Source organism: Tenacibaculum dicentrarchi (assembly GCF_964036635.1).
Classification (GTDB): Bacteria; Bacteroidota; Bacteroidia; order Flavobacteriales; family Flavobacteriaceae; genus Polaribacter; species Polaribacter dicentrarchi.
In genome coordinates this window covers 1-115343 of sequence record NZ_OZ038524.1, presented here as the reverse complement: position 1 = coordinate 115343, position 115343 = coordinate 1, and the positions used below count along the sequence as shown (strand labels likewise).

The 115343-nt window shown below is 29.7% G+C and carries 96 protein-coding genes (1 of these 96 running past the window's edge); 52 read left to right on the top strand and 44 right to left on the bottom strand.

Annotated elements, in window-relative coordinates; translation table 11 throughout:
* On the top strand, window positions 1-1061 hold the 3' portion of the coding sequence (locus ABNT14_RS00480; RefSeq protein WP_101903791.1) for a DUF6909 family protein. It extends 619 nt beyond the left edge of the window; only the last 1061 of its 1680 coding nucleotides appear in the window; its start codon lies beyond the left edge, outside the window; it ends in the stop codon at window positions 1059-1061.
* 88 nt (window positions 1062-1149) lie between these two features.
* On the top strand, window positions 1150-2424 hold the full coding sequence (gene purD, locus ABNT14_RS00475; protein ID WP_101903792.1) for a phosphoribosylamine--glycine ligase: 1275 nt from the start codon (window positions 1150-1152) through the stop codon (window positions 2422-2424).
* A gap of 89 nt (window positions 2425-2513) precedes the next feature.
* Here the strand turns inward: purD and ABNT14_RS00470 are convergent, their stop codons facing one another.
* Both ABNT14_RS00470 and ABNT14_RS00465 read right to left on the bottom strand, forming a co-directional pair.
* The gene (locus ABNT14_RS00470; protein WP_101903793.1) at window positions 2514-3557 is read right to left on the bottom strand and encodes a sensor histidine kinase; all 1044 of its coding nucleotides are present in this window, start codon (window positions 3555-3557) and stop codon (window positions 2514-2516) included.
* 57 nt (window positions 3558-3614) lie between these two features.
* Window positions 3615-4310 (bottom strand): response regulator transcription factor, encoded by a 696-nt coding sequence (locus tag ABNT14_RS00465; RefSeq protein WP_101903794.1) that lies wholly within the window; start codon window positions 4308-4310, stop codon window positions 3615-3617.
* A 212-nt stretch (window positions 4311-4522) separates the two neighbouring features.
* Here ABNT14_RS00465 and ABNT14_RS00460 point away from each other — a divergent pair, with 212 nt between their 5' ends.
* Window positions 4523-5242 (top strand): 3'-5' exonuclease, encoded by a 720-nt coding sequence (locus tag ABNT14_RS00460; RefSeq protein WP_101903795.1) that lies wholly within the window; start codon window positions 4523-4525, stop codon window positions 5240-5242.
* Window positions 5243-5328: 86 nt separating this feature from the next.
* Here the strand turns inward: ABNT14_RS00460 and ABNT14_RS00455 are convergent, their stop codons facing one another.
* The 3 genes from ABNT14_RS00455 to ABNT14_RS00445 form a co-directional block, all read right to left on the bottom strand.
* Window positions 5329-7203, bottom strand: coding sequence for an ABC-F family ATP-binding cassette domain-containing protein (locus ABNT14_RS00455; RefSeq protein WP_101903796.1), 1875 nt, complete (start codon window positions 7201-7203; stop codon window positions 5329-5331).
* Between the two features lie 76 nt (window positions 7204-7279).
* The gene (locus ABNT14_RS00450) at window positions 7280-10759 is read right to left on the bottom strand and encodes a M4 family metallopeptidase (protein ID WP_348719390.1); all 3480 of its coding nucleotides are present in this window, start codon (window positions 10757-10759) and stop codon (window positions 7280-7282) included.
* Window positions 10760-10970: 211 nt separating this feature from the next.
* On the bottom strand, window positions 10971-13394 hold the full coding sequence (locus ABNT14_RS00445; RefSeq protein WP_214985530.1) for a GEVED domain-containing protein: 2424 nt from the start codon (window positions 13392-13394) through the stop codon (window positions 10971-10973).
* Between the two features lie 303 nt (window positions 13395-13697).
* On the opposite strand from ABNT14_RS00445, the gene ABNT14_RS00440 reads away from it, so the two are divergent.
* The 6 genes from ABNT14_RS00440 to ABNT14_RS00415 are packed head-to-tail and all read left to right on the top strand — an operon-like array spanning window position 13698 to window position 20669.
* A complete protein-coding gene (locus tag ABNT14_RS00440; RefSeq protein ID WP_101901761.1) occupies window positions 13698-15359 on the top strand; it encodes an ABC transporter ATP-binding protein in 1662 nt (553 codons plus the stop codon).
* A 54-nt stretch (window positions 15360-15413) separates the two neighbouring features.
* On the top strand, window positions 15414-16430 hold the full coding sequence (locus ABNT14_RS00435) for a sugar phosphate nucleotidyltransferase (RefSeq protein ID WP_101901762.1): 1017 nt from the start codon (window positions 15414-15416) through the stop codon (window positions 16428-16430).
* A 31-nt stretch (window positions 16431-16461) separates the two neighbouring features.
* Window positions 16462-17406 (top strand): tetratricopeptide repeat protein, encoded by a 945-nt coding sequence (locus ABNT14_RS00430; protein ID WP_348719389.1) that lies wholly within the window; start codon window positions 16462-16464, stop codon window positions 17404-17406.
* 24 nt (window positions 17407-17430) lie between these two features.
* Window positions 17431-18201, top strand: coding sequence for a DUF4292 domain-containing protein (locus tag ABNT14_RS00425; protein ID WP_101901764.1), 771 nt, complete (start codon window positions 17431-17433; stop codon window positions 18199-18201).
* Window positions 18201-19625 (top strand): murein hydrolase activator EnvC family protein, encoded by a 1425-nt coding sequence (locus ABNT14_RS00420; RefSeq protein ID WP_232114112.1) that lies wholly within the window; start codon window positions 18201-18203, stop codon window positions 19623-19625. The genes ABNT14_RS00425 and ABNT14_RS00420 overlap by 1 nt, the downstream gene beginning before the upstream one ends.
* Before the next feature lie 9 nt (window positions 19626-19634).
* Entirely contained in the window at window positions 19635-20669 is a 1035-nt protein-coding gene (locus tag ABNT14_RS00415; RefSeq protein ID WP_101901765.1) for an AI-2E family transporter, read from the top strand.
* A gap of 70 nt (window positions 20670-20739) precedes the next feature.
* On the opposite strand, the gene ABNT14_RS00410 is transcribed toward ABNT14_RS00415, so the two are convergent.
* On the bottom strand, window positions 20740-21261 hold the full coding sequence (locus ABNT14_RS00410; protein ID WP_058884037.1) for an acyl-CoA thioesterase: 522 nt from the start codon (window positions 21259-21261) through the stop codon (window positions 20740-20742).
* 207 nt (window positions 21262-21468) lie between these two features.
* Between ABNT14_RS00410 and ABNT14_RS00405 the strand changes: the two genes are divergently transcribed.
* The 5 genes from ABNT14_RS00405 to ABNT14_RS00385 all read left to right on the top strand — a co-directional run bounded on the left by ABNT14_RS00405 (window position 21469) and on the right by ABNT14_RS00385 (window position 27558).
* Entirely contained in the window at window positions 21469-24138 is a 2670-nt protein-coding gene (locus ABNT14_RS00405; protein WP_101901766.1) for a TonB-dependent receptor, read from the top strand.
* 122 nt (window positions 24139-24260) lie between these two features.
* Window positions 24261-24590, top strand: a complete 330-nt coding sequence (locus ABNT14_RS00400) for a hypothetical protein (RefSeq protein WP_101901767.1) — start codon at window positions 24261-24263, stop codon at window positions 24588-24590.
* Between the two features lie 2 nt (window positions 24591-24592).
* Complete coding sequence (locus ABNT14_RS00395) at window positions 24593-24895, top strand: hypothetical protein (RefSeq protein WP_101901768.1); 303 nt, start codon at window positions 24593-24595, stop codon at window positions 24893-24895.
* A gap of 11 nt (window positions 24896-24906) precedes the next feature.
* Window positions 24907-26967, top strand: coding sequence for a PepSY-associated TM helix domain-containing protein (locus tag ABNT14_RS00390; RefSeq protein WP_101901769.1), 2061 nt, complete (start codon window positions 24907-24909; stop codon window positions 26965-26967).
* Window positions 26968-27042: 75 nt separating this feature from the next.
* Window positions 27043-27558 carry a flavodoxin gene (locus ABNT14_RS00385; RefSeq protein ID WP_101901770.1) on the top strand — a complete coding sequence of 172 codons (516 nt, stop codon included), beginning with the start codon at window positions 27043-27045 and terminating at the stop codon, window positions 27556-27558.
* An 8-nt stretch (window positions 27559-27566) separates the two neighbouring features.
* Here ABNT14_RS00385 and ABNT14_RS00380 read toward each other — a convergent pair whose 3' ends face one another.
* From ABNT14_RS00380 to ABNT14_RS00355, 6 genes are all read right to left on the bottom strand, one after another.
* Window positions 27567-28379 (bottom strand): formate/nitrite transporter family protein, encoded by an 813-nt coding sequence (locus ABNT14_RS00380; RefSeq protein ID WP_101901771.1) that lies wholly within the window; start codon window positions 28377-28379, stop codon window positions 27567-27569.
* 14 nt (window positions 28380-28393) lie between these two features.
* Window positions 28394-28729 (bottom strand): 2Fe-2S iron-sulfur cluster-binding protein, encoded by a 336-nt coding sequence (locus ABNT14_RS00375; protein ID WP_101901772.1) that lies wholly within the window; start codon window positions 28727-28729, stop codon window positions 28394-28396.
* Between the two features lies 1 nt (window position 28730).
* Complete coding sequence (locus ABNT14_RS00370) at window positions 28731-29627, bottom strand: sterol desaturase family protein (protein WP_101901773.1); 897 nt, start codon at window positions 29625-29627, stop codon at window positions 28731-28733.
* 13 nt (window positions 29628-29640) lie between these two features.
* Window positions 29641-30696, bottom strand: a complete 1056-nt coding sequence (locus ABNT14_RS00365; RefSeq protein ID WP_101901774.1) for an NAD(P)/FAD-dependent oxidoreductase — start codon at window positions 30694-30696, stop codon at window positions 29641-29643.
* 202 nt (window positions 30697-30898) lie between these two features.
* Window positions 30899-31135, bottom strand: a complete 237-nt coding sequence (locus tag ABNT14_RS00360) for a NifU family protein (RefSeq protein ID WP_058884028.1) — start codon at window positions 31133-31135, stop codon at window positions 30899-30901.
* 21 nt (window positions 31136-31156) lie between these two features.
* Window positions 31157-32287 (bottom strand): Mrp/NBP35 family ATP-binding protein, encoded by a 1131-nt coding sequence (locus tag ABNT14_RS00355; protein ID WP_101901775.1) that lies wholly within the window; start codon window positions 32285-32287, stop codon window positions 31157-31159.
* A gap of 198 nt (window positions 32288-32485) precedes the next feature.
* Here ABNT14_RS00355 and ABNT14_RS00350 point away from each other — a divergent pair, with 198 nt between their 5' ends.
* Window positions 32486-34012 carry a T9SS type A sorting domain-containing protein gene (locus tag ABNT14_RS00350; protein WP_101901776.1) on the top strand — a complete coding sequence of 509 codons (1527 nt, stop codon included), beginning with the start codon at window positions 32486-32488 and terminating at the stop codon, window positions 34010-34012.
* A 103-nt stretch (window positions 34013-34115) separates the two neighbouring features.
* Here the strand turns inward: ABNT14_RS00350 and ABNT14_RS00345 are convergent, their stop codons facing one another.
* The 3 genes from ABNT14_RS00345 to ABNT14_RS00335 are packed head-to-tail and all read right to left on the bottom strand — an operon-like array spanning window position 34116 to window position 35355.
* The gene (locus ABNT14_RS00345) at window positions 34116-34442 is read right to left on the bottom strand and encodes an MGMT family protein (protein ID WP_101901778.1); all 327 of its coding nucleotides are present in this window, start codon (window positions 34440-34442) and stop codon (window positions 34116-34118) included.
* Between the two features lie 10 nt (window positions 34443-34452).
* Window positions 34453-35124, bottom strand: coding sequence for a tRNA (guanosine(46)-N7)-methyltransferase TrmB (trmB, locus tag ABNT14_RS00340; RefSeq protein ID WP_101901781.1), 672 nt, complete (start codon window positions 35122-35124; stop codon window positions 34453-34455).
* Between the two features lie 12 nt (window positions 35125-35136).
* Window positions 35137-35355: a DUF6341 family protein gene (locus tag ABNT14_RS00335; RefSeq protein WP_101901783.1), complete on the bottom strand. Its 219-nt coding sequence runs from the start codon at window positions 35353-35355 to the stop codon at window positions 35137-35139.
* 42 nt (window positions 35356-35397) lie between these two features.
* On the opposite strand from ABNT14_RS00335, the gene ABNT14_RS00330 reads away from it, so the two are divergent.
* Window positions 35398-36300 carry a DUF6427 family protein gene (locus tag ABNT14_RS00330; protein ID WP_101901785.1) on the top strand — a complete coding sequence of 301 codons (903 nt, stop codon included), beginning with the start codon at window positions 35398-35400 and terminating at the stop codon, window positions 36298-36300.
* A gap of 2 nt (window positions 36301-36302) precedes the next feature.
* Here the strand turns inward: ABNT14_RS00330 and upp are convergent, their stop codons facing one another.
* Together upp and ABNT14_RS00320 are read right to left on the bottom strand one after the other, a co-directional pair.
* Window positions 36303-36956: a uracil phosphoribosyltransferase gene (upp, locus tag ABNT14_RS00325; RefSeq protein WP_058884023.1), complete on the bottom strand. Its 654-nt coding sequence runs from the start codon at window positions 36954-36956 to the stop codon at window positions 36303-36305.
* Between the two features lie 155 nt (window positions 36957-37111).
* Entirely contained in the window at window positions 37112-37891 is a 780-nt protein-coding gene (locus tag ABNT14_RS00320) for an alpha/beta fold hydrolase (protein ID WP_101901786.1), read from the bottom strand.
* Between the two features lie 92 nt (window positions 37892-37983).
* On the opposite strand from ABNT14_RS00320, the gene brnQ reads away from it, so the two are divergent.
* Window positions 37984-39264, top strand: coding sequence for a branched-chain amino acid transport system II carrier protein (gene brnQ / locus ABNT14_RS00315; protein ID WP_101901787.1), 1281 nt, complete (start codon window positions 37984-37986; stop codon window positions 39262-39264).
* 116 nt (window positions 39265-39380) lie between these two features.
* Here the strand turns inward: brnQ and ABNT14_RS00310 are convergent, their stop codons facing one another.
* The 3 genes from ABNT14_RS00310 to ABNT14_RS00300 form a co-directional block, all read right to left on the bottom strand.
* Complete coding sequence (locus tag ABNT14_RS00310; protein WP_058884019.1) at window positions 39381-39890, bottom strand: DUF3575 domain-containing protein; 510 nt, start codon at window positions 39888-39890, stop codon at window positions 39381-39383.
* A gap of 223 nt (window positions 39891-40113) precedes the next feature.
* Window positions 40114-42219 carry a ferrous iron transport protein B gene (feoB, locus tag ABNT14_RS00305; protein WP_101901789.1) on the bottom strand — a complete coding sequence of 702 codons (2106 nt, stop codon included), beginning with the start codon at window positions 42217-42219 and terminating at the stop codon, window positions 40114-40116.
* A gap of 12 nt (window positions 42220-42231) precedes the next feature.
* Window positions 42232-42456, bottom strand: coding sequence for a FeoA family protein (locus ABNT14_RS00300; protein ID WP_058884017.1), 225 nt, complete (start codon window positions 42454-42456; stop codon window positions 42232-42234).
* Window positions 42457-42593: 137 nt separating this feature from the next.
* On the opposite strand from ABNT14_RS00300, the gene ABNT14_RS00295 reads away from it, so the two are divergent.
* From ABNT14_RS00295 to ABNT14_RS00285, 3 genes are all read left to right on the top strand, one after another.
* Window positions 42594-43739: an ATP-binding protein gene (locus tag ABNT14_RS00295; protein WP_101901790.1), complete on the top strand. Its 1146-nt coding sequence runs from the start codon at window positions 42594-42596 to the stop codon at window positions 43737-43739.
* A gap of 67 nt (window positions 43740-43806) precedes the next feature.
* Window positions 43807-45219, top strand: coding sequence for a sensor histidine kinase (locus ABNT14_RS00290; RefSeq protein WP_101901791.1), 1413 nt, complete (start codon window positions 43807-43809; stop codon window positions 45217-45219).
* A gap of 4 nt (window positions 45220-45223) precedes the next feature.
* A complete protein-coding gene (locus tag ABNT14_RS00285) occupies window positions 45224-46006 on the top strand; it encodes an enoyl-CoA hydratase/isomerase family protein (protein ID WP_101901792.1) in 783 nt (260 codons plus the stop codon).
* A 70-nt stretch (window positions 46007-46076) separates the two neighbouring features.
* Here the strand turns inward: ABNT14_RS00285 and ABNT14_RS00280 are convergent, their stop codons facing one another.
* Both ABNT14_RS00280 and ABNT14_RS00275 read right to left on the bottom strand, forming a co-directional pair.
* A complete protein-coding gene (locus ABNT14_RS00280) occupies window positions 46077-46742 on the bottom strand; it encodes an HD domain-containing protein (protein ID WP_101901793.1) in 666 nt (221 codons plus the stop codon).
* A gap of 99 nt (window positions 46743-46841) precedes the next feature.
* Complete coding sequence (locus tag ABNT14_RS00275; RefSeq protein WP_101901794.1) at window positions 46842-47831, bottom strand: aspartate-semialdehyde dehydrogenase; 990 nt, start codon at window positions 47829-47831, stop codon at window positions 46842-46844.
* A 218-nt stretch (window positions 47832-48049) separates the two neighbouring features.
* Between ABNT14_RS00275 and ABNT14_RS00270 the strand changes: the two genes are divergently transcribed.
* The 3 genes from ABNT14_RS00270 to ABNT14_RS00260 are packed head-to-tail and all read left to right on the top strand — an operon-like array spanning window position 48050 to window position 50601.
* Window positions 48050-49081: a rhodanese-related sulfurtransferase gene (locus ABNT14_RS00270; protein ID WP_101901795.1), complete on the top strand. Its 1032-nt coding sequence runs from the start codon at window positions 48050-48052 to the stop codon at window positions 49079-49081.
* Window positions 49081-50328 (top strand): peptidase U32 family protein, encoded by a 1248-nt coding sequence (locus tag ABNT14_RS00265; RefSeq protein ID WP_101901796.1) that lies wholly within the window; start codon window positions 49081-49083, stop codon window positions 50326-50328. The genes ABNT14_RS00270 and ABNT14_RS00265 overlap by 1 nt, the downstream gene beginning before the upstream one ends.
* A 42-nt stretch (window positions 50329-50370) precedes the next feature.
* Entirely contained in the window at window positions 50371-50601 is a 231-nt protein-coding gene (locus ABNT14_RS00260; protein ID WP_101901797.1) for a ferredoxin, read from the top strand.
* A gap of 242 nt (window positions 50602-50843) precedes the next feature.
* On the opposite strand, the gene ABNT14_RS00255 is transcribed toward ABNT14_RS00260, so the two are convergent.
* The 4 genes from ABNT14_RS00255 to rplU form a co-directional block, all read right to left on the bottom strand.
* Window positions 50844-52649 carry a tetratricopeptide repeat-containing sensor histidine kinase gene (locus ABNT14_RS00255; protein ID WP_101901798.1) on the bottom strand — a complete coding sequence of 602 codons (1806 nt, stop codon included), beginning with the start codon at window positions 52647-52649 and terminating at the stop codon, window positions 50844-50846.
* Window positions 52650-52659: 10 nt separating this feature from the next.
* Window positions 52660-53394, bottom strand: a complete 735-nt coding sequence (locus ABNT14_RS00250) for a LytR/AlgR family response regulator transcription factor (protein ID WP_101901799.1) — start codon at window positions 53392-53394, stop codon at window positions 52660-52662.
* 357 nt (window positions 53395-53751) lie between these two features.
* Window positions 53752-54012 carry a 50S ribosomal protein L27 gene (rpmA, locus tag ABNT14_RS00245; RefSeq protein ID WP_101901800.1) on the bottom strand — a complete coding sequence of 87 codons (261 nt, stop codon included), beginning with the start codon at window positions 54010-54012 and terminating at the stop codon, window positions 53752-53754.
* 36 nt (window positions 54013-54048) lie between these two features.
* On the bottom strand, window positions 54049-54684 hold the full coding sequence (gene rplU, locus ABNT14_RS00240) for a 50S ribosomal protein L21 (RefSeq protein WP_101901801.1): 636 nt from the start codon (window positions 54682-54684) through the stop codon (window positions 54049-54051).
* Between the two features lie 771 nt (window positions 54685-55455).
* On the opposite strand from rplU, the gene ABNT14_RS00235 reads away from it, so the two are divergent.
* Together ABNT14_RS00235 and ABNT14_RS00230 are read left to right on the top strand one after the other, a co-directional pair.
* On the top strand, window positions 55456-56769 hold the full coding sequence (locus ABNT14_RS00235; RefSeq protein ID WP_101901803.1) for a M16 family metallopeptidase: 1314 nt from the start codon (window positions 55456-55458) through the stop codon (window positions 56767-56769).
* A 21-nt stretch (window positions 56770-56790) separates the two neighbouring features.
* Window positions 56791-58839, top strand: a complete 2049-nt coding sequence (locus ABNT14_RS00230) for a M16 family metallopeptidase (RefSeq protein ID WP_101901804.1) — start codon at window positions 56791-56793, stop codon at window positions 58837-58839.
* Window positions 58840-58907: 68 nt separating this feature from the next.
* Here ABNT14_RS00230 and ABNT14_RS00225 read toward each other — a convergent pair whose 3' ends face one another.
* The gene (locus ABNT14_RS00225; RefSeq protein ID WP_101901805.1) at window positions 58908-59780 is read right to left on the bottom strand and encodes a DMT family transporter; all 873 of its coding nucleotides are present in this window, start codon (window positions 59778-59780) and stop codon (window positions 58908-58910) included.
* A 92-nt stretch (window positions 59781-59872) separates the two neighbouring features.
* Between ABNT14_RS00225 and ABNT14_RS00220 the strand changes: the two genes are divergently transcribed.
* Complete coding sequence (locus ABNT14_RS00220) at window positions 59873-60409, top strand: cation transporter (RefSeq protein ID WP_101901806.1); 537 nt, start codon at window positions 59873-59875, stop codon at window positions 60407-60409.
* A gap of 380 nt (window positions 60410-60789) precedes the next feature.
* Window positions 60790-61815 carry a COX15/CtaA family protein gene (locus ABNT14_RS00215; protein ID WP_101901807.1) on the top strand — a complete coding sequence of 342 codons (1026 nt, stop codon included), beginning with the start codon at window positions 60790-60792 and terminating at the stop codon, window positions 61813-61815.
* A 146-nt stretch (window positions 61816-61961) separates the two neighbouring features.
* On the opposite strand, the gene gldD is transcribed toward ABNT14_RS00215, so the two are convergent.
* The 4 genes from gldD to mutY are packed head-to-tail and all read right to left on the bottom strand — an operon-like array spanning window position 61962 to window position 65344.
* Entirely contained in the window at window positions 61962-62522 is a 561-nt protein-coding gene (gldD, locus tag ABNT14_RS00210) for a gliding motility lipoprotein GldD (protein WP_101901808.1), read from the bottom strand.
* Window positions 62515-63813, bottom strand: a complete 1299-nt coding sequence (gene gldE / locus ABNT14_RS00205) for a gliding motility-associated protein GldE (protein WP_101901809.1) — start codon at window positions 63811-63813, stop codon at window positions 62515-62517. The genes gldD and gldE overlap by 8 nt, the downstream gene beginning before the upstream one ends.
* Before the next feature lie 25 nt (window positions 63814-63838).
* The gene (locus ABNT14_RS00200) at window positions 63839-64264 is read right to left on the bottom strand and encodes a single-stranded DNA-binding protein (RefSeq protein ID WP_101901810.1); all 426 of its coding nucleotides are present in this window, start codon (window positions 64262-64264) and stop codon (window positions 63839-63841) included.
* Window positions 64265-64303: 39 nt separating this feature from the next.
* Window positions 64304-65344 (bottom strand): A/G-specific adenine glycosylase, encoded by a 1041-nt coding sequence (gene mutY, locus ABNT14_RS00195; RefSeq protein ID WP_101901811.1) that lies wholly within the window; start codon window positions 65342-65344, stop codon window positions 64304-64306.
* A 347-nt stretch (window positions 65345-65691) separates the two neighbouring features.
* On the opposite strand from mutY, the gene ABNT14_RS00190 reads away from it, so the two are divergent.
* The 6 genes from ABNT14_RS00190 to ABNT14_RS00165 all read left to right on the top strand — a co-directional run bounded on the left by ABNT14_RS00190 (window position 65692) and on the right by ABNT14_RS00165 (window position 75007).
* Window positions 65692-69009: a SusC/RagA family TonB-linked outer membrane protein gene (locus ABNT14_RS00190; protein ID WP_101901812.1), complete on the top strand. Its 3318-nt coding sequence runs from the start codon at window positions 65692-65694 to the stop codon at window positions 69007-69009.
* Window positions 69010-69025: 16 nt separating this feature from the next.
* Window positions 69026-70585 (top strand): RagB/SusD family nutrient uptake outer membrane protein, encoded by a 1560-nt coding sequence (locus ABNT14_RS00185; RefSeq protein ID WP_234984969.1) that lies wholly within the window; start codon window positions 69026-69028, stop codon window positions 70583-70585.
* Between the two features lie 19 nt (window positions 70586-70604).
* A complete protein-coding gene (locus tag ABNT14_RS00180) occupies window positions 70605-71480 on the top strand; it encodes a zinc-binding metallopeptidase (protein WP_101901813.1) in 876 nt (291 codons plus the stop codon).
* 5 nt (window positions 71481-71485) lie between these two features.
* Window positions 71486-72727: a DUF4302 domain-containing protein gene (locus ABNT14_RS00175; RefSeq protein WP_101901814.1), complete on the top strand. Its 1242-nt coding sequence runs from the start codon at window positions 71486-71488 to the stop codon at window positions 72725-72727.
* A 153-nt stretch (window positions 72728-72880) separates the two neighbouring features.
* Entirely contained in the window at window positions 72881-73171 is a 291-nt protein-coding gene (locus ABNT14_RS00170; protein ID WP_058883990.1) for an HU family DNA-binding protein, read from the top strand.
* Between the two features lie 300 nt (window positions 73172-73471).
* The gene (locus tag ABNT14_RS00165) at window positions 73472-75007 is read left to right on the top strand and encodes an Rne/Rng family ribonuclease (RefSeq protein WP_101901815.1); all 1536 of its coding nucleotides are present in this window, start codon (window positions 73472-73474) and stop codon (window positions 75005-75007) included.
* 59 nt (window positions 75008-75066) lie between these two features.
* Here the strand turns inward: ABNT14_RS00165 and ABNT14_RS00160 are convergent, their stop codons facing one another.
* Together ABNT14_RS00160 and uvrC are read right to left on the bottom strand one after the other, a co-directional pair.
* The gene (locus tag ABNT14_RS00160; protein WP_101901816.1) at window positions 75067-77253 is read right to left on the bottom strand and encodes a patatin-like phospholipase family protein; all 2187 of its coding nucleotides are present in this window, start codon (window positions 77251-77253) and stop codon (window positions 75067-75069) included.
* 53 nt (window positions 77254-77306) lie between these two features.
* Window positions 77307-79103 (bottom strand): excinuclease ABC subunit UvrC, encoded by a 1797-nt coding sequence (gene uvrC, locus ABNT14_RS00155; RefSeq protein WP_101901817.1) that lies wholly within the window; start codon window positions 79101-79103, stop codon window positions 77307-77309.
* Between the two features lie 87 nt (window positions 79104-79190).
* Between uvrC and ABNT14_RS00150 the strand changes: the two genes are divergently transcribed.
* The 6 genes from ABNT14_RS00150 (at window position 79191) to ABNT14_RS00125 (ending at window position 85569) form a co-directional block, all read left to right on the top strand.
* Window positions 79191-80972: a MutS-related protein gene (locus tag ABNT14_RS00150; RefSeq protein ID WP_101901818.1), complete on the top strand. Its 1782-nt coding sequence runs from the start codon at window positions 79191-79193 to the stop codon at window positions 80970-80972.
* A gap of 80 nt (window positions 80973-81052) precedes the next feature.
* A complete protein-coding gene (gene moaA / locus ABNT14_RS00145; protein ID WP_101901820.1) occupies window positions 81053-82045 on the top strand; it encodes a GTP 3',8-cyclase MoaA in 993 nt (330 codons plus the stop codon).
* Window positions 82046-82073: 28 nt separating this feature from the next.
* A complete protein-coding gene (locus ABNT14_RS00140) occupies window positions 82074-83318 on the top strand; it encodes a molybdopterin molybdotransferase MoeA (RefSeq protein ID WP_101901821.1) in 1245 nt (414 codons plus the stop codon).
* Between the two features lie 271 nt (window positions 83319-83589).
* Complete coding sequence (locus ABNT14_RS00135; RefSeq protein ID WP_101901918.1) at window positions 83590-83880, top strand: GIY-YIG nuclease family protein; 291 nt, start codon at window positions 83590-83592, stop codon at window positions 83878-83880.
* Window positions 83881-83980: 100 nt separating this feature from the next.
* Complete coding sequence (gene moaC / locus ABNT14_RS00130; RefSeq protein ID WP_101901923.1) at window positions 83981-84457, top strand: cyclic pyranopterin monophosphate synthase MoaC; 477 nt, start codon at window positions 83981-83983, stop codon at window positions 84455-84457.
* A gap of 2 nt (window positions 84458-84459) precedes the next feature.
* Window positions 84460-85569, top strand: a complete 1110-nt coding sequence (locus tag ABNT14_RS00125) for an NTP transferase domain-containing protein (protein WP_101901920.1) — start codon at window positions 84460-84462, stop codon at window positions 85567-85569.
* Between the two features lie 191 nt (window positions 85570-85760).
* Here the strand turns inward: ABNT14_RS00125 and rimK are convergent, their stop codons facing one another.
* Window positions 85761-87131 (bottom strand): 30S ribosomal protein S6--L-glutamate ligase, encoded by a 1371-nt coding sequence (rimK, locus tag ABNT14_RS00120; protein ID WP_101902173.1) that lies wholly within the window; start codon window positions 87129-87131, stop codon window positions 85761-85763.
* Between the two features lie 291 nt (window positions 87132-87422).
* Between rimK and ABNT14_RS00115 the strand changes: the two genes are divergently transcribed.
* From ABNT14_RS00115 to ABNT14_RS00095, 5 genes are all read left to right on the top strand, one after another.
* The gene (locus ABNT14_RS00115; protein ID WP_101902174.1) at window positions 87423-87755 is read left to right on the top strand and encodes a hypothetical protein; all 333 of its coding nucleotides are present in this window, start codon (window positions 87423-87425) and stop codon (window positions 87753-87755) included.
* Between the two features lie 39 nt (window positions 87756-87794).
* Entirely contained in the window at window positions 87795-88169 is a 375-nt protein-coding gene (locus ABNT14_RS00110) for a hypothetical protein (protein ID WP_101902175.1), read from the top strand.
* Window positions 88159-88407 carry a hypothetical protein gene (locus ABNT14_RS00105; protein ID WP_101902176.1) on the top strand — a complete coding sequence of 83 codons (249 nt, stop codon included), beginning with the start codon at window positions 88159-88161 and terminating at the stop codon, window positions 88405-88407. The genes ABNT14_RS00110 and ABNT14_RS00105 overlap by 11 nt, the downstream gene beginning before the upstream one ends.
* Before the next feature lie 133 nt (window positions 88408-88540).
* Window positions 88541-89644 carry a DNA-processing protein DprA gene (gene dprA, locus ABNT14_RS00100; protein WP_101902177.1) on the top strand — a complete coding sequence of 368 codons (1104 nt, stop codon included), beginning with the start codon at window positions 88541-88543 and terminating at the stop codon, window positions 89642-89644.
* A gap of 12 nt (window positions 89645-89656) precedes the next feature.
* Window positions 89657-90742 (top strand): hypothetical protein, encoded by a 1086-nt coding sequence (locus ABNT14_RS00095; protein ID WP_101902178.1) that lies wholly within the window; start codon window positions 89657-89659, stop codon window positions 90740-90742.
* Here the strand turns inward: ABNT14_RS00095 and ABNT14_RS00090 are convergent.
* The 4 genes from ABNT14_RS00090 to ABNT14_RS00075 are packed head-to-tail and all read right to left on the bottom strand — an operon-like array spanning window position 90739 to window position 99875.
* The gene (locus ABNT14_RS00090; protein ID WP_101902179.1) at window positions 90739-91596 is read right to left on the bottom strand and encodes a DMT family transporter; all 858 of its coding nucleotides are present in this window, start codon (window positions 91594-91596) and stop codon (window positions 90739-90741) included. The two genes, ABNT14_RS00095 and ABNT14_RS00090, sit on opposite strands and share 4 nt — an antisense overlap.
* A gap of 7 nt (window positions 91597-91603) precedes the next feature.
* Entirely contained in the window at window positions 91604-94936 is a 3333-nt protein-coding gene (gene mfd / locus ABNT14_RS00085) for a transcription-repair coupling factor (RefSeq protein ID WP_101902180.1), read from the bottom strand.
* A gap of 51 nt (window positions 94937-94987) precedes the next feature.
* Window positions 94988-98641 (bottom strand): AAA family ATPase, encoded by a 3654-nt coding sequence (locus ABNT14_RS00080; protein ID WP_101902181.1) that lies wholly within the window; start codon window positions 98639-98641, stop codon window positions 94988-94990.
* Window positions 98642-98672: 31 nt separating this feature from the next.
* A complete protein-coding gene (locus tag ABNT14_RS00075) occupies window positions 98673-99875 on the bottom strand; it encodes an exonuclease SbcCD subunit D C-terminal domain-containing protein (RefSeq protein ID WP_101902182.1) in 1203 nt (400 codons plus the stop codon).
* 254 nt (window positions 99876-100129) lie between these two features.
* Between ABNT14_RS00075 and ABNT14_RS00070 the strand changes: the two genes are divergently transcribed.
* Together ABNT14_RS00070 and ABNT14_RS00065 are read left to right on the top strand one after the other, a co-directional pair.
* A complete protein-coding gene (locus ABNT14_RS00070) occupies window positions 100130-100564 on the top strand; it encodes a TerB family tellurite resistance protein (RefSeq protein ID WP_101902183.1) in 435 nt (144 codons plus the stop codon).
* Between the two features lie 44 nt (window positions 100565-100608).
* Window positions 100609-101202, top strand: a complete 594-nt coding sequence (locus ABNT14_RS00065) for a hypothetical protein (protein WP_101902184.1) — start codon at window positions 100609-100611, stop codon at window positions 101200-101202.
* Between the two features lie 61 nt (window positions 101203-101263).
* On the opposite strand, the gene gltX is transcribed toward ABNT14_RS00065, so the two are convergent.
* Together gltX and ABNT14_RS00055 are read right to left on the bottom strand one after the other, a co-directional pair.
* The gene (gene gltX / locus ABNT14_RS00060) at window positions 101264-102781 is read right to left on the bottom strand and encodes a glutamate--tRNA ligase (RefSeq protein WP_101902185.1); all 1518 of its coding nucleotides are present in this window, start codon (window positions 102779-102781) and stop codon (window positions 101264-101266) included.
* Window positions 102782-102916: 135 nt separating this feature from the next.
* Window positions 102917-103273, bottom strand: a complete 357-nt coding sequence (locus tag ABNT14_RS00055; RefSeq protein ID WP_101902186.1) for a DUF6567 family protein — start codon at window positions 103271-103273, stop codon at window positions 102917-102919.
* A gap of 108 nt (window positions 103274-103381) precedes the next feature.
* Here ABNT14_RS00055 and ABNT14_RS00050 point away from each other — a divergent pair, with 108 nt between their 5' ends.
* The 4 genes from ABNT14_RS00050 (at window position 103382) to ABNT14_RS00035 (ending at window position 110078) form a co-directional block, all read left to right on the top strand.
* Window positions 103382-106750, top strand: a complete 3369-nt coding sequence (locus ABNT14_RS00050) for a DUF4175 family protein (protein ID WP_101902187.1) — start codon at window positions 103382-103384, stop codon at window positions 106748-106750.
* Between the two features lie 36 nt (window positions 106751-106786).
* Window positions 106787-107203, top strand: a complete 417-nt coding sequence (gene ybeY / locus ABNT14_RS00045; protein ID WP_101902188.1) for an rRNA maturation RNase YbeY — start codon at window positions 106787-106789, stop codon at window positions 107201-107203.
* A gap of 29 nt (window positions 107204-107232) precedes the next feature.
* Window positions 107233-109110, top strand: a complete 1878-nt coding sequence (gene mnmG / locus ABNT14_RS00040; protein ID WP_101902189.1) for a tRNA uridine-5-carboxymethylaminomethyl(34) synthesis enzyme MnmG — start codon at window positions 107233-107235, stop codon at window positions 109108-109110.
* Between the two features lie 110 nt (window positions 109111-109220).
* Window positions 109221-110078, top strand: a complete 858-nt coding sequence (locus ABNT14_RS00035) for a class I SAM-dependent methyltransferase (protein ID WP_232175814.1) — start codon at window positions 109221-109223, stop codon at window positions 110076-110078.
* Window positions 110079-110219: 141 nt separating this feature from the next.
* Here ABNT14_RS00035 and ABNT14_RS00030 read toward each other — a convergent pair whose 3' ends face one another.
* Window positions 110220-110618, bottom strand: coding sequence for a DoxX family membrane protein (locus ABNT14_RS00030; protein WP_101902190.1), 399 nt, complete (start codon window positions 110616-110618; stop codon window positions 110220-110222).
* Between the two features lie 130 nt (window positions 110619-110748).
* Here ABNT14_RS00030 and ABNT14_RS00025 point away from each other — a divergent pair, with 130 nt between their 5' ends.
* Window positions 110749-111675, top strand: coding sequence for an SPFH domain-containing protein (locus ABNT14_RS00025; RefSeq protein WP_101902191.1), 927 nt, complete (start codon window positions 110749-110751; stop codon window positions 111673-111675).
* Window positions 111676-111679: 4 nt separating this feature from the next.
* Window positions 111680-111997, top strand: a complete 318-nt coding sequence (locus ABNT14_RS00020) for a heavy metal-binding domain-containing protein (protein WP_101902192.1) — start codon at window positions 111680-111682, stop codon at window positions 111995-111997.
* Window positions 111998-112074: 77 nt separating this feature from the next.
* Here the strand turns inward: ABNT14_RS00020 and ABNT14_RS00015 are convergent, their stop codons facing one another.
* From ABNT14_RS00015 to rnr, 3 genes are all read right to left on the bottom strand, one after another.
* Window positions 112075-112290, bottom strand: coding sequence for a Sec-independent protein translocase subunit TatA/TatB (locus ABNT14_RS00015; protein WP_101902193.1), 216 nt, complete (start codon window positions 112288-112290; stop codon window positions 112075-112077).
* A 32-nt stretch (window positions 112291-112322) separates the two neighbouring features.
* Window positions 112323-113003, bottom strand: coding sequence for a head GIN domain-containing protein (locus ABNT14_RS00010; protein WP_232114075.1), 681 nt, complete (start codon window positions 113001-113003; stop codon window positions 112323-112325).
* An 87-nt stretch (window positions 113004-113090) separates the two neighbouring features.
* Entirely contained in the window at window positions 113091-115307 is a 2217-nt protein-coding gene (rnr, locus tag ABNT14_RS00005; RefSeq protein WP_101902194.1) for a ribonuclease R, read from the bottom strand.
* Window positions 115308-115343 lie beyond the last annotated feature (36 nt).

Genomic DNA, 115343 nt, shown 5'->3' with positions numbered 1-115343 from the left:
TTGCATCCGAAGAAAAACCAAACAGATTTTTCCATTTAATTTACTGGTTAGGTAAATTAGCTATTAACGAAACTGCAAACGAACAAAAACGTTCTGTAAAATTTAGTACCGCTCTAATTGAAGAAATTGGGCATCATTTTTATGGTGAAATTTGGGCAAATAGCATTAAAAAAACATTACTTGACAACAATTTATTAGAGCGTCCTATTCATATTATTAGTGCAAATATGCACAGTGTTATGAATAGCATTTATGCTAAAAGTGCCTTGCCTCAAGAATTTAAAAAACACAAAGGTTTTGAAATTTTTGAAGTATTGAGTAATTCTAACAGTGAGTCTTTACAAAAAACTGTTAAAAACTATGCGTCTAAAAATGGATTAATTTATTTAAAAGATACTTCAGGAACAAATATCAATGTTCAAATTATTGATACTGAAAAAATAGATATTAAAACAACTTCTTTTAAGAAAGTAAATTCTGCCGAGCAAAAACCTGTTATTATTGTAATGGATTATGCTTTTGGTGAACAAGCTTTTGAAACAATGGATGAATTACTAAAACCTTATAAAACCGCTGAAAAAACAGTTCATTTAAATGTTGATTCGGTTTCTATTATGGGGAAAGCAGGAATTTTAGAAGGAGGAAAAGGTGATATTATGATTCCTTCGGCACATATTTTTGAAGGTACTGCCGATAATTATCCTTTTGAAAATGAATTAACTAAAGAAGATTTAGAAGGCTTTGGCGTAAATGTTTTTGAAGGAACGATGGTTAGTGTACTAGGAACCTCTTTACAAAATAAAGATTTACTTGAATTTTTCCATGATTCTACCTGGAATGTAATTGGTTTAGAAATGGAAGGCGCACATTATCAGAAAGCCATTCAATCGGCCTCTAAAATTAGAGGAAATATCCGTGAAGATGTAAAAGTTCGATATGCTTATTACGCATCTGACAACCCACTAGAAACAGGAGCAACTCTTGCCTCTGGAGGTTTAGGAATGAGTGGCGTTACACCAACTTATGCCATTACACAAAAAATACTAGAACAGATATTTTAATAATTATTTCAACAAAAAAGGCTATTTTTTTAAATAGCCTTTTTTGTTATTTTATATTTGCATTGATAACACAACAACACAACATACCATGAATATCTTAATTTTAGGATCAGGAGGAAGAGAGCATTCCTTTGCAAAAAAGCTTTCAGAAAGTACCAAAACAAAAAAGCTTTTTGTAGCTCCTGGTAACGCAGGTACAAGCGCTGTAGCTACAAATATTGCTATCAACCCAACCAATTTTAATCAAGTAAAAGAAGTAGTTTTACAACACCAAATTAATATGGTTGTTGTAGGGCCTGAAGCGCCTTTAGTAGCAGGTATTCACGATTTCTTTTTAGCTGATCAGCAATTAAAAGACATTGCTATAATTGGTCCTAAAAAAGATGGTGCTTTACTAGAAGGAAGTAAAGATTTTTCGAAACAATTTATGATTAAGCACAATATTCCTACCGCAAGGTATGAATCATTTACTGCCCAAACACTAGCAAAAGGACAAGCTTTTTTAGAAACCTTAGCGCCTCCGTATGTTTTAAAAGCTGATGGATTAGCCGGTGGTAAAGGTGTTTTAATTTTAAATGATTTAGCAGAGGCAAAATCAGAATTAAAAGAAATGCTTTCAAACGAAAAATTCGGAGAAGCTTCGGCAACTGTTGTTATTGAAGAGTTTTTAAAAGGAATTGAACTATCGGTATTTGTTTTAACCGATGGAAAAAATTATAAAATTTTACCTTCAGCAAAAGATTACAAACGTATTGGCGAAGGCGATGTTGGTTTAAATACTGGTGGAATGGGTGCTATTTCTCCTGTTCCTTTTGCTACGGATGATTTCCTTGAAAAAGTAGAAGATTTAGTAGTAAAACCAACGATTGATGGTTTACAAAAAGATGGAATTGATTACCGTGGTTTTATTTTTATCGGACTAATGAACGATAACGGAAACCCATCTGTTGTTGAATATAATGTTCGTATGGGCGATCCTGAAACAGAGGTTGTTTTACCAAGAATTGAATCTGATTTAGTTGATTTATTCGAAGGTGTGGCAAACAGAACTTTGGATGAAAAATCATACCAAGTTACCTCTCAAACAGCAACAACAGTAATGTTAGTTGCTGGCGGATATCCTGAAGCCTACGAAAAAGGAAAAGAAATTACAGGTTTTGAATTGGCAACAGATTCTACTGTTTTTCATGCAGGAACAACCGATAAAAATGGTAAAGTAGTTTCAAACGGAGGAAGAGTTATGGCGGTTACTTCTTTTGGAAATTCTATTCAAGAAGCCCTTGATAAATCATATAAAAGCATTGACAAAATTTCTTTTGAAGGAATGAATTACAGAAAAGATATTGGTTTTGATTTAATATAAATAATCGAAATTATTATAAACTAAAAAAGGAGTTGATTTAATCAGCTCCTTTTTTTTTGTACTTGTTTATTACAGTCTATTATAACTTTTTAATTGGCTTTTTCAAGGGTAAACGAAAATTCTGAACCCTTACCATACTCACTTTTTAGCAAAATAGTTTCATCATGAGCTTCAATAATATGCTTTACAATAGAAAGCCCCAAACCTGAACCTCCTTGCTCGCGTGAACGGCTTTGATCTACTCTGTAAAAACGCTCGAATAAACGAGAAAGATGGTCTTCTTTTATTCCTTCGCCGTTATCAATTATTTTAATGATAAATTTATTTGGGTTATAACTTTCAATACTTGCCGTAGTAACACCGCCTACTTTACCATATTTAATCGAATTTACAACCAAGTTAATTAACACCTGTTCAATACGTTCAACATCACCCCTAACAAAACGAGGAAATTCATAAATAGTATCAAATAATAAGGTAATGTTTCGTTTTTTGGCTTTCATTTCAAACAAATCAAAAACATTTTGAATAAGCTCTATAATATTAAAAGTTTGAATGTCCATTTTCATACCCTCGGTTTCCAATTTAGCAAGCATATCTAAATCTTTAATAATCGAGGTCAATCTTTCTACACCTTTATTGGCTCTTCCTAAATATTTAGTACGAATTTCTTCATCTTCGGCAGCGCCTTCAATTAGAGTTAAAATATAGCCTTGTATAGTAAAAAGTGGCGTTTTTAATTCGTGAGCTACATTTCCTAAAAAATCTCTTCTAAAAGAATCTCTTTGTGTTAAAACAACAATTTCTTTACTTCTATCTTCTACATAAGTTTGCAAACTTTTGGTTAACGCTTCTACATCGGTGGTTACCTCTTTTCGTTCTAAATCGTTTACATCTAAAATAGAAATATCTTCATATAACTTTTTTACACGTTGATAAATGAAATGTTCGGCTCTATATTGAATGATAAAAAAAGAAACCATAAACATTAAAACCCCAAAGATAAAAACAGCCCAAACACCTAATGAATCTATTAAAACAAAATAAGAAACTAAAGCAATAACCAATGAAATTGTTGTAGAATAAAACGCTGACCAAAGCGCATAACGGTATGTTTTTTTAATTTTTTTCATGATAAAAAAATAGATTGCCTTTCAGCAATCTATATAGTTATTAAGTTTTATTTTTATTTATTTATCTTCTTCTAAAACAAATTTATACCCAACACCTTTTACAGTTTTGAAAAAATCATCTCCTATTTTTTCTCGAAGCTTACGAATATGAACATCAATAGTTCTTCCTCCTACAACTACTTCATTTCCCCAAACACTATCTAAAATTACCTCTCTTTTAAATACCTTTCCTGGTTTTGATGTTAATAATGATAACAATTCAAATTCTTTTCTTGGTAAAGCTATTTTTTTATCGCCTTTTAATACAACATATTCATCTCTGTTGATAATAATATCACCTAGTGTTGTTGTTGTATCGGTTTTATCTTCGGTTTTTAAGCGTCTTAATAACGACTTTATTTTACTTACTAAAACTTTTGGCTTTACAGGTTTTGTAATATAGTCATCGGCACCAGCATCAAAACCAGCCATTTGCGAATAGTCTTCACCTCTAGCGGTTAAAAAAGAAATAATTACGTTTTCTAACGATTTAATATTTCTGATTTTTTCACAGGCTTCAATACCGTCCATTTGAGGCATCATAATATCTAATAATATTAAATGCGGAGTTACTTTTTTTGCTAATTTTACTGCTTCCGCACCGTTGTTGGCTGTAAAAACCTGATAGCCTTCTGATTTTAAGTTATATCCTACTATTTCTAAGATATCTGGTTCATCATCAACTAGTAAAATTTTAACATCATTCGTGTTCATAGGTCATTTTATATTATGTTATCCAAAAGTAACGATAAAATTATAAATCATCCCTCTTGTTCTTTAACTTAACGTTCATTTAATTATTCATAAACATTTGCTTAAATGTTATTCATTGTCTTAATTACACTATTTTTATTTACTTAGCTGTTTTTTGTATCTTTATCAAACTCGTTTTAACCAAAAATAACGCTCGCTTTTAATCGAAAAAAATGTTACATAAAATAGCCTTACAAAACATCTTATTTTTAGATATTGAAACTGTTCCTGAAACTGAATTTTTTTCTGATTTATCCGAAGAAAAACAAGAACTTTACGCTTTAAAAACCGATTATAAACGAAAAGATGATGGTATTGATGCCAAAGATTTTTATCACAAAGCAGGAATTTGGGCTGAATTTGGTAAAATAATTTGTATTTCCGTAGGGTATTTAACCAATAAAACTTCCGAAAACCAGCTTAGAATCACCTCTTTTTCTGGGGATGATGAAGCTCGTATTTTAACTGATTTTAAAAATTTATTAGACACGCATTTTAGCCAAGATAAATATCTATTATGTGCTCATAATGGAAAAGAGTTTGACTTTCCGTACATTGCTCGTCGCATGATTATAAACCGAATTGACTTGCCTAAAAAACTAAATTTATTTGGAAAAAAGCCATGGGAAATACCACATTTAGACACCTTAGAATTATGGAAATTTGGCGATTATAAACATTATACTTCCTTAAAATTATTAACTGCTATTTTAGATATTCCTTCGCCAAAGCAAGATATTGACGGCAGTGAAGTAGCCCAAGTGTATTATCAAGAAAAAAATATGCCTCGCATTGTTGAATATTGTGAACGTGATACTGTTGCAGTAGCTCAACTTATTTTGCGTTTTTTAAATAAACCTTTACTTGAAAAATCGGATATTATAAAAGTGTAAAGTATCTAATAAATTAACTAAAAACCACGTTTAAAATATTTTTAAACGTGGTTTTTTACTGTTTCTAAACAACTATTCTTTTAAAATTATTCCCCTTCCATTTTCATTGAAAGCTCAAACCAACGTTCTTCTTTAGTTTCTAGAGTCTCTATAATTTCTTGAAGTTCTTTTGATTTATCGTTAATTTCATCTGTAGAAAATTCTACGTTCATAAACTTTGTTTCAATAACTTGTTTCTTTTTCTGAAGTTTTTCAATATCTTTTTCTAACAACCCCCATTCTCGTTTTTCATCAAAACTTAATACTGCTTTTTTAGTTGTTTTAGCGGAAGTTGCAACTACTTTTTTCACATCATTTTTTACCTCTCTAGCTTCTTTTACTTTAGAATCTTCATAAGCTCTAAAATCAGAATAATTACCAGGGAAATTATCAATAACTCCTTCGCCTCTAAATACAAATAAGTTATCTACAATTTTATCCATAAAGTAACGGTCGTGAGAAACTACCATTAAATTACCTGGATAATCTAACAAGAAATTTTCTAATACATTTAAGGTAACAACATCTAAATCGTTGGTAGGTTCATCTAAAATTAAAAAGTTTGGGTTCTGAATTAAAATTGCACATAAATACAATCGCTTTTGTTCTCCACCACTCAATTTTTCTACAAAATCGTGTTGTTTTTTTCTATCAAAAAGAAAGCGTTCTAATAATTGACCTGCAGATATTTTACGTCCTTTTGATAACGGAATATATTCTCCAAATTCTTTAACAACGTCAATTACTTTTTGCCCTGGTTTTATAACAATTCCGTTTTGGGTATAATATCCAAATTTAACGGTTTCACCAATAGTCACTTTTCCACCATCTAATTCAATTCCGCCAGTAAGCATATTTAAAAAAGATGATTTTCCTGTACCATTTTTACCGATAATTCCGATGCGTTCACCACGTTTAAAAACATAATCGAAACCGTTTAAAATTACTTTATCATCAAAGGATTTGTGCATTTTATGAAGCTCTAAAATTTTACTTCCTAAGCGTTCCATATTAATTTCTAACTGAACTTCGTGTTCGTTACGTCGTTTGTGTGCTTTTTCTTTGATTTCATAAAAATCATCGGTACGAGATTTCGATTTTGTAGTACGTGCCTTTGGTTGACGACGCATCCAATCTAATTCTTTTTTGAATAAACTTTTTGCCTTCCCTAAATTAGTTGCTTCAAGGGCTAAACGTTCTTCTTTATTTTGTAAATAATACGAGTAATTTCCTTTGTATTTATATAATTTTCCGTTATCTAATTCGATAATTTCATTACACACACGTTCTAAAAAATAACGGTCGTGTGTAACCATAAATAAGGTAATTTTTTCTTTGGCGAAAAAAGCTTCTAACCATTCAATCATTTCTAAATCTAAATGATTTGTTGGCTCATCTAAAATTAATAAATCGGGTTTTTTGATTAGTACGATTGCCAATGCCAAACGCTTTTTTTGCCCTCCAGATAACTTTCCTACTTTTAATTGTAAGTTATCTAATTTTAATTTTGATAAAATTTGTGTGTATTGCGTTTCAAAATCCCACGCATTGTGCTGCTCCATTAATTCAAAAGCTTCTTGAAAAGCATCTACATTGTCAGGATTTTGTACCGCTTTTTCATATTGTTTAATTACTGATAAAACTTTATTATCGGTTGAAAAAATAGTTTCTTCAATAGTAAAATCAGGGTTTAAATTATCGGCTTGAGATAAATAAGCAATGTCAATATCTTTTCGGCTAACAACTTGTCCAGTATCAGCGGTGTCAACTCCTGCTACAATATTTAAAATAGACGTTTTACCGCTACCATTTTTAGCAACAAAAGCTATTTTTTGATCTTTATTAATTCCGAAAGAAATGTCTTCAAATAACACTTTTTCTCCATATGCTTTTGCAATGCCTTCAACTGATAGGTAATTCATATTGTATATTTTAATGCAAAGAAACAAAAAACCCGAGCAAATGCTCGGGTTTTATTTATTTAATAAGAAAGGCTTCTTATTTTTTCAATAATTTTGTTGTTAGTACTTTTTGCCCATCATAAACTTCTAAAATATACATTCCTGAACTAAGGTTTGTAACATTTAATTTAGCAGTATTTAAACGACCTTTTTGCACAATACTTCCTGTTATATTTATAATTTTATAGCTAGTATTTTTTGCTTTTGAAGCTAAATTTACATTTACAAAATTTACTGATGGATTTGGATATATCGATAAGTTTGATGCTTCTTGAGTTTTAATATTTTCTCCTGAAACACTCATTGTTGCTACTGTATTTATAACTGATGTAGCAATTATATTAACGGTATAATCTTCTACTTCTCCATCTCTAAAAGTTCCACATGAAGTTGATGCTGAATTATATTTCATTGAAACACGCATTCTTGTTTTTCCTAATTTAGCATTTTCAGGAATTACAATATTTGCAACTCTGTTTGTTGCACTAGATGAATTTCCCGTTGTAACTTGTTCGCCTGCATCTGAAAAATCACCATCTTTATTGTAATCAATCCAAACAGTAAAATATTCGTTGTATGTACTAGTTGCAAAACCTGCACTTAATACTAATTGATTTGTAGTTCCTTGTACAACTGTTGCTACTTTTGATGTAAAATCGCCATATCCACTATTTGCACCTGTTGTATTAGTCATACCTCCAAATGCAACATAATCAATCCATTCATAACTAACTTTTGTTCCTTTTGATTCACAATAAGAAACTGGAATAGCCAATGTAGTTACATTTAAGATAGCACTTGATACCGATATATTTGCTTCTTCATCTGTTGCTTTTACTGAAAAAGCATAGTTTGTTTCTGAAGTTAAACCTGTAATAGTTGCTGTTGTTGTATTAGTAGAAGCAACTTTTGTTGCTCCTTGATATACATCATAACCTGTTACCGCTACATTATCTGTAGCTGCTGTCCAATTTAAAATTAAGCTTGTCTGTGTTATATTTGATGCTAATAAATTACTTGGTGCTGTTGGAGCAGTAGTATCTGATTGAGATGATTCTATTACAACTGTATAATCTTCAACTTCTCCATATTGAATATTTGTTTCACAAGCTGTTGGCGTTGCATTGTATTTTAACACAACACGCATTCTTGTAGCTCCGTTTAAAGCTGATTCTGGTATAGTAAAAGTTCCGTTAATAGGTGTTGTTTTAGATTTTGCTTTTGTAAAAACAGTTTCTCCTGCATCATCAAAATCTCCATCTTTATTATAATCTATCCAAACACCATATCCTTCAGTATATACTGTTCCATTCCATTTAGGAGTAATAGTAATTGTATTTGATTCACCTTTAATTAAACTAGTCGAAATTGATGTATAATCAGAATATCCATTTCCACCAGTAGAACTATTATTAATTGTTCCTAAAACAACTTTCTGAATATACTCATCACTAGCATTATTTGCTTTTGATACACAGTAATTTAATGGGATTTCTCCTGTTGTTGTAATTAATTTACTTGTGATTGTACCACTTTCTCCCGACACACAATTTGCGGCTACACTACAGTTGTAAATTGTACCTGAAACTAACCCTGTAATTACTTTTGAAGTATCAGTTATTACACTTGTTATTTCATTTATTGTCACTGTATAAGATACTGCTTCTGAAACAGCAGACCATGTTACAGTAAATCCATTATCATTAATATTAGTGGCATTAAGATTAGATGGAGCTACTAAGTCACAATCTTCAACATAAGCTTGCCCTACTCCTACTGCATGCCATGCGTTTGTTACCGATTGTACTTCGATACTATTTGCACCGTATAAATCTTCGGCAGCTGTTATAGAGCCTACTCTTGCATCTTCAAATGTTGAATTTGCTGATAAATAATTTGCTTCTAAACGATATGTTATTTTGGCTGATTTTTCCATACCAATAGCATCTACATTAAACACATTATTTATATCATTTGTTCCTGAACCACCTACTGTTAGTAAGTAAAACCAATAGTTTAAGACTCCTGAATTTGTATGTACTCCACAATAATCATTCGATCTTGTTGGTGTACCACAGTTAGGTTCTTTCCAATTTACTCCACCATAAGTATCAGGTTGATTTCTTTCATTAGGATTACTCATAGAACGCAGAGCTGAAGAGCCGTTACGTCTATCTATTTCATCTCCAATTAACCAAATTGAAGCATCAGGTGCTAAATCATTTCCGTTTCCTTTTGCAAAGTGTTCTACAGCTGCTCCCCAAATATCAGAAAAACCTTCATTCATTGCTCCTGACTCTCTTTGATACGCTAAATTTGCTGTGTTAGAGCAAACAGCATGCCCTATTTCATGTGCTGCAACATCTATTGAAGTTAAGGCATCAAAATAACCATTTCCTTCATTTCCATTTGATGAGCCATCTCCATAAGTCATTACTGATCCATTCCAAAAAGCATTATCATAACCAGTACCTCCAGCTACATTATCATAATGTACGTAACTATTAATTGCAGCTCCTGAGCCATTATAACTATTTCGGCTATGTTTATTTTGAAAATAATCATAAGTCATTTCAGCACCCCAGTGTGCATCTAAAGCAGCATTATCTTTTGCTGAATTATTAAATTCGGCTGCAGTCCAATTATTATCTGAATCTGTAAAATCTGTTGTAGAATAACTAGGTTGCGCTCCACTATTATAAGTATTAATACCTCCACCTCTAGTGTTATCTCTTAAAACATAACTATTACCAACCAACCTTGTAATTATCGATTTTGTACCGCTATATCTAGTATCTGCATTACCAGTTGCTAATGTTGCTGTCAATTTTTCAGCCAAAGCATTAACAGCACCTAAATTTTTTGAAGAATGTGCATGTTCGCCTAAATGTTTAATTGTAGCATTAAAAAATAATGCTTCACCTGTATGTGCATCTATATATAAATCACCTCTACTTAAAGGTTTTGTTGTATAGATATCAAATTTATAAGCTAATCTTGCTGATTTTGTTCCTATAACTTCTCTTGGAAGAATTAATAATTCTCCTGTTGGTTTTTTATAATTTCCTAAATTTTTTGCTTCTTTTGGTTGTTCCCAAAGATATTTTTGAGCTCCAGTATGAGCAATTGCTTTTTTAAAAGCAGCTTCTTTAGATAATTTTGGTCTAATATTTACTTTTCCTACATCATATAACTCACCATCCATAGTTCTTAATGTACTATTTTTCGCATGTGCTGTGTAAGTTCCGAATTCAACTTTTACGCCTTTAAATTTTTGTTGAAATTTTTCATGAATAAACCCTAAATTATCAACTTCTGATTTAATTTTTTGTAAGTTATCATTAGATGTTAATTTTAATTTTGACCTAATTAAATCGGGTGCCTTTTGTAAAGGCATTTTTGAAGATTTTTCGAGTTTAATTTGTTTTAATTCTCTACTTTCTTGAGCTGTCATAGATGTTAATCCTGCCAATAAAAAGGAAGATAAAAACATCGTTTTTAAATAATTTTGATTCATTTTTTTGAAGAGTTTAAATGAGTTATTTTAAGTAATATTTCTACCAAAAATGATAAAATAACACTACCTACATAACAAATGTATCTAAAAAATAATAAATTATTAATAAAAAAGACTTAATTAAATGAATTTAATAAAAAAAAACAAAAAACCCCTTTAAAACAATTAAATTATTGTATTTAAAGGGGTTATAGAAAAACTTATAGATTTCTTATTTTTTTAATAATTTTGTTGTTAGTACTTTTTGCCCATCATAAACTTCTAAAATATACATTCCTGAACTAAGGTTTGTAACATTTAATTTAGTATTATTTAAACGACCTTTTTGCACAATACTTCCTGTTATATTTATAATTTTATAGCTAATGTTTTTTGCTTTTGAAGCTAAATTGACATGTATGTAATTTACTGCAGGGTTTGGATATACTTGCAATGCTGTACTTGGTTCATTTACTAATCTATTACCACTTAGTAAAGCTTCTTTTGTAGTTGTAGCAGTTATATTTACTGTATAATCTTCAACTTCACCATCTTTAAATGTTTCACAAGCAGTTTGACTCGAATTATACTTCATTGAAACACGCATTCTTGTTTGCCCTAAAAGTGCTGAAGCAGGAACTTCAAATGTAGATGTTAAATATTTATCACTTGATGATGAACCTTTTACTACTTTTTCTGAAGTATCAAATATTCCGTTTTGATTAAAGTCTATCCAGACAGCCCAATGTTCTGTATATGCCGTATTTTTAAAACCTGCACTTAGAGTTATTTCGTTTGAACTTCCTTGTCCTAAAGTAGCTATTTTTGAAGTAAAATCAGCATACCCTCCATTACTAGCAGATGTATTTACCATTCCTCCTAAAGAAACAGCATCAATCCATTCATAAGATGAATTAGTTCCTTTTGATTCACAATAAACAAGTTGATTTGCTAGCGTTGTTACACTTATTACATTGCTTGCTTCTGATTCATTTGCTACTGCATCAATTGCTTTTACTGAAAAAGTATAGCTTGTTGCTGGACTTAAACCAGTAATATCAGTGCTTGTATTTGTAGTTGTTCCTAATTTAGTAGCTCCTTGATATACATTATATCCTGTTACTGCTACGTTATCTGTAGCTGCTGACCAATTTAAAGTTACACTTGTTTTATCAACATTTGACACCGCTAAATTTGCTGGTACTGTTGGAGCTGTTGTATCGGCGTTATCTTCTCCAATAACAACGGTATAATCTTCTACTTCTCCGTATTCAATACTTGTTTCACATGCTTTTGGTGTCTTATTATATTTTAAAATAACACGCATTCTTGTAGCGCCATTTATTGCTGATAAAGGTACTGTAAAAGTTCCTGTTACTGTTGTTTCTTTTGATGGTGCTTTTGTAAAAACATTTTCTCCTGCATCGTCAAAATCTCCATCTTTATTATAATCTATCCAAACACCATATCCTTCCTTATAAACTGTACCTGACCATTTTGGTGTAATAGTAATTATATTTGATTCACCTTTTGTTAAATCAGTTGAAATTGAAGTATAATCAGTATAACCAGTATCAAGTGTTGAAGTATTATTAATTGCTCCTAACGTTACTTTTTGAATAGATTCATCAGTTGTGTTTTTTCCTTTTGATACACAATAAGAAACAGGAACAACCACTACTTCTCCAAATTTATCAGAGGTAGCCAAAGCATGTCTAGAACCACCTACACCTAAAACAGTACGCATTCTATCTTTTTGCCCTGAAGTAAATAAATTCATACAAGAATCATCTGAATAATCCATATAATTTTCAACCATATCTAATGATCCACAAGAAGTATGTGCCGATTTACAGCCATAATTTGCAGCATCAGATTCTGGAGTATCCGATACAAAATCGTCAGATCCACAAGGACCATCACCCCAAATATGACGTAAATTTAAAAAGTGTCCTACCTCGTGCGTTGTTGTTCTACCGCCATCAAAAGGTGCTTTTGCAGTACCTATTGTTCCAAAATATTCATCTGCCATTACAACTCCATCCGTAGCTGCTGATCCTCCAGGAAATTGTGCGTATCCTAAAATAGTTCCTCCTGTTGGTCTTGTTATATTGTCAACAATCCACATATTTAAATATTCAGATGTATCCCATGGATTAACCCCTCCTTCAGATAATTTTTTCATAGCGTTATTACCCGTTAACCAAGTAGATTTACTTACCTGTGTTCTAGTAATACCTGTGGTTGCGTTTCCATTAGGGTCTATAGTGGCTAATTTAAATTCAATTTGAGAATCAGCAGCCTGTGCCCATTTATTTGTTCTATCAGCATTTGTTCTTCTAAAATCGGCATTTAAAACAGCTAATTGCGATTCAATTTGTGCCGTACTAATATTATTGGTTGCATTGGTATATAATATATGTACAACTACTGGAAGTGTTATAATTTCACCAACCTGTTTACTTTGCTGATTTTGCATGCGTTTTAAGCTTTTTTGGGTAAATTGCTCAATAGTCGTCATGCGTTTTTTAAGAGTCGGATCCTTAATTTGTCGCTCGGCTAAATCGTCCATTGCGTAACAGGTTCTTTTTTGCTGTGCAAAAGTTGCGCCAGTAAAAATTAAGCACAAAAGCGCTAAAGTAATTTTTTTAGTCATTTTGAAGAGTTTTAAAAAATTAATTATGAATTAAAAAAGTAACTATTTAATGTATTATATTTTTAATAAAAAAAGAATAAAAAGCTACTGTTTAAGTAGCAAATATATAAAAAAATAGACTATACCATGATTTTAATTCAAAAAAAGCAATAATTTATTAAATAAAACACATAAAAAACACTTTAAATATATAGAAATAATGGGTTCTTCATTTACAAGGTTACATTAAATAATTTCAATTATGACTGCTTTTAAAAAAGAAATTGAAAAATATTAATCGTATTTTTATTAAAATTTTACAAAATGCTACAGGTAAAAAATTTAGAAATAAGTTTTAAAAATACTCCTCCCGTTATTCAAAATATTTCTTTTGATGTAAAACAAACCCAAATACTAGGTATAGTAGGCGAAAGTGGTAGCGGAAAATCAATAACATCTTTAGCTATTTTGGGCTTATTACCCAAATACGCTACAATAACAGGCAAAATTTTATTTAAAGAACAAAATATTTTAAATTATAATAATAGTGATTTTCAAAAAATTAGAGGTAGTCAAATAGCCATGATTTTTCAAGAACCTATGAGCTCTTTAAACCCAACATTAACCTGTGGTTTTCAAGTTACTGAGGTGTTAGAATTACATACTAACTTATCTAAAAAAGAAATAAAAAAAGCCGTAATTTCACTTTTTAAAAAGGTTAAATTACCAAGAGCAAGTGCTATTTTTAATGCCTATCCGCATCAAATTAGCGGCGGACAAAAACAACGTGTCATGATTGCGATGGCAATTGCCTGTAAACCCAAAATTTTAATTGCTGATGAGCCTACAACAGCTTTAGATGTTACGGTTCAGAAAGAAATAATTGCACTTTTAAAAGAACTACAACAGGAATATAAAATGGGCATTATTTTTATTTCTCATGATTTAGGGCTGGTATCAGAAATTGCAGATACCGTAGTGGTTATGCACAAAGGAAAAGTAGTCGAACAAGGCACAGCAAATGCACTTTTTTTACATCCGAAGGAAAATTATACAAAAGCCTTAATAAATTCAAAACCAACCCTAAAAAAACGCTTTAAAATATTACCAACTGTTATTGATTTTATCAAAAATACCGTAAAAACCGAATTATATACTGATGAAGAACGCAAGAATTTTCATCAGAAAATATACAAACAAACACCACTTTTAGAAATTAAAAATTTACACAAAGAATATGTATCAAAAGTGGGTTGGTTTTCAAAAACAACTGTTGTAAAGGCAGTAAATGATGTTTCTTTTAACATTTACCAAGGCGAAACTGTTGGGTTGGTTGGCGAAAGTGGTTGTGGAAAAACAACACTTGGCAGTACTATTTTACAGTTAGAAAAAGCAACTTCAGGGCAAATAATTTATAAAGGAGAAGATATTACAAGGCTTTCTAAAAAATCCTTAAAAAAACTGCGAAAAGATATTCAAATTATATTTCAAGATCCTTTTTCATCGTTAAACCCACGAATTACCGTAGGAAATGCAATTGTCGAACCAATGAAAGTACATAATATTTTAAATTCCTTTAAAGAACGTAAAGAATATGTACTCAATTTATTAAAAAAAGTAGGCTTAGAAAAAGCTCATTTTTATAGGTATCCACATGAATTTTCTGGCGGACAGCGACAACGAATCGGAATTGCCAGAACAATCGCTTTACAACCAAAATTAATTATTTGTGATGAATCAGTTTCTGCCTTAGATGTCTCGGTACAAGCACAAGTTTTAAACTTATTAAACGAATTAAAAGCTGAATTTAATTTTACATACCTATTTATTTCTCATGATTTATCGGTGGTAAAATATATGTCAGATCAGTTAATTGTTATGAACAAAGGAAAAATAGAAGAAATTGCAGATGCCGATGAAATTTACAACAATCCAAAAACAAGCTATACAAAAACATTAATTACAGCAATACCAAAAGCTTTGTAACTTTTTTCAAACCTATATTAATGGTATATTGCAGCGTTAAAAAAACAAAAAAATATGAAAATTATAGTTCCAATGGCAGGAATCGGGTCACGTTTAAGACCTCATAGTTTAACAACTCCAAAACCATTAACCGTTATTGCAGGTAAACCAATTGTACAACGTTTAGTAGAAGATATTACAGCAGTTGTAAACCAACCAATTGATGAAATTGCCTTTATTATTGGAAGTACTGCAAAGGGTTTTCCTTCGGATACTAAAGATAAATTAATAGCCATTGCCCAAAGCTTAGGCGCTAAAGGTTCTGTATTTGTTCAAGAAGAAGCCTTAGGAACTGCACACGCTATTTATTGTGCTAAAGAAGCCTTAAACGGTTCATGTGTGGTAGCTTTTGCTGATACTTTATTTAAAGCAGATTTTACTTTAGATGCCAATGCTGATGGTGCTATTTGGGTAAAACAAGTAGAAGACCCAAGCGCTTTTGGTGTGGTAAAATTAAACGATGGTTTTATTACCGATTTTGTTGAAAAACCAAAAGAATTTGTTTCTGATTTAGCAATTATAGGAATTTATTATTTTAAAGATGGTGATAAACTTCGTGAAGAAATTAAACATTTAATTGATAATGATATCAGACCTACTGGTGAATTTCAATTAACAGAAGTTTTAGAATCTTTAAAACAACAAGGAGCTAAATTTATCCCTGGAAAAGTAACAACTTGGATGGACTGCGGTAGAAAAGACCCAACGGTTGACACCAACAAACAAGTGTTAGGTTTTGAACAAGCCGATGGTAATAATTTAGTTTCTGATGATGTTATTTTAGAAAATTCAGAAATTATTCAGCCTTGTTATGTAGGTAAAAATGTAATTTTAAAAAACACAAAAATAGGACCTTATGTTTCTATTGGTGAAAATAGTATTGTTGAAAATTCAACCATTACAAATTCATTAATTCAAACAAATGTTCGCATTCAAAATGCAAAATTAGACAATGCAATGATTGGTAATCATGCCAAATATAATGCTAATTATACATCAGTAAGTATAGGTGATTATACAGATCTTACATAAAAAAAGTAAGCCAAAAAAAGGAAAGACAATAGTGCAACATGTGCTATTGCCTTTTTTCTTGTTGCTATTTTCTTTCATTTTAAATGCTCAAAATAATGTTGATCCTATAATAAATATAAGTGAAAAAGATAATATTCAATTTCAAAATGTTTTTTTTAAATCACTTTCTCAAAAAGCACTTTTTAATCATAAAAAAGCCATTGAGTATTTAGAAAAATGCAATAAATTACTACCTAATAATGAAGCAGTGTTTTTTGAACTTTCTAAAAACAACCTAAAGTTAGGTAGATACATTGAGGCTTTAGAATACATTGAATTAGGCCTACATATAGCACCCGGTAACTTATGGATGCTAACACATAAAGTGACTATTTTTAAAAAAATGGCTGATTTTGAAAATGCCATTGATATACAGGAAAAAATTGCAAAAACACATCCGAATAAAAAACAAGAATTAGTATATCTGCATTTAAAAAATAGCGATATTTTGGGTGCAAAAAGAGTTTTATTAGAGTTAAAAGAGGCTAAATTATTAAACTCAAGGTTACAGAAAATTTTAAAAAGGCTCGAAGAAAATCAAAAAAATGATAAAACAACAATTAAAAAACAACCTGAAAAATTAGCAAACACTACTATCAGAGCTATTTTTGAAAAAGAAAAATCATTTAAAAACTTACGACCTTTATTACTGAAATTAGCAACAAATAAACACATCGATTTATTAAAATACAGTACTCAGGGTGTAGCCTTATTTCCTGCACAGCCTTTTGTTTATTTAATGAATGGAAAGGCGTTAAATAACAATAAAAAACATAAAAAAGCATTACATAGTTTGCAAAATGGCATTGATTTTGTAATTGATAATCCTCAAATTAAAGCAAAATTATATTTAGAAATGGCAAGGGCTTATAAAAGTTTGAAGCAATTAAAAAAAGCCGCTGATTTTAAAAATAAAGCAATTAAAATTTTAAAATAATTTTTCTTCCGAATTATAACACTTATGAAATACCTTGTAGCACTTAGTTTCTTATTTTTAAGTTTTACAGCTTGTAAATCAAGTAAAAATTTAACAAATAACTCAACAACAATTAAAGAAATATCCGCAAGAAAAGTAGCTAAAAAACATATTGCAGCTAATTTTAATGAAAAAACAATTGATGCTCGCCTAAAAGTAAACTACAGCACAACAAAAGAAAAAGTAGGACTTTCTGTTCGAATGAAAATAGAAAAAGGGAATGTTATATGGCTAAAAGGTATTAAATTTATCACTGTTTTTAAAGCTAAAATTACCCCTACAAGAGTCCAATTTTATTCGCCATTTTATAAAAATTATTTTGATGGAGATTTTAAAATGCTTGAAAAATTATTAGGAACAGCTATTAATTTTGAACAATTGCAAAATATGTTATTAGGGCAGTCGTTATTAAACGTAAAAGATAAAAGGCAAAAAATTGTGATTGCTAATAAAGCGTATCAACTTTCGCCTAAAAAACAATCAAAATTATTTGATATATTCTTTTTTATAAACCCAGTACATTATAAACTAAACAAACAATCGATTGTAAATACTGCCCAAAAACAACGTTTAGATATTAAATATCCTGCTTATTCAACAAATAATGGTGTTTTATTTCCTAAAAAAATAATCATAAATGCTAAACAAAACCAAGCGCTTACTGCAATTGATATTACTACACGTTCGGTAAATTTTAACACCAAACTAAATATTAATTTTAGCATGCCAAAAGGCTATAAAGAAATTAAATTATAATGAAAAAAACTGTTTTATATCTTTCCTCTTTATGCTTCGTTTTATGGAGTTTTTCTTCGTTTAGCCAAGAAAGGAAAACACTTGAAAGAAAGCACAAGAAGTTAAAAAATGAAATTAAACAGATTAATCATTTATTATTTGAAACCAAAAAAGAAAAAGGAAATGCTTTAGATGATTTAAAAGATTTAACACAAAAAATTGATACTAGAGCTCAATTAATTAAAGTAATTGAATTAGAATCTCAGAAAATTTCTAAAGAAATAAACAGCAATCAAAAGCAGCTAGATACTTATAGTAAACAACTAAAAAATTTAAAAGAAGAATACACAAATATGGTTGTAAAAACCTATAAAAGTAGGTCTTTACAGAGTAAAACTATGTTTTTATTATCTTCTGAAAGCTTCTATCAGGCATATAAACGCTTAAAATATATGCAACAATATAATGAGTATCGAAAAAATCAAGGACTTGCAATTGTTGTAAAATTAAATGAAATTAAGAAAATTAATAACATATTAATTAAAAAGAAAAAGAAAAAAGAAATATTAATTTCTGATGAAAAATTAGAGAAATCAGCCATTGAAACCGATAAAAAAAATCAAGAAACCTTGGTTACTAAAATTAAAGGAGCTGAAAAAAAATACAAGCAAAATTTACGCAATAAAATAAAAGAAGAGAAACAAATTACAGCACGTATTGATAAATTAATTTTACGTGAAATTGCGAAAGCTAATGAAAAAAAACGAGCAATAGCCAAAGCAAAAGCACTTGCAAAAGCCAGAAAAAGAAAAAAAGAAAGACTCAAAGCAATTGCTGATGCAAGAAAAAAAGCAAACGAACTTGCTGATAAAAAAGAAAGAGAAATTGCGCTTCAAAAAGCAAAAGAACTTGCCGAAACAACAAAAAAAGAAATTGCAGTTTCAAAGAAAAAAGCAGAGAAAAAAGAACTAGATAGAAAAAATAAAAAAACAGCAAATAGCTTTGTTTTAGATGCTGATGAAAAGAAATTATTACACAACTTCGAACAAAATAAAGGAAATTTACCTTGGCCTGTAAAAGGAATTATCACACGAAAATATGGTGTACAACCACATCCAACATTTTCAGGAATTAATATTAATAGCCCTGGTTTACACATTGTAACCAAGGTAAATACAGATGCTAAAAGTATTTTTAATGGTAAAGTACTTGCTATACAATCACAATCTGGTGGTAAAAAATCGGTATTAATACAGCATGCTAATTATATATCGGCTTATAACAATCTTGAAAAAGTGTATGTAACAAAAGGTACGCTCATAAAAACTGGCGATAAAATAGGTAGGGTTTTTACCAATAAAATTTCAGGAAAAACCAAGTTACTTTTTGTTTTATTTAAAGATACCGCAAAATTAAACCCCGCAAAATGGATTCGCAAAAAATAAAATACATACATGAAAAATTCAGCAAATTTTATCATCATAATTAGTGTTATTATTACCACTTTAGTTATTGGTAAAGGAATTATAATTCCATTTATTTTTGCCTTAATTTTTTGGTTTCTAACTCGTGAAATTCGTAAAAACATCTATAAAATACCCTTTGCTAAAAAATTCATCCCTATTTGGTTGAGTAATATTTTTGTTTTTAGTTTTATTATTTTGAGTTTTAGTTTTATGTCTGAAATTATTACCAATAGTATTGTTAATTTATCTACTTCCTATTCAAAATATGAACCAAATATTGATGTTGTTATAAAAAACTTAAATACCTATTTTCATATTGATATTATCAAATCGGCAAAATTAATTGTTGGTGACTTTAACTACGGAGCTGTTTTAGCAGAAACAGCAAACGCTATTAGTAGCTTGCTTGGTGATACTTTTATGATTATAATTTATGCCTTATTTATGTTTTTAGAAGAAAGTAGCTTCAAGAAGAAACTTCATAAGCTATTTAACGGAAAAGAAACTAAAAATACTAGCATACAATTTATTTTGTCTAAAATTGAAGTTTCTATATCAAATTATCTTCGATTAAAAACTTATGTAAGTTTGCTTACTGGTATTTTAAGTTACTTTATTTTACTATTAGTAGGTATTGATAGTGCTCCTTTTTGGGCTTTTTTAATTTTTTTATTAAACTATATTCCAACTATTGGCTCATTAATTGCCACCATTTTCCCAGCCGTATTTAGCTTAATTCAATTTGGAGAACTTTCGCCATTTTTAATTGTATTAATTGCCGTTGGGGCGGTTCAGGTAGTTGTTGGTAACTTTATAGAACCTAAAGTTTTTGGAAAATCATTAAATTTAAGCCCTTTGGTAACCATTTTATCTTTAGCTATTTGGGGTAAAATATGGGGCGTTACGGGCATGGTTTTAAGTGTCCCAATTACCGTAATTATGATTATTGTTTTCTCTCAATTTGAAAGAACAAAAACAGTAGCTATCTTTTTATCTGAAAACGGAGAAATTGATACAATATAAAAAACATTAGCCTGATTAAAATTTTTAAACAGGCTAATGTTTTTTATAATTATCATAAAATTTCACAAAGCTATTCTTCTTTACCTAAAAATAATGCTTTGAGCTCTGTTGCTTCTTTCGGATCTAATTTCCCTGCTAAAACCAAGCTTAATTGTTTTCGACGTAAAGCCCCTTCAAAACGCTTTTTTTCTAAATCAGTTTCTGGAACAATAGGTGCTACAGGTACAGGTCTTCCTGTTTCATCTACTGCAACAAAAGTATAAATTCCTTCATTTACCTTTGTTTTTACACCTGATTGACGGTCTTCCGTCCAAACATCTACATAAATTTCCATAGATGATTTAAAGGCTCTTGAAACTTTTGCTTCTACAGTAACAACGCTTCCCACAGGTACTGCTTTTGAAAAAGCTACATGATTTACCGAAGCTGTAACCACAATTCTTCTTGAATGACGGCGCGCCGCAATACTACAAGCTCTGTCCATACGAGCTAATAATTCTCCTCCAAAAAGATTGTCTAAATAATTTGTTTCTCCTGGTAAAACAAGGTCGGTTAATACAGTTAATGATTCTATAGGTGTTTTAGCTGTCATCAATTAAATTTTTATACAAAGATATACATAATGCTAAAAAATAGATTATTTTAACTATTGATTATTTACCTGCTTTATAACGACTGATTTACAAATAGATGCAACTTTGCTGTTTTTTATTTAAAACTAATCTAAATAAACTTTTGAAATTTGATTTCTAGTTAATACTTTTGCTAAAGTAAAATTTATTAAATCTAAATAACCAAATTGAATAAAATTATAATAGCGTTTTTTATATTATTAGCTGGAATAATAAATACAGTAGCGCAAGGAAATAGCATTAGTGGTCATGTATTAAATAATAATAACGAACCTTTAATTGGTGTTAATATCTTATTAAAAGAAAAAAATATAGGAGCAGAAACAGGTTTTGATGGAAGTTTTGAAATTAAAACATCAAAAGGAAAATTCACCTTAATCGTATCATATATTGGTTTTAAAACCAGAGAAATTTTAGTAAATGCACCTGTAAACCTTTCTAATATCATATTATATGAAGGAAATGAATTGCTTCAAGAGGTTCTTTTAACCAGCAGAAACAACAAATTTTCTCGTAAAAAAACAGCTTATGTATCTAAATTACCTTTAAAAGATATAGAAAATTCTCAAGTATATACTACGGTTACTTCGGAAATGCTAGAATCTCAAGTTGTAACTAATTTAGATGAAGCAATGGCGAATGCTACAGGGGTTTACAAACTTTGGGAAGCTACAGGAAGAGGTCCTGGAAATGGAACTTCTTTTTTTTCTACTAGAGGATTTTCTGTACAACCAAGACTTATTGATGGTATTGCTGGTGTTACTTTTAGCGCCATAGATCCTTCTTATATTGAACGTATTGAGGTTATAAAAGGACCCGCTGCTACGCTGTTTGGTAGTACTGAAACTTCTTTAGGTGGTTTAATTAATATCGTAACTAAAAAACCTTACCAAGGTACTGGTGGAAGTATTTCGTACACCGCAGGTTCTTTTGGGCTTCATAGAGCATCAGTTGATTATAATACAAGTTTAGACACTTCTAAAAAAGCATTCTTTAGAGTTAATGCTTCGTTTTTAACGCAGGGTAGTTTTCAGGATGCTGGTTTTAAAGACACTTATTTTATAGCGCCTTCGCTTTCTTTAAGAGTAAATAACCGATTAAATATATCGGCAGGGTTAGAGTTTTCTAAAACAAAACAAACCAATCCTTCAATGCTATTTTTACGTAGAGGACTGCCTTTAATATCTAAAAACATTAAAGAAATGGGAGTCGATCCTAAAAAATCTTTTACCAATAACGACATTAATTTAACCAATCCGACATTTAATACAAGAGCTATTGCTGATTATAAACTATCGGATACTTGGACTTCTCAAACAGTATTTTCGAGTAGTTACGCCCAAACTAAAGGCTATTATCAATATCAATTTGATGGTGGTGTTGCAGCACTTTTACAAATAAACCAAGTATATAATCAATTAGAAAATGCGAAAAAAAATGGTTTAATAACAGCACCTCAACTTGCTTTTATTAACGCCAACATAAACCCGTTTACTACTCAAATAACAACCGAAGCAGGAAAAATGTTAGCTACTGATTCTTTTGTTAGAACTTACAGTAAAAGAGACGCCAACGAAACAAGGTTTAATTTACAGCAAAATTTTACAGGAAATTTCAATATTGGTCAATTGCGTAACAGGCTTGTTTTTGGTGTTGATTATGTTTCTAATACTCGAAATAATCGAAATAAAAATGGAAATCCGAATTTAACCAAGCAAAGCCAGTTTCCTCAATTAATTGGAACTTTAAACGCCTTAGGTTTAAATGCCGTTTCTGATGGAATAACCGCTAGCTTTTTCAGATTTCCATATATTGATGCCTTTTTAAATGGTAATGGAACAATCGCGAATAATTCATTTACACCTACCGCAAATTACAGCCCTGATAAAGCTCAGTTAGATGCTGATTTTAAAAAAATACCCGCTTTTAAAAATCAAACAAAACAACAAACACTAGCAGCCTATGTTTCTGATGTAATAAATATTACACCTGAATTAATTGTTAATGTTGGTTTGCGTTTAGATCATTTTATTCAAGACGGGCAGTTATCTAGAAAAGAAGACGACTATACCAAAACTACCTTATCACCTAATTTTGGAGTGTCGTATCAGGCATTAAAAAATAAATTATCGGTATTTACCAACTATCAGACTGGTTTTGTAAACGTAAATCCTGTTGTAAATGCTTCGGGAACTGTTGATGTTTTTCAACCACAAAAAGCCAAGCAATTTGAAGGAGGAATAAAAACTAATTTCTTTAACAATAAATTAAATATAGGTGCTAGTTATTACAATATAACCGTTAAAGATTTTACAACCTCCGATCCAACAATACCTTTATTTCCTAAAACAATTGATATTGCAGAGGTGGTAAGTAAAGGATTCGAATTCGAATTAAATGCAAACCCTATTAATGGGCTAAATTTAAGAGGTTCTTACTCTTTTAACGATATGAAATATACTAATGTCTATAGCCAAAAAGCAAAAAGAGAGGTTACCGAATTTAAAAACAGAAGACCTGAAGCTGCAGGACCAAAAGGATTGTATAATTTTTGGGCTGATTATGCTTTTCAAGAAGATAGCTTTGCTAAAAACTTTGGTTTAGGATTTGGTTTTAATGGAGCTTCTGAAAACCTAACAGTAAACAATAAAACATCAGGAACTTTTACCCTACCTAGCTATACTATTTTAAATGCTTCGGCTTATTATAATCTTAAAAAAATTCGAGTAGGTTTTAAAGTAAACAACCTAACAAACAAAACATATTATACTGGTTGGACTACAATTAATGCACAACCTTCAAGAGCCTTTTTAGGAAGTGTTTCTTATAACTTTTAATATAAAGTTCCCCCTACTTTATATTTTATTGTGTTGAATTATTTTGAATTATTTTATCTTTAAATGCAGCACAGTCCATAGTTCTCATGCTTTGGGCTGTGTTATTTTAAAAGCAAAAAAGAATGAATATTATAGCTATATTTTTAAACATTATAGGTTTTATTTTCTTACTAAACACCTCTAAAAAAGCCATTTTAAATAGTAGTTTTTTAGAAAAATGGATGCAACAAAATAATTTTATCTCTAAAATAATCGGAAGTATTTTTCTACTAATTTCTTTTTACATATCTATAAAAACAAACGGAACTACGGCGGGTATTCTATTTAATTTACTAGCTATAACCTTAGCAGGAAGTTTGCTTATTTTAATAAATCCTTTAAAAAAAATATTTTATACAAGTGTTTTAATTATTTTGATAATCATAACTGCTTTAGAATTTTTAATTCAATAATTATGCCTGCAAATACAAAATATTTAACAACATCTACCTGGCAAAAAGCTATTAAAATTATTTCAGGAATACTAGGAGGCTATATAATAAGTGCCTTACTACATTTGGCTTTAACACTGTTTTTACCGTATCAAAAAGAACTATTAATTACCTCGATATATACCTTATTTATTATATGGGTAACCCTAATTATTGTTCCTTTTTTATTTAAAAATGCCTGGAAAGTATTTTTACTTTATAGCTTAGTAATACTCGTATTATTTAGCATTGTTTACTACGGAAAAATACACTACCCTCTTGTTTAAAAAACCACACTATGAGTAAACGAAATTACAATGTTTTTTTTAACACCCATACCGTAAGTGGTATTGTTATTAGTGTTGCCTTGTATGTTATTTTTTTTGCAGGCGCTTTTTCTTTTTTTAAAGAAGAAATAATTAACTGGGAAAAAGGAACTTTTGTAAAGCAAACATCTAAAGAAAATGTTAATTATGACGGCATTTTAAACGCCTTAAAAAACGAATATCAATTAGAAGGTAGGGATATTCTTTTCAGGCTTCAAAAAAAAGGTGAAGAAACGTTTATATCTCTTAGCCCTTCTAAAGATTCACTCGCTTCTAAAAAAGCTAAAACAGCTGCTTATTTTTCGTTAAACACCAATACCTACGAGCGAAAATCATATACTGAATTTTATTCGTTAGGCGAATTTATTTACCGACTTCATTTTTTTTCGCAATTACCCTATATCGGCATTTATTTAGCAGGGCTTGTTTCGGTATTTTTTCTGTTTGCCATTGTTACAGGAATTATTGTTCATTGGAAAAAAATAGTCTCAAATTTTTACACATTTAATCCCAAGCTAATTTTAAAACGAGTTTGGGCTGATGCACATACTGCTTTAGGCGTTATTGGTTTGCCTTTTCAATTGATATACGCACTAACAGGTGCTTACTTCGGATTAAGTATTTTAGTGCTACTACCTGCTAATTTTTTATACAATAATAATCAAGATAAACTACTAGAAGATTTAAGACCACAATTAAAAACCTATCCTTGGGTTGCTAAAACTACCCAACAAATACCAAGTGCAAATGATTTTGTGGTAAAAAATGCCCAAAGATGGAAAAATACTAAGATAAAACGATTTACCATTAAAAATTATGGCGGTACAAATATGAAGTATCAATTGATGGTAAATCAATCAGAAAAAATACATTTTTTAGCACAAGGTCGAATTACTATAGATGCTTTTACCAATAAAATAGAAGACATAAAAGCACCTGAAAAAGAAGTCTATCTTGAAAACATTCAGGTATCTATCGGAAAACTACACTTTGGGCATTACGGTGGTATTGGCTTAAAAATCATTTATTTTATCCTGGCTTTAATTACTTGTTTTGTTATTATTACAGGCGTACTTATTTGGCTCGAAGCAAGAAATAAGAAAAGTATTCCTTTATCAAAAAGACTATACACCAACAAAGTAGGACATATATATATGGCTATCTGTTTGTCACTTTTTCCTGTAATAGCCCTATCCTTTATTTTTGTAAAATTACTTCCACAAGCGTATAATAATGACAGGAAATCGCTGATTTATTATTTCTTTTTTATCAGTTGGCTTATTGCAATTATTATTTTACGATATGTTCGAAATAATTATAAAACAAACAAATACACCCTATGGACAGGCGGTATTTTAGGATTATTAATCCCTTTAATAAACGGTTTTGTAACTAACAATTGGATTTGGAAAACCTACAAAGCCCAACAATACGATATACTAACTATTGATTTACTTTGGATACTTTTAGCAATAACCGCTATTATTTTTGCCGTAAAATTAAAGCCAACTATTCAAGAAAAAAGTTCATTTGCTAAAAACCCTATTAATTACAACGAAATTAAAGCCTTAAAAAAGCAAAACATTATAAAAGAGCAAGCTCTTGTAGCCCATCAAAACAACAATCAACTACCTATGAAAACAAAAATTATTAGCCTTTGGATACTTATTATCTTCGGATATATTTTTCATCATATTTACGGATTAGCAACCGTATTTTTTAATCAAACCGTGTTTATTGAAGGGTCAACAGGTAAAACCCCATTTTGGGCGCATCAATGGCGTATTTTAATGGAAGGAACAGTCTTTTTATTCGCTTTATTAACCATTCAATTATCAAAAAAATGGTTTAAAATAACCTCGTTAATTTGGGGGGTAATTGTTGCAGTTTTTAACTGTTATCATGTTATTGAAGAAGCAATAGGACACCCTGATGAACTTTCAAAAATATGGATATTATTACTTACCGCTATTGCTAGTATTCTTTTAGTTATTAACCTAAATCAATGGAGAAAACAAGCTGTTAATATCTAATTAAGCAAAATATTTTTGACCAAAGAAGAAAATAATCATAAAAAATATACATTAGTAACCTTAAAAAAATAAGCAATGAAAAAAGTAGGTTTAATTTACGGTTCAGACACAGGAATGACCGAAGAGGTTACCCATACAATTGTTGATCAATGGACACTTTCAGAACTAGAAGTTATAGAAGTTAGCAATGTAAGCCCTGCCGATTTTGAGCGGTTTGATTTTATCATTTTAGGACTTTCTACCTGGTATGATGGCGATTTACAAAGTGATTGGGAAGATTATTTTGACGAGTTTAAAACCATTAATTTCACCCATAAAACCATTGCTCTTTTTGGTTTAGGCGATCAATACGGGTATGGTGAATATTTTATAGATGGCGTAGGAATGCTTGCTGAAGTAGTTTTAAAAAATGGTGGAAAAATAATTGGAAAATGGCCCACTAAAGACTACGATTTTTCAGAATCAAAAGCCTTAATATCCCCTGGAGACTTATTTTATGGTTTAGCTCTCGATGAAGATAATGAAGCTGATTTAACACAAAATCGTGTGCATCAATGGATACATCAGCTTCAAAAAGAGCTTTTAGGTTAACGATTAATTTAGGCTGTTTTTTTGTTGTTTAAAAATATCAAATGATACATTAATCCAATAAAAACACTTCCTCCAATTATGTTTCCTAAAATAACAGGAATCAGGTTTTTTATCATCCCTGAAATACTTAAAAACGACGTAGTAATTTGAATATCGCTAAAAGTTTTAATCAGTAAACCTAGCGGAATAATAAATAAATTAGCAATACTGTGTTCAAAACCTGCGGCTACAAATAAGGTTATCGGAAAGACTATTGCCAATATTTTATCGGTAATTGTTTTTCCGCCCATTGCCATCCAAACTCCTAAACAGACTAAAATATTACATAATATTCCTCTAAAAAATGCAGTCATAAAAGGCAAATTACATTTTGCATCTGCCATTTTTAAATAAGTTTCGGCTATTGCTCCGTTATTCATATCAAGGTGTCCTGAAAAATAAACCATAACCGCTAAACTTATAGCACCAATCATATTGCTAAAAAAAATAATGCCCCAATTACGCATCATTTGTTTAGTAGAAACCTTTTTTTCTGCCCAAGCAATTGCAATTAAATTATTTCCTGTAAATAATTCAGCACCTGCAATTATCACCAAAATTAATCCTAAAGAAAATACAAAGCCTCCCAAAATTTGCTTGGTAGCAAAGCTATAGGTTTGGTCAGCTTTTACAATAGTGTAAAATAAAGCTCCTAAACCAATAAAAGAACCTGCTAATATTCCTAATAACAAACTGGTTAAAAATGATTTTTCAACTTTTTTAACGCTTGAGTTTAATGTTTGATTTACAATTTCTTCGGGACTAAATACTTTTGTTGACATCTAAATTTTATTTTTTAACTCTCAGGAGCTAATTCGATTTCTAAACCATCCATTTCAGGTTTTATTTGTAACTGACACCCTAAACGGCTGTTATCTTCTACATAAAAAGCTTCGGCTAACATAGCATCTTCATCATCGCCCATTTCAGGTAGTTCATGTGCTGATTTTACATAGCACTGGCAAGAAGCACACATTGCCATTCCGCCACAAATTCCAATAGTTCCCTCAGGAGCTAGCTCGTATGAACGTACAAGCTCCATTAAATTCATTGCCATATCGGTTGGTGCAACAACTTCGTGTAATACTCCTTCTCGGTCTGTTATATTTATCGTTATATCTTGTACTTCCATTTTATAAATTCATTTTTTTACGTAACGTTTTCGCTCGATGATCTTCACCATCGTGTGACCAACCAGGTGAATTAAATATATAATTTAATTTGTCTGAAAACTTATTGGCGCGTTTAACATCTTTCCAAATAGCAACATATTCGTGTGTTGCTACTGTTATCGGATTTTTAGTTTCAATATTTACTGTTAACCCATAAACAGGTTTTTCAACAGCTTTTAATTCTTTTGAAAAAGTACCAAAAAGTCGATCCCAAATAATTAAAATACCTGCATGATTACAATCTAAATATCGAATATTAGAGGCATGATGCACTCTGTGATGTGAGGGTGTGTTAAATATAAATTCGATTGGTTTAGGTAGTTTATCAATCAATTCTGTATGTACAAAAAATTGATATATCAAACTAATTCCCATCACGGTAAACATCATTAATGGATCAAAACCCAATAACGGTATCCACAACCAAAAAAAGAATTTATGAATTCGCTCACCTACACCTTGGCGCAATGCTGTTCCTAAATTCATATATATTGATGAATGATGCGGTACATGTCCTGCCCAAAATAACCGCACTTCATGGTTTAAGCGATGAAACCAATAGTACGAAATATCATCGGCAAACAGCAATAAAACCCAAGCCCACCATTGACGTTGAACAACATCTTTAAATGGGCTGATTTCATATATATATACAAATACAATAAAAGCTAAAACCTTTGGAATAAATTCTATAATAGCCGAAAAAACCATCATTAATAGCGATATTCCAGTATCTTTTAGCTGGTATTTTTCTTTTGCGAATTGATATTCAACAAACATGCTTATAAAAAATATAGGCAGGGCAAAATACAAGAGTTTATCTTCTGATAATTGCGCTATATATTCTATAAAAATCATGTTTAAAAAATGTTTATTCTATTTTTTTAATCACCGCCTTTGGAGCTTCTTTTCGAGTTCCATCAAAACCGTCAACACCGCCTACTGTGGTGTATTTCATTACGTATTTTTTATCAGGATAAATGATTTTAAAAGCACTTTGACACATTAAAGTTGCTTCGTGAAAACCACATAAAATCAATTTTAATTTCCCGGGATAGGTATTTACATCGCCAATGGCATAAATTCCTGGAATATTTGTTTGATAATCTAAGGCATTATTTACTTTGATAGCATTTTTTTCAATCTCTAAGCCCCAATTTCCAATAGGTCCTAATTTAGGTGATAAACCAAAAAGAGGTATAAAATGATCACAGTTTAACGTGTATTCTTCTTTATCTTTTTCAGAAATTACAACACCTTCCACATGATTTTGCCCAACAATTCCTTTAATTTCTGCAGGTGTTATTAAGTTAATTTTTCCTGCATTTTTCAATTCTTGTACTTTTTCTACGGAATCTAAAGCGCCACGAAATTCATTTCTTCGGTGTACTAAAGTAACCGATTTTGCAACATCAGTTAAAAAAATTGACCAATCTAAAGCAGAGTCTCCTCCACCAGCAATTACCACGTTTTTATTGCGATATAATTCTGGCTCTTTAATCATGTATTCCACACCTTTATCTTCAAAATCGGCGATGTTTGGAATGGGTGGTTTTCGTGGTTCAAAACTTCCTAAACCTCCTGCAATTGCTACTACAGGTGCTTGGTGTTTTGTTCCTTTATTGGTGGTTACCACAAAACTTCCGTCTTCTTGTTTTTCGATAGTTTCAGCACGTTCTCCTAAGGTAAATCCTGGTTCAAATTGCTTAATTTGTTCCATTAATTTATGAGTTAAATCGCCCGCTAAAATTTCTGGATATGCAGGAATATCATAAATCGGTTTCTTTGGATAAATTTCCGAGCACTGCCCACCTTGTTGTGGCAATGCGTCAATTAAATGACAGCGTAATTTTAACAGTCCTGCTTCAAAAACAGTAAATAATCCTGTTGGACCTGCTCCTATTATTAAGATATCTGTTGTAATCATTTGTTGTTGTTTTAAATCTCACAGACTTTAAATTCTGTGAGATTTTATTTTTTGGTAACTATTGAATGCGTTAGTGATTGAGCGGTTTGTTTGAGCTCTTTTTTAAATTTTTTCTATTTAAAAAAAGCGAGTAGCGAAAGCACGCCCGAACGCCCAAAAATAATACGTTTATAGGACTCTAAAAATGATAAAAATCAGCTTTTTAAGCCACATTAATTACTTGTTCAATAACTGGTGCGTACTTTTTTATAGTTGCTTCAACACCATTTTTTAAGGTCATTTGGTTTACAGAACAACCGCTGCAAGCTCCTTCTAATTGAACTTTTACAATATTATTTTCTATAGATAAAAGCTTAATATTTCCGCCATCGCTTATTAAAAAAGGACGGATTTCTTCTAAAGCTTTCTCTACATTATGCTGTATTTCTGTTGCTGTCATACTCTTGCTTTTGAATTATTATTATTTAGTGCTACAACCACTCATAGTGGTTATACGAACCACTTCGGTAGCTGGTAAATTTTCATTTCTTTTTAACAATTCGGCAACCATTGATTTTGTTACCTCTTTAAAGGCATTTTCCAACGGCGTGTTTTCTTGCAAGGCTACTGGATGACCTACGTCACCTGCTTCACGGATGCTTTGTACTAATGGTATTTCGCCTAAGAAACTTGTTTTAATATCTTCTGCTAAATTTTTAGCTCCGCCTTGACCGAAAATGTAATATTTATTGTCTGGTAATTCGGCTGGTGTAAAATATGCCATGTTTTCAACAATTCCTAAAACAGGTACATTAATGCTTTCTTGTTGAAACATTGCAACTCCTTTTTTAGCATCTGCTAAGGCGATGTTTTGTGGGGTGCTTACCACTACGGCTCCGTTGATTGGCACTGCTTGTACGATTGATAAATGTACGTCTCCTGTTCCTGGAGGTAAGTCGATTAATAAGAAATCTAATTCCCCCCAATCTGCATCAAAAATTAATTGATTTAATGCTTTTGATGCCATTGGTCCTCGCCAAATTACTGCCTGATTAGGGTCGGTAAAAAAACCTAATGATAATAATTTCACGCCGTAGTTTTCAATAGGTTTCATTTTTGAACGCCCATCTACTTTTACTGACAATGGTTTTTCAGTAGCCACATCAAACATTAAATGTTGTGATGGTCCGTAAACATCGGCATCTAAAACACCTACTTTAAAGCCCATTTTAGCTAAAGAAACTGCCATATTAGAGGTTATGGTCGATTTTCCTACACCTCCTTTTCCTGAAGCGATTGCTATAATGTTTTTGATATTAGGAATTACTTTTCCTTTAATTTCGTTCGGGTTTTCTTTTTGAACAACCTCCACTTTTACATTCACTTTTACATCAATAGTGGCATCAACGTTTGTGTGAATTGCTTTGGTTATTTCTACCTCAGCTTTCTTTTTTGCTTGTAAAGATGGGTTTGAAATGGTTACATCAACAATTACTTCTTTACCAAAAGTAACGACGTTTTTTATGTTTTCGCTTTCTACTAAACTTTTACCTTCTCCTGGAGCTGTAATTGTTTCTAAAGCTTTGTATATATCTTGTTTTTTAAAACTCATTTGAGTATTTAATTTAATTAATGCTAAGTTACAAAGATACATTTTAGCCCGCAGAAAATAAAGGCTTTAGATTGTGAAAATTTATGATGCAATAATTCTATTTTATAGTTTATTATTAAATATAATAGAAGCAATACTGTTAAAAATTATTTGGTTTGGTCATTATTTGCTTATTTTGTGATATCTAATAAATAAAATATGAAACAAAAAGACTTTTTAAAATTATTATTTTCAGTAGCCATTAGTGTATCTTCTTTTAGTGCTACCTACGGACAACATACTTGGACTGGGGCAACTAATAATGATTGGGATACCAATACAAACTGGAGTAATAATATTGTTCCTCCAAATTCAACGGATGTAATTATTCCTAGTGGTTTAACAAATTACCCTACAAAATCAAGTGGTTTTATCTTTCTTAATAGCCTTATTTTTGAATCAGGTAGTTCTATATTGCTTGAAGGTGGTAATATTTTTAGTGATATTACTTACAAACGAAACCTTACTTCTAACTGGCATTTAATAGCATCTCCTATAAAAGACCATACCTTTGAAGCACTTATTGCTGATAACGATTTTGCAATAGGAACAGGAACGAATATTGGTATTGGTTTACATGACAATAGTCTTGCTACCCCTTGGCAATACAAAAGTGAAACCGCTACCGGAGCAATAGATAATAAATTAGGAATGGCGGTTAAGTTAAAGCCAAATTCTTCTACTATTGTTTTTAAAGGAAAAGCATTTAATGATATAGCTGTAACCAAACCTGTTGACGGAATTACTGATTTTACCTTAATTGGAAACCCATATTTAGCCTACTTAGATTCAAATCTTTTTTTTAGCAATATGGATAATTCTTTTCTTCTTAAAGAAAAAACAATTTGGCTATGGAATGGTACTGAGTATATTACAAAAAACTTAGCAGAGCCTATTAAAGTAGCGCCAACTCAAGGTTTTTTTGTTAGAGCTATAGGGTCTATAAATGTTTATCCAGCGATGTTATCTCATCAATCAACAGATGTTTTTTTAAGACAAGCACCTACACCTTCTTTTGAATTATCTGTGGCTAATAATAAAGCTAAAAAATCGACTAAAGTATTTTTTATCGATAATAAAACTACAGGATTTGATAATGGTTATGATAGTAGTATGTTTAGTGGTGTTAAAAATAAGTTTGCTGTTTTTACCCAATTAGTTTCAGATAGTAAAGGAGAAAAATTAGCAATTCAAACTTTACCTAATGCAAATTACGAAAACACAATTATACCTGTTGGTTTAATTGCTAAAGCTAAAGAAGAAATAACATTTACTGTTAATTCTAAAAACTTACCTAAAGATGTTACTATCTATTTAGAAGATAGAAAAAATAAGACATTTATTAATCTTTCTAAAAATAAACATACTATTTCTTTAGATGAAAAAAGTAATGGTATTGGGCAATTTTACATACATACTCAGGCTAAAAAATTAAATCCTGATACTGTAAATGATTTAAATAACATCAATATTTACAATTCTGATGATAAAGAAATAAGTATTTCTGGCTTACAAGGAAAAGCTGTTGTTAAAGTATATAATACTTTAGGAAAGAAATTAGTTCAAGCACAAATTAACTCTAATGGTATTAATCAGGTTTTACTTCCTCATTTATCCGCAGGAATTTATATTGTTAAATTAAATACAGATTTAGGTTCTATCACAAAGAAAATTGTTTTAAAATAAGGAGTTAATTATTCTTATAAAAACAAAAATAGGATTAAATCATTATTGATTTAATCCTATTTTTATATCATTTATATTCTTTTGAGCTTTAAGTAAAAGCCGCTTACAATTCATCTGTTGGATTCCAAAAAACAGTTTCGAAATTTTGTATTTGATTGTCAATAACAATAACTCCTTCGCTTTCTAATAATTGCTGCATCAGGTTTGTTCCATCAAAATGATGTTTTCCTGTCAACAAACCAACTCGATTTACAACTCTGTGTGCAGGAACATCTTTGGTATGTGAATTATTCATTGCCCAACCTACCATTCGTGCAGATTTGGCTGCTCCTAAATACCTTGCAATAGCACCATAACTTGTTACTCTTCCATAAGGAATTAACCTTGATACTTGGTAAACTCTTTCGAAAAAATTTTGATTACTACTCACGCAAATAAAGTTAATACTTTAACTTAAAACGGATATAAGTAATAGGTTTCCCTTTTTCTAAATATTGTTTTTCGTAAAAAGTTTGCGTAGAAGTTACTTCTTCTGGTGCCCCTTCATTTACGTAAACGTTATGATTTGCATGTAAAATTTCGTGTTTTTCACCATGTAATAAACCTAAGGTGTAACCGTGCATAAACTCGCTGTCGGTTTTTAAGTTCATAATACCGTCTTGTTTTAAAATATGATTGTATCTTTTTAAGAATGCGGTATTAGTCATTCTATGTTTTGTACGTTGATATTTTATTTGTGGATCGGGAAAAGTTATCCAAATTTCATCAACTTCATTTTCAGCAAAAATGTGGTCAACTAATTCTATTTGGGTTCTAATAAAGGCAACATTTTGCATATCGTTTTCGATAGCTGTTTTAGCACCACGCCAAAAACGAGCCCCTTTAATATCAATACCTATAAAATTTTTATTTGGATTTTTTTCTGCTAAGGCAATGGTATATTCTCCTTTACCACAACCAAGTTCTAAAACTATAGGGTTGTCGTTTTTAAAGAATGTATTCCATTTTCCTTTTAAAGAAAAATTTCCTATTACTTCTTCTCTCGTAGGTTGAAGTACGTTTTCAAACGTTTCATTTTCTTTGAAACGTTTCAGTTTATTTTTGCTTCCCAATGTGTCTGTAAATTAAGCTTTATCTTCAGTTCCTTCTTTCAAGAAAGTAGCTGATTGCCACATCCAGTATCCGAATAATAGTATTAAAATAAAAACAAACACCCAGTTTACGGCATTTGAAGTCCACCAACCTAAATCACCTTTTGCAACTTCTAATCGCAACCATTTGAAAGGTTGTAATATAAAAGTAAATAAATCTGCAATTAATCTGAAAATATTTAATCCTAACATAACTTGATTATCTTTATGTTTGCAAAAGTATAAAAAGAAACTATGTTAGCCAATTTTTTCGGTAAATCAAAACCTGTTAATTTTATGGTGCTTTTCGCACTGTTTTTAAGTTACTTTTCATTTAACTTAGTAACCAAAGATATTTCCTTAGAAACAGCAAAAGAACTACTAGGTATCTTGCTTATTTTTAGTGTTTTTAATTTTATAATTACTAAAAATAAATTAACCTTTGATAACTCTTACGCCTTTTTATTTTTTGTATTACTTACTGGTTTTTTTCCTGAAATTATTCACCTTGATAAAACTTTTTTAGCAAGTTTCAGTATCTTACTTTTTTTACGAAAAGTTTACAGCTTACAATCTGCTAAAAACAGCTTATTTAAACTATTTGACGGTGGGTTATGGCTTGGTATTTCTTTTTTAATAGAACCTTATTCACTACTTTTTGCAGTGTTATTATACACCGCTATTTACCTATACGAGCACTTTAATTATCAAACATTATTAATTCCTTTTATAGGCTTTACAAGTGTTATTTTTTTATTTTTCAGCTATTGTTTTTGGAATAATGAAATGCCCCTTTTTCACCAATTATTTGATTGGGATTTATCGTATAATATTGATTTTTATTTAACTACAAAGCATTTATTTTCAATATTATTTATCGCTATTTTAGTCTTTTATGCACTAATTTTGAAAACACCAAAAGCATTATCGGTACTAAACACCTTTAGAAAAAATTGGATTTTAACTTGTATTCACTTATTTATTGCTTTAATTACTATACTTTTAATACCACATAAAACAGGCACCGAATTGTTATTTATTTTTTTTCCGATTGCCATTATTTTAGCCAATGGAATAGAATTATTTCAAAAAAGTTGGATTTCCGATGCCCTATTATTGTTGTTTTTTAGCTGTTCAATAATCGCTAATTTTTTATAATGTTACATTTTTGTACCAAAAGCTAAATCGCCAGCATCGCCTAAACCTGGTACAATATATCCTTTATCGTCCAATTCATTATCGATATCGGCAATCCATAAATGGGTGTTTTCAGGAAAAAATTTACTAATATATTCTACCCCTTCCGATGAACCAAGAACCGATACTATTTGAATTTCTTTTGGTGTTCCATATTTTTTTATAGCATCGTAAACCGCTACTAACGAACGCCCCGAAGCAAGCATAGGATCGACCAATAACAAGGTTTTTCCTTCAATTGATGGCGAGGCAAAATACTCTACTACAATTTCAAATTCGTCATCGTTATTCGGGTGATGACGGTATGCCGATATAAAAGCATTTTCGGCATCATCAAAATAATTTAACAATCCGTTATGCAAAGGCAATCCTGCTCTTAAAATAGAGCATAAAATAATGTCGTTAACAGGTGTTTCTATTTCTTTTACGCCTAAAGGTGTTGTAACTTGATTGGTTTTAGTGGCTAATTTTTTACTCAATTCATAGCCTAATATTTCACCAATTCGTTCAATATTTCTACGAAAACGCATGGAATCTTTTTGAATTTCAACGCTTCTTATTTCTGTTAAAAATTTATTTAAAATTGAAGTTTCTTTGGCTAAGTGATCAATGTGCATGTTTAAAATAGTTTGATGCTAATTTACAAAATCTACTATAAAATAAAGCACAATGCCTAGCCCCGATTGCAGCATTTGTTTGAGCTCTTTTTTGTTTTTCCTTTTAAAAAACAAAAAAAGCGAGTGCGTAAAGCGGGAAATTGCTTCAAAAAAACTTAATCTGTAATAAATTTATGAAGGATTTTTAACAAGTTTTTTTTATTATCGATATGGCTCATATGCCCGCCACTGACCCCATATAAAGGCGTATTTGTGCGCTTTGCCTGTTCGGAAATTTCTTTAAAATTTAATATTGAATCGTTTTTCCCTGCAATAATTAAACGGTTTTCAACGCCTTGTAAAACGGCTTCGGTATTTGCTCTTATACGCATTCCTTGGCTTGCCGAAATATAACTTTGAGCCGTAATTTTGAAGGCTTCTTTTTTCATTTGTGCTATTTCTGCAGGAAAATCTGCCTTGTTTTTTGCTGTAAATAAATTAGAAATAGACATTTTTAGCAAACTTTCATAATTATTTTCTGCCATTTTACAGGCTCTTTCACGTACGTTTTTTTTGTTTTGATCATCGGCTGATGCGCTTGAATTTAACAAGCATATTCCTTTTATTTTCTTCGGATATTTTTCAGACAACGCCAATGCCACATAGCCTCCCATAGAATGACCAACTATATGAAATTGCTCAATATTTAAGGTTTTTAAAACCGATTTTACCGCCAAAGCCATTGCTTGCATTGTATGAATTTCAGCTAAAGAATCGGTTTTTCCATGCCCCAATAAATCAATGCAAATTACCCGATTTGTTTTTGATAAATTACAAACCACATCTTCCCACATTTTGGAACTTTCTAAAAAACCATGTAATAAAACAAGGGCTTTTCCTTTGCCTAATTCGGTGTAAAAAATTTTAATATTTTTATAAATTATATAATTTTCCATAAATTTTAAAATAGCACTATTTTTTGAAGAGTTTTAATACTTTTGCACCCCTTTAATTTCACCATTATTTATATTTATAAAAGTACTTAAAAATGAACAAAACGAAAGATATATACGTTACAGGTTTCGCTTTATTTTCTATGTTTTTTGGCGCAGGAAACTTAATATTACCTCCTTATTTAGGTAAAAATGCCGCTGATTTATGGAGTTGGGTAACTCTTGGTTTTTTTATTACCGCCGTTTTTATTCCTATTTTAGGAATTTTAGCCCACGCAAAATTACAAGGAACTATGTACGATTTTGGTAAAAAAGTATCGCCTATTTTTAGTAGCGCTTACTGCCTAATTGTCTATGCTATTGCAGTGGCTTTACCCTCCCCAAGAACCGCTTCGGTTACTCACGAAATGGCAATTGCTCCTTATTTTGAAAGCAGTTCTTTAATAACAAGTTTGCTCTATTTCAGCTTGGTTTTTATTTTTGTAATGAACAGAAATAAAGTGTTAGATTTATTAGGAAAGTTTTTAACTCCTTTAATTATATTTATATTATTAGCCATTATTATTGTGGGAATATTTACCACGCCAAGCGCAATGAACCCCTCAATATTCGATGCGCCTTTTGTAAGCGGTTTGCTAGAAGGCTATCAAACTTTTGACGCTATTGGTGCCGTGGTTGTTGGTGGTGTGTTGGTTGTTTCGATGAATTTTAATAAAAATACCTCTTTCGAAATTAAAAAAGATTTAATTACCAAAGCAGGTTTTATAGCAGGTTTAGGGCTTTTAGTTATTTACGCAGGGCTTATTTATAACGGTGCATTATTTAACACTGTTTTTGCCGATGATGCCACTCGTTCAGAGGTTTTAAGCACTTTGAGTTCGCAAACTTTAGGAAATATTGGAACCTTATTTTTAGGTGTTTTGGTTGCCTTGGCATGTTTTACCACAGCGGTTGGGCTTATTACAGGAACAGCAGATTATATAAAAGGGATTTGCAAAAATTCGGATAAAGCATATATGGCAACGGCTATTTTTGCCTGTGTTGTAGGGGTTTTAGTTGGGCAGTTTGACGTAAAATACATCATAAATATTGCCCTACCTGCCTTGATGCTTGTTTATCCGACTACTATTGTTTTAATTATTTTAAACTTATTAGCTGATAAATATGCTTCAGGAATTGTTTTTAAAGCAGTAGTTTATATTACCTTAATTTTCAGTATTCCTGATGTTTTAGATTTTATTATTGATAAAGAACATTTAGCAGCTATCAAAAATTTTATTCCGCTAGCAACCCATAATTTAGGATGGGTTTTACCAGCAATTATCAGTTTTATTATTGCGAATATTTTTCAGATGAAAAAGCAAAAAAGCGCTTAAAAAAAGACTTTTACCACTAGAAATAAAAACCCCGATATACATCTTTCAAAAGATATATATCGGGGTTTTTATTTAACTTTCTATTGTTGATTTTTCATCAAAAAAAGATGAAATTTCTAAAATCTATATCCTAAATTGATACCAACTCTAGGCACAACAACTGGTGATTTTGAGGTAAACATATTTCTTCCTAAACCTGCATAAACATCAAGTACAAAACCACCTGATGACACATATTTAGATCCAATTGCCAAACCTAAAGCACCATCGGTATATTTTTCTTCTATGTTTTCAACAACTCCCGCTGTTTCAACTTTTTTGTCTTTTTCGCCACCGTTAATTCCCATAAAAACCTCTCCAAAATAATTCCAATTGCTATTATCTGTAAAATAATGACGGAAATAAGGCGTAATCATCCAGTTTTCATTATATCTAAAATCTTTGGATTTTTTTTCAAAATTAATCAATGTTGAAAGCCCTACTGATGAACGTTCGGTAGTGTAATATTCATAAGAAACTTCTACTGTTTTAAGCGCCAAAGCATCTAAAAGATCTACCTTAACTTCTTGTTGTGCCTGTGCAAATGAACCGATAAAAAGTACCGCTATTAAAAGTGTTTTTTTCATGTTTTAATTTTAAATGAATTGTATTTTAACTAAATAGTCAATTATAATACCACAAAAATACATTAATTGTTTATTTCAAAACAAAATTAGACACTCTTTTCTATGAAGAACAATCGCAATTCGTAGCGCAGCCTTTTTGCTGTTTATCTTTAATAAAAAATTTATTTACTAAAAACAATACTGCAAAACCTACAGCTATATACGTTATAATTTCTTGCATTATCTATCGTAGTATTTGATAGGCTAAAAAAGCCGATAAATATGCCAAAGATCCCATTCCAAAAAGTTGTAGCATTGGCCATTTCCAACTTTTAGTTTCTCTTTTAACAATTGCTAAAGTTCCCATACATTGCATTGCGAAAGCATAAAACAATAATAATGACATTCCTGTAGCAAAATTGAAGCGTTTTTCTCCCGTTTCTTCGTTTATTTCAGAGGCCATTTTTGCTTTAATCGTAGCGATATTATCATCATTATTTTCAACGCTATAAATAGTTGCCAATGTTCCGATAAAAACCTCTCTTGCTGCAAAAGAAGCAATTAATCCGATACCTATTTTCCAATCATAACCAAGCGGTTTTACAATTGGTTCAATTGCTTTCCCTGCCATTCCGATATAAGAATTTTCTAATTTTATAGAAGCTATTTTTTGTGATAATTCTTGTTTTGACAACTGCTGATTTGCTGTATTTTCTGTAACATTTTTTTCGGCATTTTTAAAATTCGAAGCTCCGTTAGAAGCTAAAAACCACAATACAATTGAAATCGCTAAAATAATTTTTCCTGCATCAAAAACAAAGGCTTTGGTTTTTTCCAATACATCAAAAAATACATTTTTTACTGATGGAATTTTATAATTAGGCATTTCCATTACAAAAAATGAGGTGTTTTTTATCTTTAATGTTTTATGTAAAATATACGCACCAATAATTGCCGAACCAAAACCAAGCGCATATAATCCTAACAAAGTTAAACCCTGTAAACCTATAAAACCAAACAATTTAGTATCAGGAATTATCAAGGCAATTAAAATAGCATATACTGGCAAACGCGCCGCACAGGTAGTAAATGGTGTTACTAAAATGGTTATTAAACGCTCTTTCCAGCTTGTAATTGTTCGGGTTGCCATAATTGCAGGAATTGCACAGGCTGTTCCCGAAATTAATGGAAAAACACTTTTACCACTCATTCCAAAACGACGCATAATTTTATCCATTAAAAAAACCACCCGACTCATATAGCCTGTTTCTTCTAAAATGGCGATGAAAAAAAATAAAATAACTATTTGCGGAATAAAAATAAGCACTCCGCCTATTCCAGGGATAATTCCTTCGGATAACAAATCGGTAAACATTCCTACTGGTAAATTCGATTTGGCAAGGTCTGAAATACTCGCAAATAAACCGTCAATAAAATCCATCGGAGCAGATGCCCACTCAAAAACCGATTGAAATATCAATAATAATAATCCGAAGAAAATGAAATATCCGAATATTTTATGGGTAAAAATAGTATCTAATTTTGAACGAATATCTGTTGCTTTTGAAGCGTCAATTTGATAGGTTTTCTTTAAAGTATCATTTATTTTCTGATAGCGATAAATGGTTTCTTTGTGCTGGTATTTTTTTTGTTTAGATACATCATGGCTAAACAATTCTAAGGCTTTTTTTTCGGTTGAGTAAAGTAAAGAGCTATGCTGTTTTGTAAGCATCATCCATAATTCATAGACTGAAAATTTAGTGCTTTTTTGAGCTAATTCTTCAAAATAATCAGCATCAATTTTAGTGGTGATTTCCTTAAAATTAGAATATACTTCTAAATTATCATACTTTTCTATTGCTTGTTTTAGAACATCAATTCCTTGATTTTTTCTAGCAGATATTAAAACCACTTTGGTATGTAATTCTTTTTCTAAATTTTCAATATCAATAGAAATCCCTTTAGTTTTCATTTGATCCGCCATATTTAAGGCTAAAATGATCGGAATTTCTAAATCTTGAATTTGAGAAAAAAGCAATAAGTTTCGCTTTAAATTTTCAACATCGGCAACAATTACAATTACGTCTGGTTTTTCGTCTTCATTTGAATTTAGCAAACTTTTTAAAACAATGCTTTCATCCATCGAAGTTGGATTAATACTATAAGTTCCTGGTAAATCGGTAATAATTGCTGTGCTATTTTCTGATAATTGGCAAGTTCCTGATTTTTTATCAACTGTAACCCCAGGATAATTTCCAACTTTTTGAGTTAAGCCTGTTAATTGATTAAATAAAGAAGTTTTTCCTGTGTTCGGGTTTCCTATTAATGCTACTTTTATACGTTTACTCATTGATTATATCCGTTAAATTTTGGTAATTAAAATTTGGCTAGCCATCTCTTTTCGAATTGCTAAATGGCTTCCGTTTACGCAGATATATATCGGATCTTTTAAGGGCGCAATTTGCAACAATTCGACTTCTGTTCCAGGCAAACAGCCCATTTCTAATAATTTTAAAGGAATAACATCTAATGATTCTTCGGATATAATTCCACTCTCACCAATTTGTAAACTTGCAATTGAACTCAAAATAATACGTATAATATTGACTAACAAAGATACTAAAATAGAACGATTCTAAACAATTAGTCTGTAACAATCTTGCTATTTCTTTTTATTGATTGCTTGGTGTATTTTGCTATTATTTGAAATCTTATATTTGTTGCATGACTTTCGATAAAATTATAGGGCAAGAACATATTAAAAAACATTTACAGCAATCTGCGGATAACAACCGAATACCTCACGCACAACTTTTTGTTGGTAAAGAGGGTTCAGGAACGCTGCCTATGGCAATTGCCTACGCCCAGTATTTGCTATGTAATTCGTCAAATAATGCGGATGCTTGCAATTTAAAATGCAACAAATTACAACATCCTGATTTGCATTTTGCTTTTCCTGTAACCACCAACGATGCGGTAAAAAAACACCCTGTTAGTAATTTATTTTTAGCCGATTGGCGTTCTTTTATTGAAAAACAACCCTACGGAAGTCTTTTTAATTGGTCACAACAAATTGGGGTTGAAAATAAACAAGGTCAAATTGGAGTTGATGAAGCTTTTGATATTGTTAAAAAACTGCAATTAAAATCATACGAAGGTGGTTTTAAAGTGATGATAATTTGGATGGCAGAAAAAATGAATATCGCTTCGGCAAACAAATTATTAAAACTTATTGAAGAACCGCCCGAAAAAACAGTTTTTATACTGATAACCGAAGATGAAGAGCAAATTATAAACACCATAAAATCGCGCTGTCAGGCATTAAATTTCCCTGCTTTAAGCGAAGCTGATATTGCCAATGCCTTGGTTAAAAACAAACAGGTATCAGAAAATGAAGCCATTAAAATAGCGCATCAATCCGAAGGAAATTACAACAAAGCACTGCATATTTTAAACAATAATTCGAACGATTTAATTTTTGAACAATGGTTTATTACTTGGATTCGTGCCGCTTTTAAAGCCAAAGGAAATGCGGCTGTTATTCAAGATTTAATAGACTGGTCAGAAACCATTGCAAAAGCAGGACGAGAAACACAAAAACAGTTTTTACAATATTGCTTGCAATTTTTTAGACAAGCATTATTATTAAATTATGGCGCAAATGATTTGGTCTTTTTAGAAACAAAAACACCTAATTTTCAATTAGCAAAATTCGCACCTTTTATTCATAGCGGAAATATTTTAATTATTGATAAAGAACTAAATGATGCGCAATATCATATTGAGAGAAACGGTAATCCTAAAATTATTTTGTTAGATTTATCAATTAAATTAACCCGACTTTTACATAGTAAGGAAGAAAAAGCGTAAACCCTAAAAACCACACAATTTGCTAAAAATCAATAACATATCACTACAGATTAGAATTTTCCTTTCCATGATATTATTGGTATTATTGGCATCGGTTTTAATTGTTACAGTAACCATAATTCAATACGGCGAACAAACCCAAGACTATAATATTCAGCGCTTTAATAGGAAAGAAAGCGCTACAAAACACGATATAGAAATTGAGTTAAAACGCAAAACAACTTACCCGATTACCACCGATAATTTAGCCAAAATATTTCAAGACCGAATTTACGATATCGCCTATGTTCATAAATTAACCGTGTCAATGTACGACATGAATGGGCGGCTTTTAAAATCGTCAATTCCCTATAATTTTGATCAAAAAAAAGCACCCAATTTAACCACAGAAATTGTTACTGAACTGGCTAATAATTCCAATCATAAAATTTTAAAAAGCCGAAATAATAAAGGAATTACTTATCAATCATCATATACCTATATAAACGATACCCGCTTTAAACGAATTGGACTTTTAGAGCTGCAAATAGCCCAAGATAACGAAGAGCAAAAGCAGGAATTACGAGAATTTATATCACGTTTATTGCTTGTCTATTTACTGATGTTTGTTATTGCTATTGCATTGGCATATTTTTTATCGAGCTATATTACACGCTCTATTCAAACGATTTCTGAAAAAATTAAAGAAACACGTTTAAATCAACGAAACGAAAAAATCACTTTAAATTCGGCAAGTTCAGAGATAAATTCATTAGTTGATTCGTATAATAATATGATTGATCAACTAGAAGAAAGCGCCGTAAAACTAGCCAAAAGCGAACGAGAACAAGCCTGGCGAGAAATGGCAAAACAGGTGGCACATGAAATTAAAAATCCGCTAACACCGATGCGCTTATCGGTACAAAGTTTTGAAAGAAGATTTAATCCTGAAGATCCAAAAATTAAAGATAAACTAGCTGAATATAGCGAAACACTTATTCAACAAATTGATGTAATGAGTGCTATTGCTTCTGCATTTTCTGATTTTGCAAAAATGCCCACACAGCGTCGTGAAAAACTCGATGTCGTAGATGTTGTAAAACATTCGTTAGATATTTTTACCGAAGATTACATTTATTTTGTTCCCAAAGAACCCGAATTATTTGCCTATTTAGATAAAACACAATTAATTAGAGTTTTAACAAACTTAGTTAAAAACGCTACACAAGCAATTAAAGAAGATGAAAAAAATCCGAGAATTGAAGTAAAAGTAACATCCGAAGGAAATAACGTAAAAATTACCGTTTCTGATAACGGAAAAGGTATTACAACTAAAAATAAAGAATTAATTTTTGAACCTAAATTTACCACAAAAACAAGTGGAATGGGCTTAGGTTTAGCCATGATAAAAAATATAATTGAAGCCTATGATGGTTCTATTAACTTCACATCAACAGAAGGAATTGGAACTATTTTCACTGTAATTTTACCAAAAACTTAATCATATGAATTTCGAAAACATTTTAGTAAAAACCGCTAACGGATTAGCAACAATTACCATTAACAGACCTAAAAAGTTAAATGCTTTAAACAGTGCTACCATTAACGAATTAAGTACTGTTTTTGAAAATTTAGAAGATGATACTAGCGTAAAAACAATCATTATTACTGGAAGCGGAGAAAAAGCCTTTGTAGCGGGTGCAGATATTTCAGAATTTGCAAATTTTACTACAGAAGAAGGTGAAAGGTTAGCTAAATTTGGGCAGGAATCGTTATTTGATTTAGTTGAAAATTTATCAACCCCTGTAATTGCAGTTATTAATGGTTTTGCCTTAGGTGGCGGATTAGAATTGGCAATGGCTTGTCATTTTAGAATTGCTTCTGACAATGCAAAAATGGGCTTACCTGAAGTTTCTTTAGGGGTAATTCCTGGCTACGGAGGCACACAACGCTTGCCTCAATTAGTTGGTAAAGGAAAAGCAATGGAATTAATTATGACCGCAGCTATGATTTCTGCTGAACAAGCAAAAAATTGGGGCTTAGTAAATTATGTAGTTCCTCAAGAGGAATTACTGCCTTTAGCAGAAAAATTAGCAGGTAAAATAATGCGTAATTCATCGGTAGCAATTAGTGCTGCAATTAGAGCTGTTAACGATAATTTTAAAGACGGAATTAATGGCTACGAAACTGAAATTGCCGAGTTTGGCGATTCTTTTTCTACAGCTGATTTTAAAGAAGGAACAACAGCTTTTTTAGAAAAAAGAAAACCAAATTTTCCAGGAGAATAAGAGCCTGTTTAATTTTTAAGAAGCAGCTAGAAAACTAGCTGCTTTTTTATATTCTAATAAGCTCTAAAAATTACAATACACCATTAATTTCAGCATCAAATTGAGTTAAAAAATCCTGCATATATTCATGCCTAGCAAGGGCAATTTTTTTAGCTGTTTTAGTATTCATTTTATCTTTTAAAAGCAATAATTTTTCATAAAAATGATTAATTGTTGGAGCTGTTGAATTTTTATATTCGGTTTTTGTCATCTTTAAATTTGCAGGTATTTCAGGGTCGTATAAACCACGGTTTTTAAAGCCGCCGTAATTAAAACAACGGGCAATTCCGATAGCGCCAATTGCATCTAACCTATCGGCATCTTGAATTACCGCCAATTCTGGGGAGCTAAATTTTTGAGCTGATGACAACTTATCTAAGCTGATTTTAAAGGAGATATGTTTAATAATATTTTCTATATGAAGAATTATTGATTCATTTAATTGCTGATTTTCTAAAAATTGACGCGCCATTTTAGGAGCAATTGTTTCATCGCCATTATAAAATTTAGCATCGGCAATATCGTGTAGTAAAGCACCTAACGATACTATAAAAATATCTACCTTTTCATCCTTAGCAATTAACAACGCATTTTTATAAACACGTTCTATATGAAACCAATCATGCCCGGCTTCTGCTCCTTGCAAGGTTTTTTTTACAAAGGTAATCGTGTTTTCTATTATCTGATTTTCATTCATCTTTCAAAAATAAAAAAATCCTGTGCTATAAACACAGGATTTTAACTATATATAAAACAAGCGATAAAATTAATCAACCTATAAAATTATCTCTTAAAACTAAAGTAACTTATTAGCCACTAAATATTCGGCAATTTGAATGGTGTTTGTGGCGGCTCCTTTTCGTAAATTATCGGCAACTATCCACATATTTAAGGTGTTTGGTTGCGATTCATCTCTTCGGATTCGTCCTACAAAAACTTCATCTTTATTATGTGCCAAAATTGGCATCGGATATACATTATTTTGCACATCATCTTGTACAATTATACCGTCGGTTTTACCTAAAATTTCACGTACAGTTGCTAAGTCGAAATCATTTTCAAACTGCACATTTACAGCTTCTGAATGTCCGCCTGCCGTAGGAATTCGAACTGCGGTTGCTGTTACAGAAAAAGAATCATCGCCTAAAATCTTTTTTGGTTCTTTGACTAATTTCATTTCTTCTTTGGTATAACCGTTTTCTAAAAACACATCGCAATGTGGCAAGGCATTTCTTCCAATTGGATGTGGATATACCATTTCGCCATCAATCCCTGCCTCTTCATTATCTAATTGCTGAACCGCTTTTACGCCCGTTCCTGAAACCGATTGATAGGTAGAAATCACCACACGTTTCATCTTATATTTTTCATGTAAAGGTCCTAACGCCATCACTAATTGAATGGTCGAACAATTCGGGTTTGCTATTATTTTATCCTGAGCAGTTAAAACATTTCCGTTAATTTCAGGAACGACTAATTTCTTAGTATCATCCATTCTCCATGCCGATGAATTATCAATAACGGTTGTTCCTGCTTCGGCAAATTTAGGTGCCCAAATTAAAGAGGTTTCGCCTCCTGCTGAAAACAATGCTACATCAGGTTTCATAGCTACGGCTGTTTGCAAACCTACAACCGAATATTTTTTTCCTTTAAATTCAATTTGATTTCCTACCGAACGTTCCGATGCAACAGGAATTAATTCTGTTACAGGAAAATTACGTTCTGCTAATATTTGTAACATTACATTACCGACCATTCCTGTGGCTCCTACAACTGCTACTTTCATTTTTATTATTTTATAATAAGTTACTATTTTTATACAAAGATTTAAAAAAAACAAATCACTTTTAATAGTTTACTCTGATATTTTTTAAAAAACCTTAAAAAATATCAAATTACTTCAAAAAGTCTATTTTTAAACAGTAAAGTATAAAAAAATAGTACATTTGTATTGATTTTTTATATAAATCATCACATTTTGTATCACTTAAAAACAAGTATAGCATGCAACTGTACAATAAATTAAGCGCTAATGAGCGTGCTGCTTTAATCGATGAAGCAGGGAAAGACCGTATTACTATTTCATTTTATCAGTATTATAAAATAGAAAACCCTCAACTTTTTAGAGATAAATTGTTCTTAGAATGGAACGAATTAGATGTTTTAGGTAGAACCTACGTTTCTTACGAAGGAATTAACGCCCAAATATCAGTAGCTTCTGAAAATTTCTTAGCCCTAAAAGAACAATTAGATGCTATTTCATTTTTAAAAGATATTCGATTAAATGTAGCTGTTGAGCATAACAATAAATCGTTTTTAAAACTAAAAGTAAAGGTTCGTAAAAAAATTGTTGCTGATGGTTTAAATGATGAAACTTTTGATGTAACCAATAAAGGTGTGCACTTAAATGCCAAAGATTTTAATGAAATGCTAGCAAACCCAAACACGGTTTGTGTAGATATGCGAAATCATTACGAAAGTGAAATTGGTCATTTTGACGGTGCAGTAACACCCGATGTTGATACTTTTAGAGATTCATTAGATATTATTGAACAAGATTTAAAAGATAACAAAGAAGATAAAAATCTATTGATGTATTGTACTGGTGGAATCCGTTGCGAAAAAGCATCGGCATATTACAAACACAAAGGTTTTAAAAATGTTTTTCAGCTAGAAGGCGGAATTATTGAATATACGCGTCAGGTAAAAGATGAGGGAATCGAAAATAAATTTATCGGTAAAAATTTTGTTTTTGACCACAGAAGAGCTGAACGAATTACCGATGATGTAGTTTCTAATTGTCATCAATGTGGGAAATCTTGCGATAATCACACCAATTGTGCCAATGAAGGTTGTCATTTATTGTTTATTCAATGTGATGAATGTGCTGAAAAAACAGAAAATACCTGTTCAACCGATTGTCAGGAAATTATTCAATTATCTTGGGAAGAACAAAAAGCCTTGCGAAAAGGTACACATGCTAGTAATAAAATCTTCAAAAAAGGACGCTCTGAAGTGCTAAAATTCAAGAAATAATGCAAAAAATAGAATTAATGGCACCTGCTGGTAACTTCGAATCGTTACAGGCTGCCTTAGATAATGGTTGTGATTCTATCTATTTTGGGGTAGAGCAATTAAATATGCGCGCTAGAGCAACCGTGAATTTTACCTTAGATGATTTAGACGAAATTTCAAAACGTTGTTCAGAAAAAGGAGTTAGAACCTATTTAACTTTAAATACTATTGTATATGACCATGATTTATCAATTGTAAAAACCTTGATAAATAGTGCTAAAAAAGCAAATATTACAGCCGTAATCGCTATGGATCAAGCGGTAATTGCCATGGCAAGAACTGCACAAATGGAAGTGCATATTTCAACACAAATTAATATTACAAACATTGAAACTGTGAAGTTTTACGCAATGTTTGCCGATACAATTGTATTGAGTAGAGAACTTAGTTTGCGTCAGGTAAAAAGTATTACTGAACAAATTGAAAAAGAAGCTATCAAAGGACCTGCAGGACGTTTACTCGAAGTTGAAATATTCGGACACGGTGCTTTATGTATGGCGGTTTCGGGTAAATGTTATATGAGTTTACATTCGCATAATTCATCAGCAAATAGAGGTGCTTGTAAACAAAACTGCCGTAAAAAATATACCGTAATTGACCAAGAATCTGGTTTCGAAATGGAATTAGATAACGAATATATTATGTCGCCAAAAGATTTATGTACTATTGATTTTCTTGACCAAGTTGCCGATGCAGGAATTAAAGTCCTAAAAATTGAAGGACGAGGAAGAGCGCCTGAATATGTAGCGAAAGTGATTAAATGTTACCGAGAAGCAATTGATGATATTGCCAAAGGAACTTACAGCAAAGAAAAAGTTATCGGCTGGATGCAAGAACTTGAAAAAGTATACAATCGTGGGTTTTGGAATGGCTATTATTTAGGGCAAAAATTAGGCGAATGGAGTAAAGAACCTGGTTCACATGCTACTCAGAAAAAAGTATATCTTGGTAAAGGAATGCACTATTTTTCAAAAGCTGAAATTGGACAATTTAAAATTGAAGCCTACGACCTAACAATTGGCGATACCATTTTAATTACAGGACCTACTACAGGCGCTCAAGAAATGGAATTAAAAAGTATGTTTGTTGATGATAAAGAAGCACAAACAGCCACTAAAGGAGATGAAGTTACCATGAAATTAGACTTCAAAATTCGTGCTTCGGATAAATTATATAAAATTGTAAAAACTGAATTTGCTAAAAATTAACAAGATAAATTTATATAATTTAAAGATAAAAAAAGGCAATAAATGGTTGTAATTACATTGCAAAGAAAGAAATGTATTGGTTGTAACTATTGTGTAGAAGTTGCACCTGCACAGTTTCAAATGTCTAAAAAAGATGGGAAATCAGTACTGTTACATTCTTTAGAAAAAAAAGGTTTTTTTACGATAAAAAACCCTGACGATAGTATTTTTGAAGCATCATTAGAAGCTAAAAAAGCTTGTCCTGTTAAAATTATTGAAGTAAAACAACGTTAAAATAAAAAATTGTATCGAGAACTTTTTTATCATCTAAATAAAGATAAAAGAATTCAAATTCTCGATACAATTTTAATTCCTTTTAGTCATTAAAATCAATCAAATTGACAAGAGTTATCAAAAAAAAAGCTAAAAACTACGGCAAATCAGAATGCAAAACTTAAGCTAACTAAATTCAGTTTGACAGATTCGATTTCTTATTTTTTGTTACATTTTTTTTAAAATAAAATTTAAATAGACTCTTAATACAAAGGTATTTTTAAAGAAACTTTTGTGCCTTTTGCCTTACCATTTTCGTCTAGCAAATCAATATAAATTAACGAATAATCATTTTGAAATTGTGTGGAAAAGTTTTTCAATCGCTCTTTGGTTAAGTAAATTCCTATTGATTTTCGATTTAACGTCTTATTATTTTTAATTCTAAGCGCTTCTCTTCTACCAATACCATTATCTTCTATTTCAACTTTAATAAACTCTTCACCTATTTTAAAAATAGATATTTCTAATTTTTTACTTCCTTTTTTTGACGATAATCCATGCCAAATTGCATTTTCTAGAAAAGGTTGTAAGATTAATGGAGGAACTTTAATTCTATCTAAATTTACAGATTCGTTAATATTTTGAGTATATGTTATAGCATTTGAAAGTCTAATATTTTCAATACTCATATACAAATTCATTGTTTTGAGTTCTTCATTTAAAGTAACTTCTTTTATTATGGTCGACTCTAAAATGTTACGCATTAATTTTGAAAATTTATTCAAATAATACACCGCATTTTTTTGTTCGTTATTAATAATATATAATTTAATCGAATTCAGGGCATTAAACACAAAGTGAGGATTCATTTGAATTCTTAACGTTTTTTGCTCTAACAGTAATATTTGTTTTTCATTTTTCAACAAACGCTGTCTGTATATTGAATATAATAAAAAGCCAAAAAAAGCAAGCAACATTAATACTATAATTAAAATATTTCTATTTCGAATGTGTTTTATTTTAGCTATTTTATTTTCAATCGCTAATTTTTTTATTTTATTAGCACTTACTTCAACATCGTATTTATTAATAAGACTATTTACATACCGAATATTCTTATCATTAAATGTTTTTTTTGCTATTTCTATTGATTTTTGATGATAATTTAGTGCTTGTTTATAATTTTCTGTTTGTTTATTTAATTCTGATAAATGCTCATAACAACTTTCTAAAATTGATACGTTATTGTTTTTCAATCCTATTTCTAATGATTTATCTAAGTAATAATTAGCCTTTTTATATTTTTTTAATTTTAAAAACACCCAACCTAAACTATTATATACTTTTGATAAAATATCACTATTAGCCAATTTTTCAGCAAATGTTAAAGTTTCTATTAAACAAGTATGAGCTGCTTTATATTTCCTTTTTAAAATTAAAACATTAGCTATACTATTATGACAAATTACTGTAATTAGCTTATCTTCATCCTCTGTATTATAGGCTAACGATTTTTTAAAATCAGCTAATGCTTTATCTAAATTTCCAATTTTTTGATATGTAACTCCTCGCTGTTGATAAGTGACTGCTAAACCACTAATATCTCCTATATTTTTTTGTATAGGAATCGATTGATTAAATAAATCTAAAGCTCTTTCATATTGTTTTAAAGATACATAAATGATAGCAATACTATTTATTGCAATACTAGTACTTCGTTTAACATCGCTGTTTTGATTTTTTGTGTTAGGTACAATATCTAACACTTGTTGATGATAATTTAAGGCTTCTCGAAGGTTATCTTGTTGGCTATAAAAATTCCCTATCTGATTTAATATTTCAAGTCTTCTTACATTATTTTTTGCTATTATAGCTTCTTTTAATGCTCTTTCAAGTCTTTCTATTTCTTCATATGTAAATAGCTTATCTTTAAGGTATTTTTTAATTTTAAAAAAAGTGAGTTCTTTTTTATCTATAGTATTTGAAAGTATAGTGTCACTATTTTTTTCTGCGAAGCAAGTATATGTTGTACACAGGAAAAAGAAAACTATAAAACCGATTATTTTCATAAAAGCAGTTCTAAAATTTTTCTAAAAAATCTGATTTCTTTTGACGAGAAACAGGGATTCTATGGTTATCTTCTAAAATAACATATCCGTCCGATTTTATAAACTGTTTTAATTTATTTAAGTTGATAATAAATGAATTGTGAATTCTAAAAAAATGCTCTTCAGGAAGTAGCGAATTTATTTCTTTTAATTTTTTTGTTACTACAATTTTTCTATTATTAATAGCATGAATTGTGCAATAATTACCATCAGACTCTACAAACACAATTTCCGATTGTTTTAAAAAAATTAGTTTTCCATCGGTATTGATTGTAATTTTTCTTTTGTTGAACTTTTTATTAAAATTAGAAAGTATTTGTTCAATTTTTTCACTGCTATTACTTTTTTCATGGTAATTTTTAACCCTATTTAATGTTACCTCTAAATCATCAGAATCTATGGGTTTTAATAAATAATCAATTGCATCATTTTTTAAAGCCTTTATAGCATATTCACTATAAGCAGTTGTAATAACAATGGCAAAATCTTTTTTATCTAATTTTTCTAACAATTGAAAACCGTCCATTGTTGGCATTTCAATATCTAAAAAAAGACAATCAATCGGATTATTGTTGATATATTTTATAGCTTGTTCTGCTTGAGTAAATGTTTGTATAATTTCTAAATCATCGTTAAAACTAGACAATTCCCACAAAAATCCTTCTATTGCCTTAGGCTCGTCATCAACAATTACAGCTCGTAACATACATCAAAATTTACCTCAAATATAATCGATATTAGGCTAAATAAAAACACAAAAAGCTGAAAAACACTATTTAAAAAAAGAGGTTGAGATAAAAATTAAAATAGAAACCAATTATACATAAATTGATACCATTTATACATAAGTTCTTTTTTCTGATGTCTTTTTAAAAGATATTTGCGCCACATATAATATACTTGAAAATCAATTTTGATAAATTGGGGGATTAATCAAAAATGATAATAAATAAAAGCATCACTTTAGAGTGATGCTTTTTTATGTAAAAAATTTTAAATTTAGCACATAAAAAAGCTCAAACAATAAATTGTTTGAGCTTTAATATATGTAATCAGAAATTTCTTAAGCCTCGAAAGGAACTATAGAAACGTAAGATCTGTCATTTCTTTTCTTTCTAAAAGCAACAACACCATCAACTTTAGCGTGTAAAGTATGATCTTTCCCCATGTAAACATTTTTACCTGGATTGTGCGTTGTACCTCTTTGACGAACAATAATATTACCTGCAATAGCAGCTTGTCCTCCAAAAATCTTTACTCCTAATCGTTTCGATTCTGATTCTCTACCATTCTTCGAACTACCGACACCTTTTTTATGAGCCATCTTATTTTGATTTTTTTAGATTAAACTTGTACGAGATTATTTTTCAATTCCTCCGTCTAACTTGTCTTGTAACACTTTTAATACATCCCACTCACCATCAGCAGCTAATTGTGCTTGTTTTGGCCAAGTAGTAGTAACTAAGTGAGATAAACGAGAACTAGCTTCTACTAAAATTTTACTTAATGTAGCTGGGTCTTGTTTTGCAACTTTCGCAAAAGTATCAATTCCTGCGTTCACTAAAGCTTGAGCAGCTTTAGGTCCAGCACCTTCAATCTTTGTTAAATCATCAGCTTTAGAAGCTTTTTTTGCAGCTTTCTTTGGTGCAGCTTTAGCAGCCTTTGGAGCAGCTTTAGAAGTTCCAGAAGCAACGATAGATTCAACTTGAATTTCAGTTAAATACTGTCTGTGTCCGTTTTTCTTTTTGTAACCTTTTCTTCTTTTCTTCTTGAAAACGATTACCTTATCACCTTTTAAGTGACGTAATACTTTTGCAGTTACTCCTGCACCTTTTATAGCTGGGGCGCCAATAGTTACGTTACCATTGTCTGCAATTAGCATAACGTTCTCAAATGTTACATTTGATCCTTCTGCGTCTTGTAAACGGTGTACGAATACTTTTTGGTCTTTTGCTACTTTAAATTGCTGCCCTGCTATCTCTACGATTGCGTACATACTTTTTGTTTTGCGTTATTAGTTTACATTTTCCTCATGAAAATGAGGCTGCAAATATACGTTGTATAAAAATAACAAACAATCTAAAGCTCAGAAAATTACTACTAATTTGCATCAAAACAAGTATTTACTTCTTAAAAAAGTAATAATAACCTATCTATCAAAACATTTCAATTGATACTTACTTTTTGTTTGGAGCTATTTCCCGCTTTCCGCACTCGCTCTTTTTTGAAAAAAAATCAAAAAAGGAGCTCAAACAATTGCTACAATCGGGGCTAAGCATCATCATCATATTTAAGATATTTCAACATTATTTTACAACTTTTAAAATCATTTTTCAACTTAAATAACCTAATAACCTGTTTAATTTCATTTGAAAAAAATTGTAACAGAATAATAAGAAATCGCATCGGTCAACCTGAATTCATTTCAGGTTCGCATCCTGATTTGCCGTAGTTCTCCCCCTTTTTTTTTGATGATTCTTGTCAATTCGAGTGATTTTAATGACTAGAAGGAATTAAAATTGTATCGAGAATTTGAATTCTTTTATGTTAATGAATTTCATGCTAAAAAAGTTCTCGATACAATTTTTTTGAAGGAAAAAAATCACTCGAACTCACAGTTTATTTAATTTTTAAACAGACTCTAACATAAAAATCACAAAAAAATGTTAAAAAATAACCTTATTAAAATCTAGATATCATAATATGTAACAAACATCTTAACTTCACGTCCTATATAAAAATCAGTTAAAAACTAAAAAAAATATCCATGAAAAAAAGTATGATAACTCTTTCAATGGCTTTACTTGTTGGCTTCTATGCTACTGCTCAAAAAGTCGAATTTAAAGAGTACGATTTAAGCAACGGAATGCACGTAATTTTGCATCAAGACAAGTCTGCTCCTGTAGTAACAACAGCAGTAATGTATCATGTTGGCGCTAAAGATGAACAGCCAAACAGAACAGGAATGGCACATTTTTTCGAACACTTATTATTTGAAGGAACAAAAAACATTAAAAAAGGAGACTGGTTTAAAATTGTTTCATCTAATGGAGGAAAAAACAACGCCAATACCACCGATGATAGAACTTATTATTACGAAGTATTTCCTTCAAACAACCTAGAATTAGGTTTATGGATGGAGTCGGAACGTTTATTACACCCTGTAATTAATCAAGGTGGTGTCGATACTCAGAACGAAGTTGTAAAAGAAGAAAAAAGATTACGTGTTGACAATCAACCGTATGGAAGCTTCTTAGAAAATGTTAAAAAGAATATTTTTAAAAAGCATGCTTATAAAGGAACTACTATCGGAAAAATGAAGCATTTAGACGACGCTACTTTAGCGGAGTTTTTAGCCTTTAATAAAAAATTCTACGTTCCTAATAATGCTACTTTAGTTGTTGCTGGTGATATCAATATCAAAAAAACTAAAAAATTGGTAGAAGCTTATTTTGGAAACATACCTAGAGGTGCCGAAGTAACAAGGAAATTTGTAAAAGAAGCCCCAATTACCAAACAAATAAATGCCAAGGCGTATGATGCAAATATTCAAATTCCTGCAATTGTAAATGCCTACAGAACTCCTTCTATGAAAACTAGAGAAGCGAGAGTTTTAGACATGATTTCAACCTATTTAAGCGATGGAAAAAGCTCTATTTTATATAAAAAATTAGTCGATACTAAAAAAATGGCATTACAAGTAGGTGCTTTTAGTCTTAGCCAAGAAGATTACGGAACTTACGTGGTGTATGGGCTTCCTTTAGGAAAAACTTCTTTAACTGATTTAACCAAAGAAATTGATGAAGAAATTGTAAAAATACAAACCAATTTAATTTCAGAAAAAGCCTATAAAAAATTACAAAATAAATTTGAAAATGATTTTGTAAATGCTAACGCAAGTGTTGAAGGTGTTGCAAATTCTTTAGCTCGTTTTAACGTATTATATGGCGATACCAATTTAATAAATACCGAAATTGATATTTTTCGTTCTATTACTCGTGAAGAAATTAGAGCTGCTGCAAAAAAGTACCTAAACCCAAATCAACGATTAGTTTTAGAATATTTACCAAAAAAGAAATAAATCAAAAGACATTAATATATTATGAAAACAAAAATAGTATCACTTATCGCAATTTTAGCAATGTCTTTTGCTACCACTGCACAAATAGATAGAAGCGTACAACCAAAACCAGGACCAGCTCCAAAAGTACGATTAGGTAAAGTGAAAAAATTTACACTACCTAATGGTTTACAGGTAATTATGGTTGAAAACCATAAATTACCAAGAGCATCTGCTAGCTTAACTATTGATAACAAAGCCGTTTTTGAAGGTGAAAAAGCAGGTTTATCAAGTGTTATGGGAAGTTTGTTAGGACGTGGAACAGCAAACATTACCAAAGATGAATTTAACGAAAAAGTAGATTATTTAGGTGCTTATGTTGACTTTTATAGCTCAGGTGCATCGGCAAGTTCATTAATTAAATACTTTCCTCAAGTATTAGAATTAATGGCTGATGGCGTTAAAAACTCAGCGTTTACTAAAGAAGAATTTGATAAAGAAATTGCCGTTACTTTAGACGGTTTAAAATCAAATGAAAAAAGTGTAACTGCTATAGCAAGAAGAGTTGAAAGTGCTTTAATCTATGGAAAAAAACATCCTTTCGGAGAGTTTACAACCAAAAAATCAATTGGTAATATTACCCTTGCTGATGTTAAAAATAACTTCAATACTTATTACAAACCAAACAACGCTTATTTAGTTATTGTTGGAGATATTAACACTTCAAAAACTAAAAAAATGGTTACTAAATTATTTAGTAATTGGAAAAAAGGAAACGTACCTGCTGTTGCTTTTGATAAACCAAAAAACGTAAACAAAACCGAAATTAACTTTATCAATATGCCTAATGCGGTACAATCGGAAATTGTAGTAGCAAATAATATCGATTTAAAATTAGGCGATAAAGATTACTACGCTGCAATATTAGCAAACACCATTCTTGGTGGTGGCGGAACTGCACGTTTATTTTTAAATTTACGTGAAGACAAAGGCTATACTTATGGTTCATATTCTAGTATTAGACAAAGTAGAGATGCTGCAACATTTAGGGCTAGCGCTAGTGTTCGTAACATTGTTACCGATAGTTCAGTCGTTGAAATTCAAAAAGAAATTCGCAAAATTAGAACACAAAAAGTATCTGATGAAGAATTGAAAAATGCCAAAGCAAAATATGTAGGTAATTTTGTAATGGAAGTTCAAAAACCTGTAACTGCTGCTCGTTATGCTTTAAATATTGCACGTTATAATTTACCTACTGATTTTTATGAAAACTACTTAGAAAACATCAATTCAGTAACAATAACAGATATTCAAAATGCTGCTGTAAAATATTTTAAAGCAAACAATGCTAGAATTATAATTACAGGAAAAGCAACAGATGTTTTAGAAAACTTAGAAAAAAATAAAGAATATAGCATTCAATATTTTGATAAAGAAGGAAATGCTACTGCAAAACCTGCAATGAGTTTACCTATTCCTAAAGGTATTACTTCTACTTCGGTAATTGACAACTATTTTAAAGCCATTGGTGGTAAAGATAAAATTGCAAGTGTAAAAACTTTAAAAACTACTTCAGAAGCTAAAGTTCAAGGAATGCAATTAACTTTAGTTAAAAAAAGTGCTGCACCTAACAAAACTTCAACAATTGTTTCAATGGCAGGAAATGTAATGCAAAAAGAAGTTTTTGATGGTGTAAATGGCTATCAAGAAGCTCGTGGACAAAAGAAACAATTAAAAGGTAAGGAACTTGAAGATGCAAAAAATAATGCAGCTCCTTTTGCTGATGCAGCCTATAAAAATGGTACTTTAAGCAGAATAGAACCTATTAACGGTAAAAATGCCTATGTAATTATCTTCCATAAAAAAGAAATTTTTTATGATGTAAAATCAGGCTTAAAAGTGAAAGAAATATCGGTAGCTAAAGGACCTCAAGGAGAGGTAAAAGTGCCTTTAGAATTCTCTGATTATAAAGAAGTAAACGGAATTAAATTTCCTCATTTAGTAATCCAATCAATGGGACCTATGAAAATGAACTTCAAATTAAAAGAAGTAAAAATTAACGAAGGTGTTTCTAATGCTGATTTTCAGTAAAATAGAGTTTTTAAAACTACTTTTAAAGAGTCAAAACGGTTGTTTTGGCTCTTTTTTTATACGCTATTTTATTTCGCCTTATTTACCAACCAAACACCAAATAAAATAATTCCACCAGCTAATAATTGAACTAAACTTAATTTTTCATCATCAGCTAAACCCCAGGCAACAGCAACAATCGGGATTAAATAAGTTACTGATGATGCAAAAATAGGAGTCGTTAAATGTACCATTTTATTATACAATATTTTTGCAATTCCTGTTCCCAAAATAGCTAAAATAGTTATATACCCAAATGTCGTAGTCATTTGATCGTTTAATTCAAATAATGTAAAAAAATCAGAAAAAAATAACACTAAAGATGCAGGAATAATCAATACTAAAAAATTACCTGTTGTTATTGCCAAGGCGTCTAAATCTGATAAATACTTTTTGATTATATTTACGTTAAAAGCATATCCGATAGATGAAAAAACAACCAAAATAGCATACCAATAATTTTGATTAGGATTCAGTTCTGCACCTTTTAAAATTAGAATAAGTGTTCCTATTAAACCGACTAAAATACCTATAAATTGTTTTTTATTAAAGGCAAATCCAAAAATTAAAGCTCCTAAAATAAACGTATTAAAAGGTGTTAGCGAACTCAAAATAGCAGTAATAGCACTGTCGATACCTTTTACTGCAAAAGCATACATAAAAACAGGAAAAAAAGTTCCTAAAAAAGCAGTGTATAAAATATAAATTTGATGTTTTTTTTGAATTTTTTTAAGACTTTTAAAACCTATCAGTAATAAAAAAATAGCAGTAATTAAAATCCTTAAAGCTCCTAATTGTATTGGAGTTACCCCAATTAATGCTTTTTTCATCAATATAAAAGAGCTTCCCCAAACAAGTGCAAGCACTATTAAATACAACCATTTAACTTGTTTACTATTCATTTTCAATTCATTTAACTACAAAATTCGATTATTAATCTCTATAAATTTAATTTTATTAATAACTTTGCTAAATAACCCTATAAATTAAAATTATGAAATTTCAAAAAATAGTATTTGCACTTGCTTTAGTTAGTTTTTTAGTCATCGGATGTAAAAATGAGGCAAAAAAAGATGCAAAAACAGAAACCATAACTCAAGAACAAAAAAAACCTAGAAAAATAAAAGAACTAGCTTTACATATTTCTGGAATGACCTGTGAAATAGGTTGTGCTAAAAAAATAGCATCAGATTTATCTAAAAAAGAAGGGGTTTTAAGAGTAAATGTTATATTTAAAGATAGTATGGCTACTGTAAAATATGATGAAAATAACACTAATAAAGCCGATTTAATTACTTTTATCGAAGCTATTGGAAATGGAAAAATGTACAAAGCATCAGAAACAACTAAAAAAACTTGTAAAGAAGGATGTGAAAAAGCTTGTTGCGACAAAAGTGATGCTGAGAAAAAAACTTGTGCTTCAAAATGTAAAAAAGCATGTGATTCAAAAGTAAAAAGTGATAAAAAAGCATGTGCTGCTGCTTGTGAAAAAAAATGTTGCACTAAAATGGAAACTGAGAAAAAAGCCTAATGTTTTTTTAAAATATACTTAGAACCTGTTTAAATTTTATCTAAAAAAATTTTATATCAGAAAAATAAGAAATCGAATTCGTTAAACTGAATTTAGCGTAAGTTTTACATCCTGATTTTCTCTTTTTTTTAGCTTTTTTTGATGATGATTATATATCAGAATAATTTTTATGACTAAAAGGGATTAAAATTGTATCGAGAATTTGAATTCTTTTATATTAATGAATTTTATATAAGAAAGTTCTCGATACCATTTTTTTTGAAAGAAAAAATTACTCGAACAGACAGTTTATTTAATTTTTAAATAGGCTCTTAAACGAAGCTTCTCATTTGAGAAGCTTTTTTTATGAGTTTACCTTATCTTTGTAAAAACTTTTTTTGATGAAAAAACACTTTCCTCTCTTAGTAAAAATAGCATTAATTTCTGTATATATTATATTTTTAGCGGGTTCAGTAGTTCGTATGACAGGCTCAGGAATGGGCTGCCCTGATTGGCCAAAATGCTTTGGTTATTACATCCCTCCTACTTCGGAAGCTCAAATTACTTGGCATCCGAATACACAATATAAAAAAGGGATGATTATTGTTAAAAATGAAGTACTTTTTGTTGCTGAAAAAAATTTAAAAACATCCGAAGAATTTGATACTAGTAATTGGGTAAAATATACAAAACACAGTTACGCAAAGTTTAATAAATTACATACTTGGACGGAATATATCAACCGATTATCGTCGGCATTAGCAGGAATTCCATTCTTGTTTTTAATTTTTGTTTCGCTTTCTTTTTGGAAAACAAACAAAAAAATTACACTTTTATCTTTTGGAGCTTTTTCTTTAATGCTTTTTGAAGCTTGGCTAGGTAAAACCGTAGTAGATTCTAATTTAAAACCCACTATTATTACCATTCATATGGTAGCTGGTTTGGTTATTGTTGCCTTATTATTATGGCTTTTATTTATCGTTTCTGACCGTAAAAAAACAACTTATAAATACAATTCATTATTTAATAAATTACTACTTTTTTCGGTAGTATTTTCATTGATTCAAATAGCCATGGGAACTCAGGTTCGTCAGTTTATTGATGAGCAAGTAAAGCTTTTTGGTTTTGATAACAAACAATATAGTTTACTAAATCCTAGTTTTAAATTTTATTTTCATCGTTCGTTTACCATTGCTATTGTATTGGTTAACTTAGGAATGTTTTACTTAAATCAACTCAAAGATTTAGGCTATAAATTAGTAAATTGGATTGTTGCTTTAATATTTTTAGAAACTATTACAGGTATTTTAATGTATTATGCCGAATTTCCGTTAGGAACACAAGCAATACATTTACTTTCGGGAGCTATTTTATTTGGATTACAGTTTTATTTATTGTTGCAATCTCGTCGTGTAATAAATCAATAAAATAAGTACTTTTTTAAAATTATGTAAAAATGCCTAGCCCCGATTGAAGCATTTGTTTGAGCTCCTTTTTTTGATTTTTCTTCAAAAAAAGAGCGAGTGCGGAAAGCGGGAAATTGCTTCAAAAAAAAATATAAATTAAGACATAATTAGTCTTCCCATTCTAAAGTTTCTAGCATTTGAATCATGTCTTTTTTGATGTATTCAACGGCAGGTAAAATAGAATCGTAATTAGGTTTGCTATAAAAAAATAGTGAACCTTTTAAAAAATGATTCGTGCTATCGGTTACATGAAATTGTAGTTGTGATGCGGCATTTCCTGATATTTCACACATTTTTCCATATACTTTTTTATCGGAATTAGCATAATCTCTCCACGAAATATGGTCTGCTTTTACGGTGTGTTCTAAAACCAATTTTTCAGATTCAATAAACAGTTCTCTCAGGTTATTTTTTACAGGTCGGTAGGTAATATCTACAGATGCTTTTAAAGCTGGATATTTGATTTTTAACCAATTATTTTTTAAAATTTTAACGCTTGCGTTTTTTGCTACATCAAAACTATATGGAGTATTTTTGTTTAATTTTTGATATCCTAAGTTAGGATATTCTAACCTTAAATACGCTTTGGGTTTAGGCAAATTTTCGTTAATACAACTTGTTAAATTTAATAATAATAAGGCTGATATTAGCCATAAAATTTTACGCATTTCGGGTTGTTTTTATTTGTTTTATACGTTTTTTATCTAAGGCTTCAATGGTAAATGTATAGTTCGTGAAATTTATTTTTTCGCCTTTTTTAGGAAATTTCCCTGATATTTCTAAAATAAAACCTGCTAGGGTTTCGCTTTCTCCTTTTAAGGTTTCAAATTTTTCATCGTCATCATCTAAAACACGGCAGAAGTCTTTTATTGTTATTTTTCCTTCAAAAATATAATTGTGATCATCGATCTTTGAATAGGTTAAATCGTCATCGTCAAATTCGTCGTTTATATCGCCAACTATTTCTTCAATAACATCTTCTAGAGTTACTATTCCGCTAGTACCGCCATATTCATCAACAACGATGGCTAGGTGCATTTTTTTTTCTTTAAACTCGGCTAATAAATCATCTAATTTTTTGTTTTCTGGTACAAAAAAAGGAGCTCTTATCAAATTTTGCCACTCAAAGGTTTTTTCATTCAAATATGCCAATAAATCTTTGGCATATAAAACGCCAATAATCGTATCAATATTTTCATTATAAACAGGATTTCTAGAATATCCATTTTTTAAAATCATTTTTAAAACCTCTTCGTAAGAGGTATTATTGTCAATAGCACAAACATCAGTGCGGGGTTTCATTATTTGTACGGTTTCGGTATTTCCAAAATTTACAATACCTTCTAAAATTTTTTGTTCGTCTTTGGTGGTGGCTCCGCTAGCAGTTAACTCTAGGGCTTCAGATAAACGTTCTACCGAAAAATTATGATTTTTATTACCTAATTTATTTTCAACAATACTGGTTAATTTTATTAATGGTGTGCTTAATGGAGTTAAAATAATATTTAAAAACTGAATTGGTTTTGCCATAAAACTAGCAAATAAAAGCGATTTTCTGGTGGCATATACTTTTGGCAATACTTCGCCAAATAGTAAAATTAAAAAAGTAACAAAAACAACTTCTACTAAAAATTTTACGCCTTCTGAGAGTTCACTAAAAAACACTTCTCCTAGGGAAGCGAATATCAATACGATTAAAATATTGATAAAATTATTAGTTATTAAAATGGTTGCTAATAGTTTTTTTGGTTTTTCAAGAAGTAGTACAACATTACTTTTTTGTTTTGATGTTGTTGAAAGTTCACTTAATTGGGTTGGTGAAATTGAAAAAAAAGCAACTTCTGCTCCTGAAACTAATGCTGAAGATATTAATAAAGATAATAATACTAAACAGTTTATTATTGTTAACAAATCAATGTTTGATATAGCCAAAAACAAGGAGTTGGGTTCTGTGTCCAATTTTTAAATTTTAAGTAAAATGCTATTATAAATTTGTATTATTTTGATATATTCCTTTTACTGTAGTGCTATTTTCTGTAGCTTTATTAGCTACAGGAGCTTTTACAGTAAGGTCTTTTTTTGTTGATAAAAAAGTCATTTCTTGTACTTGAATTTCAGTGGTATAACGTTTTTGCCCATCTGCTTCGTACTGACGGGTTTTTATGCGTCCTTCGCAATATACTTTATCGCCTTTTGATAAATATTTTTCACAAATTTCGGCTAATTTATTACGCACAACAATATTATGCCACTCAATACTACTTATTTTCTCCCCTGTTTGACGGTTCGTATAATTTTCATTGGTTGCCAATGGAAATCGACCAACAGAATTTCCTCCTTCAAAATAATGCATTTTTAATTTATCACCTAAATGACCTATTAAAATAACTTTATTTACTGTTCCTGCCATGTGTTCATTATTTGTGTAAAATCAAATATACGAAATTAACTAAGCCTTCGTTAAAAATTCGTTTAAAAAATTATCAATTAGCACTGGCACAGGGTATTGCTTAATATCGTTCCATAAAATAGTTTTTTCGGAAGTATTTGTTGTTTTTACAATCCAAAATTTAGTCGATAAATGTTGATGTGATAATTTATGAACAATATCTTTTTGATTAAATAATGTTAATATAGTTTCTTTTGGAAAAAGCTTAGCAAATTCAGGCTGCTCAATTAATTGTGTTTCATTAATAGCTGTTGTTGTTTCAATTAATGGAAATTGATACAATCCTTGCCAAATCCCTTTACCAATTCGTTGTTCGATATTAGTTTTATTATCATCTGTAACAACAACTAAATAATTAAAATATCGCTTTTTAACTTTTATTTTCTTCTCTTTTACAGGAAGTTCTTTAATTAGTTTTTTATCTAAAGCCACACAACTTTCTGATAAGGGACAAGAGTCGCATAATGGGTTTTGAGGTTTGCATTGTAAAGCGCCAAAATCCATAATTGCTTGATTATACATTCCTGGTTGCGATACATCAATTAATGTTTGTGCTAATTCTTTAAATTCTTTAATTCCTTTAGATGAATTAATAGCAGTTTTTATACCGAAATAACGGGCTAAAACTCGGTACACGTTTCCGTCAACAACTGCCACAGGTTCGTCATAACAAACCGATGCAATTGCCGATGCAGTATAATCTCCAATTCCTTTTAATTTTAAGAGTTCTTTATAAGTATTCGGAAAAACACCATTAAAATCATTTGCCACTTGTTTTGCTGTAAAATGTAGGTTTCTAGCTCTTGAATAGTAGCCTAATCCTTGCCATAATTTAAGTACCGTGGTTTGATCTGCTTTAGCTAAATCGAAAACAGTTTCAAAGTTTGTTGTAAAACTTATAAAATAGGGCAATCCTTGGGCTACTCTTGTTTGTTGTAGCATTATTTCGCTTAACCAAACTAAATAGGGGTCTTTAGTTTTACGCCAAGGTAAATCTCTTTTATTTTTTAAATACCAATATATAAGTTTGGAAGTAATCATTGGGGTTTTATTTTAAATTTTAAATAAACTATTTGGATTCTTTTTTAAGCATTTTTAAAGTCTTAAAAATTAATTAGCCACACATATATTCATAAAAAATCGTTAAAAATTAATTTTTTCATCTTCTAAAACAGTCATAAATATTTTAATTCAAACAAGCTAAAACACTTATAATCACTATTGTTAATTATTATATGATATCTATCATTTATTAATAAAATAATAAAAAGAGCCTAAATAAGCTAAAATTTTGTTAATATTGTATCTTTAATTTAACGTTTAGGAAAAGAACCCTTCAATTTTAATACTTTATTAATTCAAAATTACTAATTCAAATATTTAATTTTATGCAACAAATTACAAAAACATTAATAGTGTTTTTTATCTTAACTTTTCAGCTCACCTATGGGCAAAAAATAACAACCTCAGGGGTTGTTTCCGACAAATCAGGACCATTACCAGGTGTTACTATTTTAATCAAAGGTACTGCTTTTGGTACAGAAACAGATTTTGATGGACAATACACCATTAAAACAACAAAAAAAGATGTACTTGTTTTTAGTTTTGTTGGAATGAAACCTGTTTCAAAAACAGTAAATTCAACGGCAGCTATCAATGTTGTTATGACTGAAGATGAAAATCTTTTAAACGAAATTGTGGTTACAGGTATTACTGTTACCGATAAAAGGTTATTTACAGGAGCTTCAACTTCTTTAAAGGCTGCGGATATCAAATTAGACGGTGTTCCTGAAATTAGTAGAGGTCTTGAAGGTAGAGCTGCTGGGGTTACGGTACAGAATGTATCGGGAACTTTTGGTGCTGCTCCAAGAATTAGAGTACGTGGTGCAACATCTATTTATGGAAATTCAAAACCTTTATGGGTGGTTGATGGTATTATTTTAGAAGATGCTATTGACGTTTCTGCTGGAGATTTATCATCAGGAGATGCAAGTACCTTAATAAGTTCAGCTATTGCAGGTTTAAACTCTGACGATATTGAAAGTTTTGAGGTTTTAAAAGATGGTTCTGCGACTTCAATTTACGGTGCACGTGCTATGGCAGGTGTTATTGTAATTACCACTAAAAAAGGTAAAGCAGGTGTTAGTAATGTTAATTATACAAACTCAACTACCTTTAGAATGAGACCTAGTTATAATGATTTTAACATCATGAATTCACAAGAACAGATGTCTGTTTATGAAGAAATGCGTGCTGGTGGATGGTTAAACTATAGTAAGGTTGCAAATGCTAGAGAAAGCGGTGTATATGGTGAAATGTATCAATTATACGATAAATTAGATGCTAACGGAAATTTTATCGTTCGAAATACAGCACAATCTAGAGCAGCTTTTTTAAGAAAAGCAGAACTTAGAAACACCGACTGGTTTAAAGAATTATTTAATATTAATGCTTTACAAAGTCATGCGGTAAATGTATCTTCAGGTACCGATAGAGCTACTTATTATGCTTCATTAAGTGCTATGGTAGATCCAGGATGGACAAAAGCTAGTAGCGTTAACAGATATACGGCTAATTTTAAATCAATCTTTAAAATTTCTGATAAATTAACTTTAAGTAGTATTAGTAACGGTTCTTTTAGAAAACAAAAAGCACCAGGAACTTTATCGCAAGATACTGATTTGGTAACAGGTACCGTAAAAAGAGATTTTGATATAAATCCTTTTTCTTACGCCCTTAATACTTCTAGAGTTTTAGACCCAACTAAAAATTATACTAGAAATTACACTGATTTTAATATTTCTAAAGAATTAGAAGAAAATTATATTGATATTAATGTAGTTGACTTAAAATTTCAAAGTGAATTAAAATACAAAGTAAACTCTAAGATAAACCTTAGTGCATTAGGAGCTTTAAAATACCAAACCTCATCTTTAGAGCATAATACTACTGAGTTTTCTAATCAGGCAAATGCTTTTAGAGCCGATTATAATGAAATTATTAGAAATGCCAACCCATTTTTATATACCGATCCTGACAATCAATACGCTACACCTATTAGTGTTTTACCAGAAGGAGGAATTTTTAGAAAAACTACACATAGTATGTTAGGCTATGATTTTAGAGGAACTTTTTCATATAAAGATGTTATTAACGATGACCATACGGTAAACTTTTACGCAGGGGCTGAGGCTAATTCTGCAGATAGAAAGAAAACCAATTTTACAGGATGGGGACTACAATACTCTTTAGGAGAAGTGCCTTTTTATGGCTATGAATTATTCAAAAAAAGTATTGAAGAAAACACCCTTTACTACGGTTTAAAAAATACAAAATACAGAAACTTAGCCTTTTTTGGAAACACTACATATTCTTGGAAAAGACGTTATACTCTTAATGGTACTTTCCGTTATGAAGGGTCAAATAAATTAGGTAAATCGAAAGCATCTAGATGGTTACCTACTTGGAATGTATCTGGTGCTTGGAATGTACATGAAGAAGATTTCTTTCATCATTTAGCCCCTTTAGAAAGCCTTACTTTTAGAGCTTCATACAGTTTAACTGCCGATAGAGGTCCTGAAAACGTTTCAAACTCATTAGTTGATATTAGAAGTAAAAACCCTTGGAGACCCTCTGCAGGAAGTAAAGAAAGTGCTTTATACGTAAAAGGATTAGAAAATAGCGAATTAACTTACGAAAAGAAACATGAATTAAATCTTGGTTTTGATACCAGTCTTTTTGACGGTCGTTTAGCTGTTGGTGCAGATTGGTACCAAAGAAATAACTTTGATCTTATTGGCCCTACAAATACTCAAGGTATTGGTGGTGAAATTACAAAATATGGTAATATTGCTGAAATGAAATCAAGTGGTTTAGAATTATCAATTTCTGGAACTCCTATTAAAACAGAAGATTTTTCTTGGCAAACAAGTTTTGTATATTCTAAAACAAAAAATGAAGTTACAAAATTAGATTCACAACAAAGAGTTATCGATTTAGTAACAGGATATGGTTTTGCTAAACAAGGATACCCTGTAAAAGCTATTTTTTCAATTCCTTTTGCTGGTTTAAACGAAGAAGGTTTACCTACTTTTCAAGATCAAGAAGGTAATGTATCTATTGGAGAAGTATATTTTCAAGAAAGAGACAAATTAGACTTTTTAAAATATTCAGGTTCTGCTGACCCAACAGATGTTGGTAGTTTTGGAAACATTTTTAAATACAAAAATTTACGTTTAAACATCTTTACAACTTACTCATTTGGTAATGTAATCCGTTTAAATCCTGTTTTTAGTTCAAGATATTCTGATTTATCAGCCTTACCAAAAGAATTTGAAAACAGATGGATATTACCTGGAGATGAAAAGTTCACAAACGTACCTGTAATTGCTAGTACAAGACAAGAAAACAGAGTTGGTGTATCTGATTTAAGAACTGCTTATAATGCGTATAATTATTCTGATGCTCGAATTGCAAAAGGAGATTTTGTACGTTTAAAAGAAGTTTCATTAGCTTTCCAATTTCCTAAAGAATATGTAACTAAAATAAATGTTAAAAGTTTGTCTTTAAAATTACAAGCAACTAACTTATTTTTATTGTATTCTGATGATAAATTAAACGGACAAGACCCTGAATTTTTTAACTCTGGTGGAGTTGCAACTCCTTTAGCGAAGCAATTTACATTTACATTGAAATTAGGATTATAATTTTTAAAATTAAAAAATGAAAAATAATATAAATAAATTACTGGCAATCGCTCTTTTGTCTTTCATTGCAATTTCTTGTGGTGACTTTTTAGACGAATTACCTGATAACAGAACAGAAGTAGACAACAACAATAAGATTAGGAAAATATTAGTTTCTGCATACCCTAGCACTAGTTATGGTATGTTAGCTGAACTATCTTCTGATAATATTGACGATTACGGTTTAGACAACCCAAATACCGACCGATTTTTAGAACAAGCATCGTACTGGAAAGAAATCACTGAAACCGATAATGACGGGCCTGCTTCACTTTGGGGAAGCTGTTATAATGCCATTGCAAATGCAAACCAAGCACTAGCTTCAATTGAAAATAGCAGCAACCCTGCTTCATTAGCTGCTGAAAAAGGAGAAGCTTTGATTGCCAGAGCTTATAGCCATTTTATATTGGTTAATATGTTTAGTAAACACTACAGCGCTAAAAGTAGCAATACTGATTTAGGGATTCCTTATTTAGAAGCTCCTGAAACAACACTTAACCCTAAATATAAAAGAGGTACCGTAAAAGAAGTGTATCAAAAAATCAATAAAGATATTGAAGAAGGATTGCCACTTATTAGTGATAATATTTACACCGTACCTAAATATCACTTTAATGTAAAAGCATCTTATGCCTTTGCAGCACGTTTTAACTTATACTACGAAAACTGGGCAAAAGCAAAAAAATATGCTTCTGTTGTAGTAACAGCAAACCCTTCTGGTGTATTAAGAGATTGGAAAGCGTTAAATGAAATTGTTAAAGAACAAGACCCTGTAGCTAAAGCTTATTATGAAGCACCTAGTACTTTATTTACCCAAGCATATACATCTAGTGCAGGATATCATTTTGGTCGTTCTTTTAGAGGTTCACGTTTCAACCACACGAGTGCTATTGCTAATAGAGAATCATTAAGCGTTGCTTTACCATGGGCTAATAATGCGAGTTTATTTCCTCACTACAGACCTTTTGTGTATGAAACAACTAATTTAGATAAAACGTTGTTTATGAAATTACCATCTTTATTTGAAATTACAGATGCTGTTTCACAAACGGGGTATTCAAAAACTATTAGAACACCATTTACTACCGATGAGACTTTGTTAGTAAGAGCGGAAGCAAACGTAATGTTAAAGCAATACGATGCTGCCCTAGCAGATTTAAATTCATTTACTATGAATTATAATCAAAAACAACCAACAACTACTATTGACCAAGTAAACACTTTTTACAATGCTGTTCCTTATTCAACAGAAGCTACCGCTACACAAAAGAAAAAATTAACTGCTTCTTTTACAGTAACAGCTGGTACACAAGAAAATATGTTACATTATACACTTCAATTAAGAAGAATATTAACAATGCACGATGGTTTAAGATGGTTTGATAATAAACGATACGGAATTGTTGTACCAAGATACCTAAATGGTAAAAACGGAGCAATTAGTGTTGCCGATGTTTTAACAGCAAACGACAACCGTAAAGCATTACAATTACCTAAAGATGTTATTACCGCAGGTTTAACCCCTAACCCTAGATAAAACTAAAATTACTACAATTATGAAAAATATAAAATATATAGTTTTAGCTCTAGCCATTACATTTAGTGGTTGCGAAGAAACTAATTTACCAAACACAAACAGAAGTGCCATTAACACTGATTTTGGGCATCAGAATGACTTTGACAAGTTTTTAAAGAAAGAATTTGTAACGCCTTATAATATTGAAATTTTATATAAATTACCAGATATTCAAACTGATTTTAATTACACATTAGTTCCTTCTGAATATGAAAAATCAATAAAATTAGCCAATCTAATTAAGTATTTGTGTTTAGATGCTTATAATGCAATAGCACCTGCTAGCTTTTTAAAAGAAACCTTTCCTAAGCAATTAGTTTTTGTAGGGTCGCCAGGATATAATAGCAATGGAACTATTTTATTAGGAACAGCAGAAGGAGGACTTAAAGTATCGCTTTATAACATCAATAACTTAGATGTTACGAATGTTGAAGAATTAAACAGTTCTTATTTTAATACTATTCACCATGAATTTGGGCATGTTTTACACCAAAAGAAACCTTTTTCTACTGATTTTAATCAAATTGTTGGTGCAGGATATATTGGCGATGAATGGAGTAAAAAATGGAAAGCTGGCGAATCTTTAAAAGCAGGTTTTATTAGCGATTATTCTAGTAACCAAGTAAGTGATGATTTTGTTGAATTAATTTCTCATTATGTATTATATTCTAATGAAAAATGGAATGCTACTCTTGTGAAAGCAGGTGATGATGGTGCTTTAAAAATTAATGCTAAAATGGCAATAATTAAAAGCTATTTAATAAATAATTGGGAAATAGATATTGATGAGCTACGTACTGAAATACAAAAAAGGTACAACAATTTAAGTTCACAAGATTTAGATAAAATAAACTAGAAAAAATGAAAAAAACAATAAATAAATTCCTAGTATTTTTGCTGTTCGTAGGGGTTACAATATCTTGTAACAACAATACCGAAGAAGCAATTTTTAACGAACCGACTTCTGTTAGAATTCAAAAATCAATTTCTGAATATAGAGATTTATTAACTTCATCTGAAAATGGATGGATTATTGAATATTACCCTGATGAAAAGCAAAACATCGGTGGTTTTAACTATGCTGTAAAATTCAATAAAGATTTAACCACAGAGGTTGTACGTGAAAGTGCCTTTGCAACAAAAGCATCAAACATGTTTGATGTAATTGCAAACGCAGGTCCCTTATTAACCTTTAATACCTACACTTCGCTAACGCACTTTTATGCAAACCCAAATAGTAACGATTCTGATGGAGCTGGTGGTGATTACGAGTTTGCATTAACTTCTAAAACAGCAGATGTTATTACCTTAACAGGAGCACAGTCGCGTAATAAAATGCGAATGTTTAAACTTAACGAAGCACCTCAAGTATATTTAACGAAAGTAAACGAAGTTAGTAGTTTTATTTCTATTGTTTTTGGTGCTGCCATTAATGGTAAAGCTACAGAAATTAGCTTAACGAACCGTCATATTACTTTTCCTACATCAAAAGAAAATAAAGAAGATGAACAAGCTATTGATATGGCATATCATTTTACACCTACAGGAATTAAATTATATGAAGCAATTACTGTTGATGGTAATCAAGTAAGTGAATTTACTTTAAATAAAGCCTTAAATCAATTAACATCTCTTGATAGTAAGGTTGTTATTGACTTAGCTAAAAGCCCATTTAATATAAACCAAGATTGGAGTATTGATACCACAAACCCTTCAGACACTTCTGATGAGTTTTTTAATAAATATGTTGAAATCTACAAAGCCAATGGTGCCGCTTATGGTGAAGAACTACAGCGCTCAATTTTATTTGGAAATACAACGACAAAAGAAACTTCGCCTGGTATTCTTTTTAAATCGAAAGATTCAGCTAAAAGAACATGGGTTACACAGCAAAAATTAGATTTTTCACTTATTAATAATGATAGTGAATTAACCATCTCTAAAGGAGCTCAAGGTTTAAACTGGTCTTATTACACACATTTAGATCCTTTAGTTGATTATATTATTAAAGGAGCTCCATATACAATAGATCAAATTACCCCAAAACAAGTTAAATTAACAAGTACTGCCGATGCAAATGCTTGGTTTGTTTTAAAATTATAATTTATTACAACAATAAAAAAAGCCCTAATAGTTTTTAAAATTATTAGGGCTTTTATTTTAAAAAAATTTTATTCTTGTTAACTTTTTGGAATAAATATAATTATCATATATTTGCAGCCTCATTTTTAAGAATAAACCCAAAATATATATAGGATGACAAAGGCAGATATCGTATCTAAAATTTCAGATAAGAGCGGAATTGAAAAAGCAGATGTATTAGCAACTGTGGAAGCGTTTATGGACGAGGTAAAAGATGCACTAGAAGGCGGAGATAATGTATATTTAAGAGGTTTTGGTAGTTTTATTATCAAAACAAGAGCAGAAAAAACTGGTAGAAATATTTCTAAAAATACAACTATTAAAATACCTGCACACAACATCCCAGCTTTTAAACCATCAAAAGTGTTTACAGAGGGTGTTAAAACTAAAGTATCTGTAAAATAATAAAGTATTAACCAAAAATCTTTACTTCTGAAGATTTTATAAAACATTTTAATTATGCCAAGCGGTAAAAAAAGAAAGAGAGCAAAAATCTCGACACACAAAAGAAAGAAAAGAGCAAGAGCAAATCGCCATAAGAAAAAGTAAGCTAACGCTTACTTTTTCATTGCTTTTAAGAGTATTTGAAAAAAGTTCATTGACATTAAGGTTTTAACACCTTGAAACGGTATAAAAATTATACCTGTTTACAAATTTTAATCTGTCTTCGTAATAATTTTACGTAGGCACAAAACTATATTCAGAATGAAAACAGAATTAATAATTCGCTCAAATTCTTCTGATATTGATTTCGCCTTACTAAGAGATGGTAGGTTAATTGAACTAAACAAAGAAACAAGCGATAATAAATTTGCTGTTGGTGACATTTTCCTTGCCAAAATAGGAAAAGTTTTAACAGGATTAAATGCCGCTTTTGTAAATGTTGGATATCCTAAAGATGGTTTTTTACACTATCATGATTTAGGACCACAAGTACAATCTTTAAATAGTTTTATTAAAAAGGTAAGCATAGGTAATTATAAAGATTTTACTTTACAAAATTTTCGTGCTGAAAACGACATCAATAAAGACGGAAGTATTCATGATGTACTTAAGTCAGGTCAAAATTTATTAGTACAAATTGTAAAAGAACCCATTTCTACCAAAGGACCGCGCATTAGCTCGGAACTATCAATAGCTGGTAGATATTTAGTTTTAGTTCCTTTTTCTAACAGAGTATCTGTATCTCAAAAAATAGCAGATCCAAAGGAAAAAGAACGTTTGAAAAAATTAGCAAAAAGCATCAAACCTAAAGGGTTTGGGCTTATTTTACGTACTGTTGCACAAGATAAAAAAGTAGCAGAACTAGATAAAGATTTACAAAATTCACTTGAGCGTTGGGAAAAAATGTGTAACAGCATTGCAAATCAAAATACTCCAACCAAAATATTAAGTGAGTTGAATAGAGCATCTTCTATTTTAAGAGATGTGATGAACGATTCTTTTACAAGTATTGTTACCAACGATGAAACTTTAATGGTTGAAATTAAAGAATATTTACAAGAAATTTATCCTGAAAAGGAAAATATTGTAAAACTTCATAAATCTGATACTCCTATTTTTGAAAAATATGGTATTGAGCGTCAGATAAAAACATCGTTTGGTAAAACAGTTTCTATGAGCAAAGGTGCGTATTTAGTTATTGAACACACCGAAGCTTTACATGTTATTGATGTAAACAGTGGTAATCGCTCTAATAAAGCGTTAAGCCAAGAAGAAACTGCTTTAGAAGTTAATTTAATTTCTGCTACTGAAATAGCACGTCAGTTACAACTACGTGATATGGGAGGTATTATAGTAGTTGACTTTATTGATATGAAGACAACTGAAAATAGACAGAAATTATATCAACATTTAAAAGACGCAATGTCTTTAGACCGTACAAAACACAAAATATTACCTCCGAGTAAATTTGGATTAGTACAAATTACAAGACAACGCGTACGACCTGAATTAGCTATAAAAACACGAGAGTCTAATCCTAATAAAAATGGAGAAGTTGAAGCTCCTATTGTATTAATTGATAAAATAGAAGCTGAATTAGAGCGCTTACTTAATAGTGGCAAAAATTATAAAGAAATTACATTAAATGTACATCCTTTTATAGCCGCTTATTTAACTAAAGGACTTATTTCTATTCGTTTAAAATGGATTTTACAACACAAAAAGTGGATTAAAATATTACCAAGAGATGCATACCAATACTTACAATACAAGTTTTTTTTGAAAAAAAATAAATAGGTAAGGCTATCTTAATTATCATAAAAACCCCATTTACTAAAATGGGGTTTTTTTTATGCCTAAAACCAAAACCCTAAATTAAATAACCAATGTTTTTCACTATGGTCTGGCGACCAAGTATATTTCAATTCAACAGGACCTAAAAAGGTTTCCATACTATACCCTAATGCATATCCTGATTTGGTGTTATTAAAAAAGTTACCACCCAAAAGAATATCTTCCTCTACACGTGCATAATTAGCAATAAATGTTGCATAATGATTTTCTGCAATTTTATATCTAAAATTAAATTCTGACTTTAAAAAAGACTGATTACTTAAAGCTCCTGAGGCATATCCATATAAAGGCTTAAAATTATTGATATAATTTTTATTGTATCCTCCCAAACGATAATCAAGCATTTGAGAAGTTTTTTTACCTAAAGTATAACCTATATCTGAAGTATATTGAAAAGTAAAATTATTTAATAAGGTCGTGGCAAAACCAAACGTGGCATTTGCTTGTGAAAATTGATGGAACAAATCACTATCTAATGGTAAATTATTTAACTTTTTGTTTCTATCAGACCAAACAAACCATTTAAAACCAAAATCAGCATAAAAACCTTCCGAAGGAAACATAACTTTATTATACGTATCTAATTTTAAAAAACCGTATGCACTTACATAATTACTTTTATCAAAAAATAATTTTTTTCCTTTTCTTAAAATATTTCCTGACGAAGCTTGTAACCATTTATGCTGAATTCCTGTACCAAAAGCGAATTTCTTATTAAAAGTAGTTTTTAAATAAAAAGCATGTGTAAAATCATTATATTTTATATTTATTAAACTATTATCAAATAAAAATTCATCTTTAAAGGAATTATACCGCGATGAAATACCATAACTTGGCTTTATTCCGTTATCAATATAATATTCAAAATTATAACGAATTCGGTCACCAATAGCAATATCAAAAGATAACTCATCATTTTGTTTTAGTAAATTTTTATAGTTATAATTTAATAATACTGCCGATTTATATAAAACATCATAATGTAAACCTAATCGCAAATAAGATTTAATAGGCTCTTCTTTAACAGTTAACATTATTTTTTTACCTGAAAAAGATTTACTTAAATGATAATCTATTCTTCTAAAATTATTTGTAGCTATTAAACTATTTATTTTTCTTGATATTCCCTGATAAGAAATACTATCGCCTTCTGATAATTGAAGTTTTCCTAAAATATAACTATTTGTATAATTTTTATTTCCTTTGATAATAATTCTATCGACTAAAAACTTTTCTTTATTAAATTTTCTAACAGTAGATTTTCTTTTAATAGGCTGTAATTTAGCAATGCTATCAAAAACAGGTTTAAAGGGTTTAACTGTTTTTTTACCTTCTTCTAGAATTTCAGCAATTTTATCAAAAGAAATTACATTGTAATCGGTTAAATTTGGCTGTAAATAAACATCTAGCAACGCTACTTGTTGGTCTGATTTTTCATACATCTGAAAATTAATAATTTGCATTAATAAAGAAGCTGCTGATGATAACTCTCCTTTTTCTAACAATTTCCCTTGTACGCTAACGCCAATAATAAAATCGACTTTTTCTTTCATAATATCAACAGGAAAATTATTGACTACCCCACCATCAATCATTAATTTCCCGTCAATTTCTACAGGGTTTAATAATGATGGAAATGCACCACTAGCCCTTAAAGCCAAAGGTAAAGAACCTTTTTTTAAAACTTCCTGACTACCTGTTTCAATATTTGTGGCAATACAGTAAAAAGGAATTGGAAGCTCTGAAAAATTTTTAATATTATCAACAGGAGCTAGTAATTCTGTTAAAAAATTTAAAACATTTTGTCCTTTTGATAATCCTAAAGGAAGTCCTATTGTTTTATTTTTAATAGGCAAAGTAATGGCATATTTTTCATTATGTTCTTTATTAAAAAAAGGTTTTTCTCCTCTAGGAACCTCATCTCTTATCATTGTCATGAAATCGGTTGTTAGTACAATTTCTTTAATTTGATCGGCGGTATATCCTGTAGCATATAAGCCTCCAATAATAGCTCCCATACTTGTTCCACCAATATAATCAATTTGAACACCCGATTTTTCCAATTCTTTTAAAACCGCAATATGAGCAAGTCCTTTAGCCCCACCACCACTTAAAACCAAACCTATTTTTGGTTGTTTTTGAGCCAGTATTATTACTGGAAAAAACAATAATATTAGTAACTTCTTCATCTTTTTACTTTTTATTTTTCTGCTGATTTTAGTATCAATTTTTAAGCCAGTTTTTAAAGTTCTTTCTTTTGATAAAATTGCGCTACCTTCTTTGCTTTTGACACTCCTATTGTTGCTTCTAAAGCCTCTAATGTTGCTTCTTTTACTCTTTTTACAGATTTAAATTTACGTAATAAAGTAGCAATAGTTTGTTCACCGATACCTGCTATTTCTTCTAATTCTGATTTTATAGCCGTTTTACTTCTTTTATTTCGATGAAAAGTAATTCCGAAACGGTGGGCTTCATTTCGTAAAAATTGAATTATTTTTAAACTTTCCGATTTTTTATCTAAATACAACGGAACAGAATCATTCGGATAATAAATTTCTTCCAATCGTTTTGCAATTCCAATAATGGCTATTTTTCCTCGTAAATTTAAAGCATCTAAACTTTTTAAGGCGGATGATAATTGTCCTTTTCCTCCATCAATAATAATAAGTTGTGGCAAAGGCTCATTTTCGGCTAATAAACGTTTGTATCTTCTAAAAACAACCTCTTCCATTGATGCAAAATCATCAGGACCTTCAACAGTTTTAATATTGTAATGTCGATACTCTTTTTTACTAGGTTTTCCATCTTTAAAAACCACACAAGCGGCTACGGGATGCGTTCCTTGAATATTTGAATTATCGAAACATTCAATATGTCGAGGTTCATTTTGCAAGCGTAAATCTCTTTGCATTTGCCTCATAATTCTATTTATATGACGCTCAGGATTTACTATTTTTAATTGTTTTAATTGTTCAATTCGATAATATTTTGCATTTCTTTCTGATAAATCTACGACTCTTTTTTTATCGCCTAATTTTGGAACTGTCACTTTTATTTGTTCGCCTAAATCAACTTTAAAAGGCACATAAACTTCTCTCGATAAAGAATTAAATCTGTTGCGAGTTTCAATAATAAACAACTCTAATAATTGTTTATCAGTTTCGTCTAATTTCTTTTTTATTTCGGTAGTGTACGATTGTACAATTGCCCCATTCATCACTTTAAAGAAATTTGCATAACCGTAAGTTTCATCAGAAATAATTGAAAATACATCCACATTATTAATAGACGGATTTACAATAGTCGATTTTGCTTGATAATTTTGTAGCAACGCTAATTTATCTTTGATTTTCTGAGCTTCTTCAAATTTCATTTCCGAAGCAAAACCAAGCATTAAGCTTTGTAATTTATCTAAAATTTCTTTAAAATTTCCTTTTAAAATATTTCGAATTGCTCTAATTTCTTGCTGATAATCTTCCTCTTTCTGATATCCTTCACAAGCACCTTTGCAATTTTTTAAATGATATTCTAAGCATACTTTATATTTATAAGATGCTATTTTTTGCTCGCTTAAATCATAAGTGCAAGTTCGCAGCGGATACAGTTCTTTTATCAAACTTAAAAGCGACTGCACCATTTTAATATTCGTATAAGGACCAAAATATTCCGAGCCATCTTTTAGAACTCTTCGAGTAGAAAATACTCGTGGAAAACGTTCTTTTTTGATACAAAGCCACGGATATGACTTATCATCCTTTAGTAAAATATTATAGCGAGGTTGATATTTTTTTATCAGATTATTTTCTAATAATAAAGCATCGGTTTCCGTATTAACTACAATATGTTCAATGCGAGCAATCTTTTTCACTAAAATTCTCGTTTTACCATTTTCATGCGTTTTCGTAAAATAAGAAGTAACTCGCTTCTTTAAATTTTTTGCTTTTCCGACATAAATAATCACTTCGTCGTTATCAAAATATTGATAAACTCCTGACGAAGTGGGCAATGTTTTTAATTGAAGTTCTAATGAAGTTGGCATACAACGAAAATACAATTTTATAAAGATATGTAAGTTGCTATATGTACATTTACCTCAATATTTATCTACACCATTATTTTCAAGAAAATGCAAGAACCAATTCAATTTTATAAAGAAGAAATAAACAGTTTAAATACCACTTTAATTGGGCTGAAAAAACAATTATTAACCACACGTATTTTACGTCTTTTGGCTTTTTTAACGATTGCCTTATCAGCATACGTAGGCTTTACAAAAGATAATTTGTTTTTTACACTAACAGGTTTAGCAATTATTACCTTCGGAATTTTAATTACAAAACACCTAAAATTAAAACAGCAAAAAAGTCTTGCAGAGGCAAAATTAAACATCAATAAAACTGAAATAGAAGTATTAAAAGGAAACTATTCAAATTTAGATAGCGGAGAAGAATTTACCAATCCTGAGCATTATTTTAGTAACGATATTGATTTATTTGGAATCGGTTCTTTTTTTCAATATATAAATCGAACAGCAACAAATGAAGGTCGAAAATTATTAGCAACTATTTTAACAAGTAACACTATAAACGATATTAATGAACGTCAAAAAGTAACGCAAGAACTAGCTTTAAAAACAATTTGGCGACAACATTTTACGGCGATTGCTAGTTTAATAAATACCAAAACAGCCATTCCTAGTATTGTAAACTGGATAACTTCATATCAACAAAAGATTCCTTCTTTTTTGATGTTATTTTCGTATGCTTTTTCAGGGGTATCATTAATATTAATTGGATTATTAAGTTTTAGTATTATTCCTTTTTCAATCCTTTTAATTTGGTTTTTAATTGGATTGTTTATTACCGCTTTCTATTTTAAAAATATTCAAGAATTAGCTACAGAAACAGAAAGAGCCAAAGAAACTTTTAATCAATATCACCAATTATTAGCACAGATAGAAAATGAAACTTTTACAAATTCAATTTTAAAAGATAAACAACAAAAAATTCAACAAGAAAGTGAAAAGGGAAATAAAAAAGCATCAGATATTTTTAAAGAATTTTCTAAAAAATTAGATGCCTTTGACCAACGTGGTAATTTGATGATTGCACTATTTGGAAATGGGCTTTTTTTGTTAGATATCCGCAATACTATTAAAATAGAAAAATGGATTACTTCTTATAAAACAACCGTTGCGCAATGGTTTGATGTCGTTTCTTTTTTTGATGCACAAAACTCCTTAGCCAATTTTGTTTTTAATAAACCTGAATATATTTTTCCTAATATCAGTAATGAAAAAGCGGTTTTAAACGCCGTAAATTTAGGGCATCCTTTATTAAACCCTTCTAAAAGAATTGACAACGATTTTATTATTGATACCGAAAATTTCTTTATTGTTACAGGTGCAAATATGGCAGGGAAAAGTACGTTTTTAAGATCAATTTCTTTGGCAATTGTAATGTCGAACACTGGTTTGCCGATTTGTGCCGAAAAAGCAAGCTATAATCCTATAAAATTAATTACCAGTATGCGAACTTCCGATTCATTAAGCGAAGATGAATCGTATTTTTATGCCGAATTAAAACGTTTGAAATTTATCGTAAACGAAATTAAAACTGATAATTATTTTATCATTTTAGATGAAATTTTAAAAGGAACAAATAGCCAAGATAAAGCCATTGGTTCTAAAAAATTCGTTGAAAAATTAAACAACTCAAAATCTACAGGAATTATTGCAACCCACGATGTAAGTTTGTGTGATTTATCAAACGAATACACTACTATTAAAAACTATTATTTTGATGCCGAAATTATAAGTAATGAGTTAAATTTTGACTATAAAATGAAAAATGGCGTATGTCAAAATATGAACGCTTCTTTTTTGTTGAAGAAAATGGAAATTGTGTAAGTTTTTTTGCAAAAAACATTACTATAAAACTATGATAAAAGACAGGAAATAACTGCTTTATTAATACGTATATTTGTACTATGCACAAACTTATTGATAATTTCGGCAGGCAAATCAGCTATATTCGACTTGCCGTAACCGATCGCTGTAATCTTCGTTGCCAATATTGTATGCCCGCCCACGGAATTGATATTGTTCCTAGAAAAGAGCTGTTAACCTACAAAGAAATGTACCGAATTATTCGAGTACTTACCGAACTCGGCGTTAACAAAGTTCGCTTAACGGGGGGCGAACCCTTTGCTCGTAAAGATTTTATGAGCTTCCTTGAAATGCTATCTTATAACGATTTATTAGACGAAATAAATATTACCACAAACGGCGTATTGGTTGCCCAACATATTGCAACCTTAGAAAAACTTAAAAAAGTAAAAACTATCAATTTAAGTATTGATAGTTTACATGCCGATAAATTTGCGAAAATTACACGTCGTGATACTTTTAATCAGGTATATAAAACCTTAGAATTACTAGAAAAAAGTAGCCTTCATTTAAAGTTGAATATCGTTGTACAATCGGGGTTTAACACCAATGAAATTACTAATTTTGTTGGTTTAACTAAAGATAAAAATATGGCTGTTCGGTTTATTGAAGAAATGCCTTTTAACGGAAAAGGACAGCGAAATATTCAAGAAAATTGGAATTATAACAAAATTATAAAGGAGATAAAATCAGTATATACGGTAAAGAATATCATCTCTGAAAAATCATCTACTTCTCGTAATTTTTCTATCAAAAATCATCAAGGAACTGTAGGGATTATTCCTGCATTTACCCGTACTATTTGCAACGATTGCAACCGCATAAGAATTACATCAACAGGAACTTTTAAAAATTGTTTGTTTGATGATGGTGTTTTTAACTTGCGTGATTTCATCCGAAATGGTGCTTCTAATGACGATTTAAAAGAACTTTTTTTATCATTGATAAAAGAAAAACCCGAAAATGGTTTTATTGCCGAGGCAAATAGAAAACAAGGAAATGTAAGTGAGAGTATGAGTACAATTGGTGGGTAATATTTTATAAAAAAGTATCAGTAAACATATGATTTCAGTAAAAAAAGCAAAAGAGATAATCCTAGAAAACACCCAAGATTTTGGAACAGAAAACATTCCATTTATAGAATCTGTTGGGCGGATTTTAAAAGAAGATATTGTTGCCGATAGAGACTTCCCTCCTTTTAATCGTGTTGCTATGGACGGAATTGCTATTAACTACCTTCATTTTAAAAATGGAAAACGTAGTTTTAAAATTGAAGGAATTCAGCCTGCAGGAAGTGCACAATTAATCATGCAAAATTCAGCAAACTGCATTGAAGTAATGACGGGCGCAGTATTGCCAAAAAATTGCGATACGGTAATCAGATATGAAGATGTTAGTATCAAAAATGGAATTGCAACAATTACTATTGATACAATTAATACACATCAAAATGTACACCCCAAAGGAAAAGATAACTTACAAAACGATGTTTTAATCCATAAAAACACCCTTATTTCAGCGGCAGAAATTGGCGTGATTGCTACGGTTGGTAAATCAGTTATAAAAGTAGCAAAACAGCCTAAAGTAATGATTATTTCTACAGGTGATGAATTAGTTGATGTGCATGAAAATCCGCTAGAGTATCAAATAAGAAGATCGAATGTTTACACCTTGGTTTCTTTATTAAAAGAGTTAGATATCCCTTCAGAAACCGCACATATTACTGATAACAAAACTATTTTAAAACAAAAAATAAGCGGTTATTTACAACAATACGATGTATTATTATTTAGTGGCGCAGTTAGCAAAGGAAAGTTTGATTTTTTACCCGAAGTTTTAACCGAATTAGGCGTTGATAAATTGTTTCATAAGGTAGCCCAGCGCCCAGGAAAACCTTTCTGGTTCGGCATAACAGATACTTTAAATAGTAGTGAACAGAGTGTTTATCAACCTAGTCAATCTGATAATAATACTATTGTTTTTGCTTTTCCTGGAAATCCAATTGCCACTTTTGTAAATTGCTTGGCGTATTTTTATGATTGGTATTACAAATCAGCAGGTATAAAATATCTAAAAGAAACAGCTATTATTAATGAAAATGTTATTTTTAAACCTAATTTAACCTACTTTTTACAAGTTAAATTAATTTCTGAAAACGGACAATTAATAGCCATTCCAATTAAAGGAAATGGCTCAGCCGATTTAGCAAGCCTTGTAAATGCTGATGGTTTTATTGAAATTCCAAAAACAGAAAATACCGAGTTTAAAAAAGGAACTATGTTTCCTGTAATTAGATATAAAAAATGAGTAACATCTCGATACAAATTTGATTTTCCTATCGGACATCAAATTCACTCGATGTGACATATGCTGTCAGTTCGAGTGATTTTATTGAAATGTTAATGGAAATAAAATTGTATCGAGAACTTTTATATATTTGAAATAACGTCTCGATACAAATTTGATTTTCCTATCGGACATCAAATTCACTCGATGTGACATATGCTGTCAGTTCGAGTAATTTTATTGAAATGTTAATGGAAATAAAATTGTATCGAGAACTTTTAACGAATCAAAAATGAAAATTTATTACGTTTACATATTAAAATGTTCTGATAACTCTTATTATACAGGGGTTACTTCTAACCTTCAAGAAAGGTTAATCGAACATAAAAATGGAAAACATAAAAATAGTTATACTTTTAAACGAAGACCTTTAAATTTAGTTTTTTATTCTGAATTTACAAATATAGAATTAGCAATAGAAAAGGAAAAACAATTAAAAAAATGGTCAAAAGTTAAAAAAGAGGCTTTAATAAACGATAAACTTGAAAAACTCCCAAATTTAGCGAAGAAAAAATTCAAATAACATCTCGATACAAATTTGATTTTCCTATCGGACATCAAATTCACTCGATGTGACAAAATACAATATCAGTTCGAGTGATTTAAATATAAAAAATAAAAAAATGAGCAATTTCACCCATATAAATGAGCAGAATCAACCGAAAATGGTCAATGTTTCTGATAAAAAAATTACCAAACGAACCGCTATTGCAAAAGCAACCATGTTTTTGGGTTCTCAAATTATTTCTCATTTTAAAAATGATGATTTAATTACCAAAAAAGGTCCTGTTTTTCAAACTGCTATTATTGCAGGTATTCAGGCTGTAAAAAAAACATCTGAAATTATTCCGATGTGTCATCCTTTATTAATTAACGGCGTAGATATTGACATCAATATTGTTGGCAACGAATATTTAGAGGTTTTTTGTAAAGTTACTATCGAAGGAAAAACTGGCGTAGAAATGGAGGCTTTAACAGGTGCATCGGCAACTTGTTTGACTATTTATGATATGTGTAAGGTAATCAATCAAAAAATGATTATTAAAGAAATTATTTTAGTAGAAAAAACAGGAGGGAAATCTGATATTAAAACAGCTTAAAAATGGATAAAAAACATCAAAAACACGCAAAAATCACTAAAAAACAAAATGATACTTACGCTACGAATGAAGTCGCTATTTTAGGAACAAATTGTGGTATAATTGCTGATTTAGTTAAAGATGTTTCTGCAAAATTATCTGATTATAATTTAGGTTATTTTGATGCTTCTCATGCTAAAAATATTGCTAAAAATAACTTTACCGAATACACTTTTCATCAGCAAGGTAATTTACAAATTAACACGATAAGTTCAGTTAATAAATTTGAACAACGCTTGCAGTTTATAAATCATGATTTGGTGTTTATTAACGGAAATCATTATCAAGGAGCTAAGCAAATTTTAATTTTAGATGCCGAAAAACAAGCGTCTATTGAAAAAAGGTTAGACCAAATAAACAACATTCAATTTATTATAAAACGTACTTCGGATGTTCCTTATTTTGAATGTTTATTAGAAAAATTTCCACAGATAAAAAACATAACTTGTTATCAAATTGATGAAATTGACAAAATTACACATCATATTGATAATTTAATCAAAGAACATATTGCACCTGTAAAAGGCTTGGTATTAATTGGAGGAAAAAGTACCCGTATGGGAACGGATAAATCGGTGTTGGAATATTACGGGAAACCGCAAAAAGAACATGCTAAAGAATTGTTAGAAAGTACTCTTTTAGAAACTTTTTATTCGATACAAACTTCTTCGGAAAAAGCTTCTTCGGATGAAATTCAGGATACTTTTTTAAATTTAGGACCTTTTGGAGGGGTTTGTTCTGCCTTTCAAAAAGATCCTAATTCGGCTTGGTTGGTACTTGCTACAGATGTTCCTTTTGTTGATAAAAACCTACTGAAATTATTGCTAGAAAAAAGAAATCCTAGTAAAATAGCCACTGCTATTAAAGGAAAAAATAGTGAATTTCCTGAGCCTTTAATTACTATTTATGAGCCAAAAGCATATACTAAATTATTGCAATATATAGCCCAAGGATATTCATGCCCTCGAAAAATGTTAATTAATTCTGATATTGAAATTATAGAGGTTGATGATCATTTGATTCGAAATATTAACACGCCTGAAGAATTTGAAATGGCTAAAAAAATGCTTTAAATTAAGCAAAATGCCTAGCCCCGATTGAAGCATTTGTTTGAGCTCTTTTTTGTTTTTTTCAAACAAAAAAAGCGAGTGCGGAAAGCGGGAAATTGCTTCTAATAAAAATTTTATAACTAAAAACAGCCCACTTTAATAAGATGGGCTGTTTGCTTTTAATTCGTATGTTTTTTAGCTTTTAATATGCCTCTTTAATTCTTGAATTTTAGCTTTTTTTCAATAGCTTCAATCATAATATTAGCAATATCTAACCCTGTTGCAGCCTCAATACCTTCTAATCCTGGTGATGAATTTACCTCTAATAATAAAGGTCCTTTGTTAGAGCGTATAATATCGACTCCTGCCACAGGAAGGTCTAAAACTTTTGCCGCTTTAATGGCTAATTTTCGTTCTTCGGAAGTAATTTTAACTTTAGATGCCGATCCTCCTTGATGGATATTTGCTCTAAACTCCCCTTTTTCAGCTTGTCGTTGCATAGATGCTACCACTTTTCCGTTTACTACAAAACAACGTAAATCTTGTCCGTTGGCTTCTTTGATAAATTCTTGAACAAGAATATTGGTTTTAACACTTTTAAAAGCGTTAATTACACTTTCTGCAGCTTTGGTGGTTTCTGCTAAGACAACGCCTTTTCCTTGGGTACTTTCCAATAATTTAATGATTAATGGCGCTCCGTTTACCATTTTTATCAAGTCTTTAGTGTCTAAAGGTGAATTTGCAAAACCTGTAATAGGAACTTGGATATCGTTTTTAGCAAATAATTGGGTGGCTAATAATTTATCTCTTGACTGATTAATTGCATCGGCTGAATTTAAACAATACGTTCCCATAGCATCAAATTGACGAATTAATGCACAAGCATAAAAAGTTACCGATGGTTTAATTCGAGGAATAATAGCATCAAAAGCATCAATTACATTTCCGCCTCTATAACGTATTTGAGGCTCTTTAGCATCAAATTTCATATAGGCTTGTTGCACGTTTAAAAACACCATTTCATGCCCTCTTGCACGCCCTGCTTCCATAATTCGTTTGTTACTAAACAAACCTGAATTACTGGCTAACAAGGCTATTTTTAAACCTGTTTTTTCTTTTCTAAAAGATGCGTATTTTTCATCAATATCCTGTTCATTAAAAGCAGGAAGTAAATAACTTTGTGATGCGTTTACTAAATATCCGTTTGACAATGCTTCACGTCCTAATAGCATTCTAAATTCCATCGAGTCTCGATTTGCTAAAGTTAGTTCAATATCAAAAGTAGCTTCCCCTAAAGTTACAGGAGCTTTTATAACAAGACGTTCTTCAGATATTCCTGTAGAACTTTTAATAGAACGTTTTGCATACACTTTTGATTCACAAGTAATACTGATACTTCTATTTTCTTGTAATGGATTTACCTCAAAACGAACCCATTCTTCAGTTCCTTTAAAAAAAGAAGTTATATTATTGGCTTGAATTGAAGAGGTTTTAGCTCCTGAATCTACTCGTGCTTTTATAGCAGGAATACCGAAATTATTAAACGAACACCACTCTTCGCTTCCTATGATTTTTAAATTGTTCAATGTGATTTGTTATTTATATAAATTTATTATTTACCTATATCAATAATAATCATTCTTTAAATAATAAACACTATTGTTTTATAAAAAACAATTAATTATTTTAGAATCTATATATCATCTTTTACTATTTCTATTATTCTTACCTCTCAAGAAAATAACCTAAGACAATTCAAATAAATTAACATTTAAAAAACTTGTAAAAAAAGACTATTGTTCTATAATTGAATACTATTGTTCAATTTAATATTCTTTTTAAACGGTAAATTTGACTTGTATATTAAATCATAAAAATTGGATTTAAAAGAACTTTTAAAAAGAACAAAATCAAAAGCTGTTTTCCTTTCAAAGGAAGAAAAAGGAGAAGCTCAGTTAATTGATTTTTATCCTAAAGAAAATAATTTAGGTGATTTACAAGATAAAATGATTGTATTTCAAACTCTTATTTTTAATATGAGTAATCATTTTTTTAATACATTTTTTAATACTGCTTTAAAACAAATCAGGCTAAAATCTGATAATGAAAACATACTCATAATTAAACATAACGGCTATGTACTCTTTTTTTTATCAGATAAAAAAATAAATACAGGATTACTAGAAATTACTTTAAAAAAAGAATTTTAAATTTTATACTAGAAAATAAACTACACAAAAAACAAAAAAATGCAAGAAATTTTAGATCAATTAGTTAAAAATGTAAGAGAAGATATTCCAGGATATATTGCTATTAGTGTTGCTGAAATGGCTTCAGGTGAATCGCTTCATTCACATTCTTCTAAGCCTGATTTTGACCCTGCCTTAGCTTGTGCTTATAATGTTGAAATAGTAAACTCTAAGCGTAAAGCAATGAAAACAATAGGTTTAGACGAAAAAATAAAAGATATTTATTTTAACTTAGAAAATGAAATACATATTATTAATTTATCGCCAAGTGGTGAATATTTTATTTATTTAGCTGTTGATTCTAAAAAAGCAAACTTAGCTCTTACCAGAACATTATTAAATAGACATAAAAAAGAATTAGACAATGAATTATAATAAAATTGATTTAAATAATTATAATTTAGATAGTGATTTTGTGTCATATATAGAATCATTTCAAAGTATATATGAGCATAAAATATTGAATATAAGTCCTAGCACAAATAGAACTTTACATACTAAAGAAAATACTCCTATCACTAATAAAAAAGATATAAAGAAAATATTAGAAGACTTTTTTTTTACTCCGAGATATAATAATGTATTAGATGTTTTAAAATTTGGAAACAATTAAATTATAAAAATTTACTTAAAAAAGTCGGAGACCCTATTTTTATAAGGCTTCCGATTTTATTTTTAAATATATTGTTTGTCTTTTTATTTCTTCAATCATATTTTTTGTATATTGATTTTCAAATATTTAAAACATGACACCTGAAAAATTATTAGCTATTTTACGACTACAAAACACAAAAAGTATAGGCGATATTTTAGCTAAAAAATTAATCACTACCACAGGTAATGTTGAACAAATATTTAGAGAAAAAACAAGTACTCTACAAAAAATAAACGGAATAGGTAATCATATTATTCAACAGCTATTAAATACTGAAAATATAAAAAAAGCAACCGAAGAATTTGAATATATCAAAAAAAATAACATTCAATATGCTTATTTTTTAGATACTGATTATCCTCAAAATTTAAAAAATTGTATTGATGCTCCTATCCTATTTTTTAAAGATGGAACTATTAATTTAAATAATCAAAAAATAATATCAATCGTTGGAACTCGAAAAATTACTGCTTATGGTCGTGATTTTTGCCAAGAACTTATTACCGATTTAGCAAAATATAATCCCATAATTGTAAGTGGTTTCGCTTACGGGGTAGATATTTGTGCACATAAATTGGCTATCAAAAATAATTTACAAACTATTGGAGTTTTAGCACATGGTTTAGAAATTATCTACCCTCAAACACATAAAAAATATTATTCTGAAGTTGTAAAAAATGGCGGATTTATTACTGATTTTTGGCACAAAGAACAACCATTACGAGAAAATTTTTTAAAAAGAAATAGAATTGTTGCTGGCATATCAAAAGCTACTATTGTTATAGAATCGGCAGAAAAAGGAGGCTCATTAGTTACTGCAGATATTGCAAATTCCTATAATAGAGATGTATTTGCTGTACCAGGAAGAATTTCTGACGCTTACAGTAAAGGTTGTAATAATCTTATCAAAAATAACCAAGCACATTTATTAAATACTGCTGATGATATTATAAAAATGCTTAATTGGGATATTTCTAAATCAAAAAATACAACAACAATACAAAATGAATTATTTGTAACACTAAATAATAGTGAACAAAAAATTTACGATTTTTTAAACCAAAATGGTAAGCAATTATTCGATGTAATTGCCTATAAATGTGAAATTCCAGTGTATAAATTATCATCATTAGTACTACAAATGGAACTTAAAGGACTTATCAGACCTTTACCTGGAAAACTCTTTGAGGTTTAGTATCTTTGAGTTATGGTACAAGAAAAATTAATATCTCAAAAAAAACCTGCATATCCTGTTAATAAAAAACTCGGGATTTATTTAAAAAAATATAATAGAACCATTCAAATCCCTATTTTTTATGATGATTTGTTACGCTATCAAGGTGCTATAACTGTTTATGATAAAAAAGATAATGATACCTTATGGGTACGTGTTTTTTATAATGAATTTGAGCAAGAAGAAATAAATTTAAGTTTAAAAAAAATCTATAATATTTTACATTCTAACGGTTCAGATGCTAGTATTAAACACTTAAATATTGATGCTATCGACTTTTGTACCTTCGGAAATTCACAGCCTTTTAGAGTAAAAGTTCGTAATATTTTAAATGATAATTACACCTATTTTTATGTTAAAAAAACAGATGCTTCTCGTATTTATGGGCTAGAATTAGAAGATATTTTATCGCCTTATAACTTAAACTTTTTAGTGTATAAAGACACCTTAATTGAAGAACATATTTCAGGAATTCCTGGCGATGTTTTTATCAAAGATTATTTAGACGATTGCCTAGAAATTGAAAAAGCTCAAATAGCCAAAGAGTTTGTAAAGTTTAACGAACGTTGTATGATTCGTTTGTTAGGCGATATGCGCTCGTATAATTACGTAGTTGTGCCTACCCACGATTTTGAAAATGTGGTGTATAAAATTAGACCTATCGATTTTGACCAACAATGTTATGAGGGGAAATTTAAGGTATATTATCCGCAGTTTTTTAAAGAAAATTTAAAAATGGTGCAGTTAGTAGCAAAAAAATTAACATCCGATTCTATTGAGCAATATCAGTTAGAAGAACGCTCTATTGTTGCAAAACGAATTTTAGGATATCGTTCTCGTTTAAGTAGATTGCTTAATGCTATGAAATCAGATACCATTTCTATCCCTAAAAATATAGAAAAATTAAAAACCGAAATTTTTGATTTTACTGGTGATATAAATTTTAGAGATAGTGATGGTATGGGACAAATATTAGAAAATGCACTAACATTTGTACTTAGAAATTATGAAGATGTAACGCTTAAAAGTATTATAGAACAACAGCAAAAACCATATTAATTTTTACTTCGGATACTTTCAATAACTACCGTTGCTAAGATTAATGAACCTCCTATAAAAGTATTCCATGTTGGTATTTCATTTAAAAAGATAAATGCCAAAATAATTCCAAAAATAGGTTGTACACTACTAATAATACTAGATGTTGAAACTGTAAAAAACTGTAGAGAATGTACCATTAAACTATGCCCTATTGCCGTGGTTAAAAGTGCCAATAATAACACATATGGATATTGATTTGTAAAACCTGAAACATCCATAAAAAACAACACTGGTAACAAACAAATCGTAATAATTAAGGTTTGATAAAACATCAACATTGTTCCGTTATATTGAACTACATATTGTTTTAACATCAAAATTCTGATAGCATAAAATAATGCCGAAAGTAATCCGAATAAAATCCCCTGAACATTGGAACTTTCTAAATTAAATTCGGGCGATAAAATATAAAGTCCTAACAATACCATACATCCTAAAACAATGTAAATCGGGTTAAATTTGACCTTTAAAAATAAGGGTTCTAAAAAAGCAATCATTACAGGAAAGGTGTATAATGACAACATTCCTATGGCAACATTCGATAATTTTAAGGCATAGAAATACGTAATCCAATGCCCTGCCATAAAAATTCCGCCAATAATAAACGGAAATATATGTTTACTTGATTTTATGGTTAAATCAATTTTTTTAAACTTACAAAAAGCAAATAAAATAAGCATCGCAAACACCGAACGAAACCAAATAATTACTTCCGAAGGCATGGCTATATATCTTCCTAAAACACCTGAAGTACTTATAAATAAAGTTGCTAATAATAAACCAGCTAAATTTTTTGAATGATTATTTTCCATTATTTGATTATATTTTTTGTAATAAATTTAAGGCTGTTTGTACTGAATCAATTCGAATAAAAGTAACTAGTAATCGTAAGCCATTTTTAGTTTCTTTCTGTTTCATTACGCAACTTTTCGGGTTTTGTTGTACATATTGTAACATCTTTGTAAAGCCTTCCGTTTCGTAAAATTTACTTTGCTGGTCAGCTATAAAATATCCTACTAAACGTTTTTGTTTTAGAATAATTTTTTCAAGCCCTAACTCTTTCGCCAACCATTTTATACGAACGCTGTCTAATAAATCTTGTACTTCTGGTGGATATTCGCCAAACCTATCAACAATTTCGCTTTCAAATGTTAATAACTCTTCTTCTTTTGTTAATTTCCCTAAATCATTGTATAAACTTAATCTTTCGGTTACTGAATTTACATAAGCATCAGGAATAAGAATTTCAAATCCTGTTTCAATTTGTACATCTTTTACATATTCTTTGGGTGTTTTTTCATCCGTAGCATATAATTCTTTAAACTCATTTTCTTTGAGTTCTTCAATAGCTTCTTGTAATATTTTCTGATAGGTTTCAAATCCAATATCATTGATAAATCCACTTTGTTCACCTCCTAATAAATCTCCAGCTCCACGAATTTCTAAATCTTTCATGGCGATATTTAAACCGCTTCCTAATTCTGAAAATAATTCTAAAGCCTCGATACGTTTCCTCGCATCAGTAGTCATCATATGATAAGCTGGCGTAATAAAATAACAGAATGCTTTTTTATTCGACCTACCAACACGACCACGCATTTGGTGCAGGTCTGACAATCCGAAGTTATTCGCATTATTGATAAAAATAGTATTGGCATTTGGCACATCCAATCCACTTTCAATAATGGTGGTTGATACCAATACATCAAACTCATTATTCATAAAACCGAGCATCAATTCTTCTAGCTTTTTACCTTCCATTTGTCCATGACCGATACCGATTTTAGCATTCGGAACTAAACGTTGTAATAAACCTGCTACTTCCTTAATATTTTCGATTCTATTATGGATAAAAAACACTTGTCCTCCACGAGAAATTTCATAAGAAATTGCATCTCGAATAGTTTCTTCGCTAAAGCGGATGACATTGGTTTCAATAGGATGACGATTTGGTGGTGCTGTTTTTATTACTGATAAATCTCTGGCTGCCATCAAACTAAATTGTAAAGTTCTTGGTATTGGCGTAGCTGTTAAAGTAAGCGTATCCACATTTTCTTTGATGGTTTTTAACTTGTCTTTTACGGCAACTCCAAACTTTTGTTCTTCATCAATAATTAACAATCCTAAATTTTTGAATTGCAGTTTTTTATTAGTTAATTGATGCGTTCCGATTACAATATCTACACTTCCATTTGCAACACCTTCTAAAACAGTATTTCGTTGTTTTACCGTTCTAAATCGATTCAAATAATCAACCGTAACAGGAAAATCTTTTAATCGTTCAGAAAAAGTTTTAAAATGTTGAAACGCTAAAATAGTTGTAGGCACTAAAACGGCTACTTGTTTTCCGTTATCGACAGCTTTAAAAGCCGCACGAATTGCTACTTCTGTTTTACCAAAACCAACATCACCACAAACCAATCTATCCATGGGTTGCGGTTTTTCCATATCTATTTTTACTGCTTGAGTAGCTGTAAATTGGTCAGGCGTATCTTCATAAATAAAACTCGCTTCCAACTCATGTTGCATATGTGTATCAGCACCAAAAGCATAGCCTTTTTGTAATTTTCTTTTAGCATATAATTGAATTAAATTATATGCAATATGTTTAACTCGAGCCTTCGTTTTTTGTTTTACTTTTTTCCAAGCACCAGAACCTAATTTATATATTTTAGGTGGTTTTCCGTCTTTTCCGTTAAACCTTGATATTTTATGCAACGAATGAATACTTACATATAAAATATCTCTATCGCCATAAATTAATTTAATTGCTTCTTGTTTTTTTCCTTCTACATCTATTTTTTGAAGTCCTCCAAATTTTCCAATTCCATGGTCAATATGTGTTACATAATCGCCAATTTCTAGTTTGGTAAGTTCTTGTATACTTATAGATTGCTTTTTTTCGTATCCATTTTTTAAGCGAAATTTATAATAACGCTCAAATATTTGATGGTCGGTATAACAAACTATTTTATTTTGATTATCTACAAATCCCTGATACAAAGGAAAAACAATGGTTTCATAAGAAACTTCGGCTTCATTATCATCAAAAATATCATGAAAACGCTGAGCTTGTTTATCGTTAGAACAGAAAATATAATTGGTAAATCCTTTTGCTGAAAATTCATTAAAATTCTGAATTAACAAATCGAATTTTTTATTAAAAGAAGGCTGTGCAGTTGTATCAAAAGTAATATTTGTTACATTTTTGATACTAGATTTACTCATATTTACCGTAGTAAATTGTTGTAATTCTTGTTGAATTAAAGCACCATCACAAAATAATTCGGATGGTTTTGAGCGTTTTATTTCTGTCGATAATTCATCAAATGAAAGTTCAGCTTTTTTAAAAAACGTATCTAAATTTGTTGTAATTGTGGTTATATCTTTTACAAAAATTGCTGTTTTAGCCGATATATATTTTAAAAAACTTTCTCTATTTTCTTGTAGCCCTTTGTTTTCTACATTGGGCATAATACTTATTTTTTGATGTTTTTCTTTTGATAATTGCGTTTCTACATCAAAAGTTCGGATGCTTTCTACTTCATCGCCAAAAAATTCCATTCGATAAGGTTCATCGTTCGAAAATGAAAACACATCAATAATTCCGCCACGTACTGAAAAATCACCAGGTTCAGTAACAAAATCTACTCTATTAAACTGATATTCAAACAATACTTCGTTTACAAAATCGGGAGATACATTTTCGCCAACTTTAATTTTTAAGGTATTTTTATCGAGTTCTTTTTTGGTAACTACTTTCTCAAACAACGCTGTTGGATATGTTACAATAACAGCGGGTTTTCTTCGTGAATTAATCCGATTTAAAACCTCTGAACGCAATAAAACATTGGCGTTATCTGTTTCATCAATCTGATAAGGTCGACGATACGAACCTGGATAAAACAACACGTTTTTATCGCCTAATAATTGCTCTAAATCGTTTAAATAATAGGCAGCTTCTTCCTTATCATTAAAAATTAACAAGTAGGGTTTTTCGGATTTTTTAAAAGTTTCAGAAATAACAAAAGACAACGAAGAACCAACCAAATTCGATATTTGAAAGTGGTTTTGTTCTTGTTGAAGCTCTTTAACAATCTGTTTGATAGTATCAGATTGTTGGTAATGGTTTACAATCAATTGTTTGCTCAACGTATAAGTATTTTATACAAATATACGTGGTTTATTTTTTTAAATATTTTATTACACAACATCTAAAACACTAACACCGTTACTTTTTTTGGTTATTTGTATTTGCGTCGGAATACGTTCTTTCAGGTTTTCAACGTGCGATATAATCCCAATCATTTTTCCCTGTGCTTGTAAAGTTTCTAAGGTTGATATTACCGTTTCAAGCGTATTGCTGTCTAAAGTTCCGAAACCTTCATCAATAAAAAGCGAATCAATTTTGACATTTTTACTCGCCAAATCCGATAAACCTAACGCCAACGCCAAACTAATAATAAACTTTTCGCCACCACTCGAAGTATCTACCAAACGAGATTGGTCAGTTTGATAATGGTCAATTAAATTAAAATTAAGCTCCTCTTTTGGCTTGTATAAATCCTCCATTTTTAAGGAATAACGCTTGTTCAATTTGTACAAATGAACATTGGCAAGGTCTAATAAATGCTTTAAAGTTAAACGTTGTACATACACATTAAACGCATCTTTTGAGTTCCCGATAATTTTAAATAACTCTTTCCAAACGTTACAAATTTTAGTTTGCGCATCAATTTTTTGATACACTTCTTTATTCCTATCTTCTATTTCTTTATCTTTTCTAAAAGCTTCTGATATTTCCCCTTTTTCCGTTAAATATTCTTTATTTTTTTGTTGAAAATCGGCTAATTTTAGTTTGCTATCTTCCTCTGAAATTTCAAAGTTTTTATGGTTATTTAAAGATTCTTTTGCTTTTATATTCTCTTCTTTTAACGTTTTTAATTCAACTTGTTTTTTGTTGATTTCTTCTTTATTTCGAATATATTTTTCTTTAATTTCTTTTGATAGCAAAGCATTTTCAATTGCTTCTTTCGACTCAAAATCACTATTTTTTAGTTGATTCTTAAAATCAATTTCTAAGCTTTTTATTTCTTCGGATAAAACCTTAAAATCTTGATTATTTTTAACTTTTAACGCTTCTTTTGCTGATTTATCTTCTGATAATTTCTGTAAATACTTTTTACTTTCTTCTAGTTTTATTGACGCTTCTTTACATCTTAATTGTAAATTTTCACGCTTTTTTTCTATGCTCATTTCAAGAGGTAAAATACTATTTCGTTTTTCTTTTAAAAGCTTCGTATTATTTTCAGATGCTGATTTTTTTTGAAGAAACTCATTTTGAGTTTTTATATAATTTCCTACTTGTTTTTTAGTATTTTCTAAATCAAGATTATTTACTTTCTCTTCGGATTTTAAAGCTTCTAAATTTTGTTGAATTTTTAAGTATTTAGTAACAGATTTCTCAATATTTTCGATAAATAAATCAGCCTGATTTATAGTTGGTAATTCGTACTTAAATTCAGCCAAATTCGTTTTTAAAGTATTTTTTAAGTTGTTACAAATACTCCTTAAATCATCCGTTATCTTTTCTTTAGATATTATTTCTTCGGTTGCATTTTTATTTTTCTCTGTGAGTCTTACAACTTCTGTTTTAAGTGTATTTATTTCGTTTTTCTTTGATTCAATTTTTTTAGATAAACTGTCTTTATCAATTTGTAATTGTTGCGTATTTTTTAAATTATCAGCAAGTATTTTTAGTTTTTCTGAGATTGAATTTAATTCAAAATCAATTTTAGAAATATTTGTTAAATCACAATCAATATTTAAAGTTTTTGATTTTAATTTCAGTTTTTTTACAACTTCTAAAATTGAATTTATTTGAGTTTGTAAAGCTTCAGTATTTATATTTAATGCTGTTTCTTTTATCTTTAAAGCTACTTTTGATTCTTCTAAATTTTTTAAAATATTTTTTCTTTCGATAAATATTTTTTCAGATTCTGAAACGCCAACAACTTCCAACTTTTCTGCAAACGGATGTTCTTCTGAACCACATAAACCACAAGGTTCACCTTTTTTTAATTTTTTACGGTCGGCCTCGTAATTAGCGATACTTTTTTCTAAATTCAGAATTTTTTCAGCATCTTTAACTGATATTTCTTGTTTTGAAATATCAGTTTTAAGACTTTCAATTTTTTCTTTACAATTGATTAATTCAGTTGATAAATTTGCTTTTTGAGTTGTTTTTTCAGATTGTTCTTTCTCATTTTTCAGAATTTCTTCAGATAAATTTTTAAGTTCTTTCCAATTATTCTCTGATGTAGAAAGTGTTTTTTGATTTGCTAATAAATCAGCAATTTTATTTTTTGATAACTTTGTTTTTATAACTAAAATTTCTTTTTCAAACTTTTCAATTTCGATATTTTCTTTAGATAAATAATCAGTTTTTTCTTTTAAAGATGTCTTTATTTTTTTTACTTCTTCATTTTTTCCATCAATAAAAAAAGCATTTTCTTTTAAAGTTTTTTTATGTGCTTTTAAAGTAATTAACTCTGAATTCCAACTAGAAATATGATTTTTAACTTCTAATAAAAATTTATTTTGATGTAATTTATTTTCATCAATTTTAATATTTCCTTTTATTTTATCTAAATCTGATTGTAGCTTATTTTCTTTATTTTTAAACTTTGTAATTTCTTCTTTTAACTCATTTAATTTTTTAGATGATTGAAAAGTAATATCAATTTCATTTTTTAACTGAGCATCTAAGTTTGTAATTTCATTAAATTTTGGCAACCAAATTTTAAATTCTTTATCTGTATTTTCTAAAGCTATTGTTTCATTTTTAACTTGATTTTCTAAATTTTTAATTTTAGGTATAAGCTCTTTTAATTCCTTTTCTATTTTTTCAACTTGATTCTTTTTATCAAAAATATTTTTATCATTTCTTTTAAAATTTTGAATCAATTCTATAAAAGGAGATGCTTTTTCATCTAAAGATAATAAGCTTAATTCTTGTTTATAATCATCAACAAAAAGAGATAGTTTTTGAGTTTCTTTTTCCAGAGTTACATCTTTATCAAGTAATTTTTGATAATTTATATACCAATTGATAACAGCTGCAATTTTTACTATTTCTTGTTCATTTTTAGCAATATCGGTTGATAAAATTGCTGATTTTTGTGATAATTCTTCTTTTTCTTCTTTTGATAAAATATCATCAGCATTTATTTTACCTTTAATTATAGCTAATTTTTTTTCTTCGGATGATTTTCTATTTAAAATTTCTTCACCTATTTTTTTATAGATTTGTTCGCCAGTAATTTGCTCTAATAATTTTCCTTTTTCAGGACCTTTTGCTGATAAAAAAGATGCGAATTCACCTTGAGCTAAGAGTACAGATCGTAAAAATTGATTGTAATCTAATTGCGTTACTTTTTCAACTTCTTCAATATATTTTCTTTTCTGATTTGCTATTATTTTCTCGGTAGATAAATTTTTTAAACTAACTGTTTCAATAGGATTTTTTAAAAGAACTCCTGCTTTATTTGCTAATCGTATGCCCCAATATCCTTCATAAATAAAATTATTATTTTCGAAAGTAACACTAGTAAAAGCATCATTTGCACCATGACTAACAACATCAATTAAAGTTCCTTTTGTTCCTTTAAAACGAGGAATATTATGATACAAAGCAATTGTAATTGCATCTAAAATTGTCGTTTTTCCTGCTCCTGTAACTCCTGTTATAGCGTATAAACCAACATCTTTAAAGTTTTCATTTTCAAAATCGATAACAATTGGAGTTTCTGATTTTAAGGAGTTTATATTTTGTAATGTTATCTTTAAAATTTTCATAACAAATTTTTATTGATTTTTTTTTGAATTATTATTGTTTTTTAACTGCTTGTAAAACTTCATTAAAAGCATCCCAAACTTGCTGATTTTCTTCTAAATCAAAATCCATTTCTTCACACTTTAATTTAAAAACTTCGGTAGGAACTAATTCTTTTATGGAGGTTGCATCTGCTAATAATTCTTCAATTCCTTTTATTTTTCGTTGATTTTTTAAGCTGATTTTTAATATTTCAAAATCGTATGATTCGGAAGCTATTTTTAATTCATCAGTTTGTATGGTATTATCTTCATCTAAAACAATTTCTATCCAAGGTTTTAATTGATACGAATTGGAAATGATACTCGGAAATTTAGCGATACAATCTTCCATACTTCCTTTTAGTTTGTAAAATTCTCTAAAATTAGGAATGATAATATCTTCAATATTGGTGATTTTATTTGCTGATACTTCTAAAACAATAATTTTTTTATCATAATTAAGTTCACTAAAACTTAAAATATTTGGAGAACCTGAATATCTAATTTTATCATTTTCGCCAACTATTTGCGGTCTGTGTAAATGTCCTAAAGCTACATAATCAAAATACGTTGGAAAATCTTCGGCACCGATATGCCCCAGCGTTCCTACATAAATATTTTGTTCGCTGTCAGAAACCGAACCGCCCGTAGCAAATAAATGTCCCATGGCAATAACGGGTGCATTGCTGGTATTTATTTTTTCACATTCAATAGCTATTTCTTGATAATGATTGATTAAAGCTTTTTTATATTTATCGGTTAAATCATCAAACGATTCACCAGCTACGGCACGCCTGATATCGCCATCACGTAAATACGGAACAGCTCCAATAATTACTTTTTCATTATTTATAGTTATTTCAAAAACCTCATCCGCACTATTTTCGGTGGCTTTACCAACTACTTTTATCGATAAGGCATTTAATAATTCTTTAGGAGCGTTTAAAGTTCCTGGTGAATCATGATTTCCGCCTGTAATAATGATATTTTTACAGGAAGTTTTTTGAAGTTTTACCAAAAAATTATAATACATCGCTAAACTTTGATTTGAGGGCGAACCGGTATCAAAAACATCTCCTGAAATTAAAAGCAAATCTATTTTTTCATCAATAATATAATTTTCTATCCAATTTAAAAATAATGTTTGCTCTGCTAATTGCGATTGTTCGTGTAATCGATGTCCTAAATGCCAATCGGCAGTATGAAGTATTTTCATTTTATTGATGTTTAACGATTATATTTTATATCTTGTCAATAGGTAAAAATACGTTACTTTATAATTTATCTGAAAAAATAAAAGTAGATATCAGTTATATCTTAATATTTTATCAAAAAAAGATTATTTTACAAAAAATAACAGAAAAATATTCGTATATTTCTTGAGTTTCATAAATTGTTTTTCGTGACTTTTTTTTCATCTTTGTATCCTAAATAATGAATACTTAATTTTAATTATTAAAAAATAAAAAAATGTCAATATCAGATTTATATTCTACAGGAAAACACAAACAAGAAATAGGACACTTTGCAAGTGTTGTAAAAATTGCAAAAACTGATGGCACTATTTCAGAAAAAGAACAACAATTATTAGAAAGAGTTGCAAAAAAATTAAACATTGACCAAACAGAATATACGGCAGTTTTAAAAAGTCCTGAAAAATATCCTGTAAACCCTCCTGTGAGTTATGACGAGCGTATTGAGCGTTTATATCGTTTAACCAAAATGGTTTTTGCTGATGAGCATGTAGATAAAAAAGAAGTAACTCTTATGCAAAAGATTGCTGTTGCCTTACAATTTCCTACCGATAACGTAGAAAAGGTTTGTGATGAAGCAATTCATTTAATAAATAATGATAATGATTTAGAAGATTTTACAACTGCTATTAAAAAAGTAAATACTATTTAAATGATATTATAATTAATAATTTTTTCAAAACAACCCCTCTTTAAATGATAAATAAAGTTATACTTACTGTACTCCTTGGTTTTTCAATCAATTTATGTTCACAAAATTTAAATGATTCATGGCAAATAGGTATTGGTATGGGTATTACACATTTTAATGAATCGAATGCCGCTTTTATTGGTGATACCAATATGTTTCAAGTACCAGTACTTAATTTAACCGTGCCAATTAGTAAACGTTTATCAGTTAATGGAGCGATGTCAGTAAATACGATTGACAATGTGGGTTTTATGGAAAATGAAGTTCGTTATTTTTCTATGGATGCTTCATTACGTTATAATTTTAATGCAATTTTCGATAAATTTAGCCCCTATATTTTTACAGGTGGAAGTATTGTTGACTCTGAATTAAAAGCAACTCCTACCTTAAATATTGGAGCGGGTGGTATTTATTGGTTTACCGACAGAATTGGTTTAAATCCGCAACTATATTACAAGCATTCTTTTGATAGTTATCAAAGTATGCGTTCGCATATTCAAACTACTTTATCGGTTGTGTTTAACCTTAATTGGAACGCTAATAACCGTAATCGTAATGGGTCACAATCAAGACCTGATTGTTATTATAATAAATATTAATAACTATTTTTATACTAAAAAACGCCACTTTATAAAGTGGCGTTTTATATTTATTATCTTATTATGATAACTTTTCGATGGCATTTTTAATTCTTGCAATCGTATTTTCTTTTCCAATCATTGTCATGATATCAAATAAATCAGGACCTGCTAATTTACCTACTAAACTTAAACGAAGCGGTTGCATTACTTTACCAAAACCAATTTCTTTTGATGTTATCCATCCTTTAATTTCAGTTTGAGCGTTTTCTATGGTAAAATCTTCAATGCTAGAAATTACGGTAATTAATTCTTGCATTAATTCGCTAGTAGTTTCTTTCCATTGTTTTTTGGCTGCTTTTTCATCATATGCTGATGGATTTTCAAAGAAAAAATTGGATAATTCCCAAAAATCAGCAACAAACGTAGCACGCTCTTTTATTAATGATACTATTTTTTGAGTGAAATTTTCATCCGCAGTAATTCCTTTTTCTTCAAGAATAGGAATATATAAAGCGGTTAATTCTTCATCAGATTTTGTCTGTAAATATTGCTGATTAAACCACTTTGTTTTGTCTGGACTAAATTTCGCTCCTGATTTACTAACTCTACTTAAATCAAAAGCTTCAACTAATTCTTCTAATGAAAAAATTTCTTGCTCCGTACCAGGATTCCATCCTAATAAAGCTAACATATTTATAAAAGCATCGTTAAAATAACCGTCTTCTTTATATCCTCTTGAAATATCAGCAGTTTGTTCATTGGTATATTCTAATGGAAATACAGGAAATCCTAATTTATCACCATCACGTTTACTTAATTTTCCTTTTCCTACAGGTTTTAAAATTAAAGGTAAATGTGCAAATTTTGGAGCTTTCCAATCAAAAGCACGATATAATAAAATATGTAATGCCATTGATGGTAACCATTCTTCACCACGAATAACGTGCGAAATTTCCATTAAATGGTCATCAACAATATTTGCTAAATGATAGGTTGGCATTCCATCCGATTTAAACAATACCTTATCATCTAAAACATTGGTATCAATTTTAATTTTTCCACGGATTTCATCTTCTAAAATCAAGGTTTCATCTTGTGGCGTTTTAAAACGAACAACATATTTATCGCCCGCAGCTAATTTAGCTTCAACTTCTTCAGATGAAAGTGCTAATGAACTGTTTAATTTCTCACGATTATGCCAATTATAAGTAAACGTTTTTCCGTTTTCTTCATGGTTTTTACGATGTGCATCTAACTCTTCATCAGTATCAAACGCATAATAAGCCCAACCATTTTTTAATAAAATATCGGCATATTCTTTATATAGTTCTTTACGTTCTGACTGACGGTAAGGTCCGAATTTTTCATTATTATTTGGTCCTTCATCAAAAGGTATATTACACCATTCTAAAGCATCAACTATATATTGTTCGGCATTTTTAACATAACGAGTTTGGTCAGTATCTTCAATACGTAACACAAAAGTTCCGTTATATTTTTTAGCGAATAAATAGTTAAATAAAGCAGTTCTTACACCACCAATATGTAAAGGTCCTGTTGGGCTAGGAGCAAAGCGTACTCTTACGTTATCAGTCATTTTTTGTTGATTTGAAGCTACAAATATAGTTGATAATCTAATTTTATTATAAAATAGTGTATCTTTAGTTAGAAAATAAAATACAAAAAGAGATAACTTTATTAATTATCTCTTTTTTCTAATTTTTTTAAAAAATTATTTTGTAAACTCAATAATCTCTGCAGTTACTCTTGTAAGGACTTTTGTATCATGTTCTATAATATCAGTAGTTATATTTATCAAAGCTCTACTTCCTGTTAATTCTACTCCTGCATTTTTTGCATTTTCAATTAAATTAAGTTTTGCTTGTACTAATGCACCTTCATTATTTTTAAAATTAAATTTTTTCTTTTTTGAATAAGATTCTCCTGAAAAAGACCCTAAACACTTAAAATTAGCTTGATTTAAAACAACTTGAGTTTGATTGTGTTGTCCTATATCTCCTAAATACCTACTTGTTTTACAAGAAATAGATACTACAGCTACTACAGCTAAAATCATTAATTTTTTCATATATTTTTTTTTAAATAAAATTTTTGTCTAAAATACAGAAAAAAACACGTAATTTAAAATTCGTTTATAGATGTTCTGTTTTTTACATAACACTATGTATTCAATAATATGGCAAACTTTAATACAATAGAACAAAAATTACAGCTGTTTAGTAAAAAATACTATACAAGCGAATTAATAAAAGGAAGCATTTTATTTATTTCTTTAGGTTTAATATACCTTTTATTTACGCTATTTATAGAGCATTTTTTATGGCTTAAACCCAATGCAAGAACTTTATTATTCTGGTTATTTATTTTTGTACAATTATTTTTATTGATACGTTTTATATGTTTTCCTATATTTAAAATTATAGGATTAAAACAAGGAATTTCTTTTGAAGAAGCATCAAAAATAATAGGAAGTCATTTTCCTGAAATACAAGATAAACTATTAAATCTGCTGCAATTAAATCAAAATAATACTAAATCTGATTTATTAATAGCTAGTATCAATCAAAAATCAGAAGAAATACAACCTGTTTCTTTTAACAAAGCAATCGATTTTAAAACTAATATTCGCTACTTAAAATATGTGTTAATTCCGCTAATTATTTGGGGATTATTTTTTTTAACAGGTACTTCTAAACAATTATCTGAAAGTTTTAATCGAGTGGTAAATCATTCGGTAGCTTATAAAGCTCCTGCGCCTTTTTACTTTAATATCACCTCAAAAAACTTGACTGTTATTAAAGAAAAAGACATTACTGTGTACGTACAAATAACAGGAAAAACTGTTCCTGAAGAAGTGAAGATTCATTTTAATAAACAACAATATTTCTTCAAAAATGAAGGAAATGGTTTGTTTTCTTATACTTTTACACAAGTACAAAATCCTATTGATTTTTATGCAAGTGCAAATGGCATTACTTCGGATATTTTTAAAATATCGATAATAAATACGCCTTCGATTCAAAATATTTCATTGCATTTAACCTATCCGAACTATATCAAAAAGAAAAATGAAATCATTAAAAACACAGGAAATATAATTGTTCCACAAGGAACAATTGTAAAATGGGCAGTTAAAACTTCTGAAACTGATAGTGTTCATTTACTTTCAAAGAACAAACGTTTTGCTTTTTTAAAGGATACTAAAAATAAATTTCAATTTAAAAAACAAGTAAAAAAGGCACTCAATTATCAAATTACAACGACCAATAAAAATTTAAAAGATTACGAAAAATTACAATTTTCGATTGGAGTTACTAAAGATGAATATCCGACAATTAATGTAAAATCTAATATTGATAGTATATCGCGTGGAAATGCACAGTTTGTAGGGCAAATTTCTGATGATTATGGTTTCAAAAAATTAGAATTAGTTTATTATGATAAAAACAATAGTCAACAAAATCAAAAAATTAAAAGAATAGAACTTACTAAAAACACCTTACAAACCTTCTTTTTTGAATTTCCTGATAACTTGAATTTACAAAAAGGAGTTAACTACGAAATGTATTTTCAAGTATTTGATAACGATATTATTAACGGTAGTAAAAAAACTAAAAGTCAGAAATTTTCTTATCGACAAAAAACAAAAAATCAAATTGAAACGGAACTTTTACAAGAACAACGTAATCATATTCAAAATTTAGAAAAGTCTTTAAGTAAGCAAAAAGAAGATAAAAAATCATTAGAAAAAATTCAGTTTGAGCTTCAAAATAAGAAAAATGTAAACTGGAATAATCAGAAAAAAATTGAAAGTTTAATTAAGCGTCAAAATCAATATAAAAAAATGATGCAACGACAAACTGATAATTTAAAAGAAAATTTTTCGGAGAAAAAAGAGAAAAATGAAGCCTTAAAAGAAAAGAAAGAAGACTTAAAAAAACGAATTGAAGAGCTTAAAAAATTAGATAAACAACAAAAATTACTAGACGAACTTGAAAAGTTAGCCGAAAAATTAAATAGAGAAGATTTACTGAAAAAAACTAAAGAATTAGCCGAACAAAACAAACAGCAAGAAAAAAGTTTAGAGCGTATTTTAGAAATGACCAAGCGTTTTTATATGGAACAAAAAATGCAAAAAATAGCTGATAATTTAAAAGATTTATCAAAAAAACAAAAAGATTTAAGTAAAAAAGAAACATCTAAAGAAGCTAATAAAAAAGCTTCCGAAAAAAATAATATTGAAAAAATAAAAGAAGAACAACAAAAGATAAACAACGATTTTCAGAAAATTAAAAAAGAGCTAAACGAACTTAAAAAAGATAATAAAAATTTAAAATCTCCAATGGAAATTCCAAAAATGGAAGATTTAGCAAAACAAGCTCAAAAAGAATTAAACAAAGCAAAAGAAAATTTAGAAAAGAAAAACGAATCTGAATCGAAAAAAAATCAGAAAAAAGCTTCTGATAAAATGGATGAAATGTCTCAAAAAATGCAAAAATCAATGCAACAAATGAGTGCCGAATCTGAAGAAGAAAACATGGAAGGTTTACGTCAGGTTTTAGAAAATTTAATTATGTTTTCTTTTAACCAAGAAGATTTAATGAATATGTTTTCAAAAAGTAATTCGGCACATCCTAATTTCGGAAAAAATTTACAAAAGCAATTTCAACTTAAAACTTATTTTGAACATATTGATGATAGTTTATTTGTTTTATCAATGAAAAATCCTAAAATATCTTCAAAAATTCAAGACCAACTTTCTTTAGCTCATTATAATTTAAATGAATCTTTAGAAAGTTTTGCCGATAATAAATTTCGACAAGGTATTACAAGTCAGCGCTATATTATGACTGCCGCAAATACCTTAGCCGATATGCTAAGCAACGCGCTTGATGCCATGAAAAACCCGAAACCTGGCAAAGGAAAAGGTAAGGGAAAAGGAAAATCTTTTAGCCTGCCCGACATCATTAAAAAGCAAAGCGAATTAATGAAAAAAATGAAAGATGGAATGAAAAAAGGAGGAAAACCTAAAGATGAAAAAGGAGGCAAAAAGAAAGGAAATAAATCAGGAAAAAAAGAAGGCGGAAATAAAAAAGGTAACGGCGAAAGTGAAAAACTAAATGACGAATTATATCAAATTTATAAAGAACAAGCCCAATTAAGACAGCAATTAGAAAAGGCGCTTCAACAAAATAAAAATGGAAAAGGCGGAAATGGGAATGCTAAAAAAGCCATAAAAAAAATGGAACAGCTAGAAAACGACATTTTAGAAAAAGGTTTTACCCAAAAAAATATTGACAGAATGCAGCAATTAAATTATCAATTACTGAAATTAGATAAAGCTACTTTTGAACAAAATAAAGGTAAAAAACGAAAATCTGACACTAATTTAAAGGAGTTTTATAGCAAAAATATCAAAAAATTAAAGTTTAAAAAGTTGTTTTATAACCAAACAGAAATATTAAACAGACAATCATTACCTTTGCAACCTGATTATAAAAAGAAGGTACAACAGTATTTTAGCCTTCCTAAAAGCAACAAATAATACTTAAAAATATTATTTTTAAACAACTAAAATAACATGATTGAATTTAATTACGAAACCGATTTTCAACTAAAAAATGAAGAAAAAACGGCACAATGGATTTTAAATTGTATCGAAAAAGAGGGTTTTGAATTAGGAGAAATAAACTATGTTTTTTGTGATGACACCTATTTACATAAAATGAATGTGGAGTTTTTACAACATGATACCTTAACAGATATTATCAGTTTCGATTATACCTTAGGAAAATTAGTTGGTGGAGATATTTTTATTTCGATTGAAAGAGTAAAAGAAAATGCAGAAGAGTTTAATGTATTATTTGAAAACGAATTGCACCGAGTTATTATTCATGGCGTATTGCACTACATGAAATACAAAGATAAAACGGATGAAGAAAAACAAATAATGCGTAGTAAAGAAAATGATTCTTTAAAACTTTTAAATTTAAACTAAAATCGTTCCTAATGGAACAGCTTTAAAAAATGAGTTTATTTAATACAACATACGATGTAATTGTAGTAGGTGGCGGACATGCTGGTAGTGAAGCTGCCGCAGCAAGTGCAAACATGGGAGCGCACACATTACTAATAACAATGAATCTTCAAAATATTGCTCAAATGAGCTGTAACCCTGCTATGGGTGGTATTGCGAAAGGACAAATAGTAAGAGAAATTGATGCCTTAGGTGGTTACAGTGGAATTGTAACCGATAAAACGGCTATTCAATTTAAGATGCTTAACAAATCGAAAGGACCTGCAATGTGGAGTCCTAGAGCACAATCTGACAGAATGCAATTTGCAGAATGTTGGAGAAATATGCTTGAAAAAACCGATAATTTAGATTTTTATCAAGATGCCGTAAACGGATTAATTTTTGATGAAAATAAAATTGTTGGCGTAAAAACAGCCTTAGGTTTAGAAATAAAAGCCAAAACAGTAATTATTACTGCAGGTACTTTTTTAAATGGATTAATCCATATTGGTGAAAAAACCTTTGGCGGTGGTAGAGCTGGTGAAGGTGCTTCAACTGGTATTACTGAAGATTTAGTTGAAAAAGGTTTTGAAGCTGGAAGGATGAAAACAGGAACTCCGCCAAGAGTTGATGCAAGGTCTTTAGATTTTTCTAAAATGACTGAACAACCTGGTGATGAAAATCCTGAGAAATTTTCTTACTTGCCAATTACTGAAAAATTAACCACACAGCGTTCTTGTTATTTAACCTATACAAATCAAAAAGTACACGATATTCTTCGTGAAGGTTTTGACCGTTCGCCAATGTTTAACGGTAGAATTAAATCAACAGGACCAAGATATTGCCCATCAGTAGAAGATAAAATTGACCGTTTTGCTGATAAAGAACGTCATCAAGTTTTTGTAGAACCTGAAGGATGGAATACCGTAGAAATTTATGTAAACGGATTTTCTACCTCATTACCTGAAGATGTTCAAGACAAAGCAATTAGACATATTGCAGGTTTTGAAAATGTAAAATTCTTACGTTTTGGATATGCTATTGAATATGATTTCTTTCAGCCAACACAATTAAAACACAACTTAGAAACTAAGTTAATTGAAAATTTATTTTTTGCAGGGCAAATTAACGGAACTACTGGTTACGAAGAAGCTGCTGCACAAGGTTTAATGGCAGGTGTAAATGCGGCTTTAAAAACTCAAAATAAAGAACCTTTTATCTTAAAAAGAAGTGAGGCTTATATTGGAGTTTTAATTGATGATTTAATTACAAAAGGAACAGAAGAACCTTACAGAATGTTTACTTCTCGTGCCGAATATAGAACGTTATTAAGACAAGATAATGCTGATTTACGTTTAACAGAAATAGCTTATAATCTTGGTTTAGCATCTAAAGAAAGGTTAGATAGAGTAATAAATAAGAGAACTAAAACAGCCGAGCTTGTTAAATTTGTAGAAAATTTAAGTGTTAAACAACAAGAAGTAAATCCTATTTTAGAAAGTAAAGGACTTAGTTTAATTAATCAATCAGTTAAATTATTTAAAATTGCTACTAGACCACAATTAACATTTAATGATTTTAGAGTTATTGAAAAACTAGAAAATTATCTTCAAGAAAATGAAATAGATAAAGAAATAATTGAACAAGTTGAAATTCACTTGAAATATTCTGGTTATATTGAAAAGGAAAAAAATAATGCCGACAAATTAAACCGATTAGAAAACGTTAAAATTCCTGCTAAATTCGATTTTAATAAAGTTCATTCATTATCACATGAAGCTAGAGAGAAATTAAATAAAATTCAGCCAACTTCAATATCACAAGCTAGTAGAATAAGTGGTGTATCACCAAGTGATATTTCTGTTTTATTAGTTTACATGGGAAGATAATAATTAAAAAAAATGATAAAAAAACGTTCCTTATGGAGCGTTTTTTTTTACGTATTATTGCAATAATAAAGCATCAATATTCAGCTTAGAACATCATAAAAAATAAAAAATTGGAAACAACAAAAGAGCTTTACAAAAATCTTACACCATTACTAAATTGTATAGATCATACGGTTTCTGATGAAAGTTACGAAGTAATGTATAACAAAAAATATGATATGCTTGTTACTTCACCTGTTCCTCAAAATTTAGAAAACTACTATGTAAGTGATGCTTATATTTCACATACTGATAGTAAAAAAACGCTGTTTGATAAAGTATATCAACTAGTAAAAAATCATACTTTAAAACAAAAATTAAAATTGATAAATTCTTTTAAATCCGAAGAAAAAACAATTTTAGATGTAGGTGCTGGTACTGGTGATTTTTTAAAAGTTTGTAAAGAAAATAATTGGAAAGTATCAGGAGTTGAACCATCAGAAAAAGCTAGAAACTTTGCTTCAAAAAAAAATATTGAACTTCAAGAAGATATTTCAAACTATAAAGGAGAACAATTTGATGTTATTTCTCTTTGGCATGTTTTAGAGCATGTTCCTAATTTAATTGAATATACAAATCAATTAAAAAAATTATTAAAACCAAATGGTGTTTTAATTATTGCAGTGCCAAATTATAAAAGTTACGATGCTAAAAAGTATAAAGAATTTTGGGCGGCTTATGATGTTCCAAGACATTTATGGCATTTTTCTAAAACAGCGATAAAAAAAATATTTGCAACTACTAATATGAAAGTTGTAAAAATACTTCCAATGAAATTTGATGCTTTTTATGTTTCTTTATTATCAGAAAAATATAAAAATAATACATCAAAACCAATTAGTGCTTTTTTTACAGGATTAACATCAAATATAAAAGCAAATAAAAATGGAGAGTACTCTTCTTTAATTTTTTTGATAAAAAACAATTAAAATCATTTTAAATATGTTTTTATGTATTTAAAATAAATAAACACATATTTATATTGTTAAATATAAAAAACCTCTTAAATAATTATTTTAAGAGGTTTTTTGTATAATTAAAAATTATTACTATTTTTTTTATTATAAATTTTAATTATTTAATAAGTGCATTCCTAAAACTGTTACAATAAAATAGACTGCTAACGACATTGCTCCTGGATAATCTTTAGCTAGTCTTTGACCTATCAAAAGAAAAATTAAACAGAGTGCTGAAATTTGAACTCCTAATAATGCTAAATTAGCATCATTCATTGTTATCAAATTAAAAATTCCGATAAACATAAAAGCTCCAGCAATTAATTCCATCACTAAAATTACCATCAATAAAAGTGGTACTGAGTTTTTTAATGGCGAATCTTTAAAATGTTCTTTGATAAAAGCAACATTTCCACTCCAATCAGAAACCTTATCAATACCCGATTGTAAAAAAGTAACAATTAAAAAAAGTAAAATTAAAATTACTGTTCCATGTTGTTGAATAACTTCCATATAATTGATTTTTAAATTATTTTTAAATAAAAAATTAGTAACAAAACTAAAGAAAAACCTTCTATAAATATCTATTATAAATAGTATCTTTAACCAATACTTAAAATTACTAACTAAAAAAATTAAAACTATGTCTGTTTATTTATATCCAATTATATTCTTTGGATTAATTATTTTATTAAAATCTTTTTTTACCGTCAAACAACAAACAGCTGCTGTTATTGAACGTTTTGGTAAATTTCACAGTATTCGTCAATCAGGATTACATTTAAAAATTCCATTAGTTGATAATATTGCAGGAAAATTAAGTTTAAAAATTCAACAATTAGATGTAATTATTGAAACTAAAACATTAGATAATGTTTTTGTAAAACTAAAAGTATCGGTTCAATATAAAGTTATAAAAGAAAAAGTATATGATTCATTTTATAAATTAGATTATCCTCACGATCAAATAACTTCTTATGTATTTGATGTAGTTCGTGCCGAAGTTCCTAAAATGATTTTAGATGATGTTTTCTTAAAAAAAGATGATATAGCCATTGCTGTAAAATCAGAATTAAATGAAGCAATGATGACTTACGGATACGATATTATTAAAACATTAGTTACTGATATTGACCCTGATGCACAAGTAAAAGAAGCAATGAACCGTATTAATGCTGCTGATAGAGAAAAAACTGCGGCTCAATATGAAGGTGATGCACAACGTATTTTAATTGTTGAAAGAGCTAAAGCAGAAGCAGAAAGTAAACGTTTACAAGGTAAAGGTATTGCTGATCAGCGTAGAGAAATTGCACGTGGTTTAGAAGAATCTGTCGAAGTTTTAAATAGAGCAGGAATTAACTCACAAGAAGCATCGGCATTAATTGTAATTACACAACATTACGATACATTACAATCTATTGGTGCTGATACAAATAGTAACTTAATTTTACTACCAAATAACCCAAATGCAGCAAGTTCTATGTTAAATGATATGGTAGCTAGTTTTGCAGCTACAAATCAAATAGGCGAAAGTATGAAGGAAAGTAAGAACCTTAAAAAAGACGCATAATATTATGATTATAACTACAACACCTAACATCGAAAATAAGCCAGCTAAAGAGTATTTAGGAATTGTTACTGGTGAAACAATTATTGGAGCTAATTTTATTAAAGATTTTTTTGCAGGAATTAGAGATATTGTTGGAGGACGTTCTAGTTCATATGAAAAAGTATTGCGAGAAGCAAAAGATACATCTTTACAAGAAATGCAAGAAAGAGCTAAATCTTTAGGTGCAGACGCTATTGTTGGTGTCGATTTAGATTATGAAACCGTAGGACCAAATGGCGGAATGCTAATGGTAACAGCCTCAGGAACGGCAATTAAATTTTAAAAATCACTTTATATATTAATTCTATAAATGAAAAAAACCGAAGTAGATACTTCGGTTTTTTTATCTAAAATAATTATTTATTTTTTTTCTTCAGAAGACTTTTTAATTTCTTCACTTTTTTCAGCTAATTCTTCTTCCGATTTAGTTGCATCTTTAAATTCTTTGATTCCTGTACCTAAACCTTTCATTAATTCTGGAATTTTTTTACCTCCAAACATTAACAATGCTAATCCAACTACCAAAGCTATTTGCATTGGTCCAATCATTCCTAAAAATATACTAAGTGAAATCATTTTATTAAATTTTACATTACAAAGATACTAAATTAAACTCGCTGTTCAATTACTCCACCGATTACTTTTTTTTGTTTCAAAATTTCTGGAGTTCCTTTATAAAAAATAGAACCACCAAAAGAAACTTTAGCATCTAATGTTTCACCAGCATTTACTTCAACTTTAGCTCCTGAACCTGCTCGAACATAATTTAAGTCGGTTACCGTTAAATTATACCCATGATACATACCTCCTAAATTAGCCGTTACATTTTGATTTTTAGTTGATCCTGAAAGTTTTATAACAGCTCCCGATGAACTTTTAACCGTTAAATGTTTCACTTTAACAACCATATTAATAAAAGCACCTTCTTGTGCTTTTATTTCAATTGCTGGCTGTTCCATTATTTTTGCGGTAATTATTGCACCTTCATTTGCGTCAATTACACCTAAATTTGATTGATAATAAAGCGTTACTTTAACTGTACCATCGGCAGTTGTTTCAGGAAATTTTAACGATAATTTTAACGTATTATTTTTACTTTTAACTGTTACCTTATCTGCTTTTTCTCCTGTAACAACCACTTTATTTTCTGTTGATTTTACTAAAAGTACATCAATACCGTTAAATACTTTTACCTCTGTAAATTCACCTATTTTTTTTGTAATCGTTGTTTGAGCAGCTGCTAAAAACGACATCAAAATCAAACTTAAAAACATTATTTTTTTAATCATAATTATTGTTAGTTACTTGATACATCCAATAATTGTACCAATACAATAAAGAAAAAAACTGTTTTTTATTGTATTGGCATCTATAAATTAATGTGATACTAAATGAAAATCTAAATGTTTACGTTCTAAATCTGTATTTTTTACCTTTACAACAACTTTATCTCCTAATTGAATTATGTTATTAGATGACTGTCCTACAATGGCATACTGTTTTTCATCAAAAGTATAATAATCATCTTTTATGTCTCTAATTCTAACCATTCCTTCACATTTATTAGAAGTAATTTCTACATAAATTCCCCATTCGGTAACACCTGAAATAACACCTTCAAATTCTTCATCTTGATGATCTTTCATGTACTTTATTTGCATATATTTTATGCTAGAACGTTCTGCTTTTGCAGCTAATTCTTCCATTTGTGATGAGTGCTTACATTTTACTTCATATTCATCAGCTTTTGGCGAAGTTCCTCCATCTAAATAATGTTGTAATAAACGGTGTGTCATTACATCAGGATAACGACGAATTGGCGATGTAAAATGCGAATAATAATCAAAAGCTAAACCATAATGTCCAATATTTTGAGTTGTATAAGCAGCTTTACTCATCGAACGAATTGCTAAAGTTTCTACCATATTGGCTTCTCCTTTACCCTGAACATCATTTAATAATTTATTTAAAGATTGTGATGTTTTTTCTTTAGTTTCGGTATCTATTTTGTACCCAAATTTATTGATAATATTCTGTAAAGAAGCTAATTTATCAATATTTGGTTCATCGTGTGTACGATATATAAAAGTACTTTTTGTTTCTTTTCCTTTAGAAAAACCAATAAATTCGGCTACTTTTCTGTTTGCTAATAACATAAATTCTTCAATAAGTTTATTAGCATCTTTCGATTCTTTAAAGAAAACTCCCACAGGATTTGCTTTTTCATCTAAATCAAACTTTACTTCTACTCTATCAAATGAAATTGCGCCTGCTTTCATACGTTTTTTACGTAATTTTTTGGCTAATTCATCTAGTTTTAAAGTAGCTTCAACTATTTCTGGAGCTACTTTAAAACTTTTATCAATAATTGAAATATCTACAGGCATTTCGTAGGCTTCAATATTTTCTGATAATTTACAGTTTTCTATAATTGATTGTGCTTCTTCGTAAGCAAAACGCTGGTCGGAATATGTTACTGTTCTACCAAACCATTTGTTAATAATTTGAGCTTTTTCATTCATTTCAAAAACTGCTGAAAAAGTTAATTTTTCTTCATGCGGACGTAAAGAACAAACTCCGTTACTTAACATTTCTGGTAACATTGGCACTACTCTATCTACTAAATAAACTGATGTTGCTCTATCATAAGCTTCATCATCTAAAATAGTTTTTGGTTGTAAATAATGCGAAACATCGGCAATATGAACTCCTATTTCATAATTTCCGTTTTCTAATTTTGTAAATGATAATGCATCATCAAAATCTTTAGCATCTTTTGGGTCAATGGTAAAGGTTAAATCTTTACGCATATCTCTTCTTTTTGAAATTTCGTTCTCAGTAATTTCAATAGGTAAATTTTCGGCTTCTTTTTCTACTTCTTCAGGAAATTCATAAGGCAAACCATATTCTAATAAAATAGAATGTATTTCGGTTTCATGTTCGCCTGGTTTACCTAAAACTTGTGTAATTTTTCCAAACGGATTTTTAGAATTTTGTGGCCAATCAGTCATTTTTACAACAACTTTTTCACCGTCTTGTGCTCCGTTTAATTTATTTTGAGAGATAAATAAATCCACAGGCATTTTTTGATTATCAGGAATTACAAATCCAAAATTTTTGTTCATTTGTAAAATACCTACAAATTCTGTTTTTTTACGTTCAATTATTTCAACAACTTCAGCTTCTAATTTAGAAGACCTTCTTTTATTATAAACAAAAACTTTAACAGTATCTTGATGTAATCCTTTTCCTAAATTTATTGCAGGAATAAAAATATCATTTTCAAAATCATCAGACATAAAATATGCATTTCCTGTTGATGTTACATCTAAAGTTCCAATATGATATTTTCGGTCGTTATTTATTTGATATTTACCTCTATCAACTTCTTTAATTTTTTTTGTTTCGTATAATTCTACTAATTTTTTAAGTACTTGGCTTTTTCCATCACCATCAGAAATACCAATTTTACTTGCAATCTGTTTGTAATTATATGTTTTTGAAGTGTCTTCTTTTAATATTTTGAAAATCTTTAAAGTTAAGTCTTTAATTACTTTTCCCTTTTTTTTATATATTTTTTTCTTTCTAGTCATTAATCTTTCGTCTTATTGTTAATTATCACCAAAATA

Coding starts and splice junctions, on each gene's coding strand:
- ABNT14_RS00415 (WP_101901765.1), top strand. CDS start 19,635: ATGAAAAATTCAGCAAATTTTATCATCATAATTAGTGTTATTATTACC.
- ABNT14_RS00250 (WP_101901799.1), bottom strand. CDS start 53,394: ATGTTACGAGCTGTAATTGTTGATGACGAGCCTAAGGCAATAGAAGGA.
- gltX (WP_101902185.1), bottom strand. CDS start 102,781: ATGACTGATAACGTAAGAGTACGCTTTGCTCCTAGCCCAACAGGACCT.
- ABNT14_RS00355 (WP_101901775.1), bottom strand. CDS start 32,287: ATGAGTTTTAAAAAACAAGATATATACAAAGCTTTAGAAACAATTACA.
- ABNT14_RS00180 (WP_101901813.1), top strand. CDS start 70,605: ATGAAAAATATAAAATATATAGTTTTAGCTCTAGCCATTACATTTAGT.
- ABNT14_RS00365 (WP_101901774.1), bottom strand. CDS start 30,696: ATGATTACAACAGATATCTTAATAATAGGAGCAGGTCCAACAGGATTA.
- ABNT14_RS00015 (WP_101902193.1), bottom strand. CDS start 112,290: ATGATTTCACTTAGTATATTTTTAGGAATGATTGGACCAATGCAAATA.
- ABNT14_RS00425 (WP_101901764.1), top strand. CDS start 17,431: ATGAAATACCTTGTAGCACTTAGTTTCTTATTTTTAAGTTTTACAGCT.
- rpmA (WP_101901800.1), bottom strand. CDS start 54,012: ATGGCTCATAAAAAAGGTGTCGGTAGTTCGAAGAATGGTAGAGAATCA.
- ABNT14_RS00170 (WP_058883990.1), top strand. CDS start 72,881: ATGACAAAGGCAGATATCGTATCTAAAATTTCAGATAAGAGCGGAATT.
- ABNT14_RS00265 (WP_101901796.1), top strand. CDS start 49,081: ATGCAAAAAATAGAATTAATGGCACCTGCTGGTAACTTCGAATCGTTA.
- ABNT14_RS00370 (WP_101901773.1), bottom strand. CDS start 29,627: ATGATTTTTATAGAATATATAGCGCAATTATCAGAAGATAAACTCTTG.
- ABNT14_RS00285 (WP_101901792.1), top strand. CDS start 45,224: ATGAATTTCGAAAACATTTTAGTAAAAACCGCTAACGGATTAGCAACA.
- brnQ (WP_101901787.1), top strand. CDS start 37,984: ATGAACAAAACGAAAGATATATACGTTACAGGTTTCGCTTTATTTTCT.
- ABNT14_RS00160 (WP_101901816.1), bottom strand. CDS start 77,253: ATGAAGAAGTTACTAATATTATTGTTTTTTCCAGTAATAATACTGGCT.
- uvrC (WP_101901817.1), bottom strand. CDS start 79,103: ATGCCAACTTCATTAGAACTTCAATTAAAAACATTGCCCACTTCGTCA.
- ABNT14_RS00380 (WP_101901771.1), bottom strand. CDS start 28,379: ATGTCAACAAAAGTATTTAGTCCCGAAGAAATTGTAAATCAAACATTA.
- ABNT14_RS00465 (WP_101903794.1), bottom strand. CDS start 4,310: ATGAACACGAATGATGTTAAAATTTTACTAGTTGATGATGAACCAGAT.
- ABNT14_RS00295 (WP_101901790.1), top strand. CDS start 42,594: ATGACTTTCGATAAAATTATAGGGCAAGAACATATTAAAAAACATTTA.
- purD (WP_101903792.1), top strand. CDS start 1,150: ATGAATATCTTAATTTTAGGATCAGGAGGAAGAGAGCATTCCTTTGCA.
- ybeY (WP_101902188.1), top strand. CDS start 106,787: ATGATTGAATTTAATTACGAAACCGATTTTCAACTAAAAAATGAAGAA.
- ABNT14_RS00230 (WP_101901804.1), top strand. CDS start 56,791: ATGAAAACAAAAATAGTATCACTTATCGCAATTTTAGCAATGTCTTTT.
- ABNT14_RS00460 (WP_101903795.1), top strand. CDS start 4,523: ATGTTACATAAAATAGCCTTACAAAACATCTTATTTTTAGATATTGAA.
- ABNT14_RS00220 (WP_101901806.1), top strand. CDS start 59,873: ATGAAATTTCAAAAAATAGTATTTGCACTTGCTTTAGTTAGTTTTTTA.
- ABNT14_RS00335 (WP_101901783.1), bottom strand. CDS start 35,355: ATGTTAGGATTAAATATTTTCAGATTAATTGCAGATTTATTTACTTTT.
- upp (WP_058884023.1), bottom strand. CDS start 36,956: ATGCACATTGATCACTTAGCCAAAGAAACTTCAATTTTAAATAAATTT.
- ABNT14_RS00175 (WP_101901814.1), top strand. CDS start 71,486: ATGAAAAAAACAATAAATAAATTCCTAGTATTTTTGCTGTTCGTAGGG.
- moaA (WP_101901820.1), top strand. CDS start 81,053: ATGCACAAACTTATTGATAATTTCGGCAGGCAAATCAGCTATATTCGA.
- rplU (WP_101901801.1), bottom strand. CDS start 54,684: ATGTACGCAATCGTAGAGATAGCAGGGCAGCAATTTAAAGTAGCAAAA.
- ABNT14_RS00330 (WP_101901785.1), top strand. CDS start 35,398: ATGTTAGCCAATTTTTTCGGTAAATCAAAACCTGTTAATTTTATGGTG.
- ABNT14_RS00190 (WP_101901812.1), top strand. CDS start 65,692: ATGCAACAAATTACAAAAACATTAATAGTGTTTTTTATCTTAACTTTT.
- ABNT14_RS00290 (WP_101901791.1), top strand. CDS start 43,807: ATGATATTATTGGTATTATTGGCATCGGTTTTAATTGTTACAGTAACC.
- ABNT14_RS00105 (WP_101902176.1), top strand. CDS start 88,159: ATGAATTATAATAAAATTGATTTAAATAATTATAATTTAGATAGTGAT.
- ABNT14_RS00390 (WP_101901769.1), top strand. CDS start 24,907: ATGAGTAAACGAAATTACAATGTTTTTTTTAACACCCATACCGTAAGT.
- ABNT14_RS00110 (WP_101902175.1), top strand. CDS start 87,795: ATGCAAGAAATTTTAGATCAATTAGTTAAAAATGTAAGAGAAGATATT.
- ABNT14_RS00400 (WP_101901767.1), top strand. CDS start 24,261: ATGAATATTATAGCTATATTTTTAAACATTATAGGTTTTATTTTCTTA.
- ABNT14_RS00165 (WP_101901815.1), top strand. CDS start 73,472: ATGAAAACAGAATTAATAATTCGCTCAAATTCTTCTGATATTGATTTC.
- ABNT14_RS00435 (WP_101901762.1), top strand. CDS start 15,414: ATGAAAATTATAGTTCCAATGGCAGGAATCGGGTCACGTTTAAGACCT.
- ABNT14_RS00275 (WP_101901794.1), bottom strand. CDS start 47,831: ATGAAAGTAGCAGTTGTAGGAGCCACAGGAATGGTCGGTAATGTAATG.
- rnr (WP_101902194.1), bottom strand. CDS start 115,307: ATGACTAGAAAGAAAAAAATATATAAAAAAAAGGGAAAAGTAATTAAA.
- dprA (WP_101902177.1), top strand. CDS start 88,541: ATGACACCTGAAAAATTATTAGCTATTTTACGACTACAAAACACAAAA.
- ABNT14_RS00455 (WP_101903796.1), bottom strand. CDS start 7,203: ATGAATTACCTATCAGTTGAAGGCATTGCAAAAGCATATGGAGAAAAA.
- ABNT14_RS00030 (WP_101902190.1), bottom strand. CDS start 110,618: ATGGAAGTTATTCAACAACATGGAACAGTAATTTTAATTTTACTTTTT.
- ABNT14_RS00010 (WP_232114075.1), bottom strand. CDS start 113,003: ATGATTAAAAAAATAATGTTTTTAAGTTTGATTTTGATGTCGTTTTTA.
- ABNT14_RS00055 (WP_101902186.1), bottom strand. CDS start 103,273: ATGAAAAAATTAATGATTTTAGCTGTAGTAGCTGTAGTATCTATTTCT.
- ABNT14_RS00360 (WP_058884028.1), bottom strand. CDS start 31,135: ATGACAGCAACAGAAATACAGCATAATGTAGAGAAAGCTTTAGAAGAA.
- ABNT14_RS00450 (WP_348719390.1), bottom strand. CDS start 10,759: ATGAATCAAAATTATTTAAAAACGATGTTTTTATCTTCCTTTTTATTG.
- ABNT14_RS00225 (WP_101901805.1), bottom strand. CDS start 59,780: ATGAATAGTAAACAAGTTAAATGGTTGTATTTAATAGTGCTTGCACTT.
- ABNT14_RS00065 (WP_101902184.1), top strand. CDS start 100,609: ATGATAAATAAAGTTATACTTACTGTACTCCTTGGTTTTTCAATCAAT.
- ABNT14_RS00140 (WP_101901821.1), top strand. CDS start 82,074: ATGATTTCAGTAAAAAAAGCAAAAGAGATAATCCTAGAAAACACCCAA.
- ABNT14_RS00320 (WP_101901786.1), bottom strand. CDS start 37,891: ATGGAAAATTATATAATTTATAAAAATATTAAAATTTTTTACACCGAA.
- feoB (WP_101901789.1), bottom strand. CDS start 42,219: ATGAGTAAACGTATAAAAGTAGCATTAATAGGAAACCCGAACACAGGA.
- ABNT14_RS00470 (WP_101903793.1), bottom strand. CDS start 3,557: ATGAAAAAAATTAAAAAAACATACCGTTATGCGCTTTGGTCAGCGTTT.
- ABNT14_RS00070 (WP_101902183.1), top strand. CDS start 100,130: ATGTCAATATCAGATTTATATTCTACAGGAAAACACAAACAAGAAATA.
- ABNT14_RS00025 (WP_101902191.1), top strand. CDS start 110,749: ATGTCTGTTTATTTATATCCAATTATATTCTTTGGATTAATTATTTTA.
- ABNT14_RS00440 (WP_101901761.1), top strand. CDS start 13,698: ATGCTACAGGTAAAAAATTTAGAAATAAGTTTTAAAAATACTCCTCCC.
- ABNT14_RS00375 (WP_101901772.1), bottom strand. CDS start 28,729: ATGGAAGTACAAGATATAACGATAAATATAACAGACCGAGAAGGAGTA.
- ABNT14_RS00270 (WP_101901795.1), top strand. CDS start 48,050: ATGCAACTGTACAATAAATTAAGCGCTAATGAGCGTGCTGCTTTAATC.
- ABNT14_RS00135 (WP_101901918.1), top strand. CDS start 83,590: ATGAAAATTTATTACGTTTACATATTAAAATGTTCTGATAACTCTTAT.
- ABNT14_RS00410 (WP_058884037.1), bottom strand. CDS start 21,261: ATGACAGCTAAAACACCTATAGAATCATTAACTGTATTAACCGACCTT.
- ABNT14_RS00080 (WP_101902181.1), bottom strand. CDS start 98,641: ATGAAAATTTTAAAGATAACATTACAAAATATAAACTCCTTAAAATCA.
- ABNT14_RS00200 (WP_101901810.1), bottom strand. CDS start 64,264: ATGGCAGGAACAGTAAATAAAGTTATTTTAATAGGTCATTTAGGTGAT.
- ABNT14_RS00385 (WP_101901770.1), top strand. CDS start 27,043: ATGAAAAAAGTAGGTTTAATTTACGGTTCAGACACAGGAATGACCGAA.
- ABNT14_RS00020 (WP_101902192.1), top strand. CDS start 111,680: ATGATTATAACTACAACACCTAACATCGAAAATAAGCCAGCTAAAGAG.
- gldD (WP_101901808.1), bottom strand. CDS start 62,522: ATGCGTAAAATTTTATGGCTAATATCAGCCTTATTATTATTAAATTTA.
- ABNT14_RS00280 (WP_101901793.1), bottom strand. CDS start 46,742: ATGAATGAAAATCAGATAATAGAAAACACGATTACCTTTGTAAAAAAA.
- ABNT14_RS00050 (WP_101902187.1), top strand. CDS start 103,382: ATGGCAAACTTTAATACAATAGAACAAAAATTACAGCTGTTTAGTAAA.
- moaC (WP_101901923.1), top strand. CDS start 83,981: ATGAGCAATTTCACCCATATAAATGAGCAGAATCAACCGAAAATGGTC.
- ABNT14_RS00420 (WP_232114112.1), top strand. CDS start 18,201: ATGAAAAAAACTGTTTTATATCTTTCCTCTTTATGCTTCGTTTTATGG.
- ABNT14_RS00350 (WP_101901776.1), top strand. CDS start 32,486: ATGAAACAAAAAGACTTTTTAAAATTATTATTTTCAGTAGCCATTAGT.
- ABNT14_RS00090 (WP_101902179.1), bottom strand. CDS start 91,596: ATGGAAAATAATCATTCAAAAAATTTAGCTGGTTTATTATTAGCAACT.
- mnmG (WP_101902189.1), top strand. CDS start 107,233: ATGAGTTTATTTAATACAACATACGATGTAATTGTAGTAGGTGGCGGA.
- ABNT14_RS00310 (WP_058884019.1), bottom strand. CDS start 39,890: ATGAAAAAAACACTTTTAATAGCGGTACTTTTTATCGGTTCATTTGCA.
- ABNT14_RS00395 (WP_101901768.1), top strand. CDS start 24,593: ATGCCTGCAAATACAAAATATTTAACAACATCTACCTGGCAAAAAGCT.
- ABNT14_RS00255 (WP_101901798.1), bottom strand. CDS start 52,649: ATGAAAATAATCGGTTTTATAGTTTTCTTTTTCCTGTGTACAACATAT.
- ABNT14_RS00445 (WP_214985530.1), bottom strand. CDS start 13,394: ATGACTAAAAAAATTACTTTAGCGCTTTTGTGCTTAATTTTTACTGGC.
- mutY (WP_101901811.1), bottom strand. CDS start 65,344: ATGATTACTTCCAAACTTATATATTGGTATTTAAAAAATAAAAGAGAT.
- ABNT14_RS00095 (WP_101902178.1), top strand. CDS start 89,657: ATGGTACAAGAAAAATTAATATCTCAAAAAAAACCTGCATATCCTGTT.
- ABNT14_RS00150 (WP_101901818.1), top strand. CDS start 79,191: ATGCAAGAACCAATTCAATTTTATAAAGAAGAAATAAACAGTTTAAAT.
- ABNT14_RS00185 (WP_234984969.1), top strand. CDS start 69,026: ATGAAAAATAATATAAATAAATTACTGGCAATCGCTCTTTTGTCTTTC.
- ABNT14_RS00235 (WP_101901803.1), top strand. CDS start 55,456: ATGAAAAAAAGTATGATAACTCTTTCAATGGCTTTACTTGTTGGCTTC.
- ABNT14_RS00075 (WP_101902182.1), bottom strand. CDS start 99,875: ATGAAAATACTTCATACTGCCGATTGGCATTTAGGACATCGATTACAC.
- ABNT14_RS00260 (WP_101901797.1), top strand. CDS start 50,371: ATGGTTGTAATTACATTGCAAAGAAAGAAATGTATTGGTTGTAACTAT.
- ABNT14_RS00125 (WP_101901920.1), top strand. CDS start 84,460: ATGGATAAAAAACATCAAAAACACGCAAAAATCACTAAAAAACAAAAT.
- ABNT14_RS00215 (WP_101901807.1), top strand. CDS start 60,790: ATGAAAAAACACTTTCCTCTCTTAGTAAAAATAGCATTAATTTCTGTA.